Genomic DNA, 115,343 nt, shown 5'->3' with positions numbered 1-115,343 from the left:
CTGAGCCGACGCCCCAGGGCTTCCGGCGCAGAAGAAAGCGCCCCGCCGCCGATCCCCCCACGGGTCGGAGCGGGGCGCTTTCCCGTTCCCCGGAACGGATTCCCCCCACGGGATCCGGCCGGGAGCCGCGGTGCGCGGTGCCGACGCGATCTGCCGGGACGCGTACGTACGGGAGGGCCGCTCAAAGCTCCCCGGGTACGTGCCCCGGCCACGCGTGGCCGGTACCGTCCCCCAAGACGATCCAGCACTGCCTGGTTAGACCCACGACCCCCCGCAATGGTTACGTTGGGATGCCTGTGATCTAGGTCTCCTGCCATAAGGGGACGTAAAAGGGCAAGAGTTCGAACGTGTGGGTGTTGTGTCTCTTATGGGGGTTACCGGCGGCATCTTCCCCGCGGTAACCCCCGCTCCGCCGGCTGATTCCTTACGGCCCGCACCGCGCCCGGCGGCGCACGCCTTAGGCAAAGGACCGCAGCCGCAGGCTGTTCGTCACCACGAACACCGACGAGAAGGCCATCGCCGCCCCCGCGATCATCGGGTTGAGGAGGCCGGCCGCCGCCAGGGGCAGCGCGGCCACGTTGTAGCCGAAGGCCCAGAAGAGGTTGCCCTTGATGATGGCGAGCGTCCGGCGCGCGAGCCGGATCGCGTCCGCCGCCACCCGCAGGTCACCGCGGACGAGCGTGAGGTCGCCCGCCTCCATGGCCGCGTCCGTGCCCGTGCCCATGGCCAGGCCCAGATCGGCCGTGGCCAGGGCGGCGGCGTCGTTGACCCCGTCGCCCACCATCGCGACCGTCCGGCCCCGGGCCTGGAGCCGCTTGACGACCGCCACCTTGTCCTGCGGCAGCACCTCGGCGACGACCTCGTCGATGCCCACCTCGCGGGCCACCGACTCCGCCACCGCCGTCGTGTCGCCCGTGAGCAGCACCGGCGTCAGCCCGAGGGCCCGCAGCTCCGCGACCGCCCGCGCGCTGGTCTCCTTGACGGTGTCGGCGACGGAGAGGACGCCCCGCGCCCGGCCGTCCCAGGCCACGGCCACCGCGGTGCGGCCCTCGCCCCGCGCGGTGGCCAGGGCGGCCGCCAGCGAGGCGGGCAGCTCGATGCCCGCCTCGAAGAGCAGCGACTCCCGGCCCACCAGCACCCGGCACCCCTCGACCTCGCCCCGGACGCCCAGCCCGGCGACGCTCTCGAAGTGCTCGACGGGCGGGAGCTCCCCGGCCCGCTCGGCGGCGCCCGCGGCGACGGCCCTGGCGACCGGGTGCTCCGAGGCGTGTTCCAGGCCGCCGGCGCGGCGCAGCAGCTCGCGCTCGCTCACGCCCGGCGCGGTCACGACGTCCCACAGGCCCATCCGGCCGGTCGTCACCGTCCCCGTCTTGTCCAGGACGACCGTGTCCACCCGGCGGGTGGACTCCAGCACCTCGGGGCCCTTGATGAGGATGCCGAGCTGCGCGCCCCGGCCGGTGCCGACCATCAGGGCGGTCGGCGTGGCGAGGCCCAGGGCGCAGGGGCAGGCGATGATCAGCACCGCGACGGCGGCGGTGAAGGCGGCCGTCACGTCCGCCGTGGCCAGCAGCCAGCCCGCCAGGGTGGCCAGCGCGATCACCAGCACCACGGGCACGAAGACGCCGGAGATCCGGTCGGCGAGGCGCTGCACCTGGGCCTTGCCGTTCTGGGCGTCCTCGACGAGCCGGGCCATCCGGGCCAGCTGGGTGTCGGAGCCGATGCGGGTGGCCCGGACGATGAGCCGACCGGAGGTGTTGACGGTCGCCCCGGCCACGGGGTCGCCGGGGGCGACGTCCACCGGCACGGACTCGCCGGTCAGCATGGAGGCGTCCACGGCGGAGGCGCCCTCGACGACGGTGCCGTCCGTGGCGATCTTCTCGCCGGGCCGGACGACGAAGAGGTCGCCGGCCGCCAGCCGGGAGACGGGCACCCGCTCCTCACGGCCGCCGCGCAGCACGTAGACGTCCTTGGCGCCGAGCTCCAGCAGCGCCCGCAGCGCGGCCCCGGCCTTCCGCTTGGAGCGGGCCTCCAGCCAGCGCCCGGCAAGGATGAAGGTCGTCACCCCGGCCGCCGCCTCCAGGTAGATCGCGGAGGAGCCGTCCGTGCGGGAGACGGTGAACTCGAAGGCGTGGCGCATGTGCGGCATGCCGGCGGTGCCGAGGAACAGCGCCCACAGCGACCAGCCGAACGCCGCGAGGGTGCCGATCGAGACGAGGGTGTCCATCGTGGCGGCGCCGTGCTTGGCGTTGGTCCACGCGGCGCGGTGGAAGGGGAGGGCGCCCCAGATCACGACGGGGGCGGCGAGGGTCAGCGACAGCCACTGCCAGTGGTCGAACTGCAGGGCCGGGACCATCGACATCAGCACCACGGGCACCGACAGCGCCAGGGAGACCGTGAGCCGCTGCCGCAGCGCCTCGGCCTCACCGCCGGCCGCCTCCCCGCCCTCCGGTGTGGGTTCCGCCTCGGGCGCGTGGGCCCGGGGCGGTTCCGCGGTGTATCCCGTTCTCTCCACGGTGGCGATGAGATCGTCGACCGTCACACCGTCGCCGAAGGCGATCCGCGCCTTCTCGGTGGCGAAGTTGACCGTGGCCTCGACGCCGTCCATCCGGTTGAGTTTCTTCTCGACCCGGGCGGCGCAGGAGGCGCACGTCATGCCGCCGATGGTGAGCTCGACGTCGCTGCGGGCCGGTGCGGTGGGGGTGTGGGGGACCGTGTTCGTCGCGTTCATCGCGTGTTCCCGGCGGGAGAGGGTGGGCGGAGGGGGTCAGGCGCGGCCCGTCAGTTCGTAGCCGGCCTCGTCGACGGCGGCGCGGACGGCCGCCTCGTCCAGCGGCGCCGAGGAGGTGACGGTGACCTCGCCGGTGGAGGCCACGGCCTTCACGGAGGTGACCCCGGCGAGGGCGGAGAGCTCGTCGGTGACCGCGGATTCGCAGTGGCCGCAGGTCATGCCGGTCACCTGGTAGACGGTGGTGGAGGCGCTCATGGTGGTACTCCTCGGTAGTCGTGCGTCAGTCGTGCGTCGTCGTGCAACAGCGTCAACACCTTACCCCCTAGGGGTATTCCTCCGAGGGGGTTCCGGGTGATCGGTACCCGGGCTCCGGGGCATGACGAAGGGCCCCGGTCCGGGCGGTGCCCGGCCGGAGCCCTGGGGTCGGGGGTCAGTTCTTGCTGTCGCGCCGGGAACGGTTGCCGGGACGCCGGGCGACCCAGTCGCGGATGGTGTCCGCGAACCAGTAGGGCTTGCCGCCCTCGCTGACGTCAGGGGCGGGCATCAGCCCGTGCTTGCGGTAGGTCCGGACGGTATCGGTCTGTACTCCGATGTGCGCCGCGATCTCCTTGTAGGACCAGAGTCGACGGTCAGTCATCTCTCGCGCCTCTCCGCTGCGCCGCAGCGACGGAGGGGGATCCGTCGGGGGAGCCGCGGCGCTGCCGTTCTTGATCACTCAGCCTGTTTCCTGCGAACGACGCAGAGTGACGACCGGCGTGGGGCTGTTGGACTGCTGTGACCGAAGCGCCGCGTAAGCGTGACGCCCGTTACCAGGACATGACGGTGTAACAGCCGCCAAACGCCTCGCGGCGGGCCCCGTCAGCGCGGACCCGGCGCGTCCAGGCCCGCCCGTTCCGCCACCTCCGCGGGCCGCACCGGCCGGCCCTCCCGCCGGGACAGCTCGCACGCCTCGGCCACCAGCAGCGCCCACAGCCCCTCCCACCCTGGGCAGGGGTTGGGCGCCTCGCCCCGCGCGGCCCGCAGGAAGTGGGCGAGCTCCGCCCGGTAGGCGCCGTCGAACCGCTCCAGGAAGCCGCCCCAGGGCCGCGCCGGCGCCCCCGGCCCGGCCGGCTCCGCCGAGGTGGCGGGCGTGCGCCCGTCCAGCCCCACCACCCACTGGTCGCGCTCGCCGGACAGCTCCGTCCGCACGTCGCAGCCCGCGCCGTTGTACCGGGTGGCGGTCGCCGTGACGAGGGTGCCGTCGTCCAGCGTGAGCAGCGCGGCGGCGGTGTCCACATCGCCGGCCTCCCGGAAGAAGGCGGCACCGCCCGCCGAGCCCCGCGCGTACACCTCCGACACCTCACGTCCCGTCAGCCACCGGACGGCGTCGAAGTCGTGCACCAGGCAGTCACGGATCAGCCCGCCGGAGTGGGGCAGGAACTCCGGCGGCGGGGGCGCGGGGTCGGACGTCACCGTCCGGATGGTGTGCACCCGGCCGAGCCGCCCGGCGCGCAGGGCCTCCCTGGCGGCCAGGAACCCGGCGTCGAAGCGGCGCTGGAAGCCCAGTTGCAGCAGCGTCCCCGCCGCGTCGACCTCGCGCAGCGCCCGGAGCGTGGCCGCGGGGTCGAGGGCGACGGGCTTCTCGCAGAAGGCGGGCAGCCCGGCGCGGGCCGCCGCGGTGATCAGACCGGCGTGGGCGGCGGTCGCGGCGGTGATGACGACGGCGTCGACGGCGCCGGGCATCAGCACGGCGTCCGGGGACGCGGCCCGGGCGCCGACGCGGGCCGCCAGGGCCGCGGCCCGGCCCGGATCGGCGTCCGCGACGACGAGCTCGCCGACCCCGTCCGCCCCGGCCAGGACGGCCGCGTGGAAGGACCCGATGCGCCCCGCTCCGATGAGACCGATCCGCACGGCGACAGCTCCTTCGTCGGGGAGGGTGGGGGCAGGCCCGGTCAGTCGTACAGGGCCGGGCGCGCGGCCAGGTCGACCGCCACGCGGCCGCCCGTGGCCTGGGCCCGTACGCCCGCCTCGCACACCGCCGCCGCGGCGTAGCCGTCCCACGCGCTCGGGCCCTCGACCGCCCCGCGCCGGGTGGCGTCCACCCAGCACTGCACCTGCCGGTCGTAGGCGTCGGCGAAGCGGGCCAGGAAGTCCTGGGCGATCCGCCCGCCCCAGCGGCCCGCGGTGTGCACGGACAGCCCGTGGGCGTCGCCGATCCGGGCGGTGCCGCGCTCGCCCACGGCCTCGCACTGCACCTGGTAGCCGAAGCCGCAGGCGGGGAAGATCTCCACGTCGACGACCACGCCCGCGGCGGTCTCCAGGAGGACGAGCTGGGGCAGGTGCTCGGGCGCCGCCGCGCCGCCGGGCTTGAGCACGGTGACGGCGGTGATCTCCTGGCCGAGCAGCCAGCGGGTGCTGTCGATCTCGTGCACCACCGAGTCGTTGATCATCATCTGCTCGGTGTAGCCGGGCGGCGTGGAGACGTTGCGGTGGCGGCAGTGCAGCATCAGGGCCCGCCCGAGCCCGCCCGCGTCCAGCAGCGCCTTCAGCTCCAGGTGCTCGGCGTCGTAGCGGCGCATGAAACCCACCTGGACCCGGCGGTGCCCCAGCCGGGTCTCCGCCTCCAGCACGCGCAGCGCCGACGCGGCGTCCGGGGTGAGGGGCTTCTCGCACAGCACGGGCAGATCGCGGGCGAACGCCTCCAGGAGGGCGGCCTCGTGGGCCGGGCCGGGCGAGGCGATGAGCACCGCGTCCACGCCGGGGGCGTCCATCGCGGCCGCCGCGTCGGTGTGGGCGGCGCAGCCCCCGATCCCGGCGGCGGCCCGCTCCGCCCGCTCGCCGTCGACGTCGACGACCGCGGCGACCCGCGCCCCGCTGACGGCGCGGTCGAGCCGCCGGACGTGGTCGGCGCCCATCCTCCCCGTGCCGATGACGGCGACGCCGAGGGTGCCTTGCTGCGTCATGCTGCGACTCTCCCGTTTCTGCTGTCTCTCCCGGTGTCTCTCCGGGCGGCTTCCCGGGCGTCTTCCCGGCCGTGCACGGCGGTCAGAGGCCGCAGCCGCGGAGGAACCCGCGGGTGCGCCGGGCGATGGGCAGCGGCCGGTCCGGCGGGCAGGGGTACATGTCCTGCTCCACGATGGCGAACAGGTCCGCGTCCAGCTTCGCGGCGGCGGCCAGCACCGGCTCCAGGGCCGGTACCCCCCGCGGCGGTTCGCACATGACGCCCTGGCGCACGGCGGGGCCGAAGGGCGTGCCCTTGGCGATCACGTCCGCGAGGACCGCCGGATCGACCTGCTTGAGGTGGAGGTAGCCGATCCGCTCGCCGTAGGTCTCGATGAGCTTGACGCTGTCGCCGCCGCAGTAGGCGTAGTGCCCGGTGTCCAGGCACAGGTCGACCAGGCCGGAGTCGGTGGCGTCCAGGAAGCGCTCCACGTGCGCCTCGGTGTCGAGGTGGGTGTCGGCGTGCGGATGGACGGCGATGCCGAGCCCGAAGCGCTCGCGGACCTCGCGGGCCAGGCGCTCCGTGCCCGTGGTGAGGTGACGCCACTGCTCCGCCGTCAGCTCGGGGCTCTCGATCAGCTCCGCGGTCCTGTCGTCACGCCAGAAGGAGGGGATGACGACGAGGTGGCGGCCGCCCACGGCCCGCGTCAGCTCGGCGACCCGCGCGACCTGCTCCCAGGTGTCCTCCCAGACGGCGGGCCCGCGGTGCAGGGCGGTGAAGACGGTGCCGGCGGAGACGGAGAGCCCGCGCCGGCCGGTCTCCTCGCGGAGCCGGGCGGGGTCGGTGGGGAGGTAGCCGTACGGGCCGAGCTCGATCCACGCGTAGCCCGCCTCGGCGACCTCGTCGAGGAAGCGCCGCCAGGGGGTCTGGGCCGGGTCGTCGGCGAACCAGACGCCCCAGGAGTCCGGCGCGGAACCGACCCGGATCCGGGGGGAGGAGGCGGGGGACGCGGGGTGCGTGGCGGACATGGGCGGCTCTCCTCGGGGGAGGGGCGGGGTTGTGCGTAGCTTCCCCGCAGGGTAGTTGGGTGTCAAGGGTTCGTCCGGACATACGGACGTAACGTCAAGAGCCCTCCGAGTACGTCTATATGTAAGGACAATTCCTTGACATGCTCGAACGGCCCGGCTAGACCTGACCCATGAGTGAGCCGAGACCGTACGACCTGATCACGATGGGCCGGATCGGGGTGGACCTCTACCCCCTCCAGACCGGCGTGCCGCTGTCGCGGGTCGAGACCTTCGGGAAGTTCCTGGGCGGGTCGGCGGCCAACGTCGCCGTGGCCGCCGCCCGGCTCGGCCGCCGCGCCGCACTGATCAGCCGCACCGGCGCCGACCCCTTCGGCGACTACCTCCACCAGGCACTGCGCGACTTCGGGGTGGACGACCGGTGGGTCACCCCCGTCGCCGACTACCCCACGCCCCTGACCTTCTGCGAGCTCTTCCCGCCGGACGACTTCCCGCTCTACTTCTACCGCCGGCCCAAGGCCCCCGACCTGGAGATCCGCACCGCCGAGCTGGATCTGGACGCCGTCCGCGCCACCCGGATCCTCTGGGTGACCGGCACCGGCCTGTGCGAGGAGCCCAGCCGGGCGGCGACGCTCGCCGCGCTCGCCGCGAGGGCCAAGCGCGGCACCACCGTCTTCGACCTCGACTGGCGGCCGATGTTCTGGGGCGGCGAAGGCGGTGCCTCCGGCGCGGGCGGCGCCACCGGGCCCGCCGCGAGGGCCGCCGCCCACCCGCACTACGCCGCGGCCCTGGCCCACACCACCGTCGCCGTCGGCAACGCCGACGAGTGCGAGGTCGCCACCGGCGAACGCGAACCGCACGCCGCCGCCTGGGCCCTCCTCGACGCCGGCGTCGAGCTCGCCGTCGTCAAACGGGGCCCCGAGGGCGTCCTCGCCGTCCACCGCGACGGCACCACCGTCGAGGTGCCGCCGACCGCGATCGACGTCCTCAACGGGCTCGGCGCGGGCGACGCGTTCGGCGGCGCCCTCTGCCACGGCCTGCTCGCCGGCTGGGAGCTGGAGCGCACCCTGCGCTACGCGAGCGCCGCCGGCGCCCTCGTCGCCTCCCGGCTCGCCTGCTCCGCCGCGATGCCCGCCCCCGGCGAGGTGGAAGCCCTCCTCGCCGGCGCCGCCGAGGGGGAGCGCAGCCCGTGACCGTCCGCATCGCCGACCTCGCGCGGGTGCGCGGCCGGCACCCCGAGGCCGTCGCCGAGGCGGCGGCCCGGCGGGCCCGCCGCCCGCTCCTCGGCGACTCCGGCCGCCTGATGATCATCGCGGCCGACCACCCCGCCCGCGGCGCCCTCGCCGTCGGCGGCCGCCCCTTCGCCATGGCCCACCGCGGCGACCTGCTGGAACGGCTGTGCCTCGCCCTCTCCCGCCCCGGCGTCGACGGCGTGCTCGGCTCCGCCGACATCCTGGACGACCTGCTGCTGCTCGGCGCCCTCGAACACAAGGTCGTCATCGGGTCGATGAACCGCGGCGGACTCTCCGGCGCCGCCTTCGAGATGGACGACCGCTTCACCGGCCACCGCCCCGAGGACCTGGCCGCGCTCGGCTTCGACGCCGGCAAGCTCCTGCTGCGCATCGACCACGACGACCCCGGCTCCCTCACCACCCTGCACGCCGCCGCCCGGGCCGTCGACGCCATGGCCGCCCGCCGGCTGCCCGTCTTCGTCGAACCGTTCCTCTCCCGGCGGGTGGCGGGCAAGGTCCACAACGACCTCGGCGCCGAGGCCGTCATCACCTCCATCGCCATCGCCTCCGGCCTCGCCGGCACCTCCGCCTACACCTGGCTCAAGGTCCCCGTCACCGACGACCCCCGCGACATGGCCCGCGTCATGGAGACCTCCACCCTCCCCGCCGTGCTGCTGGGCGGCGACGTGCCCGAAGGTGCCGCCGGGCAGGACGCCGCGTACGAGAAGTGGCGCGCCGCGCTGCGGCTGCCCACCGTGCAGGGGCTGGTCGTCGGCCGTTCCCTGCTCTACCCCGCCGACGGCGACGTGGCGGGCGCCGTCGACACGGCCGTGGGACTGCTGTGACCCTGGTGCCCCGGACGGCCGCACGACCGTCACCCCCGTCAGGCCGTGCCTTACGCGACGTCAGGAGAGTCGAGAACCGGATGAGCCTCGCCACCCACCACATCCCCGCCGGCAGCGCCGCCGACGGCGGCCCGTACACCCTGGACATCGGCCCGGAACAGGCCGGCTGGGGCTATTCGGCGCTGCGCGTCCTCGCCCTGACTCCCGGCTCCACCCACACGTTCACCTCCGGCGACAGCGAGTGGATCGTGCTGCCGCTGGCGGGCGGCTGCACGGTCACCGTGGACGGACGTCCCCTCGCACTGGCCGGCAGGAAGAACGTGTTCGCGGGCGTCACCGACTTCGCGTACGTCCCACGCGACGCGCACGTGACCCTCAGCTCGCCCACCGGCGGGCGCTTCGCGCTCACCGGCGCGCGCTGCGAGCGCCGGCTGCCCGCCCGCTACGGGCCCGCGTCCGGCGTCCCCGTCGAGCTGCGCGGCACCGGCCACTGCTCCCGGCAGGTCAACAACTTCGCCGCCGCCGGGGTGTTCGACTGCGACCGGCTCATCGCCGTGGAGGTCCTCACCCCCGGGGGCAACTGGTCCTCCTACCCGCCGCACAAGCACGACGAGCACCGCCCCGGCGAGGAGAGCGAACTGGAGGAGATCTACTACTTCGAGATCAGCGGCGACTCCGGCCTCGGCTACCAGCGGGTCTCCCCCTCCCGGACCGGCGGGACGGACGTCCTCGCCGAGGTCCGCAGCGGCGACGCCGTCCTGATCCCCGACGGGTGGCACGGCCCCTCCGTCGCCGCCCCCGGCCACGACATGTACTACCTGAACGTCATGGCGGGGCCCGGCGCCGAGCGGGAGTGGCTCATCCGCGACCACCCCGACCACGCCTGGATCCGCACCACCTGGCCCGAGCAGCCCGCCGACCCGCGGCTGCCGTTCTACGCCGCCCCCGGAGGCGACCGATGACGCGGACTCGCCGGCTGACCGTCGCCCAGGCGCTGGTGGAGTTCCTCGCCCACCAGTACACCGAACGGGACGGGCACCGGGCCCGGCTGATCAGTGCCTGCTGGGGCATCTTCGGCCACGGCAACGTAGCCGGCGTCGGCCAGGCGCTGCTGGAGTCCCAAGGGGCCCTGCCCTACCTCCAGGGGCGCAACGAACAGGCCATGGTCCACGCCGCCGTCGGCTACGCCCGCCAGAGCGACCGGCTCTCCGCGCAGGCCGTCACCACCTCCATCGGCCCCGGCGCCACCAACCTCGTCACCGGCGCCGCCCTCGCCACCGTCAACCGGCTGCCCGTCCTGCTGCTGCCCGGCGACACCTTCGCCACCCGGCCCGCCGACCCCGTCCTCCAGCAGCTGGAGTTCCCCGGCGCGGGCGACGTCTCCGTCAACGACTGCCTGCGGCCCGTCTCGAAGTACTTCGACCGGATCACCCGGCCCGAAGCGCTGATCCCCGCCGCCCTCCAGGCCGCCCGGGTGCTGACCGACCCGGCCGAGACCGGCGCCGTCACCCTCGCCCTGCCGCAGGACGTCCAGGCCGAGGCGTACGACTGGCCGGAGGAGTTCTTCGCCGACCGCGTCTGGCACGTCCGCCGCCCGGCCCCCGACCCGGCCGCCACCGGCGAGGCCGCCCGGGCGGTACGGGCCGCCCGGCGCCCCCTGCTGATCGCGGGCGGCGGGGTCCACCACAGCGAGGCCGAGGAGGCGCTGCGGGCCCTCGTGGACGCGACCGGCATCCCCGTGGCCTCCACCCAGGCGGGCAAGGGCTCGCTGCACCACGCCCACCCGGCGGACCTCGGCGGCATCGGCCACACCGGCACGGCCGTCGCCGACGACCTCGCCCGCACCGCCGACCTGGTCATCGGCGTCGGCACCCGCTACAGCGACTTCACCACCGCCTCCTCCACCCTCTTCGCTGACCCCGGCGTCCGCTTCGTCAACCTCAACATCACCCCCTCCGACGCGCACAAGATGGCCGGCCTGGCCCTCGTGGCCGACGCCCGCACCGGACTGGAGGCCCTCACCACCGCGCTCGCCGGCCACCGGGTCACCGCGGCGTACGAGCGGGAGTACACGGCCGGCAAGGCCCGCTGGGAGGCCGTCGTCGACCGCGCCTACGCCACCGACGACCCGGACGCCCCGCCCACCCAGACCCAGGTGCTGGGCGCGCTGGACCGTGTCGTCGGCGACGAGGACGTCATCGTCAACGCGGCCGGCTCGCTCCCCGGCGACCTGCACAAGCTCTGGCGGACCCGCTCCCGCCGCCAGTACCACCTGGAGTACGGCTACTCCTGCATGGGCTACGAGATCCCGGCCGCGATCGGCGTGCGCCTGGCCGCCCCCGGCCGGCCCGTGTGGGCGCTCGTCGGCGACGGCACGTACCTGATGATGCCCACCGAGCTGGTCACCGCCGTGCAGGAGGGGATCGCCATCAAGGTCATCCTCATCCAGAACCACGGCTACGCCTCCATCGGCGGCCTGTCGGAGGCGGTCGGCGGCGAACGCTTCGGCACCGCCTACCGCTACCGCGCGGCCGACGGCACCTACACCGGCGACCCGCTGCCCGTGGACCTGGCCGCCAACGCCGCCTCGCTGGGCATGGCCGTCCTGCGCGCCCGCACGGCCGGGGAACTGCGCCGGGCCCTGGCCGAGGCCCGCGCGTCCGACCGCCCCACATGTGTCTATGTCGAGACGCGAACAGCCGACACAGTGCCGGGCGCGCCCCCCGCCGAGGCGTGGTGGGATGTGCCTGTCGCCCAGGCCGCCACCCGGCCGGCGGCGGTGCGGGCGCGCCGGGAGTACGAGCGCGGGGCGGCCGCCCGGCGCCGCCATCTCTGAGGCCGAGCGGACCTGACGCCCACCCCGAAACCCGTGCCAGAAGGGCTCCCGAAGATGAAGACCGTGAACCACTGGATCGGCGGCAAGGCCGTCGAGGGCGCCTCCGGCACCTACGGGCCGGTCACCGACCCGGCGACCGGTGCGCAGACCACGCGCGTCGCCTTCGCCTCCGCGGCGGAGGTCGACGCGGCCGTGGCCGCCGCGAAGGCCGCGTTCGCGACCTGGGGCACCTCCTCGCTGGCGGCCCGCTCGGCAGTCCTCTTCCGCTACCGGGCCCTGCTCGACGCCCACCGCGACGAGCTCGCCCGGCTGATCACGGCCGAGCACGGCAAGGTCCACGCCGACGCGCTGGGCGAGGTCGCCCGCGGCCTGGAGATCGTCGAGCTGGCCTGCGGCATCACCACCCAGCTCAAGGGCGAGCTGTCCACGCAGGTGTCGGGGGGCGTGGACGTCTCCTCGATCCGCCAGCCGCTCGGCGTCGTCGCGGGCATCACGCCCTTCAACTTCCCGGCGATGGTGCCGATGTGGATGTTCCCGCTCGCCGTCGCGTGCGGGAACACCTTCGTCCTCAAGCCGAGCGAGAAGGACCCCTCGGCGGCCCTGCTCCTCGCCGAACTGGCCGCGGAGGCCGGGCTGCCGGACGGGGTGCTGAACGTCGTCAACGGCGACAAGGTGGCCGTGGACCGCATCCTGGAGCACCCGGACGTCGCCGCCGTCAGCTTCGTCGGCTCGACCCCGATCGCCCGGCACATCTTCACCACCGGCACCGCCAACGGCAAGCGCGTCCAGGCCCTCGGCGGCGCCAAGAACCACATGCTGGTCCTGCCCGACGCCGACCTCGACGCGGCCGCGGACGCCGCCGTCTCCGCCGCCTACGGCTCGGCGGGCGAGCGCTGCATGGCGATCTCGGCGGTCGTCGCCGTCGGTGACACCGGGGACGAGCTCGTCGCGAAGATCAGGGAACGCGCCGAGAAGATCAAGATCGGCCCCGGTGACGACCCGTCCTCCGAGATGGGCCCCCTCATCACCAAGGCCCACCGCGACAAGGTCGCCTCCTACGTCTCCGGCGCCGCGGCCCAGGGAGCGGAGGTCGTCCTGGACGGCACGGGCTTCACGGTCGAGGGCTACGAGGACGGCCACTGGATCGGCCTGTCCCTCCTGGACAAGGTGCCCGCCGGCGCCGACGCCTACCGCGATGAGATCTTCGGCCCGGTGCTGTGCGTGCTGCGCGCGGAGACCTACGAGGAGGGGCTCGCGCTCATCAACGGCTCGCCCTGGGGCAACGGCACCGCCATCTTCACCCGTGACGGCGGAGCGGCCCGGCGCTTCCAACTGGAGGTGCAGGCGGGCATGGTGGGCGTCAACGTGCCCATCCCGGTGCCGGTCGGCTACCACTCCTTCGGCGGCTGGAAGGACTCGCTCTTCGGCGCCCACCACATCTACGGCAACGACGGCGTGCACTTCTACACCCGCGGCAAGGTCGTCACGACCCGCTGGCCGGACCCGGCGGACAGTGCCGTGGACCTGGGCTTTCCCAGCCACCGCTGAGGCCGTGGCGCGGTCCTGAGCTCCCTGCCGCGCCAGTGCGCCGCGGTCCTGAGATCTTCCCGCCCTGGTGCGCCGCCGGGGGCCCGCAACCGATGCGGGCCCCGCGGTGTCTTTCTTAACAAGGGGGCCTTGCAGGGGAGCAAGGGCCTCGCGGGGACAACAGCCTCGCGGGGAAACAAGGGAGGGCCAGTCGTGTTCCATTTCGATTTCCGGCGCCCGGTCGTGGCTGTCGCCGTCTGTGCGGCGGTGCTGGGCGTCGCGGTGCCGGCCGTGGCCGCCGCTCCGGTGGGTGCGGCCCCGGTGGGTGCGGGTCAGCACCGGCCGGCGGCCGGGCAGTACGACGCCAAGCAGGTGCACGCGTTCCTGACCGGCTTCTACGGACAGCACGGGCCGAGCCCGGCCGCCCGTAAGAACAAGGTCACCGAGGAGCTGAAGAAGAAGGCCGCCGCCACGAAGGACTACGACCTGCTGCTGTGCGCGCAGAACACCCCGCGGAGCATCGCGATAGGCAAGGTCACCACCGCGCAGTCGGCGGGCATGGGCTGGGCCACCGTGACCACGAAGTGGGGCGGCGGGCCGGACGGCCGGTTCACGGCGTACGTCGGGCTGGACGCGAGCAAGCCGCTGAAGCTGGCCGACATCGTGTGCGGTGACCTTCGGCGGTAGCCGGGGCCGGGCGGGACCGGGCGGCGTCGGGTCAGGTCGGGCCGGGGCGATAGCGGCGGGCGGCGGCGCCCACCGGTCACCGAAATAAGCGGTCGGTCGCATTCCGATCAGTTGCGGTCAGGACCGTAAGCTCGACGGTATGACCTGGTCGAAGGCGCTGAAAGACACCGTTCGTACCGGGCTGACGATCGAGCGGACCAGACTGACGCCCCTCGTCGCGCTGCGCGGCGCGTGCGGGGTCGCGATCGTGATCGGGCTGCTGCTGTGGCTCGGGTCGCCGGAGCTGGCCGTGTCGTCCGCGTTCGGGGCGTTCGCCTCCGGGCTGGCGACCTTTCAGCGGAGCTGGCGGCCCCGGCCCGTGCTGGCACTCGCGGTGGCGGTGGGGCTGGGGGTCAGCACCTTCCTCGGCTACGTCGCCGCCGCCGACCCCCTCGTGTTCGCCGTCCTGCTCACCGTGTGGACGCTGCTGGCGGGCATGGCGTGGGCCGTCGGCCCGGTCTCGGGCCTGGTGGCCACGCAGACCGTCGCGGTCATGCTCGTCACGGTCACCCTGCCGACCTCGGTCGCCGGGGCGCTGGAGCACGCCGGGTTGATCGCCTTCGGCGGGCTCGTCCAGGCGGCGCTGATCGTCCTGCTGCCCATCCGGCCCTGGGGCGCCCAGCGGGACGCCCTCGCCGACGCGCTGGCCGCCGAGGCGGACTACGCGCGCCGGCTCCGCCACGACCCCGTGGCGCGCTTCGACCCGCAGCCGCTGATGGACGCCCGGGAGGCCGCCGAGCTGACCCCGCGGCAGGCCCGCAGCCGACCGCGCCAGTTGGGCGGGCCCCGGGGCGTCGCCGAGCGGATCCGGCCCGTGCTCGCCTCCCTCGCCGACCCCGTGCTCGGTGCCCCCGCCGAAGGGCCCGAGCGCGACCGGGTGCGGGATTTGCTGGCCGCCTCCGGCGCGGTCCTGGACGCGGTGGCGCGGGCGATCCGGTGGGGCAGGCCGGTGCGGCTGCCGCCCGAGGCGGTGGCGGCGCTGGAAGTGCCCGAGACGCCGATACTCCAAGGGGCCGCCCGCCGCTCCGCGCTGCGGCTGATCGCCCTGCTGGGCGACGCCGTGGAGGCCACGGACGAGCCCGTCACCACCGCCGCGTCCCCGGACAGGCCGGAGCCGCCGGAGCACCGGCACCTGCTGCGGCCCTCGGTGCCCCGGCTCGTCCCGGTGGGGCTGCGGGCCCTGCGCCGCGAGGCGCGCTGGTCCTCGCCGGTCGGGCGGCACGCCGTGCGGGTCGCCGCCGTGGCGCTGGCCGGCTACGCCCTGGGGAGCGCCCTGCCGTTCGGGCACACCTACTGGGCGCCCATGACCTCGGTGATGGTGATGCGGCCGGACTTCGGCCAGACTTACTCACGGGGCGTGGCCCGCTTCGCGGGGACGGTCGTCGGCGTGCTCGTCGCCGGGGCGCTGATGGCGACGACCCGCCCCGGCGCCTGGGTGAGCGCGGGGCTGGCCGTGGTGTGCATCGGGCTGATGTACCTGCTGATGCGCACGGGTTACAGCGTGGCCTCGGCCTGCATCGCCGCGTACGTCGTCTTCCTGCTCGGCATCGCGGGCGAGGGCTGGTCGCAGACGGTGCAGGAGCGGGTGGCGCTGACCCTGCTGGGCGGGGTCCTCGCGATGGCCGCCTACGCGCTCTTCCCGAGCTGGGAGACGCCCCGGCTGCGGGACCGGCTCGCCGACTGGGCCCGGGCCAACGGCCGCTACACGCTCGCCGTCCTGGGCGCCTTCGCACGGCCCGCCGAGCGCAAGCCGCGGCGCGTGCGCGAGGCGCTCCTGGACTCCCGGGCGGCCCGCACGGCCTGGGAGGACGCGGCCGCCCGCGCCCTGACCGAGCCCGTGCGGCACCGGGGCATCTCCCGCAGCGCCGAGCGGGCGGCGGAAGCGGCACTCGCCACCATGGGCCGGGCCACGATGCTGATGGAGGCTCATCTCCCGGACCGCGGCGCCGACCCGGACCCGGGGGCGGAGGCGTTCGCCACGGCCCTGGAGGCGGCCCTGCCGGCGGCCGTCCAAGCCGTCCGGGACAGGCAGGCGCTGGACTGGTCGGGCCCGCGGGCGGCCCTGGACGCGTGGCGCGAGCGGGCGGGCGACGAGGGCGTCGCGATCCGCGGCACGGAACTGCTGATGGACGCCCTCCACGAACTGGAGACGGCCCTCTCCCCGGGCCCCCGCGGCCGCAACCGGGCGGCCCGCCGGCCGTAGGAACGGCGAGGCGGACGCCGGACCGCCGGCCGCGCGCGGGCGGTTGACGCCGGCCGGCCCTGCCGGGCCGCGGACCCCTCTCGCCGGCCGCACCGTGAGCCGCTGCCGGGTCGGGTGGGCGTCGGGGCCCTGATCGCCCGGCTTTCCGCTTGTCAGGCTCTGCGGTCCCCCTTGTCCGGCCGGGTGGTCGCTGGAGGCCGTCGTCCGGCCGGACGCGCGTGGGTAGGCGCGTCCGGCGCCCCGCTAGCCCGGCTCTCCGGCCCCGGCGGCCGGCACCCCCGGCACCCCCGACCCGGCCGGAGGCCGCCCCGTGAACAGCCGGTCCAGGTGTGCGTCCAGCAGGCGCAGCGCTCCCTCGGGGGACCAGACCTCCAGGAGGGTGTACGCCGTGAGCCCGTCGACCAGGGCGATCAGCAGCATCGCCTCCGTCTCCGGGTCGCGGTCCGCCGCGATCTCCCCCCGTTCGACGCCGCTGCGCACCTGCCCGGCGAAAAAGTCCCGCAGCGCCGGGATGCCCTCCTGCGCGTTGTCGCGCAGCCGTTCGTCGTGGAGCGCCCGGACGAAGTAGGCGACCTGCACCAGATTGCCGGCGCGGCTGTCGGCGTCCATGGGGAGCATCTCGATGAGCGACTCCCGCAGCACCTCCCGCGGGCCGGGCGATCCCGGCAGCGCGCCGATGCGCTTGCTCACGCGCCGGGCCGCGAGGTCGGAGATGTGCCGGAGGGCGAAGACCAGCATCTCCTCCTTGCTGGAGAAGTAGTGCTGCAACTGGCCGAGTGAGATGCCCGCCTCGGCCGCGACATCGCGCAGGCTCGCCCGGTCCAGCCCCCGCGCGCACGCGATCCGCCAGAGGGCCTCCGCGATCCTGCGGCGCCGCTCCTCGTGGTCCACCCGCTTGGGCACGGCTGCCACCTCCTCGCTTTCGCAGGTCGTTTGTATTGCTATAGCTTAGCGCCTGCCAATACGGTTGACTTGGAAAGTTGGGGGCAACGATGACCGCACACCGGCACCACCCACAGCCCGGCCTGAGGCCGCCGCGCTTCGGCGTCGACCCGCGCGCCCGCCGCTGGTGGACCGTCCAGGCGCTGGTCACGGTGAGCGGACCGATGCTGATCGTCGCCGCCGCCCTGCTCGTCCTGTCCGTCCTCTTCTTCCCCGGCGCGCTGCCCTGGCTGGGCCCCCTGCTGCTGCTCGTCCTCGTGCTCCCCGCCGCCGGCTACCTCGTGGCCATGCCGCGGGTGCGCCTGCGCGTGCACGCCTGGGAGGTGGGGGAGTTCGCGGTCTACGCGGCGAGCGGCTGGTTCCGCCAGCGGCACCGCATAGCCCCGCTCTCCCGGGTGCAGACCGTCGACACCACGCGCGGCCCCATCCAGCAGGCCCTCGGCCTCGCCACGGTGACCGTCACCACCGCCTCCACCGCGGGGGCCGTGAAGATCGCGGGCCTGTCCGACGCCGACGCCCGCGCGCTCGCGGAGCGCATCGGCGACGCCGCGCGCCTGGTCCCGGGGGACGCCGCATGAGCGAGCAGTGGCGCTCCCTCGAACGCCGCACCCTCCTGGTGCACTGCACCTGGATGGCCGCGCCCCTCGGCTCCCTCGCCCTCACCGCCCTCGCCACCGGCGGGCGGCTCGACCTCCGGGCGTGGATCACCCTCGGCGTCATCGCCGCGGTCTTCGCCGGGATCTCCACGGCCGGGCTCATCACCTGGCGGCGCACCCGCTACCGCGTCACCGCCGACTCCTTCGAGCTGCGGACCGGCCTGTTCACCCGGCGCGTCCGCGCGATACCCCTGCACCGCATCCGCAACGTCGACCTCACCGCCAACCCCGTGCAGCGCGTCCTGGGCCTGTCCGTGCTGCGGGCCGGCGCCGGCGGGCACGGGACGGAGCTGTCCCTGGAGGCCCTCTCCCGCGGCGAGGCCGTCCGGCTGCGGGCCGAGCTCCTGGCCCGCGCGGGGACCGCGGGCGCCGACGACCCTGTCCTCGCCACGGCCGACCCGCGGTGGCTGCGCTACGCGCCGCTGACCTTCTGGGTGTTCGGCGGGGTCTTCGCCGCGGCCGGCGCGGCGTGGCGGGCGCTGGACGGCATGGGCATAGAGCCCTGGCGGATCGCGTTCGTCCGCCACGCGTTCCAGGAGTTCGGCCACAGCGCGCTCTGGATCACCGTCCCGCTGGCCCTGCTCGCCGTCACCGCCCTCGGCAGTGCGGGCGCCGTGGGGGTGTACGCCGAGAACTGGTGGCGGTACCGCCTGGAGTGGACCGACGCGGCCACCCTGCGCGTCCGCCGCGGTCTGTTCACCACCCGCTCCGTCTCCATCGAACGGGACCGCCTGCGCGGCGTGGCCCTGCGCGAGCCCCTCCTGCTGCGGGCCGGCGGCGGCGCGACCGTGCGGGCGGTGGCCGGCGGGCTCGGCGACCGCGAGGAGAACCGCAAGCGCAGTGTCGTCCTGCCGCCCGCGCCCCGCGCGGAGGCCCTGCGGGTGTGCGCGGGCATCCAGGGCGCGCCCCTGTCCGACGCGGGGCTGACGCCCCATCCGCGCGCCGCCCTGCGCAGGCGGGCGGTCCGCGCGTTCACCTGGGCGGTGCTGCCGCCGGCCGTGGCGCTCGCCGTGCTGGGGTGGCTGCTCACACCGGTGCTGCTGTGGTGCGCGGCGGGCTACCTGCTGCTCGCCGCCCCGGTGGCCCACGGGCTCGCGCGGGACGCGTACCGGGCGCTGGGGCACGGGATTCAGGGGGACCGTCTGGTGGTGCGGTCCGGCACGTTCGTCCGGGAGACCGTGGCGCTCGACCGGCGGTCGGTGGTGGCCTGGACGTTCACCCGGACGCCGTTCTCCCGGCGCGCCGGGCTGGTCACCGTGACCGCGGCCGTGGCGGCGGGCGAGGACGGATACCGCATCCGGGACATGTCGGCCGAGGAGGCGGTGCGCTTCGCGGAGGCCGCGGCACCGGGGATCCTGACGGAGTTCCTCGACGCGCCCGGGGGCGCCCCGCAGGTGACGAGACGCGCATACGGGACACACCGCCGCACGTGAGGTGCTTCACACCGGACCGGAGACGGACGTTCCGCAGCTCGTCCCCGGCGCCGGGTGCCCCGGCCGCAAACGCACCCTGAGCTGGGTGTTCGACGGCGTCGTCCGGGACCGGGAGGCGCGGGCCGGAGCCTTGCTGAACGCCGCCTTCCGGCCCGTCCCCTCCTTTCGCCTCCACATTCTTGTTATTTGATGAGCGGCCTCGGGTCTCCCACATGACGGGACGACTGTGAGCTCAGGCGAAACGGAGAGAGGTGGGCGGGACGTGCGGAGCGAGAACGTGGCCGTGACCGTGGTCGAGGCGGCGCGGGCCGGTGACGCCGCCGCGCAGGACGAACTCGTCGCCGCGTACCTCCCGCTGGTCTACAACATCGTCGGCCGCGCGCTGGACGGGCACACGGACGTCGACGACGTCGTCCAGGAGACCATGCTCCGCGTGATCAACAGCCTCGGCGGGCTCCGGGATCCGGCCGCCTGCCGGTCCTGGCTCGTCGCGATCACCATGAACCAGATCCGCGACCACTGCCGGGACGGGCGCCGCGAGGAGACGCCCGTGGGCGGGCTCCAGGACGTCGGCGACGTCCCCGACCCGGCGGCCGACTTCGTCGACCTGACCATCGTGCGGCTGGGACTGTCGGGACAGCGCCGGGAGGTCGCCGAGGCCACCCGCTGGCTGGACGAGGGGGACCGGGACGTGCTGTCCCTGTGGTGGCTGGAGGCCGCGGGCGAGCTGACCCGCGCCGAGGTCGCCGCCGCCCTCGGGCTCACCCCCCAGCACACCGCCGTCCGCGTGCAGCGGTGCAAGGCCCAGCTCGACGTCGCCCGGGGAGTCGTCCGCGCGCTCGCCGCCACCCCGCCCTGCCGGGAGCTCGCCGAGCTGACCGCGCCCTGGGACGGAGCCCCCTCCGCCCTGTGGCGCAAGCGCGTCGCCCGGCACACCCGCGGCTGCGCGGGCTGCGGCGGGGCGGGTTCGGTGCTGGTCCCCGCGGAGGGACTGCTCGTCGGCCTGGGCCTGGTGCCGGTCGCGGGTGCCCTGCTCGGCTGGTGGGGCGGCGGCACGGTGTCGGCCGAGCCGGTGGGCCACACCTGGTCCCCGGACGCGTCCGCCTCTGCGGACACGTACGCCTCCCCGAACGCTTACGCCTCCCCGGCCGCCGAGTCGTCCCCGTCGACGGATCCGCCCCCGCTACCGAACGAGGCCGCCATGCCCGATCCCTCCATATCCCACCGTTCGCCTACCTCCCCCACTCCCCACCGGCGCCGCGCGCGCGGCAAGGGCAACCGCACCGCCGTCCGCGCCGCGATCGGGACGGGGGTGCTTGCCCTCCTCGGGGGCGGGATCCTCGGCGGCTCGTACCTCTTCGCCGACGACCCCAAGAGCTCCGAGGTCACGGCCCAGGACGCCCCGGGCGGGCCCGTGCCCTTCGGCGGCCGCACCCCGACGCCGACGGGAACCGGAGCCTCGCAGTCCGCCTCCCCCTCGGCGAGCCGGTCCGCGAGCCCCTCGGCCTCGCGCAGCCCCGCGAGCGCCACCCCCTCCTCACCGGCGCGCGCGTCCAGCGCCCCGGCCGCATCGCCGAAGCCGGACAGCAGCCCCGACCGCCCGAAGCCGAAGCCGACGCCGCCCGCGGGCAACGCCGGCGGCGGCGGGATCGCCCAGCAGGTCGTGAGCCTCGTCAACGACGAGCGGGCCAAGGCCGGCTGCTCGCCCCTGCGGAGCAACCCGCAGCTGACCACCGCCGCCCAGCGGCACTCCGACGACATGGCCGCCCGCGACTACATGGACCACAACAACCCCGACGGCCTCGGCCCCGGCGAGCGGATCACCAACGCCGGCTACCGCTGGAGCACCTACGGGGAGAACGTCGCCGCCGGGCAGAGCGGGCCCGCCGCGGTCATGAACTCCTGGATGAACAGCTCCGGCCACCGGAAGAACATCCTCAACTGTTCGTTCAAGGAGATCGGCGTCGGCATGACCTCCGACTCCGGCGGCCCCAAGTGGACCCAGGTGTTCGGCGCCCGCTGACGACCGCGGCGGCGCTCACCGCCGTCGCGCGCCGCCCTTGAGCGTCGCCCGGAGGTACTCCCGGTTCATCGTGGCGATCGACGTCAGCGGGATCCCCTTCGGACAGGCGGTCGCGCACTCGCCGGTGTTGGTGCAGCCGCCGAAGCTCTGGTCGTCCATCGCGCCGACCATGTCCAGCACGCGCGACTCCCGCTCCGGGGCGCCCTGCGGCAGCACGTTGAGGTGGACGACCTTCGCCGACGTGAAGAGCATCGCCGAGCCGTTCGGGCAGGCGGCCACGCACGCGCCGCAGCCGATGCACTCGGCGTGCTCGAAGGCGAGGTCCGCGACCGGCTTCGGCACGGGCGTGGCATGGGCCTCGGGCGCGGCGCCGGTGGCGACGGACACGTAGCCGCCGGCGCCGATGATCCGGTCGAAGGCCGAGCGGTCCACGACGAGGTCCTTCACGACCGGGAAGGCCGCGGCGCGCCACGGCTCTACGTCGATCGTGTCGCCGTCGGCGAAGTGCCGCATGTGGAGCTGGCAGGTGGTGGTCCGCTCGGGACCGTGGGCCTGACCGTTGATGACCATGCCGCAGGCGCCGCAGATGCCCTCGCGGCAGTCGTGGTCGAAGGCGACGGGCTCGTCCCCGGCGAGGATCAGCTCCTCGTTGAGGTGGTCGAGCATCTCCAGGAAGGACATGTCCGGGGAGATGCCGGTGACCTCGTAAGGGGTCATGACACCGGCGGAGTCGGGTCCGGACTGGCGCCAGATGCGCAGGGTGAGCCTCATGAATAACTCCGCTGAGTGGGGTGGACGTACGCGAAGCGCAGGTCTTCCTTGTGGAGCACGGGCGCGGTGCCCGGGCCGGTGAACTCCCACGCCGCCGCGTAGGCGAACTCCTCGTCCTTGCGGGCCGCCTCGCCCTCCGGGGTCGCGCTCTCCTCCCGGAAGTGGCCGCCGCAGGACTCCGTGCGGTGCAGGGCGTCCAGGCACATCAGCTCGGCGAGCTCCAGGTAGTCGACGATCCGGTTCGCCTTCTCCAGCGCCTGGTTGAGCTGCTCGCCCGTGCCCGGCACCTTGATCCGCCGCCAGAACTCCTCCCGCAGCGCGGGGATCCTCTCCAGCGCCTTGCGCAGCCCGCTGTCGGTGCGGGCCATGCCGCACTGGTCCCACAACAGCTCGCCCAGCTCGCGGTGGAAGGAGTCCGGGGTGCGGTCACCGTCGTTCTCCAGCAGGCGCCGCAGCCGGGCGGTGACGTCGTCGACCGCTTCCGTGACCGCCGGGTGCCCGGGGTCGGCCGGCTCGTGCGGGTGACGGGCGAGGTAGTCGTTGACGGTGGCCGGGAGGACGAAGTAGCCGTCGGCCAGTCCCTGCATGAGGGCCGAGGCACCGAGCCGGTTGGCGCCGTGGTCGGAGAAGTTGGCCTCGCCGATCGCGAAGAGGCCGGGGACGGTGCTCTGGAGGTCGTAGTCCACCCAGAGGCCGCCCATCGTGTAGTGGATCGCCGGGTAGATGCGCATGGGCACCTCGTACGGGTTCTCGGCGGTGATCCGCTCGTACATCTCGAAGAGGTTGCCGTACTTCTCCTCGACGGCCTCGCGGCCCAGCCGGGCGATCGCGTCGGCGAAGTCGAGGTAGACGCCCTGCCCGCCGGGCCCGACGCCGCGGCCCTCGTCGCACACGTTCTTCGCGGCGCGCGAGGCGATGTCGCGCGGGACGAGGTTGCCGAAGGCGGGATAGATCCGCTCCAGGTAGTAGTCGCGCTCGTCCTCGGGGATCTGTGCGGCCGGCCGGTCGTCGCCCTTCGCCTTCGGCACCCAGATGCGGCCGTCGTTGCGCAGCGACTCGCTCATCAGCGTCAGCTTGGACTGGTGGTCACCGGAGCGCGGGATGCAGGTGGGGTGGATCTGGGTGAAGCAGGGGTTGGCGAAATACGCGCCGCGCCGGTGGGCGCGCCAGGCGGCCGTGGCGTTGGAGTTCTTGGCGTTGGTCGAGAGGTAGAAGACGTTGCCGTACCCGCCGGAGGCCAGGACCACGGCGTCCGCGAAGTGGCTGGAGACCTCGCCCGTGATCAGGTCGCGGGCGACGATGCCGCGCGCCCGGCCGTCGATGACGATCAGGTCGAGCATCTCGGTGCGCGGGTGCATCTCGACGCCGCCCGCCGCGATCTGCCGGGAGAGCGCCTGGTACGCGCCGAGGAGCAGTTGCTGCCCGGTCTGCCCGCGGGCGTAGAAGGTCCGGGAGACCTGGACGCCGCCGAACGAGCGGGTGTCCAGCAGCCCTCCGTACTCGCGGGCGAAGGGCACGCCCTGCGCCACGCACTGGTCGATGATCTCGACGGAGATCTGGGCGAGGCGGTGCACATTGGATTCGCGGGCGCGGAAGTCGCCGCCCTTGACGGTGTCGTAGAAGAGGCGGTGCACGGAGTCGCCGTCGTTCCGGTAGTTCTTGGCGGCGTTGATGCCGCCCTGCGCGGCGATGGAGTGGGCGCGCCGCGGGGAGTCCTGGTAGCAGAACTGCACGACGCGGTAGCCCTGTTCGGCCAGCGTCGCGCCCGCCGCGCCGCCCGCGAGCCCGGTCCCGACGACGATGACGGTGTGCTTGCGGCGGTTGGCGGGGTTGACGAGCTTGGCCTCGAAGCGCCGGCGGTCCCAGCGCTCGGCTATCGGGCCGTCGGGGGCCTTGGTGTCGGTGACGGGCGCGCCGACCTCGTAGTGGACGTATGCGGACATCTCAGCTCACGACTCCCGTCAGGACGCCCAGCGGCGGGGCGAGGAAACCACAGGTCAGCAGGGCCGCCAGGGCGTTGGCCGCGAACTTCAGCGCGCGGTCGCGGCGCGGGGAGCCCGCGCCGAGGGTCTGCGCGGCACTCCAGAAGCCGTGCCGGATGTGCAGGCCGAGGGCGAGCACCGCGGCGATGTAGAAGGCCGTGACGGCCGGCCGGTCGAAGGAGGCGACGAGGTTCTCGTACGGGCGGCCCTGCTCGGCGTTGGGGTTCACGGTGAGGGTGGTGAGGTCGAGGAGGTGCCAGACGATGAACAGGGCCAGGATCACCCCGCCCCAGCGCATCGTGCGGGTCGCGTAGCTCGTGCGCGCTCGCCGGTGCCGGTACTGCGCGGGGCGGGCGGCGCGGTCGCGGCGGCTGAGCTGCCAGGCGGCCACGCCGTGCAGGACGACGGAGGCGCTGAGCGCCACCCGCGCCGCCCACAGGAACCACTCCCGGTGCAGGAAGGGTTCGCCGACGGTGCGGATCCAGTGCCCGTAGGCGTTGAACTCCCCGGCACCGAAGAACACCTTCAGATTGCCCATCATGTGGGCGACCAGGTACGCCAGCATGATCAAACCGGTGACGGCCATGACCGCCTTCTTGCCGACGGTCGAGTGCCACACGGTGCCGATGAGGGACGGAGGACGGTCCGTCCGGGTCGCCAGTGCCATGGCCCCGACGCTAGGCAGCCGCGCTCCATCCGTCCAAGACATGGCAGAGCTCGTTTCAATAGCCTCCACCTATCTATGCTGGTGATGTGCAACTACAGCAGCTCCGCTACTTCGCCACGGTCGCCGAAGTCCGGCACTTCACCCGGGCCGCGGAGGCGCTGCACGTCGCGCAGCCGTCGCTCTCCCAGCAGATCCGCACCCTGGAACGGGAGCTGGGCGCCGAGCTGTTCCACCGGGCCCGGGGCAACATCACGCTCACCGACGCCGGGGAGGCGCTGCTGCCGCTGGCCCGGCGGATCCTCGCCGACACCGAGACCGCCCACCGCGAGGTGCAGGAGGTCGCCCGGCTGCGGCGGGGCCGGGTGCGCCTCGGCGCGCCGCCGAGCCTGTGCGCGAGCCTGGTGCCGGACGTGCTGCGCACGTACCACGACCGCTACCCGGGCATCGAGCTCTTCGTCGACGAGGGCGGCTCGCAGGACCTCGTCCGCACCCTCGCCGCGGGCGGCCTCGACCTGGCCCTGATCATCACCCCGCTGGCCGTGGGCGCCCCGGCCCTCGCGACCACCGAACTCCTCCACGAGGACCTCGTCGCCGTCTCCGCCCCCGCCGCCCCCGCCCCGAACCGGCGCCGGGCGCTGCGGGTGGCGGACCTGCGGGGGCTGCCGATGGTGATGTTCCGGCGCGGCTACGACCTGCGCGAGATCACCACGGCGGCGTGCCGCGCGGCCGGCTTCGAACCGTCGTTCACGGTCGAGGGCGGCGAGATGGACGCGGTCCTCGGCTTCGTCCGCGCGGGCCTGGGCCTCGCGGTGGTCCCCGGCATGGTGGCGGCCCGCTCGGGCCTGCGCGTCACGCCGTTCGACGATCCGCGGATGCGCCGCACGATCGCGATCGCCCACCGCAAGGACGCGACGCCGCCGAGGGCGGCGCGGGAGTTGCGGCGGGTGCTGCTGGAGCATTTGGGGGTGGAAGAGGACGCCGAGTGACCGGGGTGGCGTCAGCCGACCCAGGCGACGTTGACCACGTACACGCAGGTGTCCCGGGGCACCACCAGAAAGCTGACGAGGCCGTCCCCGCCGAGGATGTGGAGCTGCCGCAGACCACCCTCTCTTCGGTCGGGCATACCCACCGACGCCGCATCCCTGCCGAGCGCGGCGAGTTCGGTGGCCAGTCGCTCCACCTCGGCCAGGACACCGGGCGGCAGACCTGACGTGACGTATTCGGCGCTCGGGTCGTAGTCTCACGTCCAGCCGGTCACAGCCCTGCCTCGGCTTCCGCCGCCTCCCAGATGAGTCTGATCTCGGTGGCGGCCTCTCTGCCGGCCTCGCCGGTGTTGATGGCCCGCTCCAGCTCGTGCAGGCGAGCGGCGCGCTCCGGATGGCGCTCGATCGAGATGGTCACGGCCCAGGAGTGGACGAACATCCTCAAGGGGGCGAGGCTCTGCTTCTTCTGCGCGTTCGTCGCCGCCTCGGACAGGTGCCTGCTGAATTCGGGCAGTCTGCTCGGCAGCAGCTGAGCCACCGCGGCCCTCAGCGCGTCCGGGGTGAGTTCCGGCATGGGAATCAGCGGTCCGTGCGGGCCGCCGGGCGCGGCGGGAAAATGTCAGGGGAGCGCACGTTCGAGTGAAGGCCCCTGCCCTCACCCCACCAGCGCCGCCCCAGCGAACGCCGCCCCCACGCCGCACACCACGCTCGCGGCGACGTTCGCCACCGCGTACGCGCGCCGGCCCTCCTCCGCCAGGCGCAGCGTCTCGTAGCTGAACGTCGAGTAGGTCGTGAGCGCCCCGCACAGGCCCGTGCCCAGCGCCAGGTGGACGTCGGCCGTCGCGCCGGTGAGGAGGCCGAGGGCGAGGCAGCCGGTGACGTTGACCGTGAACGTCCCCCACGGGAAGGCGGAGGCGTGGCGGGACTGCACCGCGCGGTCCGTGAGGTACCGCAAGGGGGCGCCGACCATCGCGCCGGCGATGACGAGCAGCCACGTCACGACGCCACCTCCCGGCGGAGCACGCGGCGGGTCGCCGCTGCCGCCGCCCATACCGCCGCCAGCGCGGCGAGCGGGGTGGCGGCCAGATAGGCCAGCGCGGTCGCCGCACGGTCGTCCGTCAGCAGCTGCCGGACGTCCACCGCGTAGGTGGAGAACGTGGTGAAGCCGCCCAGAACCCCCGTGGCGAGGAACGGCCGCAGCAGCCGGTGCGGCGAGGGCAGCCCCGTCAGCACGGCCATCAGGACGCCGATCAGCGCGCAGCCGGTGACGTTGACGGCGAACGTCGTCCACGGGAAGCCACCGCCCGCCGCCGGCCACAGCAGCCCGGCGCCGTAGCGGGCGGCGGCGCCGAGGCCGCCGCCGGCCGACACCGCGCACAGCACAGGACCGTGCTCGCGGGCGGTGCCGCGCACGTCCTCGGGCCCGACGTCGGGGTCGATCGGCTCCACCGGCGGGCCGGGCCGTGCTGCGGCCATGAATCCGAGTCCTCCTCGCAGTGCGCCCCACGGGCGCGGTCGTACGCGAGCAGGGACCGTCGGGGGCGCGGGGCCCCGCCGCCGGCCAGGCTACCGGCCCCGCCCCGCCCGCCCCCTCAGGCGCCCCGCGCGGAACCGGTCACCGCCGCCAGATAGGCGTCGGCGCGGTCCGCGTCCAGCAGCCAGTCCCGCAGCCCGGCCGGATCGGCGTAGCCGGCGACGTAGCGCCGGGCGACCTCCGGGTGCTCCGCCGCCGCGGCCAGGACGCGCCGCACGTGCTCGGGCGGCGGGCCCAGCAGCAGATTGCTGAAGGCGGTGACGTGCCGGGCGTACTCCCAGAACGCGGCGAACGTCCGCAGCATCCAGGTGCGGTCGAAGGGCCGCTCGCCATGGCCGGTGATCGCCCGCAGGTAGCCGTCCGCGCAGCGGGCCGCGGTGTTGGCCCCCTGGCCCGCCACCGGATCGTTGAGGACGACGGCGTCCGCCATGCCCAGCACGAACGTGCCCGGTGCGACCTCGGCGACGGGATGCCGGACGACAGGCGTGAACGCGCCGGTGAGCACGGCCCCGGCGTCCGTCGGCTCCATGCCCGCGGACAGCTCGTACTCCCACGGCAGGTGGGCGCGCATCAGCTCCAGCGAACGCCCGACCACCTCGTCCGGCCCGGGGTTGTCCCGCCAGCAGTCGAACGGGCCGCCGGGCACCCCCTCCCACAGCAGCATCCCGCAGGTGCCGCCCAGGGTCGTCCCGGTCAGGGAGAAGAACTCGCCGTAGCCCGCCACGGGGTTGATCCGCCCGCACATACCACCGGGCGCGGGCAGGAACGTCATGCCGTGCACATAGGCGGCGGCCAGCACCCGCTGGGGACGGTCGTGCGGGCTGTGCCGCTCGTCGCGGGCGAAGACCTCCGACAGCGGGCCGCGCCCGGTGGCCACGACCGTCAGATCGTGGCCGCCGGCGATCCGCTCCAGGTCCGCCGGTGCCACGGAGCCGTACACGGCGCGGCCGCCCCGCTCCTCCAGCAACTCCAGCCAGCGGGCCGTCTTCACCCGCTGGTCCACCGACTGGGCGGGCTGCTCCATCACCGCGTCGAGCGCCGCCGCGGGCACCCCCGGCGGGTCGGACACCACCAGGCGCAGCCCCGACATCCACGGGGTCTCCTCCTCCCACAGGTGCAGCCCCGCCGCGCGCTCCAGCGCGAGGGCGGGCTCGAACATCACCTGCGTGGAGCCGATGCGCCCGGCCCGGATCTCCTCCGGGGGGCGCGCCGCGTACACCGTCACCTCGTAGTCGACGGCCCGCTCGCCGCCCTTCCCCTCCAACAGCCCCAGAGCCAACTGCAGCCCCGCCTGCCCCGCGCCGACAATCGCGATCCTGCGCACCGTCGCCTCCGCCGGGCCCGGAGGTCGCCGCGTGGTCCGGAGCCGTGGTCCGGAGCCGGGCCCTCACCCGTTGTAGCGGCGCCCCGAGCGCGCTGTACAGACGGCGGGCGACTGGGGAGTGAGCGCTCGTCAATTGACCGGTTTTGCAGGATCGTATGACCGGTGAGGGGGAAGGGCGTCCCCGCCTTCCCGTGTTTCCCGCCCTGTTCGTTCCGCACGTGTTCGCTGAGGAGTTCGGCCGTCCGATGGCACCGCCGAATATGAGCCACATTTACGGGCGGGTAACGGGCGGATGCTCACCGTGAGTGACGGCTGTGCCGCGCCGACCGGGCAAGGGGGCGTACGCCGCGCGCGGTAAGGCCCGAGGGAGGGCACATTCCGGTATGGCAGGAAACCATCGCTTCCGGCGCGCTCCCGTGGGCAGTCTTCTGCCGGTCACGCTCCGCCGCCACCGGCGGGGCCCGCCCGGCAGGGCCGGCGCAGTCCGCGGCCGGCCCAGGGAGGCACACGATGACGACGCAACCCCAGCTGCCGCGCGCGGTGGCGCCCCGGGAGATGGCACCCCAGCTCCAGCGCGCCGGGATGCTCGACCGGGTGGAGGAGCGGCTGCGCCGCCTCCTCAACGACGAACACCGGCGCTGGCGCACCTCCGACACCAGGGGAGCCGGCCTGGTCGAATCCCTCGCCGAGCTCGTCGCCGTAGGTGTCGACCGGGTGCGCCCGGTCATCCTTCTCTCCGGCTACCTCGCGGCGGGCGGAGACCCGGAGGCCCCCGAGCCCGTCGACGCCGCGGCCGCCCTCGAACTCCTCGACACCTGCACCCTCATCCGCGGCGACGTCCGCGACAACGCCGCCCTGCGCCGCGGCATCCCCACGCTGCACGTCAGCCGGGCCGCCGAGCACGAGCGCAACGGCTGGGCGGGCGAGGCCCGGCGCTTCGGCGAGTCCACCGCCACCCTCGCGGGCGACCTCGCCCTCAGCCTCGCCGACCGGCTCGCGTCCCGGCTGCCCGCCACCGCCTGGCAGCTCTGGGACGAACTGCGCGTGGAGCGGGCGGTCGGCACCTATGCGCACGAGGCGATGGCCGCCGAGTACCTGGACGACCCCTGGCCGGGGCAGTGCATATCAGGATGCGACCGGGGCTGCACGGCGGGCTGGTACGCGCTGCGGCACCCGATGCGCCTCGGGGCGGCCCTCGCCGAGCGCCCGGATCTGGACGCCGCCTACGACTCCTACGCCCGTTCCCTGCACGCCGCCTGGCGCCTGAGGGGCTTCCTCGACGGCGGGCCGGAGTACGACTGGGACGCCGAGCTGCTCCGGGAGATCCTGCTGGAGCGCGAGGAGCGGGGCATCGCCGAGCGCCTCATCCGCGACCTGGTCGACCGGGCCTCCACCACGGCGGCGGCCTCGCCCCTGGCGACGGGGTGGTGCGAGGAACTGGAGTCGTTCGCCGTACGGATGGCCTCGGAGAAGAGGTGAAGGGGAGGAGGGCGGAGAGATAAGAAGGGAGGAGAGAGGGGACAGGGAAGGGACGGCTTCGAGGAACGACGGGACGAGGGCCTCCCACTTGTTCCGTCTGCCCGGATAAAAGCCGGATCAGCACGGAGAAATCAGGAATCACCCGTCCGCACCATGTACGAAACCTTTGCGAGCAATGGGCGTTGATCCTCATCCCGGCCGTCACCGGCCGGGTGCCCTCCCCGAACGACCGAGCAAAGGTGTCGCCGCAATGTCACGTTTCGCCAAAACAGCCGTCCTGACCGCCACCGTCGGCGCCGCGATCGCGGGCCTCACCGGGAGCGCCGTCGCCGACGCCGGTGCCGGCGGTCTCGCCGCCGGCTCCCCGGGCGTCATCTCGGGCAACGTCATCCAGGTCCCGGTCCACGTGCCGATCAACCTCTGTGGCAACAGCATCGACATCATCGGCCTGCTGAACGCCGCGTCCGGCAACACCTGCGTCAACGCCTGACCCCGGTCCGCGGGCGGTGACCCGCGGGCCGGTCCGGCGAACAGCAGACGGCCCCGGGGCGCAGCCGCCCCGCGCCGCCCCCGTGTGGCGCCCCCGAAAACCCTTCGCGGGCGCCATGCCCGGCCCCCGGTCGCCCCCGCCCCGGCCCGCTCGCGCGGACCGACCGGATCCCGCCCATGGCCGCGATCTTCCCGATAGCGTGACCGGATCGGCGAGTGGGGGAGGGAAATTCGTGGATCCGTTCACGACGGCCGCGGTGCTCGCGGCCGTCGACACGGCGACCTCGGGGGCCTTGTCGGGCGCCGCCGGAGAGATGGGGCGGCGGACCACGGAGGGCCTGTCGGGCCTCGTGAGGCGCATGTGGCGCAGGGGAGCCGCCCCGGGCGACCCCACCGGCGACCCCGGCACCCCACCCGTGCTGCCCGCCGACGCGGAGGAGCGCCGCGCGCTCGCCACCCTGCTGATCGAAGCGGCCCGCCGCGAGCCGGACTTCGCCCGCGACCTCGCCGCCTGGCTGCGGGAGAGCGCGGCGACGGCACCCGCCACCGCCCCCGGCACGGCGCGCCCCCGGCTCCTCCCGCCGGGGACGGCCGTCTTCACCGACCGCGACCACGTCCTGGCGGCGATCACGGAACTGCTGGACGGCGAGGACGCCACCGCGGACGACACCTCCGACGGTGGCACCTCGCGGGACCGGCGCATCGGCGGCGCGCCGCATGTCGTCCTGCTCGTCGGCCCGGGCGGCGTGGGCAAGAGCGCGGCCGCCGTGCACTGCGCCCTCGCCCTGGCCGACCGCTTCCCGGACGGCGAGCTCTACGCCGACCTGCGCGGCGCCTCCGCCGCCACCGCTGCGGCGCCTTCCGGGACGCTCGTCCGGTTCCTGCACGGCCTGGGCATACCGGCCGACAGGGTCCCGGCCGGCGAACAGGCCCAGACCGACCTCTACCGCGACCGCACCGCCGGCCGCCGCATGATCGTCCTGCTCGACGACGCCCACTCGGCGGCCCAGGTCACCCCGCTGCTCCCCGCCTCCCCCGGCTCGCTCGTGCTCGTCACCAGCCGGCACCGGCTCCCCGAGCTCGTCCGCGACCGGGGCGCCCGCACCATCCCCCTCGGCCCGCTCTCCGAAGCCGACTCCCTGCGGCTGCTCACCCGCGTCGCGGGCCCGCGGCGCGTCGCCGGGCAGCGGGCGCACGCCGAGGCGGTCGCGGCGCGCTGCGGCGGCTTCCCGCTGGCGCTGTGCGCCACGGGCGCGCGCGTGGCCACCCGGGAGCACGTCAGCTGGGAGAGCCTGGAACGGGAGTTCGCGACCCTGGCGCACGCCCCGGGCGCGGACCCCGGCGCCGGCCGGGACGACGCGGCCGACCCGCACGCGCCGGTCCGGCTCGCCACCGACGTCTCCTACCGCGACCTGCCCCCCGCCACCGCCCGCCTCTACCGGCTGCTGGGCCTGTGCCCGTGGCCCGGCATCTCCGTCGGCGCCGCCGCCGCGGCCGCCGGCATCCCGCACGCCGAGGCCCGCCGCCTCCTCGACGACCTCGCCGAGGTGCACCTCCTGGAGGAGATCGGCGAGGAGCGCTACCACTTCCACGACGTCGTCCGCCGCCACGCCGAACAGCGCGCCCACGCCGAGGACGGCCGCACGGCCACCACGGCAGCCGTCCGCCGCATGATCCACTGGTATCTGCGCTTCGCCGCCGACGCCGACGCCCTGGTCATCCCCGGACGGTGGCACCTGGGCCCCGCCTACGACGAGCGGACCCGCCCACCGGGCGACCGGGCGCCGCAGACCGCCCGCGCCGCCCTCGACGCGCTGCGGCGCGAGCGCGAGAACCTCGCCGAGGCCGTACGGGTCGCCGAGGAGCACGGGTTCGACGACCTGGCGTGGCAGCTGTGCGAGGCGATGTGGGGAATGCACCTGCGCCTGGGCTTCCACGAGCAGTGGGTCACCACCCACCTGCGGGGCGCGGAGGCCGCCCACCGCTGCGCAGACGCCCTCGGCGACCGGCGGGCCGAGGGCCGCATCCGCACCCAGCTCGCCTTCGCCTACCTGGGCCTGGGCCGCCTCACCGACGCCGAGGCGGAGCTGACCACCGCCGCCGCCTGCGACGAACGGGCCGGACACCACCGCGGCCGCGCCACCGCCGTCGAATCCCTCGGCCTGCTGTACCTGCGCCAGTGGCGCTACGAGGACGCCGAGCAGCACTTCCGCCGGGCCCGCACGATCCTGCGGAACATCGGCCCGGGCGAGGACGGCGAACGCGACGTGCCGCGCGGCCTCGCCCTGCTGGAACACCACATCGGCCGGGCGCTGCGCGGCCAGGGCCGTCCCGCCGCGTCCGTGGGGCAACTGCGGCAGGCCCTCGCGGCGTTCCGGGAACTGCCCGAGCGGGACCGCTACAACGAGGCCCGGATCCGGATGAGCCTCGGCGAGTCCCTCCTCGCCGCCGGCGACCCCGCCGGGGCCCGCACCCCCCTGGACAAGGCCCTGGTGACGATGGAGGAGGAAGGAGCGGTCCTCCAGCAGGCGGACGCGGCGGAGCTCCGGGCCCGCTGCGCCGCCGCCCTGGGGGACGCGCAGGACGAGGCCCGCTGCCTGCGGGTGGCACTCGACCTCTACGAGGCGTCCGGCGACGACGGGGGAGCGGCGCGGGTGGAAGCGCGCCTGACGCAACTCGGCGCCGGCTGACGCCTCTAAGCCTCGCGTTCGACGGCCACCCGGTGCCGCGCGGCCCCCGTGCTCACGACGATGCCGGCCGCCGTCGCCTCGTCCAGCGACTTGCCGGCGCCGAGCCAGGCGTACAGGGCGGAGGCGTAGGCGGCCGGGTCGCACAGGTCGGCCCGCCCCGCGCCGTCCGGCGCGGCGGTCAGACGCAGGAGGTCGCCGCCGCGGGTCCGCACGGTGCAGCGGTCCGGCCCGGTCACGTACGCGGCGAGGGCGCACGCGGGGTGCCGGGCGAGCACCTCCGCACCCCACGCGGCGGGTGGCCCGACGCGCGGGTCGTCCGCCGCGGCGTACCGCAGGATCACGTCGGCGATCCGCAGCCGGCCGGGGTCCGGGGTGTCCTCGTGCACGGCGGTGTGGGCCTCCCAGCCGGGGCCCGCGCCCTCCGGTTCGCCGCCGGCGTCCGCGTACCGGACCACGGCGATCTCGGGAGGCGCCGCCCCGGCCGGGAGGGCGAGCACCCGGACGGGCGCGGTGCGCTCCACCGGTTCCCAGGCGGGCAGCGGCAGCCGGTCGAGCAGGGCGGGGCCGGGGGGTTCGGGGATGCCGATGAGCTCGTAGAAGACCCGCCGGAGCAGCCCCGCCGACCGGCCGGGCGCCGAACTGACCTGGGCGGCCTGCTCGCTGTAGCGGTCCGGCGTGTGGCTGTCGACCACCCGGTCGATCTGGGCGCGCAGCCCCTCGTACGGGCGCAGCCGCGGCGCGGCCCGCCCGAGCGCGGCGACGGGCGAGCCGGGGTCGAGGGCGGAGCCGGGGAAGGCGCCGAGCAGGAGGGGCGTGCCGATGGCGGCGGCGTAGAAAGTGACGGAGCCGTGGTCGCCGAGCACGCAGTCGGCGGCGATCAGCGCCTGCCGCCACCCCTCCAGCGGGGGGATGAGCACCAGCCCGGCCCGGCGCGCCCGGTCCAGCCAGGCCCGCACCTGGCCGGGGCCGTGCCCGTGCCAGATGTTGGGGTGGAGGACGGCGGCCGTGCGGTACTCGTCGGCGGGCAGCTCGGAGGCGAGCCGGGGGAGGAGGGAGGGGAGGAGATCGCCGCCGTCGTCCCCGGGCCCGTCGCCGAAGAGCGAGCCGGGCGCCCAGGTGGAGTTGACCACGACGAGCCGCTGCCCGTCACCCACCCCGAGGGCGCGCCGGAACCGTTCACGGTAGGGCAGGGCGGCGAGGATCCGGTCGAAGCACGGGTCCCCGGCGAGCACGGCGGTCCCGGCGGCCTCGGGACACGCGGCCCGCAGCCGGTCCAGCTGCTCGGGGTGCGAGAGCACGGTGGCGGCGGCGAGGGGGCGCCCCTGGTGCAGCAGCCAGTCGGGGGAGAGACCGAAGACGGGGGCGGGTGTCCGGTGTCCGGTGTCCGGTGTCCGGTGTCCGGTGTCCGGTGTGGCCAATCTCTTATTGTAGCCAACGCCGTGGGAGAGGACGGCCAAATCCCCTTGAAGAGCTTCGAGTTCACCGCCGTAGCTGGCCGATACGACGAGATCGAAGGGGGTGGCCTTGGCCTGCTCCCAGGGAAGCACGGGCAGCCCGGCCCGCTCCATCAACTCGGGAACGCCGGCGAGGAAGGGCGACGAGCCGGTGCAGGTGACGAGCGTCTGGACCCGCAGATCGCCGCTGAGCAGCGGCAGGACGTCGAGCAGCCGGGTGGCGGAGGTGACGTTGTGCACGACGAACAGCACGGACCGGCTACCACCCCGGGTGACCCACCGCGCGGCATCCCGCCCGACGGGCACCCGCACCCACCCATCCCCCACCACAGGCCCCCTCAACAACACCTCCCCCGAGAGTACGCGCCGAGCTCACCGGCAACAGCGGGACGCCGGTTCCAGCGGGGACAGACCTCGGCGACAGCCGGACGGAGATGGCGCGCCCACGGGACCCTGCGGGCAGCAAAAACGCCCCTCCAGCAGGAGGGGCGTGCAACAGAAGCGGAGCGCCCCCGGCAGGACTCGAACCTGCGGCCAAGCGCTTAGAAGGCGCCTGCTCTATCCACTGAGCTACGGGGGCCGGTGTGTGCGGCGGTCGCGGACGGCTGAAGCCCCGGGCTCGGTGGTGCCGTGACCTTGCCGGGGACAAGGATAGGGCTCCGCTCACCTCGTCCCGGTTGCTTCACCTCCGTGCCACGATGTGGAGGTTTAGTGAAGCGGTCCTGATAATCGCAGGCAGGTACGAATCTTGCATCGTTTTTTACGCCTCAGGCGACGGGTGTTGTGTACTCGTTATGCCTGAGCCCCTCGCGCCACGTCTCGCGCGCCATGGGCTATACGCTTCAAAATCGTCACAGAATTGGGCATTCTGCACATGTGGCGACCTTGGACGTACGGACCCGACTGCTCGACGCGCTGTCCGCACTGCGTAATCGTGTCGACGCCGCACGCTTCCCCCTCCCCCTCCCCGGCGCCGCCCGCGCCCGTCGTAACCGGGCTGAACTCCTCGCGCAACTCGATGACTATCTCGTGCCCCGGCTGTGCGCCCCCGAAGCGCCGCTCCTCGCGGTGGTCGGGGGATCCACCGGGGCCGGCAAGTCCACGTTGGTCAACTCTCTCGTGGGGCGCCGGGTCACTGAAGCCGGGGTCCTACGGCCGACGACCCGCACGCCAGTGCTGGTCTGCCATCCGGACGACCACCACTGGTTCGCCGGGCAACGCGTGCTGCCGGAGTTGCGCCGGGTCTGGGTACCGGCCCAGGACATCACCGCCTACGAGCCGAACACCGGAGGCGGAAGGGACCTGAGCGACGGCGGTGACCTCGCCGAAGCGGCCGACGAGGCGGAGGAGACGGACGACACCGACAGCGGTGAGCTCGCCGCGCTGCGCATCGAGACCGACACCTCCCTCCCGTGCGGGCTCGCGCTCCTCGACGCCCCCGACATCGACTCCCTCGTCGCGCGCAACCGCGAGCTCGCCGCCGAGCTGATCTGCGCCGCCGACATCTGGGTACTCGTCACCACCGCCACCCGGTACGCCGACGCGGTGCCCTGGCACCTGCTGCGCACCGCCAAGGAGTACGACGTCACCCTGGTGACCGTCCTGGACCGGGTGCCGCACCAGGTCGCCGCCGAAGTCTCCCGGCACTACGCCGCGCTGCTCGCGGCCGCCGGCCTCGGCGACGTGCCGCGCTTCACCATCCCCGAACTGCCCGAGTCCGCCGGCGGCGGCAGCGGACTGCTGCCCGCCACGGCCGTCGACGGGCTGCGTGCCTGGCTCCACCAGCGCGCCCAGGACCCCGCCGCGCGCGCCGTCGCCACCGCCCGCACCGTCACCGGACTGCTCGCCTCCCTGCGGTCACGGCTGCCCGGGCTCGCCGGGGCCGCCGCCCTGCAGCACGCCGCCGCCGTACGCCTGCTCCAGCGGGTCGAGGACGCCTACGGGCGGGCCGCGGACCGGGTGCGGAGCCAGATCGCCGGAGGCGAGGTGCTGGCCGGTGACGCGCTCACCCACTGGCGCGGCCACCCGCAGGACGCCACCTCCGACGAACTGCTCACCGCCCTCACCTCCTCCCTGGCCGCCGTGCTGAGCTGCGCCGTCGCCGCCGCCGACGAGGAGATCACCACGGAGTCCGCGGGCGACCCAGCCGCCGACGCCGTGCTCGCGCCGAGCGACCCGGACGGGGCCGTCGGCCGGGTCGGCGTGGCCGTACGCCGCTGGCGGCGCTGTCTCGAAGAGCTCGCGGAGGAAGAGGTGCGGGCCGTCGAACGCGGCGCGGGCCTCGACGCCGACCGGGCGGCCGCGCTGCTGGCCGTACTGCTGCTGGGCGGCCGCCGGTCCCGTACGGCCGGCGAGAAGCTCGCCGAGACGCTCGGGGCCCAGGGCGTGCTCCGGCTCCGCGACCGGGGCGGAGCGCTGCTGACCGACTGTCTGGAGCGCGTCCTCGACGCGGAACGCGACCGCCGGACCGCGCCGCTCGAAGCCCTCGACATCACCCCCGACCACCAGGTCGAACTCATCGCCGCACTGTCCGTACTACAGAGGGAGAGGTGACCGCCGTGCCCGTGTCCGAGAGCCGTGACGAACGCGCCGACCGGCCGGTTCCCGGCGCGCCGAGCAGCGCCTGGGACGACGGCCTGATCGCGCGCCGGGCGCGGCCGGGGCGGCTCCCGCGGCGGAACAGCGTGTGGGAGGCCGACGAAGCCCAGCGCGCGAAGGAGCCCACGCACCCCCCGATCGTCCCCGAGCCCCTCCCCGCGCCCCGCGCGGGCACCGTGCTCCGGCCCCGCCTCGACGCGCTGCGCGAGCTCGTCGGGCTGTCCCGGGCCAGGCTCGACCGGCGCACCCTCGCCGAGGCGGGCCGGGTCCTGGAGGAGGCGGCGGCCCGGCAGCGGCACTCGCTCGACCTCACGGTCGTGGCCATCGCCGGGGCGACGGGCAGCGGCAAGTCGACGCTCTTCAACGCCCTCGCCCGCACCCAGCTCTCCGAGGCGGGGGTGCGGCGGCCGACCACGGCCATCCCGATCGCCTGCGCCTGGACCGACCGCTCGGACCGCGCGGACGGGCTGCTGGACCGGCTCGGCATCCCGGCCCGGGCCCGCCGGGCGCCGGTGCGCCCGTACGACCCCGGGCTGAACGGCCTCGTCCTGCTCGACCTGCCCGACCACGACTCGGCGACGCCCGGCCACCGGGAGCAGGTGGACCGGCTGCTGAGGCTGGTGGACGCCGTGATCTGGGTCGTGGACCCGGAGAAGTACGCGGACGCCGTCCTCCACGAGCGCTACCTGCGGCCCCTGGCGGGGTACGCCGAGGTGACGTTCGTCGTGCTCAACCAGGTGGACCGGCTCTCCGGGGACGCCGCGGACCAGGTCCTGGACGACCTGCGGCGGCTGCTGGACGAGGACGGGATCGCGCTCGGCGAGCACGGGGAGCCAGGGGCGACGGTGCTGGCCCTGTCGGCGCTGACGGGGGACAGGGTGGGTGAACTGCGCGAGATGCTGGCCCAGTTCACCGCCGGACGGAACGTTCCGGAGCGGCGGCTCGTCGCCGATGTGGACGGCGTCTCGGCGCGTCTGCGGCCCGCGTACATCGCGAAGGGGCGGCCGGGGCTGACGGAGACGGCCCGGCAGGAGTTCGAGGACCGGCTGGCGGAGGCGGTGGGTGCTCACGCGGCCGGTCTGGCGGCCGAACGGGCCTGGCTGCGGGACGCCGAGCGCGCTTGCGGGACGTCCTGGACGCAGGCCCGCCGCTGGTACGGACGGAAGCGGGGGGCCCGGGGCGGGGCCGGCGGGGACAGCACGACCGGCGTCGGGGCCGTGGCCCGGGCTGTTGCCACCGCCGTCGCCCTGTCCTCGGCCGACCGCACGGCCGCCTCCGCCCACGCGGCCGGCACCGGTGAGCCGTCCCGCCGGACGGCGTCCCGGCCGTTGGTGGAGCAGGCCGTGCGGGCACTGGCCTACGAGGCGTCCGCCGGGCTGCCCGACCCGTGGGCACAGGCGGTCCGCGAGGCGGCCGGCCGGGGCGCGGAGGGGCTGGCCGAGGCCCTGGACACGGCCGCCGCCACGGCGGCCTCCGCGGCGGCCCGGGGGGCGGCGACGAACGGGCGCACGTCCGGGCGGCGCACGGGAGCCGGGAAGGCCGGAGGAGGCGGGAGAACGGCGAAGACCGGCACATCCGGGAAGGGCGGGAAGGCCGGGAAAGGCGGGAAGAACGAGGCGGACGGGGCCGAGGAAGCGGTCGTGATCGCCGGGGCCGCCGAGAAGCCGGAGGGAAGCCGCACCGCTGCCGGGGAGCCGGGCGACGGGGACCCGGGCACCGGACGCGCCGGGCGGCTGCGCGGGCCGCGCACCGGGGCGGGGCGGACGCGCGGTGGCGCGGCCCCGCGCCTGGTGAGGCCCCGGTGGTGGGTGGTGGCCGCGACGAGCCAGGGAGTGCTGTCACTGCTGCAATTGCTGGGTGCGGTATGGCTGGTGGGCGTGCTGATCGGGGCATACGGAGCGGAGTGGTGGGTTCCAGGGCTGGTGCTGGCGGGCAGCGGGGTCGGCGGTCCGGCGCTCGCGTGGTGCTGCCGGGCGGTGGCGCGGGGGCCGGCGCGGCGGCACGGGCTGGAGACGGAGCGGCGGTTGCGGAGCGTGGCCGCGGGGTGCGGGCGGGAGCGGGTGCTGGAGCCGGTGGCGGCGGAGCTGCTGCGCTACCGGGAGGTGCGGGCCCAGTTTGTGATCGCGGCGGGTGAGGTGTGACCGACGGGAAGGGCGCGAGGGGCGCCGAGTGGCCTGGAAGACGCTGGAGGGTGACGGGCTTTTCCACAACCGGCGGGCCGTCCACAGGCTCCGGCAGACCCGTGCGATCCGTTGCAGCATGAGATCACTGCCCGGGCCGGTCCGGCCCGGGTGCGGGGTTCGAGCAACGGGGGCGGTCGGGATGAACGAAACGCTGGTGACGGTCGTGGGGAACGTCGCGACACCGCCGGACTTCAGGGAGGCGGCGAACGGCTCGGCCGTCTCACGGTTCCGGCTCGCGGCGACGGTGCGCCGCTGGGACCGCGCCAAGGAGGAGTGGGCGGACGCGTACACGAGCTTCTACACCGTGTGGGCGTGGCGGACGCTGGCCGCCAATGTGGTGGCGTCGGTCTCGGTCGGCGAACCGGTCATCGTGCAGGGCAAGTTGCGCATCCAGGATCAGGAGCGTGACGGAAAGCGGTGGCTCTCGGCGGACCTTGACGCCGTGTCGATCGGCCACGACCTGGCGCGGGGCACCTCGGCGTTCCGCAGAGTGTCACCGGCCAGACCGATGCTGGTCGAGCCGGTGCGTGCGGTGGGGGTGCCGATGACGCCGGTGGGGACCCCGGCACGGGCTCCGGCGCGGACCTCGGCACGCACCCCGGCGGAGGCGGCTGCGGGGCCGCCGGCGCAGGGTGCGGCGGGGATGCCGGCCGGGGCAACACCTCTGTGAAATGAGCGGTTTGTCCCGGAGATTTATCGATATTGCCAGGTCAGGCGGCGTCCCCCGGTAACGATTCCGATTCGGATCGGTTGAGCAGTGCTCCGGGTGGGGATGATCTCGCGCTCGCTCTTTAAGATCACGTTCGCAGCAAACGTGGCAACGGGGGCTTCTGAGTTTTGAGTTCGCTGGCGGGGCGCACCGACTGGATCTGCGTGCGCCCGGAAGGAAATCGATGATTTCTGTCAAGAGGCGGGGGGCTGCCCGCCTTGCCGCAGCGGTCGTGGTGACGGGCGTGACCGCGGTAGGCACGATAGCCACGGCGGGCCCGGCCGCCGCGGGCGACGCGCCGCAGAACCCGGGCGGGGTCAGCGCCACGCTCGGCAAGATCACCGCGGGCTCCGGCGTCGTGGTGAACGACCGGCGCAAGACGGGCGAGGTCCTGGCCGGCCTGTTCGAGATGAAGGTCGAGGGGGGCGGCTCCCTGCAGACGTACTGCGTCGACATGCTCACGAACACGGTCGACGGGGCGAAGTACAAAGAGGTCGGCTGGAGCGAGTCCTCCCTCCACGCCAACAAGAACGCCGGCCGGATCCGCTGGATCCTGCAGCACTCCTACCCGCAGGTGAACGACCTGGCCGCGCTCGCCAAGGAGGCCGGCACGGGCCCGCTCGACGCGAACACCGCCGCCGCGGGCACCCAGGTCGCCATCTGGCGCTACTCGGACGGCGCCGACGTCAAGGCCAAGGACGGCGCCGCCCAGAAGCTCGCCGAGCACCTCTACAAGAGCGCCAAGGACGCCGAGGAGCCCGAGGCGTCCCTGACGCTGACGCCGCCCGCGGTCTCCGGCAAGTCAGGCCGGAAGCTCGGCCCCGTCACCGTCCACACCAACGCCAGAAGCGTCACCCTCACCCCCTCGGGTGATGCCGTCGCCAAGGGCGTGAAGATCGTCGACAAGGACGGCAAGCGGCTCACCTCCACGGGCGACGGCGGCGAGATCTACTTCGACGTGCGGCCCGGCGCGCGCGACGGGTCCCTCGCGCTGAAGGCGACGGCCGCCACGAAGGTCCCGGTCGGCAGGGTCTTCGTCGGGGACCACACCACGACCCAGACCCAGATCCTGGCCGGTTCCAGCGAGAGCACCGTCTCCGCCACGGCCACCGCGAACTGGGCGGCGAAGGGCGCCGTCCCCGCGCTGTCCGCACGGAAGAACTGCGCCAAGGGCGGTGTGGAGGTCACCGCCGAGAACCGCGGCGACGCCCCGTTCGGCTTCGACCTCGACGGTGTCGACCACACCGTCCCGGCCGGAGGCTCGGAGACGACGCTGGTGAAGGTCGCGGAGAACCAGGCGTACAAGTTCACGATCACGGGACCGAACGGGTTCTCCCGGACGTTCTCCGGAATCCTGGACTGCCTGACCGCCGAGCATGCCGCGGCGGCGGCCGCCACCGGGGAGGGAGGCGGCACCGACCCCACCCGCACGTCCCCGATCAGCACGGCCTCGACCGGCGGCAAGGGCGTCGTGAAGGCGTCCGCGGGCGGTGACCTCGCCACGACGGGCGGGAGCACCACCACCCCGACGATCGCGGGCCTGGCGATCGTCCTGATCGTCGCCGGCAGCGGCGCGGTCTACTTCCTCCGCCGGGAGAACACGGCGCCCGGCGAATAGCCGCTCCGGCCGTTCCGGCTGCCCCGGCCGGTGATCGCTCTGGTGATCACCGGTCGGCTGGCAGCGCCGGGCCCTGCCGACCAGGGGCCCCGCCGACCACCGTTCCCACCGACCACGGGTCCCGGCGGCCACAGGCCCCGCCGGCAGCCGGCCCCCGGCCCCGCCGGTCACTGACCACCGATCCCCCGGGCCCCCGGCCCGCCGGCCCGGCCCCCGACCACCAGGAACCCGGCCTCGCACCGGCCTCACGGGACCCATCGGTCACCCGGCAGGGGCCCCCGGCGGGGGCCGCGCCCGTAACTGGTTTCCGCCCCGGGCGTCCGGTGCGGCAAGATGGGGTGTATCTGCCCACTCATCGATTGCCGGACGGTTTCTCTTGGCTGAGTACATCTACACCATGCGCAAGACGCGCAAGGCGCACGGCGACAAGGTCATCCTCGATGACGTGACGCTGAGCTTCCTGCCCGGTGCGAAGATCGGTGTGGTCGGCCCCAACGGTGCCGGTAAGTCCACCGTCCTGAAGATCATGGCCGGACTGGAGCAGCCGTCCAACGGTGACGCGTTCCTGTCGCCCGGCTACACCGTCGGCATCCTCATGCAGGAGCCGAAGCTCGACGAGTCCAAGACGGTCCTGGCGAACGTCGAGGACGGCGTCGCGGAGATCAAGGGGAAGCTCAACCGCTTCAACGAGATCGCCGAGCTGATGGCGACCGACTACTCCGACGCGCTGCTCGATGAGATGGGCAAGCTCCAGGAGGAGCTCGACCACGCCAACGCCTGGGACCTCGACGCACAGCTCGAGCAGGCCATGGACGCCCTGGGCTGCCCCCCCGGCGACTGGCCCGTCAACAACCTCTCCGGTGGTGAGAAGCGCCGCGTCGCGCTCTGCAAGCTGCTGCTGGAGGCCCCCGACCTGCTGCTGCTCGACGAGCCCACCAACCACCTCGACGCCGAGTCGGTGAACTGGCTGGAGCAGCACCTCTCCAAGTACGCGGGCACCGTCGTGGCGATCACCCACGACCGGTACTTCCTGGACAACGTCGCCGAGTGGATCCTGGAGCTCGACCGCGGCCGCGCGCTCGCCTACGAGGGCAACTACTCCACGTACCTGGAGAGCAAGCAGGCCCGTCTGAAGGTCGAGGGCCAGAAGGACGCCAAGCGCGCCAAGCGGCTCAAGGAAGAGCTGGAGTGGGTCCGCTCCAACGCCAAGGGCCGCCAGGCCAAGTCCAAGGCCCGACTCGCCCGCTACGAGGAGATGGCGGCCGAGGCCGACAAGATGCGGAAGCTGGACTTCGAGGAGATCCAGATCCCGCCGGGCCCGCGTCTGGGCTCCATCGTCGTCGAGGTCAACAACCTCTCCAAGGCGTTCGGTGACAAGGTCCTCATCGATGACCTGTCCTTCACCCTGCCGCGCAACGGCATCGTCGGCGTCATCGGCCCGAACGGCGCCGGCAAGACGACGCTGTTCAAGATGATCCAGGGCCTGGAGACCCCCGACTCCGGCGAGATCAAGGTCGGCGAGACCGTCAAGATCTCCTACGTCGACCAGTCCCGCGCCAACATCGACCCGAAGAAGACGCTGTGGGCCGTCGTCTCCGACGAGCTGGACTACATCAACGTCGGCCACGTCGAGATGCCCTCGCGGGCGTACGTCTCCGCGTTCGGCTTCAAGGGTCCGGACCAGCAGAAGCCGGCCGGGGTCCTCTCCGGTGGTGAGCGCAACCGCCTCAACCTGGCGCTGACCCTCAAGCAGGGCGGCAACCTGCTCCTCCTCGACGAGCCGACGAACGACCTCGACGTCGAGACCCTGTCCTCCCTGGAGAACGCCCTGCTGGACTTCCCCGGCGCGGCCGTGGTCGTCTCCCACGACCGCTGGTTCCTCGACCGGGTCGCCACGCACATCCTGGCGTACGAGGGCAACTCCAAGTGGTTCTGGTTCGAGGGCAACTTCGAGTCCTACGAGAAGAACAAGGTCGAGCGGCTCGGCGTGGACGCGACCCGTCCGCACCGCGCCACCTACAAGAAGCTCACCCGGGGCTGACCGTGGCGCGTCACCTGTACTCCTGCTCCCTGCGCTGGTCCGACATGGACGCGTTCGGCCACGTGAACAACGCGGTCTTCATCAGCTACCTCGAAGAGGCGCGGATCGACTTCATGTTCCGGCTGGCGCCGGGGGAGGGGAGCGAGTCGTTCCAGGGCGGGTCCGTCGTGGCCCGGCACGAGATCGACTACCTGCGCCCCTTGGTCCACCGGCATGCCCCGGTGACCATCGAGACGTGGGTGACGAAGCTGGGCGCCGCCTCCCTCACCGTCGCCTGCGAGGTCAAGGACGAGGAGCAGGTGTACGTGCGGGCTTCGACCGTCGTCGTCCCGTTCGACTTCGAGCGGGGACGGCCCCGGCGGATCACCGCCGAGGAGCGGATGTTCCTGGCGGAGTACCTGGGTGACGAGCACGACCGGCGGGACGCCCCCGGGCAGCCCGAGAAGGAGGCCGTCGCCGTATGACGGCGCCCCAGCCCCGGTCCGGTCAGCGGCTGCACTTCGCCGAGGCCGGGGAGGCGGCCGGCCTGGCCGCCTTCCTGGCCCGGCTGATCCACTACGACCGGGCCGCCGCCGTCCGGCTGCAGGCCGGCGGCGGGGTGCTGGGCATCTTCGGGCGCCCGCCGTCCTTCGAGGTCCTCGCCGTCCGCACCGCCCGGCTGGAGGCCGCCGCCGGTGACCTCGTGCTGGACGCCACCGTCTCGGCCGGGCAGCTGGCGGACGCCCTGGACGCGGCCCGCACCGCCGCCCCCGGCACCGGCGTGGAGATCACCGTGCCCGACGGGGTCACCGGCCCGCCCTGGGCCGGAGTGCTGCCGCCGCGCGGCGGCTGGCAGCGCGTCGAGGGCCTGCCCGACGTCACGGCCGCGCGCGGGGCCGTCGCGGCCGCCGTCGCGGAGTTCCGTGCCCGGGACGCGGCGCTGCCCGAGCAGCACCGCACCCGCTCCGAGCGCGACCGCATAGGCCGGGAGATCTGGTCCCGCACCCTGGGGGACACCGGGCTGCCGCTGCGCGCCGTGCACGCGGCGCAGTCGCTGGGCTTCCTGCGGCCGCTCCCGGACCCCGCCACCGCCCGGCCCGCACGGGCCGGCGGCACCGCCACGGCCCTCGCCCCCGAGCCGCTGGCCCTCTTCGCCGCGGGCGGCTGGCTGCGGCTGCGCACCCCCTACGGCTCGATCGCCGTCCGCACCGGCGGCCCCGGCGGCCTGCCGGGCCTGAGCGTCACCCCGGCCTGAGCGCACCCCGGCCCGAGCCGGGGCGCCCGCCGTCAGCCCTCGGTGTTGACCATCGACGCGGCGGCGTAGGTCAGGTACCGCCACAGCTCGGCCGTGTGCGCCGGGGAGAGCTCCAGCTCGTCGACGGCGTCCTTCATGTGCCGCAGCCAGGCGTCGTGCGCGGCGCGGTCCACGGCGAACGGCGCGTGCCGCATGCGCAGGCGCGGGTGGCCGCGGTTGTCGCTGTAGGTGCGCGGGCCGCCCCAGTACTGCATGAGGAAGAGCGCCATCCGCTCCTCGGCCGGCCCGAGATCCTCCGGGTACATGGGCCTGAGCAGGGGATCCTCGGCGATTCCCTGGTAGAAGCGGTGGACGAGCCGCCGGAAGGTCTTCTCCCCGCCGACCTGCTCGTAAAAGGTCTGCTCCTGAAGCGTGCCGCGCGGAATCTCATTCACCCCTCCATCGTCTCAGACGGCCCGGCCGAGGACTTGCGGTCTACGACCTCCGTCCCGTGCTCGCGCGATGCGGTCCGGCGACGCACAGTGGAGGGCATGGACGGTGTGCAGCCGGGAGGCGACCTCCCCCCGGAGCCGGACCCGGACCGGGAGCTGAGCGAGGGCCTGCGGGCCGGGCTCGTCAGGTACCTGATGGCCGACGGCGAGCTCGGTGACCCCCGGTGGCGGGCGGCCTTCACCGAGGTGCCCCGGGAGCTCTTCGTGCCGGCCTACTTCGTGGGTGTCCCCGGCGGCTACCGGCGGCGCTCCCGCGAGGATCCGGACCCCGCCGACCACGACGCCTGGCTGACCGGTGCCTACGCGGACGAGCCCCTGGCCACGTACGTCAGGGACGGGGAGCTGATCTCCTCCAGCAGCCAGCCGTCCCTGATGGCCAAGATGCTCGCGGCGCTGGACGTCGAGGACGGGCACACGGTCCTGGAGATCGGCGCCGGCACCGGCTACAACGCCGCTCTGCTCGCCCACCGGCTCGGCGAGCGCGCCGTCACCACCGTGGACCTCGACCCGGAGATCACCGAGGGCGCCCGGGAGCACCTCGCCGCGGCCGGCTTCCACCCCGCGGTCGTCACCGGCGACGGGGCGCTGGGCTGCCCGGAGCGGGCCCCCTTCGACCGGATCCTGGCGACCTGCGCCCTGACCTCCGTGCCGCCCGCCTGGCTCGCGCAGTGCCGCCCGGGCGGGCTGATCCTCGCCCCGCTCGCCACCGGCCTGATCGCCCTGCGGGTGCGGGACGCCACACACGCCGAGGGCAGGTTCCTGCGGACGTCCGCGTTCTTCGTCCCGCTGCGGGGCGCCGCCCCGCAGCCCGTCCCGCACAGCGGCGGGCTGCCTTGCCGGCTCCTGCAGAGCGACCGCTTCCGGTTCCTGCTCTCGCTGACCGCCGGCCGGCTGGGCGCGGCGGACGCCCTCGCCCTGTGGCGCGACGAGGACGGCCCGCCGCGGGAGCGGTTCGGCGTCACGGTGGCCGGGGACCGCCAGTGGGCCTGGCTCGACTCCCCCGACGGGCCGTGGCGCTGGCCGCTGGGGGAGCCCGTCAGCCCCGGCGGAGCGTGATGGTGGTCCACGCTCCCACGTGCACCCGGTCGCCCTCGGCGAGCGGGACCGGCACATAGGGCTGGATCGGGTCCGCCGAGCCGTTGATCGTGGTGCCGTTGGTGGAGTCCTGGTCGACCACGGCCCAGCTGCCGTCCGGCTGCTGGACGAACATCGCGTGCTGGTGCGAGACACCCGGGTCCTCCGGCGGCCGCGACAGGTCGATGTCCGGCGACTCGCCCGTGCTGTGGCGGCGACGCCCGATGGCGACCTGGGGTCCCGTGAGCGGCAGCTGCAGCTCGGGCGAGTAGGCGGGGAGGTTGAGCCCGGCGGCCTCGGGGCCGCTGCGGTGCATCATCGCCAGGAAGTACTCGCGGTCGGGCGCGACGACCGCGATCCAGCCCGCGGGCGCCGGGGGCGGCCCGGCCTGGGAGGGCACCTGTGACGACAGCGGCTGGGGCATGCCCTCCGGGCCGCGCTGCTCGTAGGGGTACTGCTGCGGCGCGGGCGGCGCCACCGGCGTGCTCGGCGGGGGCAGCATCCAGTCGCCCTCGTCCTCGCCGAAACCCTGCGCCGGAGGGTGCGTGTGGGGTGTGAGGGGCTCTGCGGGGCGGTTCACCCGCGAGGGCCGGGAGCCGTAGTACTCGTACGACTGCGGCGCCTGGGTGTGCTGCGGCGGAGGCGGCGCGGACTGCAGGCCCTGGCTGTGCGGCATGGGCGGCGGTCCGAAGGAAGCGCCCGTGTGCGTCTGGAAGTTGTAGCGGCACTCCTCGCAGAAGGGTGCCTGCGCTTCACGGGGCGTACGGCACCGCGGGCACAGCTCGGCCTGGACGGTCGGGTCCCCGTAGCTGTAGCCGCCGGTCCCCTGCGGGCCGCTCGGGCCCGGCTGGGGCGGTACCGCGGGAGGCGGCGGAGGCGGCGGGGGAACGGCGCCGGAGCCGGCGGCCGCCGACATCCGGTGGCCGCACACCTCGCACCAGTCCTCGGCCGCCGACTGATGGCCGTTCGGGCAGGTCGGCATGTCGGTTGATCCCCCTCGTGTGCCGTCGCCGGTCGTCACTGTGCTGTTCACGACTGTGCTGTTCACGACGTTGCTGTGCGGTGTGCCTCAGGAGTACTTACCCCACCCGTCGCGCACCTGTCGCCCCCCGCCGCCGCTGCCCCCTCGCAGCCGCCGCGCGGTCGTTCACCTCTGCTTGCCGCTCAACGCTTCACTTCTTGACGCGCACGGTCTTGGTGGAGCGGGTTTCGAGCGTCATCTGCGCTTCCTCCGTGACCTTCGCCTTCAGCCGCACAGTACCCGCCACGGCGTCCACCACGTCCACCACCTTGGCGAGGAGTTTGGCGGTGTCCGCGTTGCCGGAGCGGTTGGCCAGCTGCACGGCCCGGCCCAGCTTCGCCGTCGCCCCGTCGACGTCCCCCGATCGGCGCAGGTCCAGGCCCTGCTGGATGACCTGGGCCAGCTCGGCCTGGCCGGTGTAGTGGGCGACCTGGGGGTTGATGGACGTCGAGGCCGTCAGGTCGTCCGTCCACACCGCGCGCACGAGCCCCTGCGCGAGCACCTGCGGTGAGGAGCCGTCCGGCGCCGGCAGCACCAGGGAGACGCGGGCGGCGAGCATCTCCTCGCCCACCGCGGCGCTCGGCACCCGGACGCACACGTGGTAGTCGCGCGACTCGTCGCCCCAGGAACCCGTCGGGTAGTCGCCCGTGCGGGGCCCCGACTCCGCCCGCCGGTCCGTCAGGTCCTCCACGGCCGGGGCGACCTGCTTGACGAACCGCACCTCGGCGCCCTGCGGGGTCCACAGCCGCAGCGCCACATCCGCGACCTCCTTGCCCATCGCGGCCTCCATCATCGAGGTGAAGTCCGTGGCCAGCCCGGCGGGGTCGGCGACGATGTCGGCGGAGCCCAGCAGGGCGGAGGCGATACCGGTGACCTCCTTGACCTCCCAGTCGGTCCCCACGCCCCGTGCGTCACAGGTGAAACGCCCGGCGCACACGTCCAGCGAGGTTCGCAGCGCCTCCGGCTCCTCGTGCTCGTTGCGGCCGTCCGTCAGCAGGATGCCGTGGCGTATCGCCGCGTCGGACGAGGCGAGCAGCCGGTCGGCCAGCCGCAGCCAGGTGCCGATCGCGGTGCCGCCGCCGGCTTCGAGCTTGCGCAGCGCCTCCTTGGCCTGCTGCCGGGTCACGGCGTCGGCGACGGCGAGCCGCCCGCCCCCGGGGTACGCCTCCCTCGCCTGGTGGGTACCGGCCACCACGGCGAAGGCCACACCGTCGCGCAAGGTGTCGACGGCGGCCGCCGTGGCACTGCGGGCATGGCGCATCTTCGTGGGCGGATAGTCCATCGAACCCGAACAGTCGACCATGATGACCACGGCCGCCCCCGGGCCCTCGCCGCCCGCCGGCGGGGCCACGAGCGGCGTCTCCCCCGTGGTGCCACCGCCGGTGGCGGTGACCGTCACTATCGCGTCGACCTCACGGCCGCCTTCGGGCAGATGAGTGTTCTGATAGACCTCCACCGTGAACCGGGGCACGCTCGGCTTGGAGAAATTCGCCATCTGGTCCGCTCCTCGGTACTCCATCGACACCTGGGTGATCCGACGGGCGGACGGGCGCGCGGTGCCCGGCGGCACTCCCCGTGGCACCAGCGTGCGACCCCCCGTTGGTCAGGCGGATCCTGCCCCCTCCGGCGGCCGGGGGAACGGCAGGACCGCCACAGTTACGTTGTCGTGGCCTCCGCCGTCCAGGGCGTGGGTCAGCAACTGCCGTGCGCATTCCAGCGGCCGCGACCGGGCGTCCGGCGGGGTCACGGCCGCCATCTCCTCCGCGGACTCGGCGTAGTTCCACAGCCCGTCGCTGCACACGATGACCACGCCCTCCCGGTCGGGGTGGAACGACGCGGTGTGCGGCTCGACCTCGTACGCGTCCGCCCCCAGCCAGCCCGTGATGGCGTGGGCGCGCTCGTCCGCGTACGCCTCGGCCTCCGACAGCAGGCCCGCCGCGACCATCTGGGCGGCCCAGGAGTCGTCCTCGGTCAGCCGGGCGGGCTGGGTGCCGCGGTCCTCCGGCACCCAGTAGACCCGGCTGTCACCGACCCAGCCCACCGTCAGCAGGTCGCCCGCGACGACGGCGGTCACGATCGTGCAGGCCGGGGCGTTCTCCTGGCGGTGCTCCTCGGGCCGGCGCGCCTCGGCCGGGTGCGGGGGAGCGGCGAGGGCGGTGACGGCCTCGGCGGCCCGGAGGATCGCGTCGTGCGTGGCCTGCCGGGGGTCCGCGCCCCGCGGCAGGGCCGTCACCAGCGCCTCGTTGGCGGCCGCGCAGGCGGCGGCGGACGCCTCGTCGGGGCGGGTCGCGGACGACACGCCGTCGCTGACGACGGCCACGGTCGCGGCCGTGCCGTCCGCGAGGGCCGTGGCGGACACGGCGTACGCGTCCTCGTTCCGGTGGTGGCGCAGTCCGCGGTCGCTGACCGCCGAGACGCCTGGCAACTGGTGCTCCATGTGATCCCGTTCGCGCGGCTGTGCATGTCCGCAGTGTTCGCAGTACCCGTCTTTGTCGATCATGCCGGATCGGCAGGACCCGCAGACGCGCCCGGTGCCGTCCACACCCGGATGCGCGGTGCCCGGCTCCGCCGCGGCCCCGCTCACCCCGTGCGCCGTCTGGGCGGGAACGCCGCCGAACACGCGCGTGTCGCGCGGGTCGGGGGCGCCGCCGGGGCACACCGAGACGTCCGTGCCCGGTGGCGGAGCCGTGGGCGGCGCCGGTGGCACGGCCGGGCAGGCCGCCGCGGGCGCGCTCCGGCCCGCCGCGGCGAACCACTCGTCGGGCGGGCTGCCCGGCATCGGCGGCACGGCCGACAGGTCGGCACCGCAGCCGCCGCAGAAGTTGTCACCCGGCTCCAAGGGTTCGAGACAGGCAGGGCATACCGTCAGCTGTGGGGGTCGCGGCAGTTGCGACATCGATCACACCCATGTCCTGGGGCGGAAGCGGTTGGCCCGCTCCACCAGTTCGATCCGTTCCTCGCCGCGCTGGGCGAGGCGCGCGAGCACCCGGTACGAGCGCTCCAGTCCCAAACGCAGCCCCCGTTCGTCCAGTCCGCTGCCCAGCAGCGTGTCCGCGGCGCCCGTGGTGCCGGGCGTCCCGGGCGCGCCCGAGAGCACCCAGTCCAGCGCACCGCCCAGGACCTCCGCAGACAGCCGCTCCCGGCGCACCGCGTCCAGCCCGAAGTCCGCCAGCCGCTCCACCTGTCCGGCCGCGGCCAGCAGGTCGTCCAGCAGCGGGTCCCGGGGGGAGCGCTGCCGCAGCCGGGCGCGCACCGCCGCGACCCGCGCCGCCGTGTAGTGGATGGACGCCTCCGGTACGGACTCCAGCGCGCGCACCGCGCCCGCCCGGTCCCCGGCGGCGAGCCGCACCCGGGCCAGCCCGAACGCGGCGCTCACGAAACTCTGGTCGGTGGCCCACACCAGGCGGTAGTACTCGGCGGCGTTGTCGAGCTGTCCGAGCACCTCCGCGCACACCCCCAATGCCAGCTTCGGCGCGGGCTCGCCCGGAAACGCGTCGTAGACGGCGTCGAAGGAGAGCGCGGCCGTTTCGTCGTCACCGGAAGCGAGCGCGTGCAGCCCGCGGTACCAGACGATCCGCCAGTCCCCGGGGTGAGCGGCCTCCAGGGCCTCTATCGCCTTCAACGCCTGCGGGCCCTCGTCCAGTTCCAGCTGGGCCCGGATCCGCCGCAGCCGCAGCTCCAGCGACTCCGCCGGCGCCGTCCGCAGGGCGGCGTACAGCTCGGCGGGCTGGGAGGCGAGCAGGCCCGCCAGGAACCCGGCGTTGGGGTCGGCCGGGTCCACCAGCGGCACCGGCAGAGCCAGCGCCACCGCCCGGGTGTCGGGGGCCGCCACGGCCGGCCGAGGGGGCGCGGCGGGCGGGGGCGGGAGCGCGGCCGGGGCGCCCTGAGCGCCGGGAGCCGCCTTCGCGAGGGCCTTGCGCCCCGCCGGCAGCGCCCGGCCGCCCAGCGTGGACGCCTCCCCGGCCCCTCCGGCCGGCAGGTCGAACAGCTGGGTGTCCACCACCCGCAGCTCCGGCCCGAACAGCGAGGACAGCGCGGGCCTGGGCCGCCCCGTCCGGAGCGCCACGACTTCCCGGAGCACGCCCGTCAGCTGGTCCGCCATCTCCTCCGCGGACGCGAACCGCCGCCCCGGGTCCGGGTCGGTGGCCCGCACCAGGAACCGGTAGAAGGACTCGTAGCGGTTGAAGACCTCGATGCTGTCCGGGTCGGGCAGGCTGTCCGCGAAGACGGTCGTGTAGCCCTGGAAGTCGAAGGTCAGGACGGCGAGGGTGCGGGCCACGGTGTAGAGGTCCGAGGCGACGGACGGGCCGAGCTCCGCGACCTCCGGGGCCTGGTAGCCCACCGTGCCGTAGATCGCGCTGTCGTTGTCGTCCATCCGCCGGACCGCGCCCATGTCGATGAGCTTGAGCCGGTCCTGCTGCTGGATGGCGTTGTCGACCTTGAAGTCGCAGTACAGCAGGTGGCGGCTGTGCAGGTGGCCGAGCGCCTCCAGCGCCTCGATGCCGTACGCGCACGCCTGCCCGACCGGCAGCGGGTCCCGCCGGCCGTCCGGCTGCCGCCGCTCGTTGGCGATCTCCTTGAGCGACTTGCCGCCGACGTACTCCATCACGATGTAGCCGTCGAGACTGCCGGTCCGCTGGTCCAGGTGTTCGACGAAGTTGTAGATGCGGACGATGTTGGCGTGCTCGATCTCCGCGAGGAAGCGCCGCTCGGAGACGGCGACCGCGAGCGCGTCCTCGTCACCGGTGTCGAGCAGGCCCTTGAGGACCACCCACCGGTCGGACACGGCGCGGTCTATGGCCAGGTAGATCCAGCCCAGGCCGCCGTGCGCGAGACAGCCCGCGACCTCGTACTGCCCGTGCACCACATCACCCGGCCGCAGCTTGGGCACGAACGAATAGGGGTGCCCGCACTTGGTGCAGAAGCCCTCCGTGCGCCCCGGGCGGTCACCACGGGCGCGCCCCACCCGGGCCCCGCACTCGCCCCTGCTGCAGAACCGCTTCCGCTCGGGCACCCGCGGGTCGGCCAGCACCGCCTCCCGGGGATCCGGACGCGGCACCTCCGGCACGCTGACCAGCCCGGCGCCCAGCTTGCCGCGCCCCGACGCCGCCGAGGCCGAACGCGCGCTGCGCACCGACACCGAGCGCACCCCCGCGCCCCCCGCCAGGGACCGCGACAGCCGCCCCGACACCGACCGGCGCGAGGACGAGGACCCCGGCGACCGGGAGGACCGCGACGACGACCCCGAAGCCGGCCCCGAAGCTGACCCCGAGGACGACCGCGCCGAGCCCTGGGAACCGGCCCGGCCACCGGCGGCCCCGGCCCGGGACGCGCTGCCCCGCCCCGAGGACGCGACGCCCGTGGGCGGCGAGACCACCGGCCCGCCGGGCGCGGCGACCGGCGCCAGCCCGCAGGTGCCGCAGTACAGCTCGCCGTCACCGACGTCCTCGTACGCACCGCCGCAGCCCGGCCGCCGGCAGGCGTCACTCATGATTCCCCCCTACGGTCGCCGGGGCCGAGCGCCCCGGTCGCGGACGGCGGAGCCAGCGCCTCCGCCAGCGCCTGCTGATAGCGCAGCACGGCCTGCTCGGCGGCCATCAGGTCACAGGGCGCGCTCCACAGCATGCGGCGCGCCGCGTCGTACCGCTCGGTGAGGAAGGAGTCCTCCCCCAGCCCGTGCCGGGAGGCCTTCGCCCGGTAGGCGTCCAGCCGGCCGCGCAGCTCCGCCCGGAAGGCCAGCGGCGCGGTCACCGCCGTCAACTGCTCGCGGGCGCGCAGCAACTCCTCCTCGGACCGCTGCTCCAGGTCCTCCAGCAGCGGGGAGAGCCGGTGCCACCTGGCGTGCCGGCGGTGGTCGGCCGCCGCCGTCAGCTGCTCGTACAGCTCCGTGGGCGGGCCCGACACGGCGGGCACCTCCGAGGCCGCGATCTTCGAGAGGACCTCGACGCGCGCCTGCCGGGCCTCGACGAGGGTGCGGTCCGCGCGCGAGAGGACGTCGCGCACCCGCATCAGCCGCTGCTCGGCGTCCTGCCGGACGTCCAGCACGGCCTCGATCTCGCGCCGGACGTCCTCCAGGGCGCGGGCGGCCCGGTCGTAGCGGCCGGTGTCGGGGCGCCCGCCGCCGGGCGCGGAGCTCGGCGAGGCGCCGGCCCAGAAGGCCAGCGGATCGGATATCACCTCGGCCCGCAGCGAGGCCAGCTCGTCGGTGATGCGCTCCAGGTCGTCACCGGCGGGGTGCTCGCCGGGCCGGACGCCCACCGAGTGGGCGAGGGAGCGGGTGCGCCGCAGCTCGGCGGCGAGCAGATCGATCCGGGCGGGCAGCGCGGACCAGACGGCGTCGGCGGTGACGACCACGTCCAGTGCCTGGGCGTACCAGCCGTTCATCCGTTCCAGGAGCTCCTGGAGGCTCAGCTGCTCGCTGAGCCGGGCGGTGGTGCCCATCGGGGCGAAGGCGGTCGCGGTGCCCCCGGGGAGGGTGACGCTCGTGCCGCGCAGCAGCTCGGTCAGCTCGGACAGCTCGCCCTGGGTGGGCCAGCGGCGCCGCCCGCGCAGCTCACGGGCGGCGGTCAGGGCCGCGGTGTAGGCGTCGAAACACGCCCACAGCTGTGTGACGAGCTGCTCGGCCACCGCCCAGCGGCTCTTGGTGGCACCGGTGAGCTCCGCGCCCTCCAGGAGGCGGCGGCCGGCGTGGTCCTGGAGGGCGAGCAGCGAGGACTCCACGGCCTCGTGCTCCGCGCCGAGCCTCGCGAGCGCACGGTCCACCTCCTCGCGGCTCAGGGCCGGCCCGGTGGGTCCCGTGACCGCCATCGATCCCCTCTCCTGTCCCCGGCCGTGCCGCGGACGCTTCCGTAACGGTGGTGCCCGTCCGGTCCGGTGACCGGCGGCCGGGCCGCTCGCGCGGCGGGCCCGGCGTCAGTCCCGGTACTTGGGCACCGGCGGGGCGGTGATGCCCTTGAGGTCGTGGGCGAGCCATTTCTCGTACGCCCGCATCCACGGACTGTCGCTGCCGCCCCGGCGGTAGTCCTCCAGCACCTTGTTGACCCGGCGTACCAGGTCCTCGTCCTTGAGGTTCATCGCCACGCCGTACGGTTCGGTGGTGAACGGCTTTCCGACGAGCCGCATGGACTGGTCCTGGGCGACCTGCCCGGCCGCCAGCGCGGTGTCGTTGAGCACCGCGTCCACCTGGCCGAGCTGGAGGCGCACCAGGCAGTCGAGGTGGTTGGGGACGCTCAGCAGGGTCGAACCGTGCGGCTCCGCCCGCAGCTTGGCTTCCGAGGTCGACCCCTGCGCCGTACAGACCTTTTTCCCCTTCAGCGTGTCGTCGAACGCCGTGACCGGCGAACCCTTGGGGACCATCACCTGCTGCCCGGCCTCGAAGTAGGTCGTGGAGAAGGCGACTTGCTTGATGCGGGCGCAGTTGATGGTCATCGTGCGGGCGATGATGTCCACCTTGCCCGTTTCCAGGGCGGGTATGCGCTGGCTGGTGGGGATGGCGAGAAAGATGACCTTGTCGGCGTCGCCGAGGATGTCCTTGGCGATGGCGTGCACGAGGTCGATGTCGAAGCCGCTGAGCTCACGGGTGTCGGGGTTGCGGTAGCCCCAGCGGTAGCTGTTCTGGTCGACGCCGGCGATCAGCCGGCCCCGGGCCTTGATCCGCTCGACGGCCGGGCCGTCCGGGCCGGCCGTCGGCCGCAGGCTCGCCTCGGGGTCGGTGCACGGTGCGGGCGCGGCCGCCGCTGCCGCCCGGGGGCTGCTCGCCGGCGGGGCGTCCCGCGTGCCCTCCCGGGCGGGCAGCAGCACCGCCGCCACGGCCGCCGCCGCGCAGACCGCGGCCGCCACCGCCGTGGGGACCCGCAGCCGCCGTGCCCGCCGGCCCCGCCGTGCCCGCCGCTCGTCTCCGCTCACGTGCCCGCCTCCCCCGTCACCGGTACTCCGACAGCCTGCGCCCGATGCCCAGCACCGCGGCGCCCGCCCCGAGGACGGCGAGCACGGCCGCCCCGGCCGCCAGCCCCCCGAAGGCGCCGCGCCCGTCGTCGGCCGCGCGCCGGAACTCGCTCTGCTCGTGGTCCATCGCCTGCTTCAGCTCGGTGCCCGCCCGGTCGAACGACTCGCCCGTGCTGTCCTTCTCGCCGATCACCTTCGGCAGGGCCTTTTCGTAGTCTCCGCCGTCGTCGGTGGCGCGGGCCCCGCCGTGCCGCTCCTGCCACTGCCGGACGTTCGCGACGGCCTTCTCCACGGGCTCCCGGCCCTTGGAGTCGTCGGCCAGCCGCCGGGCCCGCTCCAGCAGGGAGCCCTTCCCGGCGGCGCCGGTTCCGCCGTCGCCGACGAGCTTGCGCATGCCGTCGCGGTAGCTGGCCTCGTAGGCGTCGTCACCGCCCCGGGTGAGCACGGCGCCGCGGGCCACCAGGGTGAGGTTCTCGTCGCCGCGGGCCTGCAGGGCGCTGATCTGGGCCTCGTTGAGGACTTGGAGGGACTGGGCGCCGTGGGTGTAGGAGTCCTCCAGGCCGGCCCGGGCCACGGCGTGGCCGACGGTCAGCCAGAGCAGCCCGAACGTCGCGGCGACGGTCGCGGCGAGCATGCCGGCGTTGAAAACGCGGTGGGTGCGGAGGTAGTTGCGCCGCTGGGCCCAGCCGAGGGCGCCGAGGGCCAGGACGCCGGTCAGCAGCGCGGCCCAGGGCCAGGACTCGGCGTCGTCGTAGTCCGAGCCGAGACGGTCGGACTCCGTCTCGTACAGGGCGCGGGCGGCGGGCAGGAGTTCGTCGCGCATGCGGTCGCCGGCGTAGCGCAGGTAGGCGCCGCCCAGGGGGAGGCCCTGCCGGTTGTTGGCGCGGGCGGACTCCACCAGGCCCGTGTAGACGGGGAGGAGTTCGTTGAGCCTGGCTATCTGGCGGCGGGCCGTGGCGGAGCCCGCGGAGTTGGCGGCGGCCTTCACCAGCAGCTCGGAGGCCAGCGCGATGTCCTTCTCGTACCGCCGGCGGACCTGCCGGGGCTCCTGGCCGCCGGCGAGGAAGCCGCTCGCGGCCGTGGTGTCGGCGTCGGCGAGGGAGCGGTAGATGTCGGCGGCGTCGGCGCTCAGCGGCTGGCTGCGCTCGACGACGGCGTCGGCGGCCGCGGCCCGGTCGCTGATCTGCCAGGCGGTCACGGCCCCGAACAGCACCAGCAGCGCGGCCAGGACGGCTCCGATGATCCGGAGCCGTCCCGGCTCGGTGGTCGCGGCGGCCCGCAGGCGGTCGAGGCCCTCGCGCCACGCGGGAAGAGCGGGCGCGGGCGCCGGCGGCAGCGCTCCGCCCGGCTGCGGGTGTGACACGAGACCTCCCCCTCGGTCGCTGAGGGCTTCCTGTCACCTGATGCGGCAGGGAACAGAGGCCCGTCAGCAGTATGGCCGCAGGGACTGACAAACACACCGGTGATGGCGCGATCTTGTGCGGATCGCGGGCGTCGCCGGGGTCGGTGCCGGCCTTTCCCCTCACCACGAACGCCGGGGGCCGTTCGGTTCCCGCGGTGCCGCGGACCCGAGGGGCTGAGGGGGTGTCAGGGCCGGCGTCAGGCGTAGGTGTAGAACGCCGTGTGGTCGAGCATGGCCGCCGGAGTCACGTTGTTCCAGGGGCGCATGGTGTCGTTGAGGTCCACCACGTTCGGGGTGCCGGCGGCCGGCAGGTAGGGCGACGTGGGGTGCATGCGCTGCCAGTCGGCCCACAGCTTGTCGATGAAGCAGTGGTGGAGCCAGAAGGCCGGGTCGTTGGGGGATACGCCGGTGGACATCTGGCCGCCGATCCACACGTGGACGCGGTTGTGGATGTTGCCCTCGCCGCGCCAGCCCTCCAGGAAGTTGCGGAAGCCGCCCGCCGAGAGGCTGTTCCAGGGGGCCACGTCGTAGGTGGTCATCGCGAGGACGGTGTCCACCTGGGCGCGGGTGGGCAACTGGACGCCGCCGGCGCCGAGCTCACGCTGGAGGTAGGGGCGGCTGTCGACGCTCACCGTGATGTTCCACTTGCCGGTGGAGTAGGCGAATGGGCCGGTGGTCACCTGGGCGTCACGGCTGCGGCCGTTGCCGCCGAGGAAGTCGGCGCCCCAGATCGAGGCGGTGGCCGTGCGGTCGACGGTCCAGTCCCAGTAGGGCAGCGTCACCGAGGAGTCGATCTTCTGGAGCTCCTGCTCGAACTGGATCAGGAACTGGCGGTGCCAGGGGAGGAACGACGGTGAGCGGTGGCCCACGCGGTCGCTGTCGTCGCGGTCGCCCATGATGAACTGGTTGTGCGTGCGGACGAATCCGTCGTAGACGCCGGTGCGCTTGAGCTCCAGCAGGGCGTTGACGAAGTTGCGCTTCTCGGTTGCGGTCAGGGTCGCCTGGTTCTTGCGCACTGCCATGGTGGTTCGTGTCCTCTCGGGTGGGTGCGGGGTGGGTGGCAGTGCCGGGTCAGGCGGTGGCGATCGGGACGAGCACGGCGCCCCGGAGCTTCTCGACGGCGGCGCGGGTCACGGCGAGCGGGGTCGGGTAGGTCTCGTAGTGGTTGACGACGCTGATCCAGGTGCCGTCGCCGTTCTGCATCACGTGCAGCTCTTGGCCGTCAATGAAGGCCGAGAAGCCGCCGCCGTGGTGGGCGCCGTGGCTGCCGGGCTCCGCGGCCTTGCCGACGATCCGGCGGCCCTTGTAGACCTCGTCGAACGGCTGCGGACCCCCGTGGCCGCCGTGGCCGGAGTGGTCGGAGTGGTCGGTGCCCGCGGCGGTGCGGGTGGCGGCTATCGCGGTGGGCGCGGCCAGCGCGGCGCCGGCGACGGCTACGGCGGTGCCTCTGAGCACAAGGCGTCGGGACACGTTGGACGACACGTTGAACGACATGGGTCGAACCCCCCTGGGAAAGGCTGGAATAGGAGCACAGAAGCGTTGGTTGTCACGAATGCACCCGCAAATCCGGTTTGAAGATGGTTGCTTGTTGTATTTCGTGATCAATCCGTGCGAGCCGGATGCTCGCACGCCGGCCAGGGGGGTACGAAATGGTTGGCCGCTAACTGGACATTCGGTACATGAATGGTCAACTAGTGCCGGGGGAGAAGTTTCCGGTTCGTGTCGTTGTTGACGCTGTGTCAGGAAAATTTGCGGCCAGGAGCGCGGAAGTCGGCGATTCTTCCTGGGGTGGGCCGCTCGTGGTGACGCCTCTCACGGCGTGAACATGACGTGAAGAGTGCGGGGGAATCGCGGATTCAGCCGGAAAGCGCCGCCTCCGCGATACCGGCGGCGCCGTACGCCCGCCTACGGGTACTGCGCGCGCAGCCGGGCGTACGCCTCCGGCGGCGCCCCCAGGCGGTCGAGGCCCAGCAGCGCCGCACCGAGCACCGGCGGCGCCGTTACCACCAGCGGCACGGCCTTGGGGGCCCGCTCGGCCAGGAGCTCCACGACCCGGTCGTGCAGCAGCGGGTGCCGGGCCGCGAGCACGCCCCCGCCCAGCACCACCGGCACGGCCGTCTCCAGCAGCTCCAGCCGGGCCAGCGCCACCCGGGCCATGGCGACGACCTCCTCCGCCAGCCGGCCGACGACCGACCGCGCCACGGCGTCGCCCCCCGCCGCCACCGAGAAGAGCACCGGCGTGAGCTCGTGGCGCCGCGCCCACTCCACCCGGCCCAGGTGCAGCGCCTCGATCAGGGCGGGCATGCCGGACAGCCCGAAGTGCGCGGGGACGGCACGGGCCAGCTCGCTCGGCTTCCCGCGCCCGTCGTCCGCGCGCGCCGCCCACCACAGGGCCTCCTCGGCCAGGTGCCCGCCGCCGCCCCAGTCGCCGGAGATCCGCCCCAGGGCGGGGAACCGGGCCGTCCGCCCGTCCGCGGCCAGCCCCGAGCAGTTGATGCCCGCCCCGCACACCACGGCCACCCCGGCCCGCTCCCCCTCGCGGAGCCCCGCGCGCAGCAGGGCGAAGGTGTCGTTGGCGACGGTGACCGTACGGCCCCACCCGTGGCCCTCGACCTCGGCGGCCAGCTGCCGCTCCTCCACCGGCAGGTCGGCGTTGGCCAGGCACGCGTGGACGTGCTCCACCCGCGGCCGGCCCCCGGCGGCCCGGGTGACGATCCGCGCCAGATCCGCGACCGCCGCCGCGGTGCCGGTGCGCGGCGGCTGGAACCCCCCGCCGCGCGCCTGCCCGAGGACGGTGCCGTCCCGGGCCACCAGCGCCACGTCGGTCTTGCTGTTGCCCGCGTCGATGGCGAGCAGCGCCCCGTTCACGCCCACGCCAGGTGCTCCCGGTTGTGGGCGATCAGGGTGTCGGCCAGCCGGTCCGCGTAGTCGATCTGGCCGATCAGCGGATGCGCGAGCAGCGCCTGGAACACCCGGTCGCGGCCGCCCTTGAGCGCCGCTTCCAGCGCCAGGTGCTCGTACGCGGTGACGTTCGCGACCAGCCCGGCGAACAGCGGCTCCAGCGGGCTGACGGGCAGGGGGTGCGCGCCCCGGGCGTCCACCGTGGCCGGCACCTCGATGACCGCGTCGTCCGGGAGGAACGGCAGCGTGCCGTGGTTGAACGCGTTGACGACCTGCACGTCCCCGGTGCCGCGCAGCAGGGAAGCGGTCAGCGCGACCGCCGCCTCCGAGTAGAAGGCACCGCCCCGCTTGGCCAGCAGCTCCGGCTTCTCGTCCAGCGCCGGATCGCCGTACAGGGCCAGCAGCTGCCGCTCCATCGCGGCCACCTCGGCGGCCCGCGAGGGCTTGGTGCGCAGCTCCCGGACGACCTCGTCGTGCTGGTAGAAGTAGCGCAGGTAATAAGAGGGGACCACGCCCAGGCGGTCCAGCAGCTCCCGGGGCATCCGCAGGTCCTCGGCGACGGCCGCGCCGTGCTCGGCGAGCAGCCGCGGCAGCACGTCCTCGCCGCCGACCGTGACCGACCGCTCCCAGGTGAGGTGGTTGAGGCCGACGTGGCCCAGGGAGACCTCCTCCGGCGGGACCCCGAGGAGCCGGGCGAACTTCCGCTGGAAGCCGATGGCGACGTTGCACAGGCCGACGGCCCGGTGCCCCGCCGTCAGCAGCGCCCGGGTGACGATCCCCACCGGGTTGGTGAAGTCCACGATCCAGGCGCCGGGGTTGCGCCGCCGGACCCGCTCGGCGATGTCCAGCACCACCGGGACCGTGCGCAGCGCCTTGGCGAGCCCGCCCGCGCCCGTGGTCTCCTGGCCGACGCAGCCGCAGTCCAGGGGCCAGGTCTCGTCCTGGTTCCGGGCGGCCTGGCCGCCGACGCGCAGCTGGAGCAGGACCGCGTCCGCGCCGTCCACCCCCGCGTCCAGGTCGCCGGTCCAGGTGATCCGGCCCGGGTGGCCCTGCCGGGCGAAGATCCGCCGGGCCAGGCCGCCGACCAGCTCCAGCCGGTCCGCGGCCGGGTCGATCAGGACCACCTCCTCCAGGGGCAGCCCGCCGCCCGCCGGGTCGCGCAGCCGGGCGAATCCGTCGATGAGTTCGGGGGTGTAGGTCGAGCCTCCGCCGACCACGGCCAGTTTCATACGCGCTCCATGGGAGATCAGCCCTTTACTCCGGTGAGAGTGACGCCTTCGACGAAGGCTTTCTGTGCGAAGAAGAAGACGATGACGACCGGTGCCATGACCAGCAGCGTGGCGGCCATCGTCATGTTCCAGTCGACGCTGTGCGCGCTCTTGAAGGACTCCAGCCCGTAACTGAGCGTCCAGGCCCCGGGGTTCTGCGCCGCGTAGATCTGCGGTCCGAAATAGTCGTTCCAGCAGTAGAAGAACTGGAAGAGCGCGACCGCCGCGATGCCCGGCTTCGCCATCGGGACCACGATCCGCGTCAAGGTGCGCACCTCGCCGCAGCCGTCGAGCCGCGCCGACTCCAGGTATGCGGTGGGGATGGTGAGCAGGAACTGGCGCAGCAGGAAAATGGAATACGCGTCACCGAACGCCATCGGAATGATGAGCGGCCACAGCGACCCCGAGAGGTGCAGTTGCTGGGCCCACACCAGATACATGGGGATGACGACGACCTGCGGCGGCAGCATCATCGTGGAGATGACGAGGAGCATCGCCGTCCGGCGCCCCCGGAAGCGGAATCGGGCCAGGGCGTAGGCGACCGGCAGGGACGAGCACACGGTGAACAGGGTGCCCAGCCCCGCGTACATCAGGGAGTTCTTCCACCAGTCGAGGAAGCCGGGGGTGCGGAACACCTCCGCGTAGTTCGACCAGTGCCACTCGTGCGGCCACAGTTCGCCGCTCATCGCCTGCTCGTCGCTCATGACCGAGGTCAGCAGGACGAAGACGAACGGCAGGACGAAGAAGAGCGCGGCGGTCACGGCCACGGTGTGCACGGCTATCCAGTGCAGGACGCGCCGGTGGGTGCGCTGGGGTGTCATCGGTCAGTCCTCCGCCGTCAGCAGGCCGGCGCTCTTGCGCATCAGCAGGGAGGTGACGGCCATGGCGATGGCGAAGAGCACGAGCGAGAGCACGCACGCGGCGCCGGTGTTGAAGTTCTGGAATCCGAGCGAATAGACGAGCTGCGGCACGGTGAGCGTGGAGTGGTCCGGGTAGCCGGGCTGGATGCTGGTGCCCGGCCCGATGCTGACGCCCGAGGCGAGCTTTCCGGCGACGAGGGCCTGGGTGTAGTACTGCATGGTCTGGACGACGCCCGTGACGACCGCGAACATCACGATCGGGGTGATCGACGGCCAGGTCACATAGCGGAATGTCGCGAAGGCCCCGGCGCCGTCCAGCTCGGCGGCCTCGTACTGCTCCTTGGGCACGTCCAGCAGGGCGGCCATGAAGATGACCATCAGGTCGCCGATGCCCCACAGGGACAGCAGGACCAGGGAGGGCTTGGCCCAGGCCGGGTCGTTGAACCAGTTCGGGGCGGAGACGCCGACCGCCGACAGCGCCTCGTTGACCGGGCCCGTGCCCGGGTTGAGCAGGAAGACGAAGGCGACGGTCGCGGCCACGGGCGGGGCCAGGTACGGCAGGTAGAACGCCGTGCGGAAGAATCCGGACCCCGTCTTCACCTTGGTGACGAGCAGGCCGATGCCGAGGCCGAAGGCCACGCGGAGGGCGACCATCACCACCACGAGCCACAGGGTGTTCCACAGCGCGGGCCCGAAGAGCGGCATGCTGCCGAGCACATAGCTCCAGTTCCGCAGGCCCACGAAGGTCGGGGCCTCGATCTGGTTGTAGTGCATGAAGGAGAAATAGACGGTGGCGAGGAGCGGATAGCCGAAGAAGACGCCGAAGCCGACCAGCCAGGGGGAGAGGAAACCGAGGGTGCGCAGCCGCTCACGCGTGTGTTTGCGGCGTAGTTCGGGGGCGGTGGGTATCGCCATGGCGGGGCTCCGTCAGTTCCGGGACTGCAGGGTGTCGTCGTCTATCCGCCGGTCGAGCCGGCGCAGGCCCTTGTCGAGGTCGCGGACCCTTCCCGCCTCGCTGTCGTAGCCGAAGTCCTGGAGCGAGAGGATGTACTGCCCGCCGTTGACGGAGGGCGGCATGCTGACGCTGTGCGCGTTCTGCGCGATGTCGAGGAAGGTGCGGAACGCGGGGTCGCGGTCGAGCTTCGGCGAGGCGAGTGCCGCCTTGGTCGAGGGCACGTTGTGGATGGCGTTCGCGAAGGCGACGACCTGGTCGGTGTCCGCCGTCAGGAACTTCACCAGTTCCCAGGCGGCGTTCTGGTGCTTGCTGCTGTGCGCGATGCCGGCGACGGTGCCGGTCAGATAGCCGCGCCCGTATTTCTCCCGCTGGTCGTCGGGTACCGGCATGGGGGCCGTCGCCCACCGGAAGGACGGCCGGCGGTCGTTCAGCATCAGTCCGCGCCATTCGCCGTCCATGTGCATGGCCACCTTTCCGGTGAGGAAGGCGTTCTGCGAGGACATCTCGTCGCCGAAGGTGGTGCGGAAGGTCTCCAGCGGGCCGTAGCCGCCGAGCGCGGTGATGAGCTTCCGCTGGGTGGTGAAGAAGTCCTTCGCGGCGGTGCCCCGGGAGAGGCGGGACTTGCCCTTCTCGTCGAAATAGGCGGGGTCCCACTGGGCGAAGAGCCGGTCCGCGGAGTTCTGGTAGAAGCGGAAGTTGGGCATGTACCCCACCCGCTTGTACGAGCCGGACGCGTTGCGCTCGGTGAGTTTCACGGCGGCCCGCTGGAATTCGGACATGGTCACCGGCGGCCGGGTGATGCCGGCCTCCTCGAAGGCGTCCTTGTTGTAGTAGAGCCCGTAGGCGTCGGCGAGCAGGGGCAGTGCGCACTGCCGGCCCTCGTAACGGGTGTAGTCCAGCAGGGTTTTCGGGAAGACCGCGTGCTTGTCCATGCCGGACTTCTTCAAGAAGGGGTCGAGGTCGGCCCACATGCCCGACGAGCAGTACTGGCCGACGTTGTAGGTGGTGAACGACGACACCACGTCGGGTGTCCCGCCGCCTCCCGCGCGCAGCGCCTGGTTCACGGTGGCGTCGGTGACGTTCCCGGTCGCCTTCACCCGGATGTTGGGGTGCAGCTTCCGGAACCGGTCCAGCGAGTCCTCGATCGCCTGGACTTCCTTCTTCTCCGACCAGCCGTGCCAGAACTTCAGGGTGACGGGCCGGGTGGGGTCGTCGGTGGCGCTTCCCGTGCCCGGGTTGGCGCAGCCCATGAGGCCGGCGAGGAGCAGCCCCGCGGTCATGAGCAGCCTGACGGGCGGGGCCGGGGCGCGGTGGCGTCGCGTGCGCGGCATGACGGAACGTCCTTCGGGGCGGAGGCGAACAGACGGCGGGGGCGAACAGACGGGGGAAGAGCGGGTGAGCGGTTCAGGTCGTGTCGAACACGGCGTCGCGAGCGGCGGTGAGCGCGGTCCGGAGCGCGCCGACGAGGATGGGGGAGCCCTCCAGGGTGCTGAGCCGCAGCAGCGGCCGGGGCAGCGCCAGCCCGCTCAGCTCGGCCTCGACCAGCGCGCGCAGCCGCTCGCCGCCCGCTCGGCCGACCTCCCCGGAGAGCACCACGAGCTCGGGGTCGACCACGGCGACGACCGCCGCGAGGCCGGTGGCCAGGCGTCGTCCGAGCTCGGCGAGGACCTCGTCGCCCGGTCCGGGGGTGGCGGCCGCGCGGTCCAGGGCCTCGGTGGCGGTGGCGGCGTCGATGCCGTGGGCGCGGGCGAGGCCGACGACGGCGGGTGAGGAGATGAGCGTCTGGCAGCCCCCGCCGTCGCGGGTGAGCGGCGCGCCGGGCAGGGGCATGTAGCCGATCTCGCCCGCGCCGCCGGTGGCACCGCGCCGCAGGGCCCCGCCGAGGACGACGGCCGCGCCGACGCCGCAGTCGGCCCAGACGAGCACGAAGTCGTCGAAGTCCTGGGCGATGCCGTCGTGCTGTTCGGCGACGGCGGCGAGGTTGACGTCGTTCTCGATGACGACGGGGGTGCCCGTCGCCTCGGCGAGGTCCTCGCGCAGGGTGGGGGAGTGCCAGCCCGGCAGGTGCGGGGCGTAGCGCAGCGTCCCGGTGCGCGGGTCGAGGGCGCCGGGGGTGCCGATGACGGTGTGGTGCAGGGCGCCGCGGCCGAGCCCGGCCGCGGCGAGGGCGCCGTCGAGGGCCTCGGCGACCAGCCCGGCCGTGCGGTTGCGTACCCGCTCGGCCGCCGCCTCCGCCTGGACGCGGTGTTCGCCGAGGACGCGGCCGGTGATGTCGGCGACGACCGCGGTGATCCCCTCGGGATCCACGGCGAGGGCGGCCACGTGGGCGATGTCCGGGGCGATCTCGTAGAGGCGGGCGCTGGGGCCGGGCCGCCCGGTGACGTTCCCGGTGCCGCGGACCAGCCCGGCGGCCTCCAGGCGGCCGAGGAGCTGGGAGGCGGTCGGCTTGGACAGCCCGGTCAGCTCGCCGAGGCGGGTGCGGGTGAGGGGGCCGTGGGTGACGAGGAGGTCGAGCGCGGAGCGGTCGTTCATGGCCCGCAGCACACGCGGGGTCCCCGGGATGCCGGCCACGGCCGCCCCTGTCTGTAAGGAAGCTGTCTGGAGCTGTCTGTAAGGAAACTTTCCTATCGGGGGACGACCGTAAGCGCGCGCCGATCCGCCGTCAATGGGGCCGGCGGGGAAAACCCGGGAAAACAAGAGGGCGCCCCCGCGACGGCGTGCTGTCGCGGGGGCGCCCGGTGTCCGGGCCGGCGCTACTTGCCCAGCGCCGGGCCCGGCGCGACCTGCACCGGCGGTATCGGCGTCGCCGCCTGGGACTGCGGGGAGGCGGGGTTCGCCAGGGCGGACGGGGCGGCCACGGCCGCCGTCGGATCGGCCTCCGCGGCGGGGTCCGCATCCAGCGGGCGGCCGACGATGCGGATGCCCTCCGTGTCCAGCGCCTGCTTGATCCGCCAGCGCAGTTCCCGCTCCACGCCCAGGGCCACGCCCGGCATGGTCTTGGCCGACACCCGGATGACCACCGAGTCCAGATAGACGGCGTCCAGCCCCAGCACCTCGACCGGCTCCCACAGCCGCTCGTTCCACGGCTCGGCCTTCTGCATGTCCTCGCCGACCCGGGTGATGACCGCGCGCGCCCGGTCCAGGTCCTCGTCGGCGCGGATCTGGATGTCGACCCCCGCCGTCGCCCAGCCCTGGCTGAGGTTGCCGATCCGCTTGACCTCGCCGTTGCGCACGTACCAGATCTCGCCGTTCGCGCCGCGCAGCTTGGTGACGCGCAGCCCGACCTCGATGACGGTGCCGGTGGCCACCCCCGCGTCGACCTCGTCGCCCACCCCGTACTGGTCCTCCAGGATCATGAAGACGCCGGAGAGGAAGTCCGTGACGAGATTGCGGGCGCCGAAACCGATGGCCACACCGGCCACACCGGCGCTGGCCAGCAGCGGCGCCAGGTTGATCTTCAGGACGGACAGCACGGTCAGCGCCGCCGTGCCCATGATCAGGAAGGAGGTGACGCTGCGCAGCACCGAGCCGATCGCCTCGGAGCGCTGCCGGCGGCGCTCGGCGTTGACCAGCAGGCCGCCCAGGGCCGTGCCGTCGACGGCCTGGGCCGTGCGGTTCATCCGGGCTATGAGCTTGGTGATGGCCCGGCGGATCAGGGTCCGCATGACGATCGCGATCACCAGGATCAGGATGATGCGCAGGCTGTTGCTGAGCCAGATGGACCAGTTCTCCTCCACCCAGCCCGCGGCGTCGTTGGCCGTTCGTTGTGCCTCGTCGATGGAGCCCGGACGGGGCGTCGGATCGGCGGCCGGGGCAGCGGACCAGAACACAGCAGGAACCCTCCGTGTGGGACGCGCCCGCCACGGGGACGGCGGCGGGCAGACCCACCACACTAACGGGGCAGCGAAGATCCTCCGTTGCTCTGTTCGAGATGAGGCGTCTCCTGAGCGGGGGATGAACAGGGTGTGTTCCAAAACACCCGTGGCCCGTTACCTGGTGATGGTGGCGCTCCGACCAGGGGCCGGGGGACACTTGCAGGAGATCGTCCCGGCGCGAGCCACGCGCCGCCGGCGTACAAGGAGGCACCCGTGCCGCATGTCCTGGTCCTCAATGCGTCGTACGAGCCGCTCGGCGTCGTACCGCTCCGCCGCGCGCTCATACTCGTCCTCAATGAGAAGGCCGTCAGCCTCGAGGATTCCGGCGCCTTTATGCACAGCGCGACCTGCACCATCCCCGCCCCGAGCGTCGTACGCCTGAAGCGCTTCGTGCGGGTGCCCTTTCGGGGGCCGGTACCGCTCACCCGCCGCGCCCTGTTCGCCCGTGACGGCGGACGCTGCGCGTACTGCGGTGGCGTCGCAACCAGCGTCGATCACGTCGTCCCGCGCAGTCGCGGTGGCCAGCACGCCTGGGAGAACGTGGTGGCCGCGTGCCGCCGCTGCAACCACGTCAAGGCCGACCGGCACGTCGCCGAGCTGGGATGGAGGCTGCGGCACCAGCCGGCACCGCCGTCCGGGCTGGCGTGGCGCATCATCGGCACGGGGCATAGGGATCCGCGCTGGCTGCCTTATCTGGAGGCATTCGGCGCGGAGGACGCGATGGCCCGGATCGACGGCATTTCCGCCTGAGTCGACCGGGCCATTGTCATGTCGGCCTGCGCGGTCACGCGCGCATACGGCGATGGCCCGGTCTCAGCTCTTGCCCGGTGTCTCCCGGGCCGCGCCCGTCGCGTACGCCTCGACCTCGCCCAGCGAGTAGCCGGCCGGCGTCGCGCGCTTCTCCCCCTGGATCCGGATGAACCGGGCGTCCGGGGCGTCCATCCGCACCGACTCCACGCCGCCCCCGCTCCGCCCGACGCTCGCCGCGTCCCGCCAGGTGCGGCCGTCCGGCGAGACCTGGACGCGGTAGCGGGCGGGGTGCCCGTCCTGCCAGTGGAGCACCACACGGCCCAGCCGCACCGGGCGGGCCAGCTCGACCTGCCACCACGCGCCGTCCGCGGGCTCGGACGCCCAGCGGGTCCCGGGGTCGCCGTCGACGGCGGCCGAAGCGGGGTAGCCCGCCGACGTCTGCCCCGAGGAGCTCGCCTTCGCCCCCCGCGCCAGGTCCGGCCCGCCGGCCGGCGGGTAGGCGCGCACCGTCAGGGTCCGCTCCTGGCCACCGAGCCGGACGGGCACGGTGAAGGTGCGGGCGGGGGTGCCGGCCGGGACGAACAGCTCGATGCGGGCGGTGGCCACGCCGCCGCGCGCCACGGACACCTCCGGCGGCGCCTTCACGGTGACGCCCCGGGGCGCCTCGACCGTGAGCTTCTCGCGGGTCGCCTCCGGGCGCCGGTTGATCATCCGGGCCTCGACGGCGGCCGGCTGCCCGCCGATCTCCGCGTCCGCGTCACCGCGGGTGAGCTCGAAGTCGGCCGAGGGCGTGTCGGCGAGCCACGGGGTGATCTCGTGGACGGCCGGCGGCGTGCCGGTCCCGTCCCACACCAGGCGCAGCGCGTCGGCCCGCACGCCCTTCGCCGCCGGCTGGGTCCAGCCGCTCTCGGAGACGGTGCCCAGCGGCTGCCAGCCCTTGGCCGGGTCGTGGGCCTCCACCGTGCCGCGCACCCCCCGGGCGGGCGTGGTGAGCACGGTCACCGCCGACAGCGGGTGCGTGCCCGGCAGCCGTACGGTCAGCGGGGTGCCGGGCGCCGGGGTCCCGGCGGTGGCCGGGAGGCCGTCGGTGGCCTCGCCCGCGGTGCGGACCGGCCGGTCCACGCCCGTCCAGCCGTTCGCCCGGACGAGCGCCTGGTCCAGGAACGGCGTCAGCACCCCCTTGCCGACCGTCACCCGGTCGGCGGTGATCCGCTCGCGGAGCCGCTGCACGTCCAGCTGCGCCCGCCAGCCCTCGGCGCCGTCGCCCCGCGCCTGGGCGGTGAGCATGTCCACGGCCCGCTCGCCGGCCTCGCCGTGCCGCGCGAGCTGCTCCAGCCACGGGCGCACCTCGCCGTCGAGGCCGGCCGGGGTCCGGGCCAGGTCCCGCGGTGCCTCCCGCATCGTGCGGAAGGCGCCGCGCAGCCGGTCCGCCGCCGTGGTGAGCCGGGCCGGGTCCGTGCCGGACAGCGCCGCCCAGAAGTCGTCCAGCAGCGGCCGCAGATAAGCGGACTCGGATCCGCCGAGCACCGAGGACGCGTCGTTGCCGGCCAGCGCCCGCAGCGCCTCCCGCGCCCGGCCGTCGGGGCCCGCGAGGTCGTCGACGGCCGCCCGCCAGGAATCCTGGGGGCGATAGCCGCGGGGGTTCCAGGCGTAGTCGGCGGCCGTGAACAGCGGGATGCGGGACGCGGCCGGCTGCGCGGAGGCGTTGGCCAGCAGCGCCGCGGAGCCCGCCGCGACGGCCGGCTCCCGGCCGGTGTACGGGCCGAGGAAGATACGGTCCTGCGCGAAGTCGTTGACCGGGTAGTTGTCCATGGTCACCAGCGGGTGCCCGAACGCGGCCCGCGCGTCGGCCAGTTCACCGCCCGTGATGGTCTTGGGCACCACCCCGACGCCCGTCCAGGCCACCTCCACCCGCGGGTCGAGGAGGTCGGCCAGCGCCCGCCGGAACGCCGTCCGCCCGTCCTGGTAGTACTCCGTCGGCAACAGCGACAGCGGCGCCGCCTCGGGGCCCTTGGCCGCCAGGTGCCGGGCGAGCACCCCCGCGACCTTCGCCTGCGCCTTCGCCGCCGCCTTCGGGCCGCGCCCGAACTCCTCGGAGTCCGCGCCGCAGTGCCACTCGCTGTAACTCACGTCCTGGAACTGGAGCTGGAAGGCCCGCACGCCCAGCGCCCACATCCCGTCGACCTTGCGCTTGAGGTCCCGCAGGTCGCGCTCGGAGGAGAAGCACATGGACTGCCCCGGGGAGAGCGCCCAGCCGAGCGTCACGTGGTTGCGGCGGGCGCGCTCGGCCAGGGCACGGAACTCCGCGCGCTGCTCGGCCGGGTAGGGGGCGCGCCAGCGGGCCTGGCGGTAGGGGTCGTCGCCGGGCGCGTACAGATAGCGGTTCTGCTTCGTCCGGCCCAGGAAATCGATCTGGGCGAGCCGCTGTTCCCGGCTCCAGGGCCGGCCGTAGAACCCCTCGGTCAGACCGCGCACCGCCGTGCCCGGCCAGTCGCGGATCACCACGCCGGCGAAGGCGCGGCCGCCGGCCTCGGCGGCCCCGCTGTCCGGGCCCACCGCCAGCTGCCGCAGTGTCTGGGCCGCGTGGAAGAGCCCGTCCGCGCCGACCCCGGCCAGCGCCACCGTCGGCCGGCCGTCGACCTGCCCGGTCGCCAGCCGGTAACCGCCCGTGGGCAGATCGCCCACCGCGGGGGCACCGAGCTTGCGCAGGGCGTCCTCGGCGCTCTTTCCGTCCGCGTGCACGATCAGCCCGCGCGGCGGCGGGGTGCCGCCGGGCTCGGCGTCCACGACCGTGCGGGCGCCCAGGTCGCGCAGCAGCGCGCGGAGCGCCTCGACGGCGTACGGGTCGGTGCCCCGCTCGGCCATGACGGTGACCTCGGCACCGATCGGGACGGGGGAGCCCACGGCGCGCGAGCTCTGGGGGCGGGGCCACACCGGGGGCGGTGCGCCGTCGCTCTCCCGGTCGGGAGCGGCCTGCGCGGGGCCGTCCGGCCGGGGCGCGGCGAGGGCGTCGCCCGACCCGCCGAGCAGCCCGCCCAGCAGGGCGGCCGCCAGGACCGTGGCCCCGGCCCGGCGGGGGTGGCCGGAAGAGCCGGAAGAGGGGGACGGCAGGGGGCGAACGGGGTGAACGGGAGGATCCGCAGGGGAGTTGCTGCCCCGGAAGTGCACAGCCGTCTCCTCGCCCCTCGGTGGCACGGCCCCTCGGTGTCGTGCCGGTGGGGGCGACCCCATCACCAGCCGGTGTACGTGTCAACGCGCGTGACCGAAGTGCGTGCATTGCCCGGCGCGTCGGTGGGTGCACGCGCATTCGAGGGGTGCAAAAGGGGTGGACGGCGGGACGGGAGGGAGGAGGGGGTGCCTCAGATCCGTACGTCTGCGACCGCCGCGAGTGGGTAGGGCAGACGTGACCCATTGCCGTCCACCTCGGGAGGCCCCTGTGGCCGCGTCCGCTGAACTCCTGCTCTCCGGCCTCACCGGCCTGTCCGGTCTCCACGGCCTCAACGGCCTCGACGACCCCTCCGGCCTCGCCGAGTACGCGGACCTCCCCGGTCCGTCCGATCTATCCGATATACCCGAGACCGTGGAGCCCCCGCTGACCAGCGAGCCGCCGCTCGCCGACGCCACCCCGCTCACCAGTGAGCCCCCGCTCACCACCGAAACCCCCCTCACCAGCGAACCGGCCGGGGCCATGGTCTCCGGCACGGAGACAGCGGAGGTCTGAATGGGCCGAGCGCAGCTCGCCGACCTGCATGGCGTCACCACCTCCTACGAGCCCGTGCCCGGCCGGAGCGCGCCGGTCCCCGAGGACACCGTCGTCGCCGTCCTCGCCGCCCTCGGCGTCGACGCCTCCACCCCGCGGGCCGTCAAGGACGCCCTGGAGGCCCACGCCCAGGCCGGGCACCGCCGCCTGCTGCCCGCGACGGTCGTCCTCCGCGCGGCGCCCGGCCGGGCGCCGCACGCTCCCCGGCGGGGGCTGCCCGCGCTCCCGGAGGGCACCACGCTCCGGGTGGACACCGAGGACGGGGGCAGCGAGCCCTGGGAGGCCGCGGCCCTGTTCGGGGCCGCCCCCGCCGCGGGCCCCGCCGGTGAGCTGCCCCTCGGCCGGCACCTGCTGCGCGCCCACGCCCCCGACGGCCGGACCGCCACCGCCTCCCTGATCGTCGCCCCGGAGCGGCTGCCCGAGCCCCCCGAGCGCGGCCACGGCTTCCTCGTGCAGCTGTACTCCCTGCTGTCCGCCCGCTCCTGGGGCATGGGCGACCTCGGTGATCTGACGGAGCTCGCCGCCTGGTCCGGGCGCACCTTCGGCTCCGACTTCGTGCAGGTCAACCCCCTGCACGCGGCCGTGCCCGGCGCCCCCACGGACCCCTCGCCCTACCGCCCGTCCTCCCGGCGCTTCCCCGACCCGGTCTATCTGCGGATCGAGGACGTCGCCGAGTTCGCCTACCTCACGGGTGAGGCGAGGGAGCGCGCCGGCCGGGCGGCCTGCCGGGCCGCCGCGCTGCGCGACGCCGTCCTGCACGACGGCGCGCTCATCGACCGGGACGCCGTCTGGGCCGCCAAGCGCGAGGCCCTGGAGCTGCTGGCGGCCGTGCCGCTCGGCCCCGGGCGGCGGGCGGCCTACGACGCCTTCGTGGCCGAGCAGGGCCAGGCGCTCGACGACCACTCCACCTGGTGCGCCCTGGCGGAGGTGTACGGCCCCGACTGGCGGGCCTGGCCCGGCGCCCTGAAGGACCCCCGCTCCGCCCGCACCGCCCGCGCCCGCGGCGAGCTCCTGGACCGCGTCGACTTCCACTGCCGCCTCGCCTGGCTCACCGACCAGCAGCTGGCCGGCGCCCAGCGGGCCGCCCGGGAGGCGGGGATGCGCGTCGGCCTCGTCCACGATCTGGCCGTGGGCGTCCACCCGCACGGCGCGGACGCCTGGGCGCAGCAGGACGCGTTCGCCGCCGGGATGTCCGTCGGCGCGCCCCCCGACGCGTTCAACGCCCGGGGCCAGGACTGGGGCCTGCCGCCCTGGCGCCCCGACGCCCTGGAGGCCACGGGCTACGGCCCGTACCGCGATCTGCTGCGGGCCCTGCTGAGGCACGCGGGCGCGCTGCGCGTCGACCACGTGATGGGCCTGTTCCGGCTGTGGTGGGTGCCGCGGGGCATGGAGCCGCACCAGGGGACGTACGTCCGCTACGACCCGGAGGCCATGCTCGGGGTCCTCGCCCTGGAGGCCCACCGGGCGGGCGCGGCCGTCCTGGGCGAGGACCTGGGCACCGTCGAGCCGGGCGTGCGGGAGGCGCTGGCCGAGCGGGGGGTGCTGGGGACGTCGGTGCTGTGGTTCGAGCGGGATTACCGGGCGGGAGAGGAGGGCGGGGCCAGCGAAGACGGTGGGGCCGGTGGGAAAGGCGGGTCTGCCGAGCCGCTGGAGCCCGGCCGCTGGCGGCCCGGGTGCCTGGCCACCGCCACCACCCACGACCTGCCGAGCACCGCGGCCCGCCTGACCGGCGACCACGTCGAGCTGCGGCACCGGCTGGGGCTGCTGGGCCGCCCGCTGGCCGAGGAGCAGCGGGAGGACGCCCGGGACGTGGCGGAGTGGCTGGCGCTGTTCGGCCGGCTGGGGTTGCTGCCGGAGGGACGGGCCGACGAGGAGGCGGCGATCCGGGCCGTGCACCGCTATCTGCTGCTGACCCCCGCGCGGCTGATCGGCGTCTGGCTGCCCGACGCGGTGGGGGACCGGCGGCCGCAGAACCTGCCGGGCACGTGGGACGAGTACCCGAACTGGCGGCTGCCCGTCGCGGACGCGGCGGGCCGGCCGGTGACGCTGGAGGAGCTGGCCGCCTCGCCCCGGCTGCACGCCCTGATGGAGGACGTGCGGGCCGCCCGCAGGGGCCCGTGACCGCGAGGAGATACCTCAAGGGCCACCCCGGACGCGCGGGGTGCGCGCGGGTCCGATACGTTGAGCCCGTGAGCAATAAGGTCAACAAGAACGCCGTGCGTGCCGGTGCCATCGCCACCGGCACAATGCTGATGCTGCTGATGTCGTCCCCCGCGTTCGCGCTCACCCGCGACGACGGTGACGACCCGGGTCCGGGCCTGAACCTGATGGACACCCTCGGCCTCTACGTCGCCGCGCCGATCGTCCTCTTCCTGGTGATCGCCGGCCTGGTCATGGTCGCCGCCAGGCACTCGGACAACCCCGCCACTCACGACACCCACCACCCGCGCACGCGCTGACTCCGCCGCCGCCCCGCGCGGCGCCCCCGAGCACCGAGCCCGGCGTCTTCCGGTCCGAACAGGACCGGAAGACGCCGGGCTCTTTCGCGTTCCCGGCCGGTTTTCCGGTGTGAAGGGGCCGGAACCGGACGCGGGCCGAAAAGAAGTGGAGCTCAATATTCCAGCAGGTCTTGCCGTTTACCGCTGCCTTAACCTACGGTGTCGTAACCTACGGATGCGTAAGTAAGATCGTCCCCCACCCCGCTGGAGCTGTCTGTGACCATCGCCCCCCTCCGCCACCACGCCCGGGCCGTATGGAGCGACAGCCGCCTGTTGTACGCCCTCGAAGAGGTCGTCGAGGCCGAGCTCAACCGGCACCTGAAGGTGGCCAAGGAGTGGATGCCGCACGAGTACGTGCCGTGGAGCGACGGCCGTAACTTCGACGGGATCATGGGCGGCGAAGCCTGGGCCCCCGAGCAGTCCAAGGTCACCGACATCGGGCGCACCGCCCTGATCGTCAACCTCCTGACCGAGGACAACCTCCCCAGCTACCACCACGAGATCGCCTCGCTCTTCGGACGCGACGGCGCCTGGGGCACCTGGGTCCACCGCTGGACGGCGGAGGAGGGCCGGCACGGCATCGTCATGCGCGACTACCTGCTGACCTCGCGCGCCGTCGACCCGGTCGCGCTGGAGCGGTTCCGCATGCAGCACATGTCCGAGGGCTTCGAGTCCGACAACCGGCACAGCATGCTGCACTCGGTCGCCTACGTCGCCTTCCAGGAGCTGGCCACCCGCATCTCGCACCGCAACACCGGCCACCACTCCGGCGACCCGGTCTGCGACCGCATGCTCGCCCGGATCGCCACCGACGAGAACCTGCACATGGTCTTCTACCGCAACCTCCTGGGCAAGGCGTTCGAGCTCGCGCCCGACCAGACCATGAGCGCCGTGCGGGACGTCGTCGTCGACTTCCGGATGCCCGGCCACGGCATCCCCGGCTTCGAGCGCGCCGCCGCCCAGATGGCCATCGGCGGCATCTACAACCTGCGCATCCACCACGACGACGTGCTCCAGCCGGTGCTGCGCTTCCTGAAGGTCCTCGACATCACCGGGCTCGGCCCGGACGGGCTGCGCGCCCAGGAGGAGCTCGGCCTGTACATGGGCGGCCTCGACGACCAGGCCACCAAGTTCGACGAGCGCCGCGCGGCCCTGCTCGCCCGGCGCCGCGCCAGGGCCGAACAGGACAGCTGACCCCTCCCGCCCGCGAGCGGGAAAACGCCGAGGGCGCCCCGGCCGGTGAACGGCCGGGGCGCCCTCGTGCCCGGGGAGGCGTCAGGCCGCGGCGTCCGCCGCCTGGGCCTTCAGCGCCCGCTCCACGCCCGCGCGGGACTCCGTCACCAGCCGGCGCAGGGCCGCGTTCGGAGCGGCCGACGCGAGCCACGCGTCCGTCGCGTCCAGCGTCTCCTTCGAGGCCAGCAGCGCCGGGTAGAGGCCGACCGCGATCTGCTGGGCGATCTCGTGGCTGCGGCTCTCCCACAGGTCCTTGACCACCGCGAAGTACTTCCCGCTGTACGCGGCGAGCAGCTCCCGCTGGTCGGCCTGCACGAAGCCGCCGATGACCGCCTCCTGCATCGCGTTGGGCAGCTGGTCGGACTCCACGACCGACGCCCACGCCTCGGCCTTGGCCTCGGCCGTCGGCCGCGCGGCACGGGCCGACGCGGCGTGCCGCTCGCCCGCCGAGGTCCGGTCGCGCTCCAGCTCCGCCGCGATCGCCTTCTCGTCGGCCCGGCCGGTCGCGGCCAGGCGCTCCAGCAGCGACCAGCGCAGGTCGGTGTCGACGGCCAGGCCCTCGATCGCCTCGGTGCCGTCCAGCAGCCCCTGCAGCAGGTCCAGCTGCTCGCCGGTGCGGGCCGTCGCGGCGAACGTCCGCGCCCAGGCCAGCTGGTGGTCGCTGCCCGGCTCCGCCGCCCGCAGCTGCTCCAGGGACGCCTCGGTCCAGCGTGCCAGGCCCGTCTCGCGCCAGGCCGGGTCCGCGTACAGCTCCAGGGCCAGCTTCGTCTGCCGCTGCAGCGACTGCACGACGCCGATGTCCGACTCCTTGGTGATGCCGGAGAGGACGAGGGCGAGGTAGTCGCGGGTGGCCAGCTCCCCGTCGCGCGTCATGTCCCAGGCGGACGCCCAGCACAGCGCGCGGGGGAGGGAGGCGGTGAAGTCACCGAGGTGCGCGGTGACGACCCGCAGGGACTCCTCGTCCAGCCGCACCTTCGCGTACGACAGGTCGTCGTCGTTGAGCAGCACGACGGCGGGCCGCTTGCGGCCCACCAGGGCCGCGACCGGCGTCAGTTCGCCGTCGACGTCCAGCTCGAACCGGTCGGTGCGCACCAGCTTCCCGGCCGCGTCCAGGTCGTAGGCGCCGATCGCGATCCGGTGCGGGCGCAGGGTCGGCTCGCCCTGGGCGCCGGCGGGCAGCGCCGGGGCCTCCTGCCGGACCGCGAAGGACGTGATCGTGCCGTCCTCGGCGACCTCGATCTCCGGGCGCAGGACGTTGATGCCGGCCGTCTCCAGCCACGCCTTCGACCAGGTCTTCAGGTCGCGCCCGGAGGTCTCCTCCAGCGCGCCCAGCAGGTCGCTCAGGCGGGTGTTGCCGAACGCGTGCGCCTTGAAATACGCCTGCACGCCACGGAAGAACTCCTCCTCGCCCACGTACGCGACGAGCTGCTTGAGCACCGACGCGCCCTTGGCGTACGTGATCCCGTCGAAGTTGACGAGCACGTCGTCCAGGTCGCGGATGTCCGCCATGATCGGGTGGGTCGAGGGCAGCTGGTCCTGCCGGTAGGCCCACGTCTTCATGGAGTTGGCGAACGTCGTCCACGAGTGCGGCCACCGCGAGCCGGGCGCCGCCGCCTGGCAGGCGATCGAGGTGTACGTGGCGAACGACTCGTTCAGCCACAGGTCGTTCCACCACTCCATGGTGACCAGGTCGCCGAACCACATGTGCGCCAGCTCGTGCAGGATGGTCTCGGCGCGGGTCTCGTACGCCGCGTCCGTCACCTTCGAGCGGAACACGTACTGGTCGCGGATGGTGACCGCGCCCGCGTTCTCCATCGCGCCCGCGTTGAACTCCGGCACGAACAGCTGGTCGTACTTGGCGAAGGGGTAGTCGTAGGCGAACTTCTCCTCGAACCACTCGAAGCCCTGCCGCGTCACCTCGAAGATCGCGTCCGCGTCGAGGAACTCCGCCAGCGAGGGACGGCAGTAGATGCCCAGCGGGACGCTGCGCCCGTCCTTCTCGTACACGCTGTGCACGCTGTGGTACGGGCCGGCGATCAGCGCGGTGATGTACGTGGAGATCCGCGGTGTCGGCTCGAAGCGCCAGATGTTGTCCGCGGGGCGCTCGGGCGTCGGGGAATTGGAGATCACGGTCCAGCCCTCGGGCGCCTTCACCGTGAACCGGAAGGTCGCCTTCAGATCGGGCTGCTCGAAGGACGCGAACACCCGGCGCGCGTCCGGCACCTCGAACTGGGTGTAGAGGTACGCCTGCTCGTCGACCGGGTCGACGAACCGGTGCAGCCCCTCACCGGTGTTGGTGTACGCGCAGTCCGCGACGACCTTCAGCTCGTTCTCCCCGGCCAGCAGGCCCGGCAGCGCGATCCGGCTGTCCGCGAACACCGCGTCCGCGTCGAGCGCGACGCCGTTCAGCACGACCTCGCGCACGGCCGGGGCCACCAGATCGATGAACGACTCCGCGCCCGCCTCGGCCGCCGTGAACCGCACCACCGTCGCGGAGCGGTACGTACCGCCCTCCTGGGCGCCGGACAGATCGAGGTCGATCTCGTAGGAGTCGACGGTGAGCAGCTGCGCCCGCCGCTGCGCCTCTTCGCGGGTCAGGTTCGTTCCAGGCACCTGGGCATCTCCTTGACATCGTGACTTTCCGCCCATCCTTCCACGGAGACCCCACCGGTGGTGGGGCCCGCCCGCCCCCGGATACGCCGGAGGCCGGGCACCGTGGTGCCCGGCCTCCGGCCCGCGCGAGGTGCCCGGCCTCAGCCGGCCGGCTCTGCCGCGACGAGCTCCGCGATCTGGACGGCGTTGAGCGCCGCGCCCTTGCGGAGGTTGTCGTTGGAGACGAAGAGGGCGAGGCCGTTCTCGACGGTCTCGTCGACGCGGACGCGGCCCACGTAGGAGGCGTCCTTGCCCGCAGCCTGGAGCGGCGTGGGGATCTCGGAGAGCTCCACGCCGGGGGCGTCCTTCAGCAGCTCGTAGGCGCGCTCGACACTCAGCGGCCGCGCGAAGGAGACGTTGACCTGGAGGGAGTGGCCGGAGAAGACCGGGACCCGGACGCAGGTGCCGGAGACCTTCAGGCCGGGAATGCCCAGGATCTTGCGGGACTCGTTGCGGAGCTTCTGCTCCTCGTCGGTCTCGAAGCTGCCGTCGTCGACGATGCTGCCCGCGAGCGGCAGCACGTTGAAGGCGATGGGGCGCTTGTAGACGGCGGGCTCGGGGAACTGGACGGCCTCGCCGTCGTGGGCCAGCTTCTCGGCCTCGCCGATGACCTTGCTCGCCTGGCCGTGCAGCTCGGCCACACCGGCCACACCGGAGCCGGAGACGGCCTGGTAGGTGGTGGCGACCATGGTGGTCAGCTCCGCCTCGTCGTGCAGCGGGCGCAGCACGGGCATGGCGGCCATGGTGGTGCAGTTCGGGTTGGCGATGATGCCCTTGGGGCGGTCCGCGACCGCGTGCGGGTTGACCTCGGAGACGACGAGGGGGACCTGGGGGTCCATCCGCCACGCCGAGGAGTTGTCGATCACGACGGCGCCCTGGGAGGCGACCTTCTCGGCGAGCGCGCGGGAGGTGGCCCCGCCGGCGGAGAACAGCACGATGTCCAGGCCGCTGTAGTCGGCCGTGGCCGCGTCCTCGACGGTGATCTCCGTGCCCTGCCACGGGAGCGTGGATCCGGCGGACCGCGCGGAGGCGAACAGGCGCAGCTCGCTGACCGGAAATTTGCGCTCGGCGAGGATGCTGCGCATGACTCCGCCGACCTGTCCGGTGGCTCCGACGATTCCGATCCTCACGGGCACTCCCTCATCATGTACAGCACATCTGTCACTGCCAGGGACAGCTCACCTGGCCTAAACAGTTCCATCATGAGGTGCTACCCGCCCCAAAAGTCCAATCCATTGTCCGAGGGCCGGGACGGAGTGGGGGCCGGATCCCCGCGCGTGGGTCGGCGGGGTGCGGCGACGGGGCCTGCGGGGTGGGGGTCCGGGGCCGTATATTTACGGGCCCGGTGCCCCCGAGCGCGAGCTCACCCTCACCTTGGGCCCGCACATACACGTCAGCGCCCCGGACCCCCACCCCTCCGGCCCCGCCGCCTCCCGTTGTTCCGGGGCGGGCCTCCATACCGTGGGCCCGCCCCGCCGGCGGTGATCACCCGGAATTACGGGGCAACCGTGCCGCTCTTCCCCGTCACCGTCAGCGTGTACGGGTTCTCCAGCAGCGGTGACGTGCGCCGCGACTCCACCTCGATCTCCCAGACACCGGGCACCGGATTGGCGTAAGACCGCTGGTCAGGGCGGCAGGTGTTGGCCAGGTTCGGGTAGTTCGGGTAGCAGTTGACCGTCGAGGTCGGGTCCGCCGGCACGCCGTAGGGGCTGATGGCGATGAACCGCGTCTGGCTGCCCTCGGCCAGGCCGGAGAGGGCCACGTCCAGCGACTTGGTGCCCTGGGGCACGGTCACGAAGTACGAGGTCGAGGCGTTGCGGGTGGCCTTGGCGGACTTCTTCCAGCCCTCCGCGGCCAGCGGCTCGGCGGCGACGACGGTCGTGAGGATCTGCTGGTCGACGCCCTCGGTGCGGTCGTCGTCCACGGTGAGGACCGCGCTGTGGATGCCGGCCGTCTTCGCCTTGGCCCTGACCTTGACGGTCACCGGCCGGTTCAGCGGCAGCTTGACCTCGTCCTCGCCGACGATCTTGAAGGTGCCGTCGTTGTTCCGCAGCTTCAGCTCGTGCCACACGCCCTTGGCGGGCCCCGAGGTGCGGGTGACGCTCACGTCGTAGGTCCGCTCCTCGCCCGGCTTCAGGCCGCCCTCGCGGTCGTAGAGGCCGGTGCCGAAGCCCGGGGTCTTCAGCCGGGAGGACAGGGCCGTGGAGACGGGCGCCTTGACCGTGTACGTGTGGGCGGTCGCGCCCTCGCGCAGCAGCTCCCAGGCGTCCTCGATGTTCATCAGGCCGGCGCCCTGCTCGTGCGCCTGGAAGCCCTTGATCTGCTTCGCGGTGCTGGTCAGCGCCGTCCGCAGGTCGGCGGGGGTGAGCTTCATCCGCTTCTGCTTGGCGGCGGAGATCAGCAGCGCCGAGGCGCCCGCGGCCTGCGGGGCGGCCATCGAGGTGCCCTGGAGCATCCCGTAGCCCGGCGGGAGCGCGTAGCCGGCCTCGGCGACGGGCGCGCCCGGCTCCCAGGTGGGTGTGGTGTTCACCGATGCGCCGGGGGCGGTGATCGTCGGGGTGAAGCCGCCGTCCTCGCGCGGGCCGCGGGAGGAGAAGGGCAGCATCGCGTACTTCGTGGTGACCTCGGAGCCGTAGTTGGCGGCCCAGGTCTCCTTCGACACCGAGGCGCCGACGCTGATGACCTTGTCGGCCAGGCCGGGGTCGCCGATGGTGTTGGTGCCGGGGCCGCTGTTGCCCGCGGAGATCACCAGCTGCACACCGTAGGTGTCGATGAGGCGGGTGTAGAGCTCGGCGCGGGCGTTGTTGCCGTCGTTGAGGGCCGGCAGGCCGCCGATCGACATGTTGACGATGTCGACACCGCGGTTCACCACGAGATCGATCATGCCCTCGGTGAGCGCGACGTTGGTGCAGCCGCCGCTCCAGGTGCAGGCCCGGGAGGAGACCAGCTTCGCGCCGGGGGCGGCGCCGTTCATCTTTCCGCCGAAGAGGCTGTGGGCCGCGGTGATGCCCGCGACGTGGGTGCCGTGCTCGGACTCGATGACCCCGATGTTGACGAAGTCGGCCTTCTTGCCGACCCAGTCGCCGCCCTTGGGGTCCATCGGCACGTCCTTGCGGATCTGCACGACGAAGGGGATGCGCTCGGCGATGGGGGTGGCGGCGTCGTCCTTGCCGAAGTAGCCGATCTGGAAGCCGTCCTTGTACGGCTTCATCTCCTCGTCGTTGCCGAAGTCGCCGTTGTCGTCCAGGTCGACGCGGACGGTGCCCTTGGCCTTGTCGTACAGGACGGCCCAGGAGTCGGTGGTGTCGCCGTCCCGGTTGAGGTCGCCCTTCATGTCGCCGCCGGTGGTGGCGCTTTCCCGGAAGAGGCTGACGTCGTAGGTGCCCGCGGGAACGGTGTAGGTGCGGCCGTTGAAGGAGAAGCTTGGGCCGCCGACGGAGGTCGTCATCGGCAGCCAGGTGCCGTCCCGGTCGGTCAGCGGGTCCGTGGCGGTGACCCAGTCGACGATCTTGCGCTCGCCGGTGGTGGTCTTCTGCAGCGCCGGGTGGCCGAGGTCGATCCCGGAGTCGAGGATGCCGATGGTCACACCGCGGCCGTCGGCCTTGCGGTGGTCCTCGACGAAGTCGACGGCGCCCGTCTCGAAGGCCGGCTGGTAGGGGTTCTTCGCCGGGGTGCGGCGGTCGGGGGCCGGGTAGGCGCCGGCCTTGCCGCGCTTCGTCCCCTCGGCGGCGTCGGCCCGCGGGGTCGGGTCGGGGAGCTTGATCTCCTCCTTGAGGTCGATGCCGTGCACGGAGGGGAGCTTCTGCGCCTCCTCGATCGCGGCGTCGGCCTTCGCGGTGGGCACGGTCGCCCGGACGTAGCCGAGCTTGTCGTAGGTCTGCCCGACCGAGGCGCCCTTGATGGCGTCGAGCTGCCCGGCGACCTGACCGGTCTGCCCGGGCGCGGTGGCGATCATCATCGTGACGGTCTTGTCGCCGTCGGCCTTGGCGTCGGCGAGCAGCGCCGCGTCCTGCGAACCGAGCTTGGGCGGCGCGGAGTTGCCCGGCGCGGGGGCCGGTCCGTCGGCGAAGGCGGACGCGCCGCCCGCCGCGGTGAGCGCGGCCACCAGACCGGCCGCGATCGCTATTCGGGCCGCGCGTCTCGCGCCGCCGGAGGGCGCGTTCCGGGATTCGGGGGTCATGAACATCCCTAGCTGTAGTGACGTGGAGGTTGACGTGACGGGGCTGCTGTCCTGCGGGCGTCCGAAAATCGGAGCCGGATGACCGATCACTTTTATGGAAGTGGCGGGGGTTTGGGGAGAGTTGTCAGTGAGGGAACGTATGGATGGCGTAAACCCGCCACGCGCCACCCGGGAGGAAGCGTGCCTAACGCCGTGAAGCGGTCAGTGGCGTTCCCGCAGCTCAGAGGGTGTAGAGCAAACGGACTACACCCTTCTCGGCGGGCTGGCCCCACGACCGGCCGGTCCTTCCCCCCGAGGGTGAACGCTGAATGAGCGTCAGTCCGCCAGGGGACGAGTGCTGTATGTCCGTTCGCAATCGCCAAGATCGATGTGAGGTGATCGGCGGCGGCCGTTGCGGCCGCGTTCACGCCCAGGCCACCCCCGCTGCCAACCATCCTCAGTGACAGGACCCCAGTAGGCCCCAGCAGGCCACAACAGCGCTGACAGCACCGCACGACTGCCGCCAGTACGCCCTTCGCGTTCGCACTCGGGGAGACCGCATATGTATCGCAGATCCGACAGATCAGGTGCCGCCGGCCTCGACCGCCGTGCCTTCCTCGCCGCCGCCGGCGCCGTGACCGCCACCACCGGGATCGGCCTCGCCCTGGGCGCCGACGGCTCCGCGACCGCCGCCGGCCCCGCGGCCCCGGCGGGCCGGGCGGGACCGGCCGACCACGCGCGCGCCGCGGCCGCCGCGGCGGCCCCCACGGCCGAGGGCACCACCCTCCTCTCCGTCGCCGCCCCCCGGGGCAGCGGCGGCTACCGGCGCCTGGGCGACGGCCCCGGCTGGTCCCGCCTCCTGCGCACGGAGCTGGGCGAGGCCCGCCCCGGCCGCGAGGACCGGCGCACCACGCTGGCCTCCTTCGTGCAGTTCACCGACCTCCACCTCACCGACGTGCAGCACCCGCTGCGCTACGAGTTCTTCCGCGCCGGCGAGCCCGGCGCCTGGCGGCCGCACGAGGCGCTCACCCTGCCGGGCGTGGTCTCGCTGGTCGAGCGGGTCAACAAGCTCCGCCGCGGCCCGGCCACCGGCTCGCCGCTGGGCTTCGTCGTCACCACCGGCGACAACGGCGACGAAAACGCCCGCATCGAGGCGGAGTGGTACCTCACGGCCCTCAGCGGCGGCCGGATGGAGCCCAACACCGGCGACCCGCGCCACTACGAAGGCGTGCAGAACAGCGGCCTCAAGCTCTACTGGCACCCCGACACCGCCCTGCGGGACAACGACAAGCAGCTCGGCTACCCGCGCATCGACGGCTACCTGGCCGCGGCCACCCGCCGGGTCAGCAGCCCCGGCCTGAACATCCCCTGGTACTCCACCTTCGGCAACCACGACCTGCTCTCCGGCGGCTGCTACCCGGCCACGGGCACCTTCCTGCAGGACGTCTCCGTCGGCGACAAGAAGCTCCAGCTCATCTCCGCGGCCGAGGCCAAATGGCTCATGGAGGGCGAGGCCAAGGGCGTCGACCCCAAGGGCGAGCGCATCCGGGACCTGCTGCGCGCCCACAAGAAGGACATGCGCACCGTCACCCCCGACCCGCGCCGCGTGCCCCTGACGGCCCGCCAGTACATCTCGCTCCACCTCGACCAGCGCTACAAGGGCCGCGGCCCCGCCGGGCACGGCTACACCCGCGACAACCTCGACTCGGGCAACCTCTACTACTCCTTCAAGATCTCCGACCGGGTCGTCGGCATCAGCCTCGACACCACCGACCCCGGCGGCCACTACCAGGGCTCGATCGGCACGGGCCAACTGCGCTGGCTGGAGCGGACCCTGAAGCGCTACGAGGGCCAGTACGTGCTCGTCTTCAGCCACCACCCCAGCTGGAGCATGGACAACCTCACCCCCGACCCCGCGCGCCCCGGCGAGGACCGGCACGACGGCAACGAGCTGATCGCCCTCTTCCAGCGCCACGCCAACGTGCTGGCCTGGATCAACGGCCACAGCCACCGCAACCGCATCCGGCCGCGGGGCACCTTCTGGGAGATCGCCACCGCCTCGCACGTGGACTACCCCCAGCTGGCCCGCGTCATCGAGGTCACGGACAACCGCGACGGGACGGTCTCCCTCTTCACGACCCTCATCGAGTCCGCCGCGCCCTACCGCACCGACTTCCGCGACCTCTCCCAGACCGGCCTGGCCTCCCTCTACCGCGAGCTGGCCTTCAACGCCCCCGGCTCGGACACCTCCCTGAGCGGCGCGCCCGCGGACCGCAACACCGAGCTGGTGCTCCGCTCCGCCCGCTGAGGCCCCCGCCCCGGCTCTCACCGGGGCAGCACCACGAGATACGCGGCGGGGTCGCGGTCGTCCGACGCCATCAGGGCGGTGCGGACCACCGCGGCCTGCTGCTCGGGCGTCTCCCGCAGCTTCTTCGGCGTGACGTGCACGACGGTCACCCCGATCCGCTCCAGGTGCTCCCGCTTGTGGAACTGCTCCGACCACAACGCGTCCGTCTCCTGCCGGGCGGGCCGCGAGTCGATCTCCAGCGCCACGCTGTGCTCGGGCCAGTAGGCGTCCACCTTGCCCAGGTGGCGCCCGCCGGGCAGCCGCAGGTCCACGTTCCACAGCGGGACAGGCAGCCCGTACTCGCGCACCAGGTCGTAGAGCCGGCCCTCCGACACGGCCCGGCCCTCGGCGAGCAGGGTGTCGACGGCGTCCACCACGTACGGCCGGCTCAGCAGCCGAGCCCGCGTCAGCTCCCTTACCAACGCCGCCGCTTCGCAGTGGCCGCCGCGCACCGCCTCGGTCAGCAGGCGGCGCACCGTGGCGGCGTCCGTCAGGTGCGCGACGGCATCGGCGACCGCCCGGGGGACCGGAGCCACCGGCACGCCCGTCAGGGACCGCGGCCGTGGCGGCGCGGACGCCCGCACCAGCCGGACGAACCCGGTCGCCCGCAGCCGCCGGGTGCGCGGCACGAGGACGTCGATGCGGTCCAGGGAGAGCAGCGGGGGCACGGAGGTGAAGCGGTACAGGGCCAGCGCCGCGGCCCCGGTGATCATGGCATCGCCGTACGGGTCCGCCGCCGCCTCCCGGGCGGCCGCCGTCGTCGCGCCCGGCCCGGGCCGGGCGGGCGGGCCCTGGGTGCGCGGCACGGTGTAGAGCAGCGCGGCGTGCAGGCGCTCCTCGCTGGTGGCCGGCCCGGTCCGGAGCAGGAAGACGCCGGGGAGGAGCTGCTGCCACGGACCGCCGGGCCGGCAGCGCTCCGCCGCGGCCGCCCCCGGCACGCCGTGGTCCCGTAGCTGACGCGAGGTCAGGACCCGGTGACGCACGTCGGAGAGGTGGTGCAGGGGGCGCGGCGAGAGTGGGGTGTCGGGGTTCATGCCCCGGCCATTCCCACCCCCCGCGCCCCTCCTAACCGCTGTTACAGGCCCGTCGGCAAATCCGGACAACGTCGGCTTAAAGTACGGGCGTTCGACTGCCGAAAAGGGTCAGGGGCTCCGGGTCAGCCGGCCGCGGCGTCGCAGCGCTGGGCCCGCAGCGCCCGGTCCAGGTCGTCCCGGGCCTCCAGGACCAGTCGGCGCAGCGCCGGGGCGGCGTCCGCGTGCTCCGCCAGCCAGGCGTCGGCCATCCCCAGCGTCCGCCGGTCGTCCTGGAGCATCGGGAACAGGCCGCGCACCACGGCCATGCCGATCTCGATGGACCGCTCCCGCCAGACCCGCTCGATCACCTCGAAGTACCGCCGCGCGAAGGGCGCCAGCAGCTCCCGCTGCCCCGGCTGGTCGAAGCCCGCGATGGTGGCCTCGGCGAGGGCGTTGGAGAGGTCGTCGGACTCGACGACCGCCTCCCACGCCTCGGCCTTGACGTCGGCGGACGGCCGGGAGGCCAGGCAGCGCACCTGGTGCCGCTTGCCGGAGGCGGTGTTGTCCCGGCTCAGCTCGGCCGCCACGGCCGCCTCGTCGGCCGCGCCGCGCGCGGCGAGCGTCCCCAGGAACGTCCAGCGCAGCTCCTGGTCGACCTCCAGCCCGTCGATCTTCCCGGTGCCGGCGAGCAGCCCGCGCAGCAGCTGGAGGTCGGCCTCCGAGCTCGCCAGCTGGGCGAAGAACCTCATCCACGCCAGCTGGTGGCCGCTGCCGGGCTCGGCCAGCCGCAGCTCCCGCAGGGCGGCGGCGGCGAGGGACCGGCCGGCCGGTCCCCGGCCGTCGGCCGCCGTGTAGTGCACCAGGGCGCTGCGTGCCCACGTCTGGAGCATCTGGAGCACGCCGACCTCGGTCTCGGCGCCGGCGAAGCGCTCCACCAGGTCCAGGAAGTCGCGGGCGGGCATCAGCGCGTCGCGGGTGAGGTTCCACAGGGCGGACCAGCACAGGGCTCGTGCCAGGGGGTCGGTGAGGTCGCCCAGGTGCTTGCGCAGGGTGGCCAGCGAGCCCTCGTCGAAGCGGATCTTGCAGTACGTGAGGTCGTCGTCGTTGACGAGGATCAGATCCGGCTTCTCGGCTCCGGCGAGCTCCGGCACGGCCGTGCGCGGCCCGGCGACGTCCACCTCCGCACGGGCGTACCGCACGAGCGTGCCGTCCGCGTCGACCCGGCGGTACAGGCCCACGGCCACCCGGTGCGGGCGCAGCTCGGGGTGGGAGGGGGCCGCCTCCTGGAGGACCGCGAGCTCCGTGATCCGCTCGGCCGCGTCGTACGTCGCCTGCGGGGTCAGGGAGTTGACGCCGGCCGTCTGCAGCCAGGACCGCGACCAGGCCGCCATGTCCCGGCCGGAGGTCTCCTCCAGCACCGACAGCAGGTCCGCCAGGCGGGTGTTGCCGTAGGCGTGCCGCTTGAAGTAGCGCCGGGCGCCCTCCAGGAACGCGTCCCGGCCCGCGTAGGCGACGAGCTGCTTGAGCACCGAGGCGCCCTTGGCGTACGTGATGCCGTCGAAGTTGAGCTTGGCGTCCTCCAGGTCCCGGATGTCGGCCGTGACCGGGTGGGTGGAGGGCAGCTGATCGGCACGGTAGGCCCAGGACTTGCGCTGGTTGGCGAAGGTGATCCAGGCGTTCTCGTAGCGGGTGGCCTCGACCTGCGAGAAGGAGCCCATGAAGTCGGCGAACGACTCCTTGAGCCACAGGTCGTCCCACCACTCCATCGTCACCAGGTCGCCGAACCACATGTGCGCCATCTCGTGCAGGATGACGTTGGCCCGGCGCTCGTACGCCGACTGCGTCACCCGGCCGCGGAAGACGAACTCCTCCCGGAAGGTCACGCAGCCCGGGTTCTCCATCGCCCCCAGGTTGTACTCCGGCACGAACGCCTGGTCGTACTTGCCGAAGGGGTAGGGGTAGTCGAAGTGGTCGTGGAAGAAGTCCAGGCCCTGCTTGGTGACGGTGAAGATCTCGTCGGCGTCGAAGTGCCGGGCCAGGCCCTTGCGGCACAGCGCGCCCAGCGGGATCTCCAGCACCGTCCCGTCGTCGAACGTCCGGCTGTAGTGGTCGCGCACCACGTGGTACGGGCCCGCGACGACGGCCGTGATGTAGGTGGAGATCGGCCGGGTGGGCGCGAAGCGCCGGGTCTCCCCGCCGCCCTCCGCCGGGGCCGGCTCGCCCTCCTGCTCGCCATTGCTCAGCACCGTCCACCCCTCCGGCGCGGTCACCGCGAAGGTGAAGGGCGCCTTGAGGTCGGGCTGCTCGAAGTCGGCGAAGACGCGGCGGGCGTCGGCCGGCTCGTACTGCGTGTAGAGGTAGACCTCGCCGTCCTCCGGGTCCACGAAGCGGTGCAGGCCCTCGCCGGTCCGGCTGAAGGCGCACTGGGCGTCCACGGTCAGGACGTTCTCGGCGGCGAGCCCTTCGAGCGCGATCCGCGAGCCGTCGAAGACGGCCGCCGGGTCCAGGCTCACACCGTTGAGGGTCACCGACGTGACCGACGGTGCCACCAGGTCCGCGAAGCTCGACGCGCCCGGCTCGGCGCAGCGGAACCTGACCGTGGTCACCGAGCGGAACGTCCGGGGCGACGGGCCCGCCCCCACGGCCGAGCGCAGGTCGAGCGCCACGTCGTAGGCGTCCACCGCCAGCAGCCGGGCCCGCTCGCGGGCCTCCTCACGGGTCAGGTTCTCACCGGGCACGACGGGGCTCCCTGGGTTCGTCTCGACTTCCGGCCGACACCAGGAATCATGGCACGGGGTGTGGTTGTTGAAGCGCTCACTGACCAGCTTGTATGAGGAGACTCCTGTGACCGCTCCTGAGAAGACCGTCGCCGACTTCTGGTTCGACCCGGCCTGCCCCTGGGCCTGGATGACCTCCCGCTGGATGCTGGAGGTCGAGAAGGTGCGGCCGGTCGAGGTCCGCTGGCACGTGATGAGCCTGGGCGTCCTCAACGAGGACAAGCTCGACGAGATACCGGAGGAGTACCGCGCCGCGCTCCGCAAGGGCGGCAGCGCGTGGGGCGCGGTGCGGGTCTGCATCGCCGCCGCCCGCAAGCACGGCCCGGACGTCCTCGGCCCGCTCTACACCGCCCTCGGCACCCGCATCCACGTCCAGGGCCTGCCGGCCGAGCACGAGACGCTCGTCGCGGCCCTGGAGGAGGCCGGCCTCCCGGCCGAGCTGGCCGACGCCGCCCACTCCGACGCCTTCGACGCCGAGCTGCGCGCCTCCCACCAGGAGGGCATCGAGAAGGTCGGCCAGGACGTCGGCACCCCGGTCATCGCCGTGCCGGGCGCCGACGGCGAGCAGATCGCCTTCTTCGGCCCGGTCGTCACCCCGGCCCCCAAGGGCGAGGCCGCGGCCCGGCTGTGGGACGGCACGCTCCTGGTGGCGTCGACCCCCGGCTTCTACGAGATCAAGCGCACCCGGACGCAGGGCCCGGTCTTCGACTGACGGAACCCCCTGCGGGGCGTGCGGTCCGGCGGGCGGCCGCTCAGCCGCCCGCCCCGACGGGCGTGCCCGGGCGAGGTCCCTTAATGTCCCGGTATGGGTCAGACCGAGCTCTCCCGGCCGCTCGGCCGCACAGGCGGCCGGGACGACACGGCGCCGGGCAGCCGCACCCCCTTCGCGGAGCTGCCCGTCCGCCCGTACGACCTGCTGCTGCGCGCGGTCTGCCGCGCCCTGCCCCCGCTGTGGTCCGCGCTCGGGCTCCGGCACGCCGCGGGCACCCTGCGGCACTACCTGCGCGGCACCGGCGGGCCCTACCGGGTGGACGCCGCGGAGCTGCTCGCCCTTCCGGTGGTACGGGCCGCCGCGGAGGAACAGCTGGACCGCTGGCGCGCCGAGGCCCTGGAGCGCTGGTCCGCCGGGCCCCGCACCCCCTCGGCCTACCCCGCGGACAGCGGCTGGCGGGGCGTGCTGATCACCCGGCGCGGGAGCGCGGACTGGTGGCTCGCCCTGCGCGCACTGGAATTCCGGCTGACGGGCACCCTGCGCGTCGACGCGCACGGCGGCACGGCGGCCGACTATCGCTTTGCCGTGCACAAGAACTGGGACTTCAACCGGGGCCATTCCGAATGCGGGATTCCGTTCGCCGCGTTCGCCCGCCTTCACGAGACGGGACTCGCCCGGGAATTCACGGTGACCGGCGAGGCATTCGGGCACGCGTGAGCGGGGCGGCGCACGCGCGCCGGCCCGGGTCTGATGAGATGGGACGGTGACAGGGGAAGGCCCCCGCGCGAATCGACCGCGCGGGGGCCTTCCGTCGCCTGCCGCGTGAAGGGTGAGAAGACGATCACGAGCAGGACGTGCGTGGGGGCCCGACGGCCCCGGGGCCCTACGGAACGAGCAGGAGGGTGTTCCCGCGCTCCTTGGCGGCGGCGTAGCGCTTGGCCACGTCCTGCCAGTTGACGACCTGCCACATGGCGTCGATGAAGTCGACCTTCTGGTTCTTGTACTGCAGGTAGAAGGCGTGCTCCCAGGCGTCGAAGACCAGGATCGGGACCGAGCCCTGGCCGACGTTGCCCTGGTGGTCGTAGACCTGCTCGACGATCAGACGGCCGCTGACCTGCTCGTAGGCGAGAACGCCCCAGCCCGAGCCCTGCGTCGTGGCGGACGCCTTCGTCAGCTGCGCCTTGAACTTCTCGAAGGAGCCGAAGGACTCGGCGATGGCGTCGGCCAGCTCGCCCACACCGTCCTTGTCGAGGGGCTCGCCGCCGCCGTCACCGGTCATGTTCTGCCAGTAGATGCTGTGCAGGATGTGCCCGGAGAGGTGGAAGGCCAGGTTCTTCTCCAGGCCGTTGATCGCGCCCCACTGGTCCTTGTCACGGGCCTCGGCGAGCTGCTCCAGGGTGTCGTTCGCGCCCTTGACGTACGCCGCGTGGTGCTTGTCGTGGTGCAGTTCGATGATCTTCGCGTCGATGACCGGCTGCAGAGCCGCGTAATCGTACGGGAGTTCAGGAAGTGTGTAGATGGCCATGCCGAGCCCTCCGACTGCTTATTGCAATTAACTTGCATGTAGACGCTACCAGCAAGAGCATCCGATATGCGGTGACGGGGGTGCCCCGGCGGAGACTTCCGACCAAAGACGGAGGCGGGGTAGGTCCTGAAGATCAGGACCTACCCCGCCTCGGTGGGGGGGCGGTGGCGGTACGTCAGCTCTTGGGGGCTTTCGCGGCCACGAGGCGCTGGCGGACGTAGCCGATGAGGCAGAGCGCGACGGTCAGGCCCACCGTGGAGTACAGCTGCACGCGGGTGCCCTCCTCGCGGAGCATCAGCGCCAGCACCGCGACGATCCCGGCCAGGGCCAGGTAGGTCAGCCCTGGGAAGAGCCACATCCGCACCACGAGCTTCTCCGGCGCCTCGCGCTCCAGCTGCCGGCGCATCCGCAGCTGGGTGACGGCGATGAAGCCCCAGACGACCAGCACGGCCGCGCCCGTCATGTACAGCAGCCACTTGAAGACGGTGTCCGGCCACCAGTAGCTGAGCAGCACCGCGAAGAAGCCGAAGGCGGAGGAGGCCAGCACCGTCCGCCGCGGCACCCCGCGGGTGACCTTGCCCAGGAACCGCGGGCCCTCGCCGCGCGCCACCAGGGAATGCGAGATCCGGGAGGCGCCGTAGATGTTCGCGTTCATCGCCGAGAGCAGGGCGATCAGCACGATGACGTTCATGATCTGCCCGGCGGCGGGGATGTCGAGGTACTTCAGCACCGCGACGTAGGGGCCCTCCTCCTTGACGGAGGCGTTGTTCCACGGGATCACCGTGACGACGACGAGCATCGAGCCGACGTAGAAGAGGGCGATGCGCCACATCGCCGTGCGGACCGCCTGGGCGACGCCCTTGACCGGGTGCTCGGACTCGGCCGCCGCGATCGTCACGGTCTCCAGGCCGCCGTAGGCGAAGACCGAGGCGAGCAGGCCGATGACCAGGCCGTTGGCGCCGTTGGGTATGAAGCCGCCGTGGCCGCTGAGGTTGTCGGCGCCCGGGGCGGAGGTGCCCGGCAGCACGCCGAGGATCGCCAGGACGCCCAGCACCAGGAAGACACCGATCGCCGCGACCTTCAGCGCGGCGAACCAGAACTCGAACTCACCGAAGTTGCCGACCGCCGTCAGGTTGGTGCCGCAGAAGACGGCCATGAACAGCAGGACCCACATCCAGGAGTCCGTCGAGGGGAACCACGAGACCATGATCGCCGCCGCGCCGATGGCCTCGACGGTGATGCCCACGCACAGCTCCACCCAGAACATCCACCCGGCCGCGAACCCGGCCCACGGGCCGATGGCCCGCTCCGCGTGGACCGAGAAGGTGCCCGACGACGGATTGGCGGCCGACATCTCGCCCAGCATCCGCATCACGAGCATCACCAGCAGCCCGGAAGCCGCATACGCGAGCACGATGGCCGGACCGGCGGCGGCGATGCCCGCGCCCGAACCGACGAAGAGACCGGCGCCGATCACACCGCCGAGGGCGATCATCGACAGATGGCGCTGCTTGAGGCCGTGCGACAGAGTCGTGCCGCCCGGCGCCTGGTCGGTGACCTCGCGCGGTGGCGCGGGGGTCGCAGGTGTCCGAGTCATGATCGTGTGAGTCCCGTGGGGTGAGAGGGAAAAGTTGCCTCAGTGTGGGGGTCATGTTCGCTCAGGACAACACTTCTGACATCGCTGTCCGATATTCAGACGAGAGTGTCACTGTCCGTGGCTGATGAGGCGCCAGAACTGAAGGCTTGCGGAACGAGGGGGCCGGGTTGAGGCCGGGCCGAGGCCGTTTCGAGGCCGTCTCGATACCCGGGCCGCGGCCGCGCGGCGCCCGCTTCGGGGCGGCGGGAAGCCGTCGCCCGGCGCCCGCCTCAGGACGGCGGGAGGCCCTGCGCGAGGCGGCGCGAAGGCCGGACGGCCGGCCACCTCCGGGCGGCCGGCCGACGGGTTGAGACGTCCTGGGTCAGTCCTTGCCGGCCGTGCGGCGCAGCCGCAGCTCGCGCAGCCCCGCCACCACCAGCACCGCGGCGGTGGCCGCGGCGGACCACAGCAGCTGCGGCCGGGCGTCGGCATCGCTCGCCATCAGCACCAGCACGGCGCCCATCGCGGCCAGCGCGGCCCAGGTCAGATAGGGGAAGCACCACATGCGCAGCGTCAGGCGCTCCGGCATCTCGCGCTCGATGCGCGGCCGCAGCCGCAGCTGGGAGACGGCGACCAGGCCCCAGACGAAGAGCAGGACCGCGCCCACCGCGTTGAGCAGATAGTGGAAGATCGAGTCCGGCCACTTGAGGTTCAGGACCACCGAGACGAAACCGAACGCCACCGAGGCCAGGACCGCCCGGCGCGGCACCCCGCCACCGGTCACCTTCAGCAGCGCGCGCGGCGCCTCGCCGCGCTCCGCCAGCGAGAAGACCATGCGGGACGAGCCGTAGAGGTTGGCGTTCAGCGCGGACAGCAGCGCCACGAACACCACGATGTTCATGATCTGCCCGGAGCCCGGCACCCCGATGTGGTCCAGAACGGCCACGTACGGGCTCTTGCCCGGCTGCATGGACGTCCAGGGCAGCAGGGTGACGATGACCAGCATCGAGCCGACGTAGAAGAAGAGGATGCGCCACACGGCACTGCGCACCGCGCGGGCCACCGCGCGCCCCGGGTCCTCGGACTCGGCGGCGGCGATCGTGACGACCTCCAGGCCGCCGAAGGCGAAGACGACGGCGAGGACGCCGGAGACCACGCCGTCCCAGCCGTTGGGCAGGAAGCCGCCCTGGCCGGTGAGGTTGCTCAGGCCGACCGCGCTGGTGTCGGGGAGCACCCCGAAGATCGCCAGCAGGCTCAGGACCAGGAACAGGACGATGGCCCCGACCTTCAGCGAGGCGAACCAGAACTCGAACTCGCCGAAGTTCTTCACGGCCGTCAGGTTGGCGGCGGTGAAGACCACCATGAAGATCAGCACGAAGCCCCACTGGGGGACGGCCGGCGCCCAGCCGTGCGCGATCTGCGCGGCGGCCGTGGCCTCCACGGCCAGCACGACCACCAGCAGGAACCAGTACAGCCAGCCCACGGTGAACCCGGCCCAGCGGCCCAGCGCCCGCTCCGCGTGCACCGAGAAGGCGCCCGACGCGGGCATGGCCGACGACATCTCGCCGATCATCCGCATCACCAGCATCGCGAGCGCACCCGCGATCAGGTAGGACACGATGATGCCCGGCCCCGCCACGGCGATCCCGGCACCCGAGCCGACGAACAGCCCGGCACCGATCACCCCGCCCAGACCCAGCATCGTCAGATGCCGCTGCTTGAGCCCCGCCGACAGCGGCTCTTTCTCGTCCCGCAGGGACTGGGCGGCAGACGGTGCGTCGTGCATGGGGCTTCGTACTCTCGGATCTGTGCGTCGGGTCGCGGTCGCGGAAGACTGCGGCAATGCCTCACAATCTCCCGGCCGGGCGGTCGTAGCCAAGCCCCGCCGCACGGTCGTGACCAGCATCACGTACCCCAGGGGAACACCGAAACCCGCCCCGCGCCCACTTCTCACAGGGCCGTTCGGAACTCTCCAAGAGGCGCGGCCCGCCTTTGTCATCGCCGCCCCGTGCCCCGCGCTGATCTCTCGGCTAACGTCGCCGTGTCCTTGTCTGTACCTGCCCTTGTTCGCCCTTCTTCCTTATGTGGAGTGCCGATGGCCACCGCTGCTGCCTCGCTCACCCGGACCGGTACGGTCCTCGCCGATCTGCTCCCCGCCTCCACCGCCGGCCGCGCCCGGGCCCGTGACGCCGCCCTGGTCCTCGGCGGCGCCGCGCTCACCGGGATCGCCGCGCAGATAACCCTGCCGGTGCCCGGCTCCCCGGTCCCGGTCAGCGGCCAGACCTTCGCCGTCCTCCTCGTCGGCACCGCCCTCGGCGCCCGCCGCGGCTTCCTGTCCCTGGCCCTGTACGCCCTGGTCGGCCTCGCCGGCGTGCCGTGGTTCTCCGAGGGCCGCTCCGGCGCCTCGTTCGCCTCCTTCGGCTACGTCCTCGGCATGCTCCTCGCCGCCACGGTCGTGGGCGCCCTCGCCCGCCGCGGCGCCGACCGCTCGGTCCTGCGCACCGCGGGCACGATGGCCCTCGGCTCGGCGATCATCTACGCGGTGGGCGTGCCCTACCTCGCGCTGTACACCCACATGTCGCTCACCGAGGCCGTCGCCGCGGGCCTGACCCCGTTCCTGATCGGTGACGCGCTCAAGGCCGCCCTGGCCATGGGCGCGGTCCCGGCGGCGTGGAAGCTGCTGGGCCGCCGGAGCTGACGGCCCCTCCCGCACGGCACCGGGCCGGGCCCGCCCCCCCCTACGGAAGGGGGCGGGCCCGGCCCGTTCCGTCGCACGCACGACGAGGCTGACGAGTCCGAGACGGTTCATCCGCCGATCATGTCCGGCCGCACATACCGGCGGGCCCGCACCCCCGTCGACGGAGGTGCGGGCCCGGCCCGTAACGAGAGGCGGCTTGCGCCCTCGGTGCTGCTTCCCGGCCCCTACTTCCCGGCCGCGACGGCCGCGCGCCGGCGGCGGTCCAGGACGATGCCGACGGTCAGGACGATCACGCCCAGCAGCGTCGAGAGCAGGACCTGCTGACGGTTGTCACCGCCGTCGTAGACCATGTAGCCCAGCACGAAGGTGATCATGCCGATGGTCAGCCACGTCAGGTAGGGGAAGAGCCACATCTTCACGACGTGCCGCTCCGGGGTCTCGCGCTGGATGATCCCGCGCATCTTCAGCTGGGTGAAGCAGATGACCAGCCACACGAAGAGGGCGACCGCGCCGGAGGCGTTCAGCAGGAACTTGAAGACCGTGTCCGGCCACATGTAGTTGAAGAACACCGACAGGAAGCCGAAGACGACCGAGCCGAGGATCGCGGCCTTCGGGACGCCGCGCTTGTCCACGACGGCGAACGCCTTCGGCGCGTCACCGCGCTGGCCGAGCGAGAAGGCCATGCGGGAGGCGGTGTAGAGGCCGGAGTTCAGGCAGGAGAGCACCGCGGTCAGCACGATCACGTTCATGATCTGGCCGGCGTGCGGGATGCCGATCGTGTCGAGGGCCGCGACGTAGCTGCCCTTCTCGGCGATCTCCGCGGAGTCCCACGGGAGCAGGGAGACCACGACGAAGATCGAACCCAGGTAGAAGACGCCGATGCGCCAGATCACGCTGTTGGTGGCCTTGGTGACCGCGCGCTGCGGGTCCTCGGACTCACCGGCGGCCAGGGTGACGATCTCGCTGCCCATGAAGGAGAAGACGACCATCAGCACACCGGCGAGGATCGCGCCCGGCCCGTTCGGCATGAATCCGCCGTGCGCCGTCAGGTTGTCCAGCCCCGCGCCCGGGTTGTCCGAGCCGGGCAGCAGACCGAAGACCGCGAGCCCGCCGATCACGACGAACGCGGAGATGGCGACGACCTTGATGCCGGCGAACCAGAACTCGAACTCACCGTAGGAGCTGACCGAGCCCAGGTTCGTCACGGTGAGCACCACCATGACGATCAGGGCCCAGGCCCACTGCGGCACGGCCGGTATCCAGCCCTCCAGGATCTCGGCTCCCGCGGTCGCCTCGACCGCCAGCACCACGACCCAGAAGAACCAGTACAGCCAGCCGATCGAGAAACCGGCCCAGCGGCCCAGCGCCCGGTCCGCGTAGGCGGAGAAGGACCCGGAGGTCGGGTTCGCGGCGGCCATCTCGCCGAGCATCCGCATCACGAAGACGACCATCGCGCCGACGAGCGCGTAGGAGATGAGGATGGCGGGACCGGCCGCGGCGATGCCGCTCTTGGAGCCCACGAAGAGACCGGCACCGATCACACCGCCGATGGCGATCATGGAGAGGTGGCGGTTCTTGAGACCGGCCTTGAGGCCGTCCGGGGACGACCCGTCGGCGGACCGGCCGGGATCGCCGGTGGTCGACGCCTTTGTCATGGTCGGCGGTGTCGCGCTCATGCTGCACGTTCCTTAGGTTCTCGGGTTACGAGCCTCCGCATTAGAACTTTTCGAAGGTGTCTTTAGGAAGGTCCGAATCCGGATCGTTGTGATCGCGGTGATCACGCGCCCTGGAGGCGGACCCCGGGCGAAGTCGTGCAACACTCGGTCGCATGCGCGTGTATCTCGGCTCCGACCATGCCGGCTACGAACTCAAGAACCACCTCGTCGAGTGGCTCAAGGCCCAGGGCCACGACCCCGTCGACTGCGGCCCCCACATCTACGACGCCCAGGACGACTACCCGCCGTTCTGCCTCCGCGCCGCGGAGCGGACCGCCGCGGACGAGGGCAGCCTCGGCATCGTGATCGGCGGCTCCGGCAACGGCGAGCAGATCGCCGCCAACAAGGTCAAGGGCGTCCGGGCCGCCCTGGCCTGGAGCGAGCAGACCGCGGCCCTCGGCCGCGAGCACAACAACGCCAACGTGATCAGCGTCGGCGGCCGGATGCACACCCAGGAGGAGGCGACGAAGTTCGTCGAGATCTTCCTGGCCACGCCGTACTCCGGCGAGGAGCGCCACACCCGCCGGATCGAGATGCTCAGCCGCTACGAGACCACCGGCGAGCTCCCCGAGATCCCGGCCCACCACCCCCAGGGCTGACCGCACCACCGACCGGACCGAGGTGCGGGGCGCGCGCCCCGCACCTCGGACGTTCCCCCGCCCACCGGGCCGCACCGATGACACCACTCCGTCCGGAGGACCTCCGCCATGCCCGAAGGGCACACGATCCACCGGCTGGCCGCCGACCACACGGAGCGGTTCGGTGACCGCCCCGTGGGCACCTCCAGCCCCCAGGGCACCTTCGCCGGCGGCGCGGCCCTCGTCGACGGCAGGGTCCTGACGACCGCCGAAGCCCACGGCAAGCACCTCTTCCTCGGCTTCGAGAACGAGGCGTGGATCCACGTCCACCTCGGCCTCTTCGGCAAGCTCGGCTTCGGCACGGCCCCCGTGCCCCCGCCCACAGCCACCGTGCGGCTGCGCCTCGTCAACGCCGACCACTACGCCGACCTCCGGGGGCCCACCACCTGCGCGCTGATCACCGGCGCCGAGAAGCAGGCGATACACGAGCGCCTCGGCCCGGACCCGCTGCGCCCCGGCGACGACGCGGACCGGGCGTGGCGGCGGATCTCCCGGAGCCGGACCACGGTCGCCGCGCTCCTCATGGACCAGAAGGTGATCGCGGGCGTCGGCAACGTCTACCGCGCCGAGGTCCTTTTCCGCCACGGAATCGACCCGTACCGCCTCGGACGCGATCTCACCCGGGCGGAGTGGGAGGCGATGTGGTCGGATCTCGTCGGCCTGATGCGTGAAGGCGTCCGCAACAACAGAATCGACACGGTACGACCCGAGCACACCCCCGAAGCCATGGGCCGCCCGCCCCGCGTGGACGACCACGGCGGTGAGGTGTACGTGTACCGCAGGGCCCAGCAGCCCTGCCACATCTGTGGCGGCGAGATCCGCACCGCCGGTCTCGCCGCCCGCAATCTCTTCTGGTGCCCCGGCTGCCAGCAGCGCTGAAGGGCCGTCACGAGTCGCCCGGGACCGCCACCCGGCGCCCCCGGGGCGGCGCGCGCCCCGACGGGCTTCGACGAGCCGCGGCCGCGCTTCGTCCGTGCCGTCCGTAAAGGAAAGTTGTCCACGTGTCGCACGGGTGGGGATGTGAAGATCGCATGTCGCGACCTCCCCGCCGAACGGCCGGGAGCCTCCGGCACCCCGGGGGCCGGCACCCCCTGACAGCAGCACGTTCCCGGCCGGCCGAACGCATGTCGCAAACAGCGGCTCTCCGTACGTCTCCGCCCGCTTCCCCGCGCGCGGCGCACGGGAGCCGGCTCGGCGCGGCGTGAGTCGACGCACCGCCGAATGGGTGGATAAGGTCACGATGCAATGACTGGCAGTGCGGAGACTCCGACGGCCCGGATGCGCAAAGCACTGCACCGGGTCCGCACGAGCGTGCGCAAGGCCGGGGTCGACTACTTCCGCGGCGACGGCTCCGACTGGATCGCCCTCGTCGCCCTGCTCCTCGCCGTCCCCGCCCTCGCCCTCGGCACGATCGCCGTGCCCGAGTGGTGCGCGCCCTCCGCGCTCGTCCTGCCCATCGTCGCCGGCGGGCTGCTGCTGCGCCCCGCCAGCCTGCTGGCCCTCTACGCCGCCTCCGCCGCCGCGCTCATCGCCGAGTCCGCCGTCCTGGACACCGGCTTCCACGGCGGCGCCGACCGGGTGACACCCGGCACCATCCTCGTCGTCGCGGCGGTCGGCTTCCTCGGCCTGCTCATCGCCCAGTTCCGCAGCCGCGTCGGCGTGCCCTGGCGGCGCGGCGGCACCATGCTCTTCGACCTGCGCGAACGCATCCGCGTCCAGAGCAAGCTCCCCAAACTGCCGCGCGGCTGGCACCGCGAGATGGCCCTGCGCCCGGCCGGCGGCCAGTCATTCTCCGGGGACTTCGTCGTCGCCGCCCGCACCAACGGCGGCCGCACCCTGGAGGTCGTCCTGACCGACGTCTCCGGCAAGGGCATGGACGCCGCCTCGCGCGCCCTGCTGCTGTCCGGCGCCTTCGGCGGCCTGCTCGGCTCCCTGCCGCCCCACGCCTTCCTGCCCGCCGCCAACGGCTACCTCCTGCGGCAGGACTGGGACGAGGGCTTCGCCACCTCCGTCCACCTCGTCCTCGACCTCGACAGCGGCGACTACGAGATGTTCTCCGCGGGCCACCTGCCCGGCCTCCAGCTCAGCGCCGGCACCGGCCGCTGGGAGGAGAAGGCCGCCGAAGGGCCGCTCCTCGGCGTCTACGACGGCGCCCAGTTCGACCCCATAAAGGGCACCCTGCGCACCGGCGACGTCCTGATGCTCTTCACCGACGGCCTCGTCGAGACCGCCGAGCGCGATCTGACCGAGGGCATGGACCGGCTCACCGGCGAGGCGGACCGCTATGTCTCGGCGGGCTTCCAGGGTGCCGCCTGGCACCTGATCGAAGCGGTCGCCAAGGACGTCAACGACGACCGGGCGCTGCTGCTCATCTGCCGCAACTGAAACCCCGCTGAATCCCACGGACACCGCGGCCCGGTGACCGCCCGCCCGCGGCGAAGGAGAAACGTGAGCACGGAAGACCGTCCTGCCCCGCTCGACCTCGCGGCCGTCGAGGCGCTCGCCCGCCGGGCCCACGCCGCGCAGACGGACAAGGCCGGCCGCCCCTACACCGAGCACCTCGCCGCCGTCGCCGAGGGCGTACGGGAGCGCGGGGGCACCGATGCCCAGATCGCCGCCGCCTGGCTCCACGACGCCGTCGAGGACGGAGCGGTGACCCGGGAATGGCTGGACGGAGCCGAGTTGCCGCAGCAGACCAAGGACATCGTCCTCGCCGTGACCAAACGGCCCGGTGAGACGCCCGAGGCGTACGCGGCACGCATCCTGGCGACGCCCGGTGCCCTGCTGGTCAAGGCGTCCGACCTCGCCCACAACTCCGACCCCGAGCGGGCCCGCGCGCTCGACGCCGCCACCCGGGAGCGGCTCAAAGGGAAGTACGCACGCATGCGCGCCCTGCTCGGCCTCGGCGACCCCGACGACTGGCTGCTGCTCGCCCAGCTCCGGGACGATCACGAGGCGTGGCGCAGTCTGCGGGAAGCCGCCGCCGCCCTGACCGACGAGGACCGGACGGTGCGCTGGGGCGGCGGCGGGCAGCAGCCCGACGGCACGCACCTGACGCGCCACCCGGTCTACGGAGAGCGGCTCCGGCGTGCGGTCGGCGCGCTCTCGGCCGTCGGTGCCGTGACGCCCCGCTACCGCTGGATGGACCACCCGGTGCCCGTACCCGGGCCGGACGGGCGGCTGAGCGCCACCGACGCGGTCCGGGCGGCGACCGCCCTCGTCCGCGGGGAGCGGTTCTGCGACGGGACGATCGCCGACGCCGCCGGGAGCGGCTTGCTGGACGCCACCCTGGCCGCGCTGCTGGCCTGGCACGAAGAGCGCGCCGGGGGCGCCGGGGCGCCGGCCTGAGCGCCGGACCTCACCGGGGCTTGCGGAAGGCCCACTCCATCTTCGGCTCCATCACGCAGCGGAAGACCGCTCGCACCGGCGGGGCGCACAGCGCCGTCATCATGGCGAACGCGAGGAGCGTCACCACCACCGCGCCCTCCGGCCGGCTGATCCAGGCGTAGGCGTCGTACCACTCCCACCAGCGCGAGAGCTTGATCACGAAGCCGTGCAGCAGGTAGCCGTACAGGGTCCCCGCGCCCAGGGCGGTGAACCACACCGTCCGGCGCGGGACCCAGGCGAGGAAGCAGACGGTCAGCAGCGACGCGCAGCCGAACATCGCCAGCTGCATCACCGGCGCGGACCACAGGGGCGCGTCCAGCTCCTGCACGCTGTCGTTGTGGTAGAACCACGCGCCGTTCATCCGGGGCACCGCCCAGTAGGCGCACGCGATCGCGGCAGCGAAGACCGGCACGGCCGCGATCCGTATCCACGGCCGCCGCACCAGCTGGAAGTGCTCGGCCTTGAGGTGGAGCCCGATCACAAAGAATGGCAAGAATTGCATGACCCGTTGGAGATCCAGATCATTGCCGACCTCGGGCGAAAGTGCTGCGAGGATCGCGATCGTGAACGCGACCGGCACCGGCCACCGGACGAGCTTCCAGATCGGCGTGGTCAGCCGCCATACGAACAGCGCGGCCAGGAACCAGTTGACGTACCAGGGATTGAGCAGGGAGAAGGGCTCGTCGGGAGCGTCCTCGGCCCAGTGCTGGAAGCACGTGTAGGCGACCTCGAAGATCAGGTAGGGCACCGCCACCCCGGTGATGAGGCGCTTGACCTTGGCGGGGCTCATGTCGAAGCCGCGGGAGAAATAGCCGGATATCAGAATGAACGCCGGCATGTGGAAGGTGTACACCGTGAGGTAGAGCGCCGTCATGGTGCGGTTGCCATGGGTCAGCGGCTCCCAGGCGTGCCCGAGGGCGACCAGGATGATGGCCAGATACTTCGCGTTGTCGAAGAAGGGGTCGCGCTGCGCCGGGGCCGCTGCGACGGGCGGGGGAGCGGTGGCCACCGTGGAGGTGCGGGGAGTGGCGGCGGAGAACATCCGAGGCACCCTAGCGGGGGAGCCGGAACTGGTAAAACCCCGTTCCACTTAATGAGTTATTCACCCTGAACCCGCCCGGTCTCCGGCAAGTCGCCCGATATCCTCTCCCCGCAGCTTTCCGGTCGTTTCTCCGTGCGGCCCCGATGAGGCGTCACTCGGCCCCAACAGAAGGCGAGTTGGTGGCACGATGGTTGACGAGCGGGGGCTGCGGGGCAGCATGTCTCCGGACCGATCAGGTGTGTGACGACCAGGGGTGTGATCAGTAATGGTCTTTTCGCTGTCAGGAGTGCTGCTCTTGGCGATCGTGATGGTGGTGCTGATGCGGTCCGGCAGCCTCAAGGGCGGCCCCGCGATCGTGGCGATCCTGTTCGGCTTCTTCCTCGCCTCGTCGGGGATGGCTCCGTCGATCCAGAGATTCCTCGACTCCATCGCCGAAACGATAGGGAACATCAAGCTCTGAGCGCACCGGCCGGGCGGCGGCGTGAGCGGGCCCACAGGCGGGCCGGTGAATCCGGGGGAGTGCTTTCCGGCGCGCTTCTGGAAGATCGCCGGAGGGGAACGGCAAAGAGGCCGGCAGCGGCATGCCGCGCCTGCCGCACGGCAATGAAAAACGCCCCCGGCCGAGGCCGGAGGCGTCCATGGAGCGGGCGACGGGAATCGAACCCGCGTAGCCAGTTTGGAAGACTGGGGCTCTACCATTGAGCTACGCCCGCGTACACCGAGATCGCCCCCGAGGGACGCACGGCACGTGGTGCATCGTAGCGGGTCCCGGCAGTGCACCGCACACTCCGGCGGGGTCGCGGGAAAACGGCGGCCGACAGGCCCGGCGGCATGTACCCTACGTTCGCACCGACGGGGTGTGGCGCAGCTTGGTAGCGCGTCCGCTTTGGGAGCGGAAGGTCGTCGGTTCGAATCCGGCCACCCCGACCAGTCAAGATCACATTGTGGGCCCCCTCCTGCTTGCGGTTACTATGCAAGCTGCGTGCCCGTGTGTCTCTGTGCCGGGCGCGACTCGCTGAACCTCAGCGGAACCCCAGAAGTCAGCCCCAAGGAGACCGAACCGTGAAGAGCGCCGTGGAGACCCTGAACCCGACTCGGGTTCGGCTCACTGTCGAGGTGCCCTTCGAGGAGCTCAAGGCCAGCCTCGACGCGGCGTACAAGAAGATCAACCAGCAGGTCACGGTGAAGGGCTTCCGTCAGGGCAAGATCCCGGCTCGTGTCATCGACCAGCGGTTCGGCCGCGGTGCGGTGCTCGAGGAGGCCGTCAACGACGCGCTTCCGAAGTTCTACACCGAGGCGGTCAACGAGGCCGACCTCAACCCGCTGGGCCAGCCCGAGGTCGACATCAAGGAGCTGAAGGACGGCGAGCTGCTGTCCTTCACCGCCGAGGTCGACATCCGCCCGACCCTGGAGATCCCGGACTACTCCGGTATCGAGGTCACCGTCGACGCCGCCGAGGTGAGCGACGAGGACGTCGAGAAGTCGATCGAGCAGCTGCGCGACCGCTTCGCCACCACCTCCACGGTCGAGCGCGCCGCCGCCGAGGGTGACATCGTCACCGTCGACCTGGAGGCCAAGGTCGACGGCGAGGTGCTGGAGGACGGCGTCGCCACGGGCGTCGACTACACCATCGGCTCGGGCCAGCTGCTCGACGGCATCGACGAGGCCGTGACCGGCCTCGAGGCCGGCGGCACCGCCACCTTCGCCTCCGAGCTCAAGGGCGGCTCCGCCGAGGGCAAGGAGGCCGAGGTCACGGTCACCGTCACCGCCGTCAAGGCCCGTGAGCTGCCGGAGCTGGACGACGACTTCGCCCAGCTGGCGAGCGAGTTCGACACGCTGGAGGAGCTCCGCGCCGACAGCGTCAAGCGCCTCGCCCGCATGAAGAAGTACGACCAGGCCACCCAGGCCCAGGAGAAGGTGCTCGACGAGCTGATCAAGCTCGTCGAGGTCCCGATGCCCGAGAAGCTTCTCGAGGACGAGGTCAACACCCGCAAGCACAACCTGGAGCACCACCAGCTGGGCCAGATGGGTCTGGACCTGGCGAAGTACCTGGAGATCCAGGGCAAGTCCGCCGAGGACTTCGACGCCGAGCTCAAGGAGCAGGCCGAGAAGGGCATCAAGACCCAGTTCATCCTCGACGAGATCGTCAACAAGGAGAAGCTGTCGGTCGGCCAGGAGGAGCTCACCGAGCACCTCGTGCGCCGTGCCCAGTCCTCCGGCATGAGCCCCGACCAGTTCGCCCAGGCCGTCGTCGAGGGCGGCCAGGTGCCGATGCTCGTCGGCGAGGTCGCCCGCGGCAAGGCCCTCGCGGCCGTCGTCGAGGTCGCCACGGTCAAGGACACCAACGGTGACGTCGTCGACCTGGACGACGAGGAGGAGACCTCCGAGACCGCCGAGACGGTCGAGGTCACCGAGGGTGCCGAGGAGAAGACCGAGGCCTGAGCCTCGATCGCTTCGTAGCCGCTACGGCATCGGGCCCGGCCGCGACACCCCACCGGGGTGTCGCGGCCGGGCCCGCCGCGCTCCGCCCCGGAAGCCGGCGGCCGCCCCGGTCCCGGCCGTGCGCTGCCGCGCCGTGCCGTCCCGGGCCCGGGCCGCGCCGCCGCCGGTGAACCTGCGCTCAGAGCGAACAGTTCCTGATGCGGGATGGCCGCCGCCTACCAGCGCGTTAGGGTCCGTAGATACGGGGGCAGGGGAGTCCCGGAAGCGCGCCACGGATACCCGGACGGCGCGCCCGAGCCCCGCCCCTTGAAAGAAACGCTGAGACGGCTCGCGGCCGTCGAACAACGAGCAGGTGGATACGTGACGAATCTGATGCCTTCCGCCGCCGCCGGCGAGCCGAGCTTCGGTGGCCTCGGCGACCAGGTCTACAACCGGCTGCTCGGGGAGCGGATCATCTTCCTCGGCCAGCAGGTCGACGACGACATCGCCAACAAGATCACGGCGCAGCTGCTCCTCCTCGCCGCGGACCCGGACAAGGACATCTACCTCTACATCAACAGCCCCGGTGGCTCGATCTCGGCCGGCATGGCGATCTACGACACCATGAACTACATCAAGAACGACGTGGTCACCATCGCGATGGGCCTCGCCGCTTCGATGGGCCAGTTCCTGCTGAGCGCCGGCACCCCCGGCAAGCGCTTCGCGCTGCCGAACGCCGAGATCCTGATCCACCAGCCCTCCGCGGGCCTCGCGGGCTCCGCCTCGGACATCAAGATCCACGCCGAGCGGCTGCTGCACACGAAGAAGCGGATGGCGGAGCTGACCGCCTTCCACACCGGTCAGACGGTCGAGCAGGTCACCAAGGACTCCGACCGCGACCGCTGGTTCTCCGCCGACGAGGCCAAGGAGTACGGCCTCATCGACGAGGTCATGACGTCCGCCGCAGGCGTTCCGGGCGGGGGCGGCACCGGGGCCTGAGCCCCGGCGCACCCGCAGCGAAACCCCGGCCCCGAAACGCCACCAGGATGGTGAACAAGCAGATGAACAACAACGCCGGCAGCGGCCTGTACACCGGCTCCCAGTCGGAGTTCTCCGGCCCGCGCGCCGAGTCCCGCTACATCGTCCCGCGCTTCGTCGAGCGCACCTCGCAGGGCGTGCGCGAGTACGACCCGTACGCGAAGCTCTTCGAGGAGCGGGTGATCTTCCTGGGCGTCCAGATCGACGACGCCTCGGCCAACGACGTCATGGCGCAGCTGCTGTGCCTGGAGTCGATGGACCCGGACCGGGACATCTCGATCTACATCAACTCGCCCGGCGGCTCGTTCACCGCGCTGACGGCGATCTACGACACGATGCAGTTCGTCAAGCCCGACATCCAGACGGTCTGCATGGGCCAGGCGGCCTCCGCCGCGGCCGTGCTGCTCGCCGCCGGCACCCCCGGCAAGCGGATGGCGCTGCCGAACGCCCGCGTGCTGATCCACCAGCCGTACAGCGAGACGGGCCGGGGCCAGGTCTCCGACCTGGAGATCGCCGCCAACGAGATCCTGCGGATGCGCGCCCAGCTGGAGGACATGCTGGCCAAGCACTCCACCACGCCGATCGAGAAGATCCGCGAGGACATCGAGCGCGACAAGATCCTCACTGCCGACGAGCTGCTCGCGTACGGTCTGGTCGACCAGATCGTCTCGACGCGCAAGACGTCCGCTCCGGTCTGACCGATTCCGGTCCGACCACTGTGCCGCCGGCAACCCCCTTGGACCCAGTAGGTCCAAGGGGGGCCCGCACGAGGGGCCCGGCAAGGTACCGTCGATAGGCAAGCACCCGGGTTCGCAGAGCAAGGCGGATCCCAGGCGAAGGGGAAGCACCTCGTGGCACGCATCGGTGACGGCGGCGACCTGCTCAAGTGCTCGTTCTGCGGCAAGAGCCAGAAGCAGGTGAAGAAGCTCATCGCGGGTCCTGGTGTGTACATCTGCGACGAGTGCATCGACCTCTGCAACGAGATCATCGAGGAAGAGCTCGCGGAGACCTCCGAGGTGCGCTGGGAGGAACTGCCCAAGCCCCGGGAGATCTACGAGTTCCTCGAGAGCTATGTGGTGGGCCAGGAGCCCGCCAAGAAGGCCCTGTCGGTCGCGGTCTACAACCACTACAAGCGCGTGCAGGCCGGCGAGAACGGCGGCCACAACCGCGACGACGGCATCGAGCTGGCGAAGTCCAACATCCTGCTGCTGGGCCCCACGGGCTCCGGCAAGACGCTGCTCGCCCAGACGCTCGCCCGGATGCTCAATGTCCCCTTCGCGATCGCCGACGCCACGGCCCTGACTGAAGCGGGCTACGTCGGTGAGGACGTCGAGAACATCCTCCTGAAGCTGATCCAGGCCGCCGACTACGACGTCAAGAAGGCCGAGACCGGCATCATCTACATCGATGAGATCGACAAGGTCGCCCGTAAGAGCGAAAATCCGTCGATCACACGGGACGTCTCCGGCGAGGGGGTCCAGCAGGCCCTGCTGAAGATCCTGGAGGGCACCACGGCCTCCGTCCCACCGCAGGGCGGCCGTAAGCACCCGCACCAGGAGTTCATCCAGATCGACACGACGAACGTCCTGTTCATCGTGGGCGGTGCCTTCTCCGGCCTGGAGAAGATCATCGAGTCGCGCGCGGGCGCCAAGGGCATCGGCTTCGGCGCCACGATCCGCTCCAAGCGCGAGATCGAGGCGAGCGACCAGTTCCAGGAGGTCATGCCGGAGGACCTGGTGAAGTTCGGGATGATCCCGGAGTTCATCGGCCGCCTCCCCGTGATCACCAGCGTCCACAACCTCGACCGCGAGGCCCTCCTCCAGATCCTGGTCGAGCCGCGGAACGCCCTGGTCAAGCAGTACCAGCGCCTCTTCGAACTCGACGGTGTGGAGCTGGAGTTCGACCGCCCGGCGCTGGAGGCCATCGCGGACCAGGCGATCCTGCGCGGCACGGGCGCGCGCGGCCTGCGGGCCATCATGGAAGAGGTCCTGATGTCGGTGATGTACGAGGTGCCGTCCCGCAAGGACGTGGCCCGCGTGGTCATCACCGCAGACGTCGTCCACTCGAACGTCAATCCGACGCTGGTGCCGCGCATCGTCCCGAAGGACGAGCGGCACGAGAAGAGCGCGTAGCGCGTTGTTCGGCTTCTGAGGCTCTGGGCGCCCGGCGATATGCCGGGCGCCCAGTCCGTTACTTCTCGCTTACTTCTCGATCTCGACGCGGACGTCGGCCCGCAGCTTCGCGACCAGCCCCCCGGCCTCGTCGAACGGGATCTTCACGCCGAAGCCGGACCGCGAATCGGCGACGAACACCGTGCCGAGCGTGCTGCTGTCCGCCCAGATGCACAGCGGCAGCGTGACCGTCTTGGAGCTGAGGTAACTGATGTACTGACACTTCATCACGGCGTTGCCCAGGCCGGGCGCGGAGACCTTCATGGGGTTGCCCTCCGCCCGGGACTTCGGGCGGCCGTCGGAGTCGTTCCCGGTGGCCTTCGCCAGGCTCTTGAACATGCCGTCCACCACCGCTTCGGGGTTCTTCACCTCGCCCCAGACGCCGTTGAACTTCAGCGTCGCCGCCGTCACCCCGCTGCCCGACTTGTAGCCGGCGCCGGTGCTGCGCGGGTTCGCGACGCCCATCCGCCTAACGTCCGCCAGCTCCGCCTCGTCGAACCCGGTCTTCTCGCCGTCGCTGAAGTTCCTCGTGTACGTGCCGGCCACCGTGCCCGGGGTGATGAGCTGGTAGCGCTTGCCGTCGTCGCCCGCGGAGCCGTCCTTCTTGAGGAGCAGGAAGCCGCCACCGGCGAGTGCGCCCACCAGCACGGCGACGGCGACGACGGTCCCGACGACCTTGCCCTTGCCGCCGCCGCCCGGGGGAGACGGCGGCATCGGCGGCATCGGCGGCGGGGGGTAGGGCTGTCCGTACGGCTGTCCGTACGGGGTCGGCTGCTGCGGAGGCGGGCCGTACGGGCTCGGACGGTCGAAGCTCACAGGGTCTCCCTCAACTCGCCCGGACATCGGAGTTCTCCGTGTTCTCCACCCGGACGTCCGTCCGCAGCCTCGCCACCCGGGAGGCGGCCTCCTCCAAGCCGAGGTCCTCACCGCGCACGATCAGGTTGGTGTCCAGGGCGAACACCGTACCGACGGTGTACTTGTCGGCCCAGATGCACAGCGGCATCCGCAGCGCCTTGGCGCCCGGCGAGCCGGGGTTCGTCCACTTGCTCATCTGGCACTTCAGGACCGCGTCCCCGATGCCCTCGGGGGACATCCGCTGCGGGGTGCCCTCGAACTCGGTCTTCGACGACGGGTCGGAGTCCTTGGCGGCACCCGACTTGATGTCCTCGTACAGGCCGTCCACGACCGCCTCGGGGTCGCGGACGTCGTCGCCGTAGGCCCCGGTGAACCGCAGCAGCTTCTGCGCGCGCTTGTCCTCACCGGACTTGTAGGCGGCCGTGATGTTCTGCGGGTTGGTGACGCCCATGCGCCGCAGGGTGTTCATGTCCCGGGAGTCGAAGCCGCCCTTGGTCTCGGCGGCGTCCTTGGTGTACTCACCGGCGACCGTCTCGGGCGCGGTGAGCTTGTAGCGCTTCGCGGCCGGCGTGGCCGGGGCGGAGGTGCTGGGAGCGGGGCTCGCCGTGGCCGTGCCGCCGGCTCTTTCCTTCTTGTCCTCGTCTTTGTCGCCCCCGGCCAGGAGGACGAGGCCGCCCACGATCGCCCCGACCACGACGAGCGCGGCGGCCGCGATGCCGATCGCCCTGCCCTTGCCGCCACTGTGCGGGGGTATCGGCGGCGGGTAGGGGCCGGGCATGCCCGGCTGTCCGTAGGGCTGCCCGTACGAGGGCTGGGCGGGCGGCTGCCCGTACGGGCCCGGCTGCTGCGGGGCGCCGTACGGGGCGGCCGGCGGCGGGGGGTACCCGTAGCCGGGCTGTCCGCCGTACGGGTTCGGCTGCGGCGGCCCGGGAGGCTGCTGCGGCTGCCCGTACGGGCCCGGCTGGTCGACGCTCATCTGGGTTCCCCCGAGTGCTGTGGTGCTTACTTCTCCTTGCGTACTTCGTTGCGCACCTTAACCGTGGCCTCGGACAGGTCCTTCGCGGACATCACATTGCCGGTGGCACCGGTGGCGCCGCTGATCCCGCCCGAGGACTTCGTGACGAGGTGCTGCACGACGCCCACCGCGCTGCTGTCGCCCCAGACGCAGTAGGAGACCTCGGAGCCGCCCGTGATGGTGCCGATGGTGTAGCTGGACTTCTGCGCCTTGCACTTCATCACCGCGCCGTCGAACCCGCCGGGGGTGAACTCCGTGATGGGCGTGACCGTCTCGACGGTCGTCTTGAGCGCCTGGGAGCTCTTCTTCTGCTTCTCTTCCATGTTCGCGAGCAGGGCGTCGACCGCCTTGCGGGGATCGGCGATCTCGCCGTGGACGCCCGTCACGCGCAGGCTCTGCTTCTCCGCGTTGGTGTAGGAGCCCTTGACGCCGGTGCCGTTGACGATGCCCATCTCCTTGATCTCGGAGTCGTCGGCGAGGTCGGCGGTCTCCTTGCCGGAGGTCATGGCCTGCTTGGTGTACTTCCCCTCCAGCAGCTTCTCCGGCATCACGATCGTGTAAGGCGCGACCTTCCCGTCGCTGTCGCCGCCGCCCATGAAGAAGACGGCGCCGCCGACGATCGCGCCCACGACCACCAGGGCCCCGACCACGATCCCGATCGTCTTGCCCTTGCTCTTGCCCCCGCCCTGCGGCGGCATCGGCGGCGGGTACTGGCCCGGCATCCCCGGCTGCTGCCCGTAGGGAGGCTGCTGGCCGTACGGGCCCGGCTGCTGCGGCGCGCCGTACGGCTGCTGCGGGGCGGCGCCGTAGGGGGCCGCCGGGGGCTGCTGCGGGTAGCCGTAACCGGGCTGGCCCGAGGCGCCGGCCTGACCGTACGGGCCGGGCTGCTGCGGCGGCTGCTGGCCGTACGGGCCCGGCTGGTTGAAGCTCATCGTTCTGTGTCTCTCTTCGACGCGTGGGGGGACTCGTGTGACAGTCAGGTCATCCTTCCCGATGTCTTACTCAGGCTTTACCTCCGGGCTGCAACGGTTTCGGAACAGTTGCCCGGCCTCCCGCACCTTCCGGCCGCCGGCCCGGGAGGCGGAATCGATTCGTGGGCGCCGCACACGCCCCCGTAGACTTCCCCCGTGACCGAGAACACTCAGCGCCCCGACAGCGGGCCGAACGACAGCAACCCCGAACTGCCGACCCAGTACGCGCCGGCCGAGGTAGAGGGGCCGCTGTACGAGCGCTGGGTAGAGCGGGGCTACTTCGAAGCCGACGCGTCGAGCGACAAAGAGCCCTACACGATCGTCATCCCGCCGCCGAACGTCACCGGCTCCCTCCACCTGGGCCACGCCTTCGAGCACACGCTGATCGACGCCCTCACCCGCCGCAAGCGGATGCAGGGCTACGAGGTCCTGTGGCAGCCCGGCATGGACCACGCCGGCATCGCCACGCAGAACGTCGTCGAGCGCGAGCTGGCCAAGGAGGGCAAGTCCCGCCACGACCTGGGCCGCGAGGCGTTCGTCGAGCGGGTCTGGCAGTGGAAGGCCGAGTCCGGCGGGCAGATCTCCGGGCAGATGCGCCGCCTGGGCGACGGCGTCGCCTGGTCCCGCGAGCGGTTCACCATGGACGAGGGCCTGTCCAAGGCCGTCCAGACGATCTTCAAGAAGCTCTACGACGACGAGCTGATCTACCGCGCCGAGCGCATCATCAACTGGTGCCCGCGCTGCCTGACCGCCATCTCCGACATCGAGGTGGAGTACCAGAACGACGAGGGCGAGCTCGTCTCGATCCGCTACGGCGAGGGTGACGCGTCCATCGTCGTCGCCACGACCCGCGCCGAGACGATGCTCGGCGACACCGCCGTCGCCGTCCACCCCGAGGACGAGCGGTACCAGCACCTGATCGGCACCGAGATCGAGCTGCCGCTCACCGGCCGCCGCATCCCCGTCGTCGCCGACGAGCACGTCGACCCGGAGTTCGGCACGGGCGCCGTCAAGGTCACCCCGGCCCACGACCCGAACGACTTCGAGATCGGCCGGCGGCACGACCTGCCCTCGCTCACCGTCCTGGACGAGCGCGCCGTGATCACCGCCCACGGCCCCTTCCAGGGCCTGGACCGCATGGAGGCGCGCAGCGCCATCGTCGCGGCCCTGCGCGCCGAGGGCCGCATCGTCGCCGAGAAGCGCCCCTACGAGCACTCCGTCGGCCACTGCTCGCGCTGCAAGACGACCATCGAGCCCCGGCTGTCCATGCAGTGGTGGGTCAAGGTCGGCCCGCTGGCCGAGTCCGCCAGCAAGGCCGTCCGGGACGGTGACGTCGCCATCCACCCGAAGGAGATGGAGTCCCGCTACTTCGGCTGGGTCGACAACCTCCACGACTGGTGCATCTCGCGCCAGCTGTGGTGGGGCCACCGCATCCCGGTCTGGTACGGGCCGAACGGCGAGATGGTCTGCGTCGGACCGGACGACGAGGCGCCCACGGGCGAGGGCTGGCACCAGGAGACCGACGTCCTGGACACCTGGTTCTCCTCCGGCCTGTGGCCCTTCTCCACGCTCGGCTGGCCCGAGAAGACCGAGAGCGTCGAGAAGTTCTACCCGAACTCCGTCCTGGTCACCGGCTACGACATCCTCTTCTTCTGGGTCGTCCGGATGATGATGTTCGGCACGTACGCGATGGACGGCAAGCCGCCGTTCCACACCATCGCCCTGCACGGCATGGTCCGCGACCAGTTCGGCAAGAAGATGTCGAAGTCCTTCGGCAACGCGGTCAACCCGCTCGACTGGATGGACAAGTACGGCTCCGACGCCGTCCGCTTCACGCTCGCGCGCGGCGCCAACCCCGGTGTCGACGTGCCGATCGGCGAGGACTGGGTCCAGGGTTCGCGGAACTTCGCGAACAAGATCTGGAACGCCACCCGCTTCGCCATGATGAACGGCGCCACCGTCGAGGGCGACCTGCCGTCCGTCGAGGAGATGTCGGCCACCGACCGGTGGATCCTCTCCCGGTTGAACGCCACGGTGGCCGAGGTCGACGCGTTCTACGACGACTACCAGTTCGCCAAGCTGTCCGACGCCCTCTTCCACTTCGCGTGGGACGAGGTCTTCGACTGGTACGTCGAGCTGTCCAAGACCACCTTCATGGCGGGCGGCGAGCCGGCCAAGGTCTCCGCCCGGGTCCTCGGCGAGGTCCTGGACGTCACTCTCAAGCTGCTCCACCCGGTGGTCCCCTTCGTCACCGAGACGCTGTGGACGACGCTCACCGGCAAGGAGTCCGTCGTCATCGCGGACTGGCCGAAGGCCGTGTCCGTTCCCGGGGCCGACGCCCCGGGCGGCTTCCGCGACGCCGACGCCGAGCGGGAGATCGACAACCTCCGCCAGGTGATCACCGAGGTCCGCCGCTTCCGCTCCGACCAGGGTCTCCAGCCCGGTCAGCGGGTCCCGGCGAAGCTCGACCTGTCCGGCACGGCGCTGGCCGCCCACGAGGGCGCCATCCGCCAGCTGCTGCGCCTCCAGCCCGCCGAGGAGGGCTTCCAGGCCACCGCGACGCTGCCGGTCGCCGGTGCCACGGTCGCCCTCGACCTCTCCGGCGCGATCGACTTCGAGGCGGAGCGCAAGCGCCTGACGAAGGACCTCGCGGCGGCGGAGAAGGAGCGGGTCCAGGCCAACGGCAAGCTGACCAACGAGAAGTTCCTGGCCAAGGCGCCGGACAAGGTCGTGGACGGCATCCGCGCCCGCCTCGCCCAGGCGGAGACGGACATCGAGCGGATCACGGGACAGCTGGCCGGGCTCCCGCCGCAGGGCTGAGAACGTCCCCCGGCCGCGGGCCGGGGGACGCCTTAGGGCTCACCGCCTGGTCGGCGGTGCCTCCCACGGCCGGGTGCGGCCCGGGTCCCACATGGGCCCCCACGGCCCCTCCACAGGCCCCTCCTCCGGCTCCGGCCGGGGGAGGGGCCTGTGGCGTCGGGAGCCGCGCTCGTGCATCGGCCACAGCAGGACGTACGCCGTCGACACGGCAACGAACGCCAGCCGGATCAGGCCGCGGGCCGACTCGTCGGGCACCGCGAAGACGCTCCCGTAGAGGAGGATCAGCGCGATCCAGCTCCACCACGGCACCAGCCGCCGCTGCCCGCACACGTCCCACAGCAGGGTGCCCAGCAGCACCGACGCGGTGTAGTACGTGTAGACGCTGGGGTCCAGGACGATCCGGGCGTTCGCGCCCAGCAGGACCACCCCCGCCCAGCGGCCGCGCCACACCGCGATCGCGCCGAGCCCCAGGCCGAGCGCGGCCTGGGCGGGCCGGGCCCAGCTCGGGGTCTCGGGGTCGTCGGCGCCCAGCCAGCGCAGCGCGGACGCCGGGTTGTTGGGGATGGTGAACTTCGCGGCGGCGAAGGACTGCGGGTCGACCAGGAAGAACGGCAGCCACGCGACGGCCACCAGTCCCGCGCACCACAGGACCGCGCGCATCCAGCGGTCCCTCGGCAGGGCGAGGATCAGCGGCAGGAAGGCCAGCGCCGTCGGCTTGGAGTCCATGGCCAGGGCCAGACAGGCGCCGACGGCCGCGGGGTTGCAGCGGGTCAGGAACCAGACGGCCAGCGCGGTGAAGAACAGGGCGAGGACGTCGTCGAGGTGCCCGAAGCGGACCGACACCTCGATCCACATGGGGATGAACGCCAGCCCGGCCACCAGGACGCGCCGGCGCAGCCGCTGGTGGTTGGTGCCGGTGCCCAGGAAGGAGATGGCGGCGCTGCGGCCGGCCAGGACGACGATGACCAGCCCCAGCGCCGACATGAAGGCCGCCGCCAGGAACTGGCCGGTGTGCTCGGAGAAGGGGTTGAACAGGCCCGCCACCAGGAAGCTGATGGGACCCATCTGGAGCTCGGGGTGGTGGGCGTACAGGTTGAGGCCGCCGGTTCCGTCGCCGGCGCCGCCCTGGTAGATCAGCTCGCCGCCCGTGCGCAGGTAGTGCCAGGAGAAGCCGCCGCTGGGCTCCACCAGGGCGAACCACAGCACGGTCCACGCCGTGAGCAGCAGCAAGTGCATCCGGGTGCTGACTTCGGGTATCCGCACAACGCTCCCGTCCCGCGATCCGGAACCTCTCCGGACATGTGTCACCGGGAGTCAGATCGCGGAAGCGGGGCGGAAGTTGCCCAGGGGGCCGGAGATGTGACCTACTTCATGGTTTGTTTCCGGCCAGGCGGTGGGAAGGCTCAGCTCTCCACGGCGACCGGACCGACGCCCGCCTGCTCGGCGTTGCGCCGCGTCTTGGCCCAGCCGTTGCGGCCCCGCAGCATGCGCGCGAAGCCGCGCGCGGACGCCGGGAAGAGGTGGTACGCGTACACCCACAGCGCCAGCCCCCACAGCAGGGAGACGAGCAGCGACCGGCCGGGGGCGCGGTCCCGGCGGTAGATGGGGCCCCACAGGACGAACGGCAGCACCGAGACGACGGCCAGGCCCAGCATCAGCGGCCACAGCGACAGCACGCCGCCGAACGCCTCGCCCGGGCCGTCCTCGGCAGCGGTCAGGCCGAGGAGGGCGAACATCACCGCGCACAGGGCGAGCGTCACCAGGTGGGCGACGGGCTGCAGGAAGGTGTAGAGCGTCTCCAGGACGCCCTTGCCGCCGTAGTGGCGGGAGGAGACGATGCGCGGCGCGTACCGCACGCACTGGAGGTTGCCCTGCGCCCAGCGGGTGCGCTGGGTGAGGAAGCGGCGGCCGTGCGGCAGGCCCTCCTGGGAGACCCAGGTGTCGGCTATGTGGGCTATCCGGTCCCCGTTGAGGATCATGTGCAGGCCCAGCTCGTAGTCCTCCAGGAGCGCGCCGCGCTGCCAGGGGCGGCGCTCGGCGGCCGCGATGCGGTCCAGGGAGGCGAGGCGGGTGAACTGGCCGTTGCCGCCCAGGCCGACGGAGCCGGTGCGGCCGCGCAGCAGCTGCATGCCGGCGTTGGAGACGGAGAACTCCATGTCCTGCATGCGCACGAGCAGCCGGGCGAAGGCGTTGCGGACCGGGCCGCGGCCGGCGAGCGGGCGCGCGTCGTCGGTGTTGCGCATCCGGACGCTGACCTGCACGCCGCCGATCTCGGGGTCGCCGAAGCCGCCGGGGCCGCTGACCCGGGCCAGGGCCTGCGGGTCGAGCTGGCCGTCGGCGTCGATGACGCACACGACGACCTGCTCGCGGTCGGTGTCCGGCGACAGGAACTGGTTCAGCTCGTCGTACGCGGCGTTGAGGGCCGAGCCCTTGCCGGTCCGGGCGTCGGGGCGGTGCCGGCGCACGAGGTGGACGCGGCGGTCGGTCTCGGCGAGCTCGGCGACGATGGCGCCGGTGCGGTCGTCGCTGTCGTCGTCGATGACCCACACGTGGGCGGCGGGGTGGTCGGCGCGCAGCCGGCCCACGGTCGTGCCGACGACGGCCTCCTCGTCCCGGCAGGGGACGAAGAAGTGCCAGTCGAAGGCGCCGGGGTCGCCGTTCTCGGCTTCCGGCCGGCGGGTGTAGGCGTGGCGGGCGCCGGCCCAGTAGAGGAGGAAGCAGAGGAGGAGGAAGAAGGGGAAGGCGAGGAGGAGGGGGCTGGAGAACATGCGGGGGGAAGCTCCGTGGGTGGTGGGAGGAGCCCCGGTCCCGCCCTTCTCCCGGATCGCGCCGCGCGCGGTGTCTTCGGGCGGACGGGGCGCGTGGACTTACAAACCCTCATCGGGTCGCTGCAGGGGGGAGGGCCGCGCGCGCCCTCATTAATGATG

At 73.0% G+C, this 115,343-nt stretch carries 90 protein-coding genes, 3 tRNA genes and 2 pseudogenes (1 of these 95 running past the window's edge); 44 read left to right on the top strand and 51 right to left on the bottom strand.

Annotated features, from left to right (window positions below):
- Nucleotides 1-4 carry the final stretch of a citrate synthase gene (locus ABZ951_RS06540; protein WP_344092635.1) on the top strand. The gene continues 1,283 nt to the left of window position 1, outside the view, so the window shows 4 of its 1,287 coding nt (coding positions 1,284-1,287); the start codon falls outside the window, past its left edge; it ends in the stop codon at nt 2-4.
- Nucleotides 5-457: 453 nt separating this feature from the next.
- On the opposite strand, the gene ABZ951_RS06535 is transcribed toward ABZ951_RS06540, so the two are convergent.
- The 6 genes from ABZ951_RS06535 to ABZ951_RS06510 all read right to left on the bottom strand — a co-directional run bounded on the left by ABZ951_RS06535 (nt 458) and on the right by ABZ951_RS06510 (nt 6,676).
- Nucleotides 458-2,728 (bottom strand): heavy metal translocating P-type ATPase, encoded by a 2,271-nt coding sequence (locus tag ABZ951_RS06535; protein WP_344092639.1) that lies wholly within the window; start codon nt 2,726-2,728, stop codon nt 458-460.
- 36 nt (nt 2,729-2,764) lie between these two features.
- Nucleotides 2,765-2,983 (bottom strand): heavy-metal-associated domain-containing protein, encoded by a 219-nt coding sequence (locus ABZ951_RS06530; protein ID WP_344092641.1) that lies wholly within the window; start codon nt 2,981-2,983, stop codon nt 2,765-2,767.
- Between the two features lie 175 nt (nt 2,984-3,158).
- Nucleotides 3,159-3,365, bottom strand: coding sequence for a MerR family transcriptional regulator (locus ABZ951_RS06525; protein ID WP_344092643.1), 207 nt, complete (start codon nt 3,363-3,365; stop codon nt 3,159-3,161).
- A 221-nt stretch (nt 3,366-3,586) separates the two neighbouring features.
- Nucleotides 3,587-4,618, bottom strand: a complete 1,032-nt coding sequence (locus ABZ951_RS06520) for a Gfo/Idh/MocA family oxidoreductase (RefSeq protein WP_344092645.1) — start codon at nt 4,616-4,618, stop codon at nt 3,587-3,589.
- A gap of 41 nt (nt 4,619-4,659) precedes the next feature.
- Nucleotides 4,660-5,670, bottom strand: a complete 1,011-nt coding sequence (locus ABZ951_RS06515) for a Gfo/Idh/MocA family oxidoreductase (protein ID WP_344092647.1) — start codon at nt 5,668-5,670, stop codon at nt 4,660-4,662.
- A gap of 82 nt (nt 5,671-5,752) precedes the next feature.
- Nucleotides 5,753-6,676, bottom strand: a complete 924-nt coding sequence (locus ABZ951_RS06510; RefSeq protein WP_344092650.1) for a sugar phosphate isomerase/epimerase — start codon at nt 6,674-6,676, stop codon at nt 5,753-5,755.
- Between the two features lie 170 nt (nt 6,677-6,846).
- Between ABZ951_RS06510 and iolC the strand changes: the two genes are divergently transcribed.
- From iolC to ABZ951_RS06475, 7 genes are all read left to right on the top strand, one after another.
- Nucleotides 6,847-7,866, top strand: a complete 1,020-nt coding sequence (gene iolC / locus ABZ951_RS06505) for a 5-dehydro-2-deoxygluconokinase (RefSeq protein WP_344092652.1) — start codon at nt 6,847-6,849, stop codon at nt 7,864-7,866.
- Nucleotides 7,863-8,750, top strand: a complete 888-nt coding sequence (locus ABZ951_RS06500; RefSeq protein WP_344092654.1) for a deoxyribose-phosphate aldolase — start codon at nt 7,863-7,865, stop codon at nt 8,748-8,750. The genes iolC and ABZ951_RS06500 overlap by 4 nt, the downstream gene beginning before the upstream one ends.
- An 80-nt stretch (nt 8,751-8,830) precedes the next feature.
- A complete protein-coding gene (gene iolB / locus ABZ951_RS06495; RefSeq protein ID WP_344092656.1) occupies nt 8,831-9,712 on the top strand; it encodes a 5-deoxy-glucuronate isomerase in 882 nt (293 codons plus the stop codon).
- Nucleotides 9,709-11,586 carry a 3D-(3,5/4)-trihydroxycyclohexane-1,2-dione acylhydrolase (decyclizing) gene (gene iolD, locus ABZ951_RS06490; protein ID WP_344092658.1) on the top strand — a complete coding sequence of 626 codons (1,878 nt, stop codon included), beginning with the start codon at nt 9,709-9,711 and terminating at the stop codon, nt 11,584-11,586. The genes iolB and iolD overlap by 4 nt, the downstream gene beginning before the upstream one ends.
- Nucleotides 11,587-11,640: 54 nt before the next feature.
- A complete protein-coding gene (gene mmsA, locus ABZ951_RS06485; RefSeq protein ID WP_344092660.1) occupies nt 11,641-13,134 on the top strand; it encodes a CoA-acylating methylmalonate-semialdehyde dehydrogenase in 1,494 nt (497 codons plus the stop codon).
- Nucleotides 13,135-13,326: 192 nt separating this feature from the next.
- Nucleotides 13,327-13,800, top strand: a complete 474-nt coding sequence (locus ABZ951_RS06480) for a hypothetical protein (RefSeq protein WP_344092662.1) — start codon at nt 13,327-13,329, stop codon at nt 13,798-13,800.
- 139 nt (nt 13,801-13,939) lie between these two features.
- Nucleotides 13,940-16,042 (top strand): FUSC family protein, encoded by a 2,103-nt coding sequence (locus ABZ951_RS06475; protein WP_344092664.1) that lies wholly within the window; start codon nt 13,940-13,942, stop codon nt 16,040-16,042.
- 243 nt (nt 16,043-16,285) lie between these two features.
- Here ABZ951_RS06475 and ABZ951_RS06470 read toward each other — a convergent pair whose 3' ends face one another.
- Complete coding sequence (locus tag ABZ951_RS06470; protein WP_344092666.1) at nt 16,286-16,945, bottom strand: TetR/AcrR family transcriptional regulator; 660 nt, start codon at nt 16,943-16,945, stop codon at nt 16,286-16,288.
- A gap of 89 nt (nt 16,946-17,034) precedes the next feature.
- Between ABZ951_RS06470 and ABZ951_RS06465 the strand changes: the two genes are divergently transcribed.
- The 3 genes from ABZ951_RS06465 (at nt 17,035) to ABZ951_RS06455 (ending at nt 21,096) form a co-directional block, all read left to right on the top strand.
- Nucleotides 17,035-17,562: a PH domain-containing protein gene (locus tag ABZ951_RS06465; protein ID WP_344092668.1), complete on the top strand. Its 528-nt coding sequence runs from the start codon at nt 17,035-17,037 to the stop codon at nt 17,560-17,562.
- On the top strand, nt 17,559-19,073 hold the full coding sequence (locus ABZ951_RS06460; RefSeq protein WP_344092670.1) for a PH domain-containing protein: 1,515 nt from the start codon (nt 17,559-17,561) through the stop codon (nt 19,071-19,073). Before ABZ951_RS06465 ends, ABZ951_RS06460 begins: the two co-directional genes overlap by 4 nt.
- Nucleotides 19,074-19,335: 262 nt before the next feature.
- Nucleotides 19,336-21,096 carry a sigma-70 family RNA polymerase sigma factor gene (locus ABZ951_RS06455; protein ID WP_344092673.1) on the top strand — a complete coding sequence of 587 codons (1,761 nt, stop codon included), beginning with the start codon at nt 19,336-19,338 and terminating at the stop codon, nt 21,094-21,096.
- A gap of 15 nt (nt 21,097-21,111) precedes the next feature.
- Here ABZ951_RS06455 and ABZ951_RS06450 read toward each other — a convergent pair whose 3' ends face one another.
- The 3 genes from ABZ951_RS06450 to ABZ951_RS06440 are packed head-to-tail and all read right to left on the bottom strand — an operon-like array spanning nt 21,112 to nt 24,516.
- Nucleotides 21,112-21,867, bottom strand: coding sequence for a succinate dehydrogenase/fumarate reductase iron-sulfur subunit (locus ABZ951_RS06450; protein ID WP_344092675.1), 756 nt, complete (start codon nt 21,865-21,867; stop codon nt 21,112-21,114).
- Nucleotides 21,864-23,810, bottom strand: coding sequence for a fumarate reductase/succinate dehydrogenase flavoprotein subunit (locus tag ABZ951_RS06445; protein ID WP_344092677.1), 1,947 nt, complete (start codon nt 23,808-23,810; stop codon nt 21,864-21,866). The genes ABZ951_RS06450 and ABZ951_RS06445 overlap by 4 nt, the downstream gene beginning before the upstream one ends.
- A 1-nt stretch (nt 23,811) precedes the next feature.
- Nucleotides 23,812-24,516 (bottom strand): succinate dehydrogenase cytochrome b subunit, encoded by a 705-nt coding sequence (locus ABZ951_RS06440; RefSeq protein ID WP_344092679.1) that lies wholly within the window; start codon nt 24,514-24,516, stop codon nt 23,812-23,814.
- Between the two features lie 86 nt (nt 24,517-24,602).
- Here ABZ951_RS06440 and ABZ951_RS06435 point away from each other — a divergent pair, with 86 nt between their 5' ends.
- A complete protein-coding gene (locus tag ABZ951_RS06435) occupies nt 24,603-25,502 on the top strand; it encodes a LysR substrate-binding domain-containing protein (protein WP_344092681.1) in 900 nt (299 codons plus the stop codon).
- 11 nt (nt 25,503-25,513) lie between these two features.
- Here the strand turns inward: ABZ951_RS06435 and ABZ951_RS06430 are convergent, their stop codons facing one another.
- The 5 genes from ABZ951_RS06430 to ABZ951_RS06410 form a co-directional block, all read right to left on the bottom strand.
- On the bottom strand, nt 25,514-25,696 hold the full coding sequence (locus ABZ951_RS06430; protein ID WP_344092683.1) for a hypothetical protein: 183 nt from the start codon (nt 25,694-25,696) through the stop codon (nt 25,514-25,516).
- Nucleotides 25,697-25,770: 74 nt separating this feature from the next.
- Nucleotides 25,771-26,073, bottom strand: coding sequence for a DUF6247 family protein (locus tag ABZ951_RS06425; protein ID WP_344092685.1), 303 nt, complete (start codon nt 26,071-26,073; stop codon nt 25,771-25,773).
- 81 nt (nt 26,074-26,154) lie between these two features.
- A complete protein-coding gene (gene crcB / locus ABZ951_RS06420) occupies nt 26,155-26,499 on the bottom strand; it encodes a fluoride efflux transporter CrcB (RefSeq protein WP_344092687.1) in 345 nt (114 codons plus the stop codon).
- Entirely contained in the window at nt 26,496-26,975 is a 480-nt protein-coding gene (locus ABZ951_RS06415; protein WP_344092689.1) for a CrcB family protein, read from the bottom strand. The genes crcB and ABZ951_RS06415 overlap by 4 nt, the downstream gene beginning before the upstream one ends.
- Nucleotides 26,976-27,091: 116 nt before the next feature.
- Nucleotides 27,092-28,357 (bottom strand): styrene monooxygenase/indole monooxygenase family protein, encoded by a 1,266-nt coding sequence (locus ABZ951_RS06410; RefSeq protein ID WP_344092691.1) that lies wholly within the window; start codon nt 28,355-28,357, stop codon nt 27,092-27,094.
- 510 nt (nt 28,358-28,867) lie between these two features.
- Here ABZ951_RS06410 and ABZ951_RS06405 point away from each other — a divergent pair.
- The 3 genes from ABZ951_RS06405 (at nt 28,868) to ABZ951_RS06395 (ending at nt 33,015) form a co-directional block, all read left to right on the top strand.
- Nucleotides 28,868-29,836: a polyprenyl synthetase family protein gene (locus ABZ951_RS06405; protein ID WP_344092693.1), complete on the top strand. Its 969-nt coding sequence runs from the start codon at nt 28,868-28,870 to the stop codon at nt 29,834-29,836.
- A 250-nt stretch (nt 29,837-30,086) separates the two neighbouring features.
- A complete protein-coding gene (locus tag ABZ951_RS06400) occupies nt 30,087-30,326 on the top strand; it encodes a chaplin (protein WP_344092695.1) in 240 nt (79 codons plus the stop codon).
- A 232-nt stretch (nt 30,327-30,558) separates the two neighbouring features.
- Complete coding sequence (locus ABZ951_RS06395; protein WP_361279204.1) at nt 30,559-33,015, top strand: tetratricopeptide repeat protein; 2,457 nt, start codon at nt 30,559-30,561, stop codon at nt 33,013-33,015.
- Between the two features lie 5 nt (nt 33,016-33,020).
- Here the strand turns inward: ABZ951_RS06395 and ABZ951_RS06390 are convergent, their stop codons facing one another.
- Both ABZ951_RS06390 and ABZ951_RS06385 read right to left on the bottom strand, forming a co-directional pair.
- Complete coding sequence (locus tag ABZ951_RS06390; protein WP_344095975.1) at nt 33,021-34,796, bottom strand: hypothetical protein; 1,776 nt, start codon at nt 34,794-34,796, stop codon at nt 33,021-33,023.
- Between the two features lie 180 nt (nt 34,797-34,976).
- A tRNA-Arg gene (locus ABZ951_RS06385) sits at nt 34,977-35,049 on the bottom strand.
- A gap of 305 nt (nt 35,050-35,354) precedes the next feature.
- Between ABZ951_RS06385 and ABZ951_RS06380 the strand changes: the two genes are divergently transcribed.
- From ABZ951_RS06380 to ABZ951_RS06350, 7 genes are all read left to right on the top strand, one after another.
- Complete coding sequence (locus ABZ951_RS06380) at nt 35,355-37,022, top strand: dynamin family protein (RefSeq protein ID WP_344095986.1); 1,668 nt, start codon at nt 35,355-35,357, stop codon at nt 37,020-37,022.
- A gap of 11 nt (nt 37,023-37,033) precedes the next feature.
- The gene (locus ABZ951_RS06375) at nt 37,034-39,208 is read left to right on the top strand and encodes a GTPase (RefSeq protein ID WP_361279201.1); all 2,175 of its coding nucleotides are present in this window, start codon (nt 37,034-37,036) and stop codon (nt 39,206-39,208) included.
- A 181-nt stretch (nt 39,209-39,389) separates the two neighbouring features.
- Nucleotides 39,390-39,920, top strand: coding sequence for a single-stranded DNA-binding protein (locus ABZ951_RS06370; protein ID WP_344095973.1), 531 nt, complete (start codon nt 39,390-39,392; stop codon nt 39,918-39,920).
- A 223-nt stretch (nt 39,921-40,143) separates the two neighbouring features.
- The gene (locus tag ABZ951_RS06365; protein ID WP_344095970.1) at nt 40,144-41,577 is read left to right on the top strand and encodes a TQXA domain-containing protein; all 1,434 of its coding nucleotides are present in this window, start codon (nt 40,144-40,146) and stop codon (nt 41,575-41,577) included.
- A 376-nt stretch (nt 41,578-41,953) separates the two neighbouring features.
- Nucleotides 41,954-43,618 carry an energy-dependent translational throttle protein EttA gene (ettA, locus tag ABZ951_RS06360; RefSeq protein WP_344095968.1) on the top strand — a complete coding sequence of 555 codons (1,665 nt, stop codon included), beginning with the start codon at nt 41,954-41,956 and terminating at the stop codon, nt 43,616-43,618.
- A gap of 2 nt (nt 43,619-43,620) precedes the next feature.
- Nucleotides 43,621-44,082 carry a thioesterase family protein gene (locus ABZ951_RS06355; RefSeq protein ID WP_344095965.1) on the top strand — a complete coding sequence of 154 codons (462 nt, stop codon included), beginning with the start codon at nt 43,621-43,623 and terminating at the stop codon, nt 44,080-44,082.
- Entirely contained in the window at nt 44,079-44,852 is a 774-nt protein-coding gene (locus ABZ951_RS06350; protein ID WP_344095962.1) for a hypothetical protein, read from the top strand. Before ABZ951_RS06355 ends, ABZ951_RS06350 begins: the two co-directional genes overlap by 4 nt.
- Nucleotides 44,853-44,884: 32 nt before the next feature.
- On the opposite strand, the gene ABZ951_RS06345 is transcribed toward ABZ951_RS06350, so the two are convergent.
- Complete coding sequence (locus tag ABZ951_RS06345; protein WP_344095960.1) at nt 44,885-45,286, bottom strand: globin; 402 nt, start codon at nt 45,284-45,286, stop codon at nt 44,885-44,887.
- Between the two features lie 192 nt (nt 45,287-45,478).
- Between ABZ951_RS06345 and ABZ951_RS06340 the strand changes: the two genes are divergently transcribed.
- Nucleotides 45,479-46,399 carry a methyltransferase domain-containing protein gene (locus ABZ951_RS06340; RefSeq protein ID WP_344095980.1) on the top strand — a complete coding sequence of 307 codons (921 nt, stop codon included), beginning with the start codon at nt 45,479-45,481 and terminating at the stop codon, nt 46,397-46,399.
- On the opposite strand, the gene ABZ951_RS06335 is transcribed toward ABZ951_RS06340, so the two are convergent.
- From ABZ951_RS06335 to ABZ951_RS06260, 16 genes are all read right to left on the bottom strand, one after another.
- Entirely contained in the window at nt 46,380-47,399 is a 1,020-nt protein-coding gene (locus tag ABZ951_RS06335; RefSeq protein WP_344095958.1) for an FHA domain-containing protein, read from the bottom strand. The genes ABZ951_RS06340 and ABZ951_RS06335 overlap by 20 nt on opposite strands.
- A gap of 190 nt (nt 47,400-47,589) precedes the next feature.
- Nucleotides 47,590-48,933, bottom strand: a complete 1,344-nt coding sequence (locus ABZ951_RS06330; RefSeq protein WP_344095956.1) for a VWA domain-containing protein — start codon at nt 48,931-48,933, stop codon at nt 47,590-47,592.
- Nucleotides 48,934-49,041: 108 nt separating this feature from the next.
- Nucleotides 49,042-50,334: a protein phosphatase 2C domain-containing protein gene (locus tag ABZ951_RS06325; protein WP_344095954.1), complete on the bottom strand. Its 1,293-nt coding sequence runs from the start codon at nt 50,332-50,334 to the stop codon at nt 49,042-49,044.
- Between the two features lie 3 nt (nt 50,335-50,337).
- Nucleotides 50,338-52,929, bottom strand: a complete 2,592-nt coding sequence (locus tag ABZ951_RS06320; RefSeq protein WP_361279193.1) for a tetratricopeptide repeat protein — start codon at nt 52,927-52,929, stop codon at nt 50,338-50,340.
- Entirely contained in the window at nt 52,926-54,245 is a 1,320-nt protein-coding gene (locus ABZ951_RS06315; protein WP_344095950.1) for a hypothetical protein, read from the bottom strand. The genes ABZ951_RS06320 and ABZ951_RS06315 overlap by 4 nt, the downstream gene beginning before the upstream one ends.
- Before the next feature lie 105 nt (nt 54,246-54,350).
- Entirely contained in the window at nt 54,351-55,343 is a 993-nt protein-coding gene (locus ABZ951_RS06310) for a glutamate ABC transporter substrate-binding protein (protein ID WP_361279190.1), read from the bottom strand.
- Between the two features lie 16 nt (nt 55,344-55,359).
- Complete coding sequence (locus tag ABZ951_RS06305) at nt 55,360-56,745, bottom strand: hypothetical protein (protein ID WP_344095281.1); 1,386 nt, start codon at nt 56,743-56,745, stop codon at nt 55,360-55,362.
- Between the two features lie 236 nt (nt 56,746-56,981).
- Complete coding sequence (locus ABZ951_RS06300) at nt 56,982-57,806, bottom strand: tyrosinase family protein (RefSeq protein WP_344095283.1); 825 nt, start codon at nt 57,804-57,806, stop codon at nt 56,982-56,984.
- A gap of 49 nt (nt 57,807-57,855) precedes the next feature.
- Complete coding sequence (locus ABZ951_RS06295; protein WP_344095285.1) at nt 57,856-58,278, bottom strand: tyrosinase cofactor; 423 nt, start codon at nt 58,276-58,278, stop codon at nt 57,856-57,858.
- 411 nt (nt 58,279-58,689) lie between these two features.
- On the bottom strand, nt 58,690-59,658 hold the full coding sequence (locus tag ABZ951_RS06290) for a BadF/BadG/BcrA/BcrD ATPase family protein (protein ID WP_344095287.1): 969 nt from the start codon (nt 59,656-59,658) through the stop codon (nt 58,690-58,692).
- The gene (locus ABZ951_RS06285) at nt 59,649-60,914 is read right to left on the bottom strand and encodes a 6-phospho-beta-glucosidase (RefSeq protein WP_344095289.1); all 1,266 of its coding nucleotides are present in this window, start codon (nt 60,912-60,914) and stop codon (nt 59,649-59,651) included. The genes ABZ951_RS06290 and ABZ951_RS06285 overlap by 10 nt, the downstream gene beginning before the upstream one ends.
- A gap of 17 nt (nt 60,915-60,931) precedes the next feature.
- Nucleotides 60,932-61,774 (bottom strand): carbohydrate ABC transporter permease, encoded by an 843-nt coding sequence (locus tag ABZ951_RS06280; protein WP_344095291.1) that lies wholly within the window; start codon nt 61,772-61,774, stop codon nt 60,932-60,934.
- A gap of 3 nt (nt 61,775-61,777) precedes the next feature.
- Nucleotides 61,778-62,728, bottom strand: coding sequence for a sugar ABC transporter permease (locus tag ABZ951_RS06275; protein WP_344095293.1), 951 nt, complete (start codon nt 62,726-62,728; stop codon nt 61,778-61,780).
- A 12-nt stretch (nt 62,729-62,740) separates the two neighbouring features.
- Nucleotides 62,741-64,099: an extracellular solute-binding protein gene (locus ABZ951_RS06270; RefSeq protein WP_344095295.1), complete on the bottom strand. Its 1,359-nt coding sequence runs from the start codon at nt 64,097-64,099 to the stop codon at nt 62,741-62,743.
- A gap of 73 nt (nt 64,100-64,172) precedes the next feature.
- Nucleotides 64,173-65,300, bottom strand: coding sequence for an ROK family transcriptional regulator (locus ABZ951_RS06265; RefSeq protein WP_361279182.1), 1,128 nt, complete (start codon nt 65,298-65,300; stop codon nt 64,173-64,175).
- 221 nt (nt 65,301-65,521) lie between these two features.
- Nucleotides 65,522-66,598, bottom strand: a complete 1,077-nt coding sequence (locus tag ABZ951_RS06260; RefSeq protein WP_344095299.1) for a mechanosensitive ion channel family protein — start codon at nt 66,596-66,598, stop codon at nt 65,522-65,524.
- A 258-nt stretch (nt 66,599-66,856) separates the two neighbouring features.
- Here ABZ951_RS06260 and ABZ951_RS06255 point away from each other — a divergent pair, with 258 nt between their 5' ends.
- Nucleotides 66,857-67,393: an HNH endonuclease gene (locus tag ABZ951_RS06255; protein WP_121798258.1), complete on the top strand. Its 537-nt coding sequence runs from the start codon at nt 66,857-66,859 to the stop codon at nt 67,391-67,393.
- 63 nt (nt 67,394-67,456) lie between these two features.
- On the opposite strand, the gene ABZ951_RS06250 is transcribed toward ABZ951_RS06255, so the two are convergent.
- On the bottom strand, nt 67,457-70,447 hold the full coding sequence (locus ABZ951_RS06250) for a beta-N-acetylglucosaminidase domain-containing protein (RefSeq protein ID WP_344095314.1): 2,991 nt from the start codon (nt 70,445-70,447) through the stop codon (nt 67,457-67,459).
- Nucleotides 70,448-70,829: 382 nt separating this feature from the next.
- On the opposite strand from ABZ951_RS06250, the gene ABZ951_RS06245 reads away from it, so the two are divergent.
- From ABZ951_RS06245 to ABZ951_RS06230, 4 genes are all read left to right on the top strand, one after another.
- The gene (locus ABZ951_RS06245; RefSeq protein ID WP_344095302.1) at nt 70,830-71,114 is read left to right on the top strand and encodes a hypothetical protein; all 285 of its coding nucleotides are present in this window, start codon (nt 70,830-70,832) and stop codon (nt 71,112-71,114) included.
- Entirely contained in the window at nt 71,115-73,274 is a 2,160-nt protein-coding gene (gene malQ / locus ABZ951_RS06240) for a 4-alpha-glucanotransferase (RefSeq protein WP_344095304.1), read from the top strand.
- 68 nt (nt 73,275-73,342) lie between these two features.
- Nucleotides 73,343-73,612, top strand: coding sequence for a hypothetical protein (locus ABZ951_RS06235; protein ID WP_344095306.1), 270 nt, complete (start codon nt 73,343-73,345; stop codon nt 73,610-73,612).
- Nucleotides 73,613-73,867: 255 nt separating this feature from the next.
- Nucleotides 73,868-74,845 (top strand): acyl-ACP desaturase, encoded by a 978-nt coding sequence (locus ABZ951_RS06230; RefSeq protein ID WP_344095308.1) that lies wholly within the window; start codon nt 73,868-73,870, stop codon nt 74,843-74,845.
- 81 nt (nt 74,846-74,926) lie between these two features.
- Here ABZ951_RS06230 and pepN (ABZ951_RS06225) read toward each other — a convergent pair whose 3' ends face one another.
- From pepN (ABZ951_RS06225) to ABZ951_RS06215, 3 genes and pseudogenes are all read right to left on the bottom strand, one after another.
- Nucleotides 74,927-77,497: an aminopeptidase N gene (gene pepN / locus ABZ951_RS06225; RefSeq protein WP_344095310.1), complete on the bottom strand. Its 2,571-nt coding sequence runs from the start codon at nt 77,495-77,497 to the stop codon at nt 74,927-74,929.
- A gap of 140 nt (nt 77,498-77,637) precedes the next feature.
- Entirely contained in the window at nt 77,638-78,666 is a 1,029-nt protein-coding gene (locus tag ABZ951_RS06220) for an aspartate-semialdehyde dehydrogenase (RefSeq protein ID WP_344095312.1), read from the bottom strand.
- Nucleotides 78,667-79,073: 407 nt separating this feature from the next.
- A pseudogene (locus ABZ951_RS06215) lies at nt 79,074-81,716 on the bottom strand (S8 family serine peptidase); the annotation flags it as partial.
- Nucleotides 81,717-82,257: 541 nt separating this feature from the next.
- On the opposite strand from ABZ951_RS06215, the gene ABZ951_RS06210 reads away from it, so the two are divergent.
- The gene (locus ABZ951_RS06210) at nt 82,258-84,003 is read left to right on the top strand and encodes a TIGR03767 family metallophosphoesterase (protein ID WP_361279174.1); all 1,746 of its coding nucleotides are present in this window, start codon (nt 82,258-82,260) and stop codon (nt 84,001-84,003) included.
- A gap of 17 nt (nt 84,004-84,020) precedes the next feature.
- Here the strand turns inward: ABZ951_RS06210 and ABZ951_RS06205 are convergent, their stop codons facing one another.
- Nucleotides 84,021-85,076 carry a hypothetical protein gene (locus tag ABZ951_RS06205; protein WP_344092905.1) on the bottom strand — a complete coding sequence of 352 codons (1,056 nt, stop codon included), beginning with the start codon at nt 85,074-85,076 and terminating at the stop codon, nt 84,021-84,023.
- A gap of 122 nt (nt 85,077-85,198) precedes the next feature.
- Complete coding sequence (pepN, locus tag ABZ951_RS06200; RefSeq protein WP_344092908.1) at nt 85,199-87,793, bottom strand: aminopeptidase N; 2,595 nt, start codon at nt 87,791-87,793, stop codon at nt 85,199-85,201.
- Between the two features lie 106 nt (nt 87,794-87,899).
- Here pepN (ABZ951_RS06200) and ABZ951_RS06195 point away from each other — a divergent pair, with 106 nt between their 5' ends.
- Both ABZ951_RS06195 and ABZ951_RS06190 read left to right on the top strand, forming a co-directional pair.
- Nucleotides 87,900-88,544 (top strand): DsbA family protein, encoded by a 645-nt coding sequence (locus tag ABZ951_RS06195; protein WP_344092910.1) that lies wholly within the window; start codon nt 87,900-87,902, stop codon nt 88,542-88,544.
- Nucleotides 88,545-88,637: 93 nt separating this feature from the next.
- Nucleotides 88,638-89,261, top strand: a complete 624-nt coding sequence (locus ABZ951_RS06190; RefSeq protein ID WP_344092912.1) for a hypothetical protein — start codon at nt 88,638-88,640, stop codon at nt 89,259-89,261.
- A gap of 166 nt (nt 89,262-89,427) precedes the next feature.
- Here the strand turns inward: ABZ951_RS06190 and ABZ951_RS06185 are convergent, their stop codons facing one another.
- The 3 genes from ABZ951_RS06185 to ABZ951_RS06175 all read right to left on the bottom strand — a co-directional run bounded on the left by ABZ951_RS06185 (nt 89,428) and on the right by ABZ951_RS06175 (nt 93,431).
- Nucleotides 89,428-90,069, bottom strand: coding sequence for a superoxide dismutase (locus ABZ951_RS06185; RefSeq protein WP_344092914.1), 642 nt, complete (start codon nt 90,067-90,069; stop codon nt 89,428-89,430).
- Between the two features lie 175 nt (nt 90,070-90,244).
- Nucleotides 90,245-91,666, bottom strand: a complete 1,422-nt coding sequence (locus tag ABZ951_RS06180) for an amino acid permease (protein ID WP_344092916.1) — start codon at nt 91,664-91,666, stop codon at nt 90,245-90,247.
- 361 nt (nt 91,667-92,027) lie between these two features.
- Complete coding sequence (locus ABZ951_RS06175) at nt 92,028-93,431, bottom strand: amino acid permease (protein WP_344092918.1); 1,404 nt, start codon at nt 93,429-93,431, stop codon at nt 92,028-92,030.
- 309 nt (nt 93,432-93,740) lie between these two features.
- Between ABZ951_RS06175 and ABZ951_RS06170 the strand changes: the two genes are divergently transcribed.
- The gene (locus ABZ951_RS06170; RefSeq protein WP_344092920.1) at nt 93,741-94,343 is read left to right on the top strand and encodes a biotin transporter BioY; all 603 of its coding nucleotides are present in this window, start codon (nt 93,741-93,743) and stop codon (nt 94,341-94,343) included.
- Nucleotides 94,344-94,567: 224 nt separating this feature from the next.
- Here ABZ951_RS06170 and ABZ951_RS06165 read toward each other — a convergent pair whose 3' ends face one another.
- Nucleotides 94,568-95,998, bottom strand: coding sequence for an amino acid permease (locus ABZ951_RS06165; RefSeq protein WP_344092979.1), 1,431 nt, complete (start codon nt 95,996-95,998; stop codon nt 94,568-94,570).
- A gap of 173 nt (nt 95,999-96,171) precedes the next feature.
- Here ABZ951_RS06165 and ABZ951_RS06160 point away from each other — a divergent pair, with 173 nt between their 5' ends.
- The 5 genes and pseudogenes from ABZ951_RS06160 to ABZ951_RS06140 all read left to right on the top strand — a co-directional run bounded on the left by ABZ951_RS06160 (nt 96,172) and on the right by ABZ951_RS06140 (nt 100,044).
- Nucleotides 96,172-96,657 carry a ribose-5-phosphate isomerase gene (locus ABZ951_RS06160; RefSeq protein ID WP_344092923.1) on the top strand — a complete coding sequence of 162 codons (486 nt, stop codon included), beginning with the start codon at nt 96,172-96,174 and terminating at the stop codon, nt 96,655-96,657.
- 108 nt (nt 96,658-96,765) lie between these two features.
- Nucleotides 96,766-97,575: a DNA-formamidopyrimidine glycosylase family protein gene (locus tag ABZ951_RS06155; protein WP_344092925.1), complete on the top strand. Its 810-nt coding sequence runs from the start codon at nt 96,766-96,768 to the stop codon at nt 97,573-97,575.
- Between the two features lie 366 nt (nt 97,576-97,941).
- Nucleotides 97,942-99,081 carry a PP2C family protein-serine/threonine phosphatase gene (locus ABZ951_RS06150; protein WP_344092928.1) on the top strand — a complete coding sequence of 380 codons (1,140 nt, stop codon included), beginning with the start codon at nt 97,942-97,944 and terminating at the stop codon, nt 99,079-99,081.
- Nucleotides 99,082-99,144: 63 nt separating this feature from the next.
- A pseudogene (locus ABZ951_RS06145) lies at nt 99,145-99,606 on the top strand (HD domain-containing protein); the annotation flags it as partial.
- The gene (locus tag ABZ951_RS06140) at nt 99,580-100,044 is read left to right on the top strand and encodes a DUF6508 domain-containing protein (protein WP_361279236.1); all 465 of its coding nucleotides are present in this window, start codon (nt 99,580-99,582) and stop codon (nt 100,042-100,044) included. The pseudogene ABZ951_RS06145 and the gene ABZ951_RS06140, both read left to right, overlap by 27 nt.
- Nucleotides 100,045-100,054: 10 nt before the next feature.
- Here ABZ951_RS06140 and ABZ951_RS06135 read toward each other — a convergent pair whose 3' ends face one another.
- The gene (locus tag ABZ951_RS06135) at nt 100,055-101,125 is read right to left on the bottom strand and encodes an acyltransferase family protein (protein WP_344092930.1); all 1,071 of its coding nucleotides are present in this window, start codon (nt 101,123-101,125) and stop codon (nt 100,055-100,057) included.
- 265 nt (nt 101,126-101,390) lie between these two features.
- On the opposite strand from ABZ951_RS06135, the gene ABZ951_RS06130 reads away from it, so the two are divergent.
- Nucleotides 101,391-101,585, top strand: a complete 195-nt coding sequence (locus tag ABZ951_RS06130; RefSeq protein WP_344092932.1) for a hypothetical protein — start codon at nt 101,391-101,393, stop codon at nt 101,583-101,585.
- Between the two features lie 179 nt (nt 101,586-101,764).
- On the opposite strand, the gene ABZ951_RS06125 is transcribed toward ABZ951_RS06130, so the two are convergent.
- Nucleotides 101,765-101,838 (bottom strand) — tRNA-Gly (locus ABZ951_RS06125).
- Between the two features lie 140 nt (nt 101,839-101,978).
- On the opposite strand from ABZ951_RS06125, the gene ABZ951_RS06120 reads away from it, so the two are divergent.
- The 5 genes from ABZ951_RS06120 to clpX all read left to right on the top strand — a co-directional run bounded on the left by ABZ951_RS06120 (nt 101,979) and on the right by clpX (nt 106,716).
- A tRNA-Pro gene (locus ABZ951_RS06120) sits at nt 101,979-102,055 on the top strand.
- A gap of 132 nt (nt 102,056-102,187) precedes the next feature.
- Nucleotides 102,188-103,567, top strand: a complete 1,380-nt coding sequence (gene tig, locus ABZ951_RS06115) for a trigger factor (RefSeq protein ID WP_344092934.1) — start codon at nt 102,188-102,190, stop codon at nt 103,565-103,567.
- Nucleotides 103,568-103,927: 360 nt separating this feature from the next.
- Nucleotides 103,928-104,545: an ATP-dependent Clp protease proteolytic subunit gene (locus ABZ951_RS06110; protein WP_344092936.1), complete on the top strand. Its 618-nt coding sequence runs from the start codon at nt 103,928-103,930 to the stop codon at nt 104,543-104,545.
- A gap of 62 nt (nt 104,546-104,607) precedes the next feature.
- Nucleotides 104,608-105,282, top strand: coding sequence for an ATP-dependent Clp protease proteolytic subunit (locus ABZ951_RS06105; protein ID WP_344092981.1), 675 nt, complete (start codon nt 104,608-104,610; stop codon nt 105,280-105,282).
- 153 nt (nt 105,283-105,435) lie between these two features.
- Nucleotides 105,436-106,716 carry an ATP-dependent Clp protease ATP-binding subunit ClpX gene (gene clpX, locus ABZ951_RS06100; RefSeq protein ID WP_344092938.1) on the top strand — a complete coding sequence of 427 codons (1,281 nt, stop codon included), beginning with the start codon at nt 105,436-105,438 and terminating at the stop codon, nt 106,714-106,716.
- A gap of 69 nt (nt 106,717-106,785) precedes the next feature.
- Here the strand turns inward: clpX and ABZ951_RS06095 are convergent, their stop codons facing one another.
- Genes ABZ951_RS06095 through ABZ951_RS06085 form a run of 3 tightly spaced genes read right to left on the bottom strand, consistent with a single transcriptional unit; the run spans nt 106,786 to nt 109,557 of the window.
- Nucleotides 106,786-107,571: a hypothetical protein gene (locus ABZ951_RS06095; RefSeq protein WP_344092940.1), complete on the bottom strand. Its 786-nt coding sequence runs from the start codon at nt 107,569-107,571 to the stop codon at nt 106,786-106,788.
- Nucleotides 107,572-107,581: 10 nt separating this feature from the next.
- Nucleotides 107,582-108,586 carry a hypothetical protein gene (locus ABZ951_RS06090; RefSeq protein WP_344092942.1) on the bottom strand — a complete coding sequence of 335 codons (1,005 nt, stop codon included), beginning with the start codon at nt 108,584-108,586 and terminating at the stop codon, nt 107,582-107,584.
- Nucleotides 108,587-108,612: 26 nt separating this feature from the next.
- Nucleotides 108,613-109,557, bottom strand: coding sequence for a hypothetical protein (locus ABZ951_RS06085; protein WP_344092945.1), 945 nt, complete (start codon nt 109,555-109,557; stop codon nt 108,613-108,615).
- A 195-nt stretch (nt 109,558-109,752) separates the two neighbouring features.
- Here ABZ951_RS06085 and ABZ951_RS06080 point away from each other — a divergent pair, with 195 nt between their 5' ends.
- Nucleotides 109,753-112,416, top strand: a complete 2,664-nt coding sequence (locus tag ABZ951_RS06080; RefSeq protein WP_344092947.1) for a valine--tRNA ligase — start codon at nt 109,753-109,755, stop codon at nt 112,414-112,416.
- A gap of 39 nt (nt 112,417-112,455) precedes the next feature.
- Here the strand turns inward: ABZ951_RS06080 and ABZ951_RS06075 are convergent, their stop codons facing one another.
- Together ABZ951_RS06075 and ABZ951_RS06070 are read right to left on the bottom strand one after the other, a co-directional pair.
- Nucleotides 112,456-113,652: a hypothetical protein gene (locus tag ABZ951_RS06075; RefSeq protein WP_344092984.1), complete on the bottom strand. Its 1,197-nt coding sequence runs from the start codon at nt 113,650-113,652 to the stop codon at nt 112,456-112,458.
- 167 nt (nt 113,653-113,819) lie between these two features.
- Nucleotides 113,820-115,184 carry a glycosyltransferase gene (locus ABZ951_RS06070; RefSeq protein WP_344092950.1) on the bottom strand — a complete coding sequence of 455 codons (1,365 nt, stop codon included), beginning with the start codon at nt 115,182-115,184 and terminating at the stop codon, nt 113,820-113,822.
- Nucleotides 115,185-115,343 lie beyond the last annotated feature (159 nt).

Source organism: Streptomyces sp. NPDC046215 (assembly GCF_040646215.1).
In the GTDB taxonomy this organism is placed as follows: Bacteria; Actinomycetota; Actinomycetes; order Streptomycetales; family Streptomycetaceae; genus Streptomyces; species Streptomyces stramineus.
The sequence above is the reverse complement of the archived record's forward strand: the minus strand, read 5'-3'. Positions and strand labels throughout refer to the sequence as shown.

Bases quoted from the DNA above. Each gene is read 5' to 3' on its own strand.
- ABZ951_RS06535 (WP_344092639.1), bottom strand. From the start codon at position 2,728: ATGAACGCGACGAACACGGTCCCCCACACCCCCACCGCACCGGCCCGC.
- ABZ951_RS06530 (WP_344092641.1), bottom strand. From the start codon at position 2,983: ATGAGCGCCTCCACCACCGTCTACCAGGTGACCGGCATGACCTGCGGC.
- ABZ951_RS06525 (WP_344092643.1), bottom strand. From the start codon at position 3,365: ATGACTGACCGTCGACTCTGGTCCTACAAGGAGATCGCGGCGCACATC.
- ABZ951_RS06515 (WP_344092647.1), bottom strand. From the start codon at position 5,670: ATGACGCAGCAAGGCACCCTCGGCGTCGCCGTCATCGGCACGGGGAGG.
- ABZ951_RS06510 (WP_344092650.1), bottom strand. From the start codon at position 6,676: ATGTCCGCCACGCACCCCGCGTCCCCCGCCTCCTCCCCCCGGATCCGG.
- iolC (WP_344092652.1), top strand. From the start codon at position 6,847: ATGAGTGAGCCGAGACCGTACGACCTGATCACGATGGGCCGGATCGGG.
- iolB (WP_344092656.1), top strand. From the start codon at position 8,831: ATGAGCCTCGCCACCCACCACATCCCCGCCGGCAGCGCCGCCGACGGC.
- iolD (WP_344092658.1), top strand. From the start codon at position 9,709: ATGACGCGGACTCGCCGGCTGACCGTCGCCCAGGCGCTGGTGGAGTTC.
- mmsA (WP_344092660.1), top strand. From the start codon at position 11,641: ATGAAGACCGTGAACCACTGGATCGGCGGCAAGGCCGTCGAGGGCGCC.
- ABZ951_RS06475 (WP_344092664.1), top strand. From the start codon at position 13,940: ATGACCTGGTCGAAGGCGCTGAAAGACACCGTTCGTACCGGGCTGACG.
- ABZ951_RS06465 (WP_344092668.1), top strand. From the start codon at position 17,035: ATGACCGCACACCGGCACCACCCACAGCCCGGCCTGAGGCCGCCGCGC.
- ABZ951_RS06460 (WP_344092670.1), top strand. From the start codon at position 17,559: ATGAGCGAGCAGTGGCGCTCCCTCGAACGCCGCACCCTCCTGGTGCAC.
- ABZ951_RS06450 (WP_344092675.1), bottom strand. From the start codon at position 21,867: ATGAGGCTCACCCTGCGCATCTGGCGCCAGTCCGGACCCGACTCCGCC.
- ABZ951_RS06445 (WP_344092677.1), bottom strand. From the start codon at position 23,810: ATGTCCGCATACGTCCACTACGAGGTCGGCGCGCCCGTCACCGACACC.
- ABZ951_RS06440 (WP_344092679.1), bottom strand. From the start codon at position 24,516: ATGGCACTGGCGACCCGGACGGACCGTCCTCCGTCCCTCATCGGCACC.
- ABZ951_RS06425 (WP_344092685.1), bottom strand. From the start codon at position 26,073: ATGCCGGAACTCACCCCGGACGCGCTGAGGGCCGCGGTGGCTCAGCTG.
- ABZ951_RS06415 (WP_344092689.1), bottom strand. From the start codon at position 26,975: ATGGCCGCAGCACGGCCCGGCCCGCCGGTGGAGCCGATCGACCCCGAC.
- ABZ951_RS06405 (WP_344092693.1), top strand. From the start codon at position 28,868: ATGACGACGCAACCCCAGCTGCCGCGCGCGGTGGCGCCCCGGGAGATG.
- ABZ951_RS06400 (WP_344092695.1), top strand. From the start codon at position 30,087: ATGTCACGTTTCGCCAAAACAGCCGTCCTGACCGCCACCGTCGGCGCC.
- ABZ951_RS06370 (WP_344095973.1), top strand. From the start codon at position 39,390: ATGAACGAAACGCTGGTGACGGTCGTGGGGAACGTCGCGACACCGCCG.
- ABZ951_RS06365 (WP_344095970.1), top strand. From the start codon at position 40,144: ATGATTTCTGTCAAGAGGCGGGGGGCTGCCCGCCTTGCCGCAGCGGTC.
- ABZ951_RS06350 (WP_344095962.1), top strand. From the start codon at position 44,079: ATGACGGCGCCCCAGCCCCGGTCCGGTCAGCGGCTGCACTTCGCCGAG.
- ABZ951_RS06340 (WP_344095980.1), top strand. From the start codon at position 45,479: ATGGCCGACGGCGAGCTCGGTGACCCCCGGTGGCGGGCGGCCTTCACC.
- ABZ951_RS06335 (WP_344095958.1), bottom strand. From the start codon at position 47,399: ATGCCGACCTGCCCGAACGGCCATCAGTCGGCGGCCGAGGACTGGTGC.
- ABZ951_RS06330 (WP_344095956.1), bottom strand. From the start codon at position 48,933: ATGGCGAATTTCTCCAAGCCGAGCGTGCCCCGGTTCACGGTGGAGGTC.
- ABZ951_RS06325 (WP_344095954.1), bottom strand. From the start codon at position 50,334: ATGTCGCAACTGCCGCGACCCCCACAGCTGACGGTATGCCCTGCCTGT.
- ABZ951_RS06320 (WP_361279193.1), bottom strand. From the start codon at position 52,929: ATGAGTGACGCCTGCCGGCGGCCGGGCTGCGGCGGTGCGTACGAGGAC.
- ABZ951_RS06315 (WP_344095950.1), bottom strand. From the start codon at position 54,245: ATGGCGGTCACGGGACCCACCGGGCCGGCCCTGAGCCGCGAGGAGGTG.
- ABZ951_RS06300 (WP_344095283.1), bottom strand. From the start codon at position 57,806: ATGGCAGTGCGCAAGAACCAGGCGACCCTGACCGCAACCGAGAAGCGC.
- ABZ951_RS06295 (WP_344095285.1), bottom strand. From the start codon at position 58,278: ATGTCGTTCAACGTGTCGTCCAACGTGTCCCGACGCCTTGTGCTCAGA.
- ABZ951_RS06285 (WP_344095289.1), bottom strand. From the start codon at position 60,914: ATGAAACTGGCCGTGGTCGGCGGAGGCTCGACCTACACCCCCGAACTC.
- ABZ951_RS06280 (WP_344095291.1), bottom strand. From the start codon at position 61,774: ATGACACCCCAGCGCACCCACCGGCGCGTCCTGCACTGGATAGCCGTG.
- ABZ951_RS06275 (WP_344095293.1), bottom strand. From the start codon at position 62,728: ATGGCGATACCCACCGCCCCCGAACTACGCCGCAAACACACGCGTGAG.
- ABZ951_RS06270 (WP_344095295.1), bottom strand. From the start codon at position 64,099: ATGCCGCGCACGCGACGCCACCGCGCCCCGGCCCCGCCCGTCAGGCTG.
- ABZ951_RS06265 (WP_361279182.1), bottom strand. From the start codon at position 65,300: ATGAACGACCGCTCCGCGCTCGACCTCCTCGTCACCCACGGCCCCCTC.
- malQ (WP_344095304.1), top strand. From the start codon at position 71,115: ATGGGCCGAGCGCAGCTCGCCGACCTGCATGGCGTCACCACCTCCTAC.
- ABZ951_RS06210 (WP_361279174.1), top strand. From the start codon at position 82,258: ATGTATCGCAGATCCGACAGATCAGGTGCCGCCGGCCTCGACCGCCGT.
- ABZ951_RS06205 (WP_344092905.1), bottom strand. From the start codon at position 85,076: ATGAACCCCGACACCCCACTCTCGCCGCGCCCCCTGCACCACCTCTCC.
- ABZ951_RS06190 (WP_344092912.1), top strand. From the start codon at position 88,638: ATGGGTCAGACCGAGCTCTCCCGGCCGCTCGGCCGCACAGGCGGCCGG.
- ABZ951_RS06185 (WP_344092914.1), bottom strand. From the start codon at position 90,069: ATGGCCATCTACACACTTCCTGAACTCCCGTACGATTACGCGGCTCTG.
- ABZ951_RS06180 (WP_344092916.1), bottom strand. From the start codon at position 91,666: ATGACTCGGACACCTGCGACCCCCGCGCCACCGCGCGAGGTCACCGAC.
- ABZ951_RS06175 (WP_344092918.1), bottom strand. From the start codon at position 93,431: ATGCACGACGCACCGTCTGCCGCCCAGTCCCTGCGGGACGAGAAAGAG.
- ABZ951_RS06170 (WP_344092920.1), top strand. From the start codon at position 93,741: ATGGCCACCGCTGCTGCCTCGCTCACCCGGACCGGTACGGTCCTCGCC.
- ABZ951_RS06165 (WP_344092979.1), bottom strand. From the start codon at position 95,998: ATGACAAAGGCGTCGACCACCGGCGATCCCGGCCGGTCCGCCGACGGG.
- ABZ951_RS06160 (WP_344092923.1), top strand. From the start codon at position 96,172: ATGCGCGTGTATCTCGGCTCCGACCATGCCGGCTACGAACTCAAGAAC.
- ABZ951_RS06155 (WP_344092925.1), top strand. From the start codon at position 96,766: ATGCCCGAAGGGCACACGATCCACCGGCTGGCCGCCGACCACACGGAG.
- ABZ951_RS06150 (WP_344092928.1), top strand. From the start codon at position 97,942: ATGACTGGCAGTGCGGAGACTCCGACGGCCCGGATGCGCAAAGCACTG.
- ABZ951_RS06140 (WP_361279236.1), top strand. From the start codon at position 99,580: ATGCGCGCCCTGCTCGGCCTCGGCGACCCCGACGACTGGCTGCTGCTC.
- ABZ951_RS06135 (WP_344092930.1), bottom strand. From the start codon at position 101,125: ATGTTCTCCGCCGCCACTCCCCGCACCTCCACGGTGGCCACCGCTCCC.
- ABZ951_RS06130 (WP_344092932.1), top strand. From the start codon at position 101,391: ATGGTCTTTTCGCTGTCAGGAGTGCTGCTCTTGGCGATCGTGATGGTG.
- ABZ951_RS06105 (WP_344092981.1), top strand. From the start codon at position 104,608: ATGAACAACAACGCCGGCAGCGGCCTGTACACCGGCTCCCAGTCGGAG.
- ABZ951_RS06090 (WP_344092942.1), bottom strand. From the start codon at position 108,586: ATGAGCGTCGACCAGCCGGGCCCGTACGGGCAGCCGCAGCAGCCTCCC.
- ABZ951_RS06085 (WP_344092945.1), bottom strand. From the start codon at position 109,557: ATGAGCTTCAACCAGCCGGGCCCGTACGGCCAGCAGCCGCCGCAGCAG.
- ABZ951_RS06075 (WP_344092984.1), bottom strand. From the start codon at position 113,652: ATGCACTTGCTGCTGCTCACGGCGTGGACCGTGCTGTGGTTCGCCCTG.
- ABZ951_RS06070 (WP_344092950.1), bottom strand. From the start codon at position 115,184: ATGTTCTCCAGCCCCCTCCTCCTCGCCTTCCCCTTCTTCCTCCTCCTC.